At 70.9% G+C, this 114,021-nt stretch carries 110 protein-coding genes and 2 pseudogenes (2 of these 112 running past the window's edge); 72 read left to right on the top strand and 40 right to left on the bottom strand.

Translation table 11 applies throughout. The features are described 5' to 3' along the window. Both M8542_RS21620 and M8542_RS21615 read right to left on the bottom strand, forming a co-directional pair. A protein-coding gene (locus tag M8542_RS21620; protein ID WP_257922013.1) for a DUF5667 domain-containing protein crosses the window boundary here: on the bottom strand, window positions 1-268 show its beginning. Its footprint begins 791 nt before the window's first position; only the first 268 of its 1,059 coding nucleotides appear in the window; it begins with the start codon at window positions 266-268; its stop codon lies off the left edge, out of view. A 111-nt stretch (window positions 269-379) separates the two neighbouring features. Beyond that, a complete protein-coding gene (locus M8542_RS21615) occupies window positions 380-1,072 on the bottom strand; it encodes a sigma-70 family RNA polymerase sigma factor (protein WP_257922012.1) in 693 nt (230 codons plus the stop codon). A gap of 334 nt (window positions 1,073-1,406) precedes the next feature. Here M8542_RS21615 and M8542_RS21610 point away from each other — a divergent pair, with 334 nt between their 5' ends. From M8542_RS21610 to M8542_RS21580, 7 genes are all read left to right on the top strand, one after another. Further along, a complete protein-coding gene (locus M8542_RS21610) occupies window positions 1,407-2,918 on the top strand; it encodes an AMP-binding protein (RefSeq protein ID WP_257922011.1) in 1,512 nt (503 codons plus the stop codon). A gap of 10 nt (window positions 2,919-2,928) precedes the next feature. Beyond that, on the top strand, window positions 2,929-3,168 hold the full coding sequence (locus M8542_RS21605; protein ID WP_257922010.1) for a glutaredoxin family protein: 240 nt from the start codon (window positions 2,929-2,931) through the stop codon (window positions 3,166-3,168). A 57-nt stretch (window positions 3,169-3,225) separates the two neighbouring features. Further along, window positions 3,226-4,782, top strand: coding sequence for a molybdopterin-dependent oxidoreductase (locus tag M8542_RS21600; RefSeq protein ID WP_257922009.1), 1,557 nt, complete (start codon window positions 3,226-3,228; stop codon window positions 4,780-4,782). 339 nt (window positions 4,783-5,121) lie between these two features. Continuing rightward, window positions 5,122-6,045: a redox-sensing transcriptional repressor Rex gene (locus M8542_RS21595; RefSeq protein WP_257922150.1), complete on the top strand. Its 924-nt coding sequence runs from the start codon at window positions 5,122-5,124 to the stop codon at window positions 6,043-6,045. Window positions 6,046-6,118: 73 nt separating this feature from the next. Then, the gene (locus M8542_RS21590; RefSeq protein WP_257922008.1) at window positions 6,119-7,426 is read left to right on the top strand and encodes a glutamyl-tRNA reductase; all 1,308 of its coding nucleotides are present in this window, start codon (window positions 6,119-6,121) and stop codon (window positions 7,424-7,426) included. 20 nt (window positions 7,427-7,446) lie between these two features. Continuing rightward, entirely contained in the window at window positions 7,447-8,376 is a 930-nt protein-coding gene (gene hemC / locus M8542_RS21585) for a hydroxymethylbilane synthase (protein ID WP_257922007.1), read from the top strand. Window positions 8,377-8,461: 85 nt separating this feature from the next. Beyond that, entirely contained in the window at window positions 8,462-9,994 is a 1,533-nt protein-coding gene (locus M8542_RS21580) for a bifunctional uroporphyrinogen-III C-methyltransferase/uroporphyrinogen-III synthase (RefSeq protein ID WP_257922006.1), read from the top strand. 51 nt (window positions 9,995-10,045) lie between these two features. Here the strand turns inward: M8542_RS21580 and M8542_RS21575 are convergent, their stop codons facing one another. Both M8542_RS21575 and M8542_RS21570 read right to left on the bottom strand, forming a co-directional pair. Next, the gene (locus tag M8542_RS21575) at window positions 10,046-10,918 is read right to left on the bottom strand and encodes an NAD-dependent epimerase/dehydratase family protein (RefSeq protein WP_257922005.1); all 873 of its coding nucleotides are present in this window, start codon (window positions 10,916-10,918) and stop codon (window positions 10,046-10,048) included. Further along, window positions 10,915-11,706 (bottom strand): helix-turn-helix domain-containing protein, encoded by a 792-nt coding sequence (locus tag M8542_RS21570; RefSeq protein ID WP_257922004.1) that lies wholly within the window; start codon window positions 11,704-11,706, stop codon window positions 10,915-10,917. Before M8542_RS21570 ends, M8542_RS21575 begins: the two co-directional genes overlap by 4 nt. An 82-nt stretch (window positions 11,707-11,788) precedes the next feature. Here M8542_RS21570 and hemB point away from each other — a divergent pair, with 82 nt between their 5' ends. From hemB to M8542_RS21530, 8 genes are all read left to right on the top strand, one after another. Beyond that, window positions 11,789-12,760, top strand: a complete 972-nt coding sequence (hemB, locus tag M8542_RS21565; RefSeq protein ID WP_257922003.1) for a porphobilinogen synthase — start codon at window positions 11,789-11,791, stop codon at window positions 12,758-12,760. Window positions 12,761-12,778: 18 nt separating this feature from the next. Then, window positions 12,779-13,306 (top strand): hypothetical protein, encoded by a 528-nt coding sequence (locus M8542_RS21560; protein WP_257922002.1) that lies wholly within the window; start codon window positions 12,779-12,781, stop codon window positions 13,304-13,306. Beyond that, a complete protein-coding gene (mce1N, locus tag M8542_RS21555) occupies window positions 13,303-13,749 on the top strand; it encodes a transport-regulating membrane protein Mce1N (protein ID WP_257922001.1) in 447 nt (148 codons plus the stop codon). Before M8542_RS21560 ends, mce1N begins: the two co-directional genes overlap by 4 nt. Before the next feature lie 13 nt (window positions 13,750-13,762). Beyond that, entirely contained in the window at window positions 13,763-14,101 is a 339-nt protein-coding gene (locus tag M8542_RS21550) for a hypothetical protein (protein WP_257922000.1), read from the top strand. 62 nt (window positions 14,102-14,163) lie between these two features. Continuing rightward, window positions 14,164-15,453 (top strand): efflux RND transporter periplasmic adaptor subunit, encoded by a 1,290-nt coding sequence (locus tag M8542_RS21545; protein WP_257921999.1) that lies wholly within the window; start codon window positions 14,164-14,166, stop codon window positions 15,451-15,453. Further along, window positions 15,450-16,154, top strand: a complete 705-nt coding sequence (locus M8542_RS21540; protein WP_257921998.1) for an ABC transporter ATP-binding protein — start codon at window positions 15,450-15,452, stop codon at window positions 16,152-16,154. The genes M8542_RS21545 and M8542_RS21540 overlap by 4 nt, the downstream gene beginning before the upstream one ends. After that, window positions 16,151-17,353, top strand: coding sequence for an ABC transporter permease (locus tag M8542_RS21535; RefSeq protein WP_257921997.1), 1,203 nt, complete (start codon window positions 16,151-16,153; stop codon window positions 17,351-17,353). Before M8542_RS21540 ends, M8542_RS21535 begins: the two co-directional genes overlap by 4 nt. A 12-nt stretch (window positions 17,354-17,365) precedes the next feature. After that, entirely contained in the window at window positions 17,366-17,926 is a 561-nt protein-coding gene (locus M8542_RS21530) for a hypothetical protein (protein WP_257921996.1), read from the top strand. Here the strand turns inward: M8542_RS21530 and M8542_RS21525 are convergent. Next, window positions 17,923-18,399: a TspO/MBR family protein gene (locus M8542_RS21525; protein ID WP_257921995.1), complete on the bottom strand. Its 477-nt coding sequence runs from the start codon at window positions 18,397-18,399 to the stop codon at window positions 17,923-17,925. The genes M8542_RS21530 and M8542_RS21525 overlap by 4 nt on opposite strands. Window positions 18,400-18,460: 61 nt before the next feature. Between M8542_RS21525 and hemL the strand changes: the two genes are divergently transcribed. The 8 genes and pseudogenes from hemL to M8542_RS21485 all read left to right on the top strand — a co-directional run bounded on the left by hemL (window position 18,461) and on the right by M8542_RS21485 (window position 26,250). Further along, a complete protein-coding gene (hemL, locus tag M8542_RS21520; protein WP_257921994.1) occupies window positions 18,461-19,762 on the top strand; it encodes a glutamate-1-semialdehyde 2,1-aminomutase in 1,302 nt (433 codons plus the stop codon). Further along, window positions 19,759-20,385: a histidine phosphatase family protein gene (locus M8542_RS21515; RefSeq protein WP_257921993.1), complete on the top strand. Its 627-nt coding sequence runs from the start codon at window positions 19,759-19,761 to the stop codon at window positions 20,383-20,385. Before hemL ends, M8542_RS21515 begins: the two co-directional genes overlap by 4 nt. Continuing rightward, the gene (locus M8542_RS21510) at window positions 20,382-20,948 is read left to right on the top strand and encodes a TlpA family protein disulfide reductase (protein WP_257921992.1); all 567 of its coding nucleotides are present in this window, start codon (window positions 20,382-20,384) and stop codon (window positions 20,946-20,948) included. Before M8542_RS21515 ends, M8542_RS21510 begins: the two co-directional genes overlap by 4 nt. A gap of 36 nt (window positions 20,949-20,984) precedes the next feature. Further along, a pseudogene (locus M8542_RS21505) lies at window positions 20,985-21,359 on the top strand (FAD-dependent monooxygenase); the annotation flags it as partial. Between the two features lie 172 nt (window positions 21,360-21,531). Next, the gene (locus M8542_RS21500) at window positions 21,532-22,305 is read left to right on the top strand and encodes a cytochrome c biogenesis CcdA family protein (RefSeq protein WP_257922149.1); all 774 of its coding nucleotides are present in this window, start codon (window positions 21,532-21,534) and stop codon (window positions 22,303-22,305) included. Beyond that, the gene (gene resB, locus M8542_RS21495) at window positions 22,302-23,897 is read left to right on the top strand and encodes a cytochrome c biogenesis protein ResB (RefSeq protein WP_257922148.1); all 1,596 of its coding nucleotides are present in this window, start codon (window positions 22,302-22,304) and stop codon (window positions 23,895-23,897) included. Before M8542_RS21500 ends, resB begins: the two co-directional genes overlap by 4 nt. A gap of 3 nt (window positions 23,898-23,900) precedes the next feature. Further along, window positions 23,901-24,869, top strand: a complete 969-nt coding sequence (gene ccsB, locus M8542_RS21490; RefSeq protein ID WP_257921991.1) for a c-type cytochrome biogenesis protein CcsB — start codon at window positions 23,901-23,903, stop codon at window positions 24,867-24,869. 76 nt (window positions 24,870-24,945) lie between these two features. Beyond that, the gene (locus M8542_RS21485; protein WP_257921990.1) at window positions 24,946-26,250 is read left to right on the top strand and encodes a MinD/ParA family ATP-binding protein; all 1,305 of its coding nucleotides are present in this window, start codon (window positions 24,946-24,948) and stop codon (window positions 26,248-26,250) included. Window positions 26,251-26,379: 129 nt separating this feature from the next. Here the strand turns inward: M8542_RS21485 and M8542_RS21480 are convergent, their stop codons facing one another. Both M8542_RS21480 and M8542_RS21475 read right to left on the bottom strand, forming a co-directional pair. Beyond that, window positions 26,380-26,562 carry a hypothetical protein gene (locus tag M8542_RS21480; protein ID WP_257921989.1) on the bottom strand — a complete coding sequence of 61 codons (183 nt, stop codon included), beginning with the start codon at window positions 26,560-26,562 and terminating at the stop codon, window positions 26,380-26,382. A 150-nt stretch (window positions 26,563-26,712) separates the two neighbouring features. Further along, complete coding sequence (locus tag M8542_RS21475) at window positions 26,713-26,925, bottom strand: BldC family transcriptional regulator (RefSeq protein WP_072474890.1); 213 nt, start codon at window positions 26,923-26,925, stop codon at window positions 26,713-26,715. Window positions 26,926-27,206: 281 nt separating this feature from the next. Here M8542_RS21475 and M8542_RS21470 point away from each other — a divergent pair, with 281 nt between their 5' ends. The 5 genes from M8542_RS21470 (at window position 27,207) to M8542_RS21450 (ending at window position 31,616) form a co-directional block, all read left to right on the top strand. Then, window positions 27,207-27,680 carry an Lrp/AsnC family transcriptional regulator gene (locus M8542_RS21470; RefSeq protein ID WP_257921988.1) on the top strand — a complete coding sequence of 158 codons (474 nt, stop codon included), beginning with the start codon at window positions 27,207-27,209 and terminating at the stop codon, window positions 27,678-27,680. 11 nt (window positions 27,681-27,691) lie between these two features. Continuing rightward, a complete protein-coding gene (locus M8542_RS21465; RefSeq protein ID WP_257921987.1) occupies window positions 27,692-27,979 on the top strand; it encodes a DUF4229 domain-containing protein in 288 nt (95 codons plus the stop codon). After that, window positions 27,976-29,055: an L-cysteine desulfhydrase Cds1 gene (cds1, locus tag M8542_RS21460; protein ID WP_257921986.1), complete on the top strand. Its 1,080-nt coding sequence runs from the start codon at window positions 27,976-27,978 to the stop codon at window positions 29,053-29,055. Before M8542_RS21465 ends, cds1 begins: the two co-directional genes overlap by 4 nt. Before the next feature lie 131 nt (window positions 29,056-29,186). Continuing rightward, window positions 29,187-30,758, top strand: a complete 1,572-nt coding sequence (locus tag M8542_RS21455) for a DUF7405 family protein (protein WP_257921985.1) — start codon at window positions 29,187-29,189, stop codon at window positions 30,756-30,758. A 102-nt stretch (window positions 30,759-30,860) separates the two neighbouring features. After that, a complete protein-coding gene (locus M8542_RS21450) occupies window positions 30,861-31,616 on the top strand; it encodes a response regulator transcription factor (protein ID WP_257921984.1) in 756 nt (251 codons plus the stop codon). Between the two features lie 86 nt (window positions 31,617-31,702). Here M8542_RS21450 and M8542_RS50645 read toward each other — a convergent pair. From M8542_RS50645 to M8542_RS21425, 7 genes and pseudogenes are all read right to left on the bottom strand, one after another. After that, a pseudogene (locus M8542_RS50645) lies at window positions 31,703-31,807 on the bottom strand (IS481 family transposase); the annotation flags it as partial. Window positions 31,808-31,905: 98 nt separating this feature from the next. Next, window positions 31,906-32,781 carry a 1,4-dihydroxy-2-naphthoate polyprenyltransferase gene (locus tag M8542_RS21445; RefSeq protein WP_257921983.1) on the bottom strand — a complete coding sequence of 292 codons (876 nt, stop codon included), beginning with the start codon at window positions 32,779-32,781 and terminating at the stop codon, window positions 31,906-31,908. A 145-nt stretch (window positions 32,782-32,926) separates the two neighbouring features. After that, entirely contained in the window at window positions 32,927-33,310 is a 384-nt protein-coding gene (locus M8542_RS50385; RefSeq protein WP_308210274.1) for a tetratricopeptide repeat protein, read from the bottom strand. A 91-nt stretch (window positions 33,311-33,401) separates the two neighbouring features. Continuing rightward, the gene (locus M8542_RS21440; RefSeq protein ID WP_308210272.1) at window positions 33,402-35,702 is read right to left on the bottom strand and encodes an AfsR/SARP family transcriptional regulator; all 2,301 of its coding nucleotides are present in this window, start codon (window positions 35,700-35,702) and stop codon (window positions 33,402-33,404) included. A 135-nt stretch (window positions 35,703-35,837) separates the two neighbouring features. Next, window positions 35,838-35,981, bottom strand: coding sequence for a hypothetical protein (locus M8542_RS21435; RefSeq protein ID WP_257921982.1), 144 nt, complete (start codon window positions 35,979-35,981; stop codon window positions 35,838-35,840). 52 nt (window positions 35,982-36,033) lie between these two features. Further along, window positions 36,034-37,167, bottom strand: coding sequence for an o-succinylbenzoate--CoA ligase (gene menE / locus M8542_RS21430; RefSeq protein ID WP_257922147.1), 1,134 nt, complete (start codon window positions 37,165-37,167; stop codon window positions 36,034-36,036). Between the two features lies 1 nt (window position 37,168). Beyond that, window positions 37,169-38,092, bottom strand: coding sequence for a 1,4-dihydroxy-2-naphthoyl-CoA synthase (locus tag M8542_RS21425; protein ID WP_257921981.1), 924 nt, complete (start codon window positions 38,090-38,092; stop codon window positions 37,169-37,171). A 51-nt stretch (window positions 38,093-38,143) separates the two neighbouring features. On the opposite strand from M8542_RS21425, the gene menD reads away from it, so the two are divergent. The 3 genes from menD (at window position 38,144) to M8542_RS21410 (ending at window position 41,920) form a co-directional block, all read left to right on the top strand. Continuing rightward, window positions 38,144-39,820, top strand: coding sequence for a 2-succinyl-5-enolpyruvyl-6-hydroxy-3-cyclohexene-1-carboxylic-acid synthase (gene menD, locus M8542_RS21420; protein ID WP_257921980.1), 1,677 nt, complete (start codon window positions 38,144-38,146; stop codon window positions 39,818-39,820). A gap of 125 nt (window positions 39,821-39,945) precedes the next feature. Then, entirely contained in the window at window positions 39,946-41,460 is a 1,515-nt protein-coding gene (locus tag M8542_RS21415) for a M1 family metallopeptidase (RefSeq protein WP_257921979.1), read from the top strand. Between the two features lie 16 nt (window positions 41,461-41,476). Then, the gene (locus M8542_RS21410; protein WP_257921978.1) at window positions 41,477-41,920 is read left to right on the top strand and encodes a DUF3592 domain-containing protein; all 444 of its coding nucleotides are present in this window, start codon (window positions 41,477-41,479) and stop codon (window positions 41,918-41,920) included. 28 nt (window positions 41,921-41,948) lie between these two features. Here the strand turns inward: M8542_RS21410 and M8542_RS21405 are convergent, their stop codons facing one another. Next, a complete protein-coding gene (locus M8542_RS21405) occupies window positions 41,949-42,785 on the bottom strand; it encodes an inositol monophosphatase family protein (protein WP_257921977.1) in 837 nt (278 codons plus the stop codon). A gap of 177 nt (window positions 42,786-42,962) precedes the next feature. On the opposite strand from M8542_RS21405, the gene M8542_RS21400 reads away from it, so the two are divergent. The 3 genes from M8542_RS21400 (at window position 42,963) to M8542_RS21390 (ending at window position 46,075) form a co-directional block, all read left to right on the top strand. Then, complete coding sequence (locus M8542_RS21400; protein ID WP_308210271.1) at window positions 42,963-44,033, top strand: glycosyltransferase family 4 protein; 1,071 nt, start codon at window positions 42,963-42,965, stop codon at window positions 44,031-44,033. 1 nt (window position 44,034) lies between these two features. After that, window positions 44,035-45,138: a glycosyltransferase family 4 protein gene (locus M8542_RS21395; protein WP_257921975.1), complete on the top strand. Its 1,104-nt coding sequence runs from the start codon at window positions 44,035-44,037 to the stop codon at window positions 45,136-45,138. A gap of 778 nt (window positions 45,139-45,916) precedes the next feature. Continuing rightward, the gene (locus M8542_RS21390) at window positions 45,917-46,075 is read left to right on the top strand and encodes a hypothetical protein (protein ID WP_257921974.1); all 159 of its coding nucleotides are present in this window, start codon (window positions 45,917-45,919) and stop codon (window positions 46,073-46,075) included. Here M8542_RS21390 and M8542_RS21385 read toward each other — a convergent pair. Next, window positions 46,060-46,512, bottom strand: coding sequence for a MarR family winged helix-turn-helix transcriptional regulator (locus tag M8542_RS21385; protein WP_257921973.1), 453 nt, complete (start codon window positions 46,510-46,512; stop codon window positions 46,060-46,062). The two genes, M8542_RS21390 and M8542_RS21385, sit on opposite strands and share 16 nt — an antisense overlap. 53 nt (window positions 46,513-46,565) lie before the next feature. Here M8542_RS21385 and M8542_RS21380 point away from each other — a divergent pair, with 53 nt between their 5' ends. The 17 genes from M8542_RS21380 to nuoN all read left to right on the top strand — a co-directional run bounded on the left by M8542_RS21380 (window position 46,566) and on the right by nuoN (window position 65,322). Beyond that, entirely contained in the window at window positions 46,566-47,165 is a 600-nt protein-coding gene (locus M8542_RS21380; protein WP_257921972.1) for a DUF4386 domain-containing protein, read from the top strand. A gap of 9 nt (window positions 47,166-47,174) precedes the next feature. Continuing rightward, window positions 47,175-47,864 (top strand): demethylmenaquinone methyltransferase, encoded by a 690-nt coding sequence (locus tag M8542_RS21375; RefSeq protein WP_257921971.1) that lies wholly within the window; start codon window positions 47,175-47,177, stop codon window positions 47,862-47,864. Window positions 47,865-47,874: 10 nt separating this feature from the next. Then, entirely contained in the window at window positions 47,875-49,161 is a 1,287-nt protein-coding gene (locus M8542_RS21370) for a geranylgeranyl reductase family protein (RefSeq protein WP_257921970.1), read from the top strand. Between the two features lie 467 nt (window positions 49,162-49,628). Then, on the top strand, window positions 49,629-50,048 hold the full coding sequence (locus tag M8542_RS21365) for an NADH-quinone oxidoreductase subunit A (protein ID WP_086838657.1): 420 nt from the start codon (window positions 49,629-49,631) through the stop codon (window positions 50,046-50,048). Between the two features lie 4 nt (window positions 50,049-50,052). Continuing rightward, window positions 50,053-50,601: a NuoB/complex I 20 kDa subunit family protein gene (locus tag M8542_RS21360; RefSeq protein WP_257921969.1), complete on the top strand. Its 549-nt coding sequence runs from the start codon at window positions 50,053-50,055 to the stop codon at window positions 50,599-50,601. 4 nt (window positions 50,602-50,605) lie between these two features. Next, window positions 50,606-51,355, top strand: coding sequence for an NADH-quinone oxidoreductase subunit C (locus tag M8542_RS21355; protein ID WP_257921968.1), 750 nt, complete (start codon window positions 50,606-50,608; stop codon window positions 51,353-51,355). Beyond that, on the top strand, window positions 51,352-52,683 hold the full coding sequence (locus M8542_RS21350; protein WP_257921967.1) for an NADH-quinone oxidoreductase subunit D: 1,332 nt from the start codon (window positions 51,352-51,354) through the stop codon (window positions 52,681-52,683). Before M8542_RS21355 ends, M8542_RS21350 begins: the two co-directional genes overlap by 4 nt. Beyond that, window positions 52,680-53,537: an NADH-quinone oxidoreductase subunit NuoE gene (gene nuoE / locus M8542_RS21345; RefSeq protein WP_257921966.1), complete on the top strand. Its 858-nt coding sequence runs from the start codon at window positions 52,680-52,682 to the stop codon at window positions 53,535-53,537. The genes M8542_RS21350 and nuoE overlap by 4 nt, the downstream gene beginning before the upstream one ends. Continuing rightward, a complete protein-coding gene (gene nuoF / locus M8542_RS21340) occupies window positions 53,537-54,820 on the top strand; it encodes an NADH-quinone oxidoreductase subunit NuoF (protein WP_257921965.1) in 1,284 nt (427 codons plus the stop codon). Before nuoE ends, nuoF begins: the two co-directional genes overlap by 1 nt. Beyond that, complete coding sequence (locus M8542_RS21335; protein ID WP_257921964.1) at window positions 54,817-57,291, top strand: NADH-quinone oxidoreductase subunit G; 2,475 nt, start codon at window positions 54,817-54,819, stop codon at window positions 57,289-57,291. Before nuoF ends, M8542_RS21335 begins: the two co-directional genes overlap by 4 nt. Beyond that, entirely contained in the window at window positions 57,288-58,637 is a 1,350-nt protein-coding gene (nuoH, locus tag M8542_RS21330; RefSeq protein WP_257921963.1) for an NADH-quinone oxidoreductase subunit NuoH, read from the top strand. Before M8542_RS21335 ends, nuoH begins: the two co-directional genes overlap by 4 nt. Next, the gene (nuoI, locus tag M8542_RS21325; protein ID WP_003081846.1) at window positions 58,624-59,148 is read left to right on the top strand and encodes an NADH-quinone oxidoreductase subunit NuoI; all 525 of its coding nucleotides are present in this window, start codon (window positions 58,624-58,626) and stop codon (window positions 59,146-59,148) included. The genes nuoH and nuoI overlap by 14 nt, the downstream gene beginning before the upstream one ends. Continuing rightward, window positions 59,145-59,993 (top strand): NADH-quinone oxidoreductase subunit J, encoded by an 849-nt coding sequence (locus tag M8542_RS21320; protein WP_257921962.1) that lies wholly within the window; start codon window positions 59,145-59,147, stop codon window positions 59,991-59,993. The genes nuoI and M8542_RS21320 overlap by 4 nt, the downstream gene beginning before the upstream one ends. Continuing rightward, window positions 59,990-60,289 (top strand): NADH-quinone oxidoreductase subunit NuoK, encoded by a 300-nt coding sequence (gene nuoK / locus M8542_RS21315; protein WP_003081840.1) that lies wholly within the window; start codon window positions 59,990-59,992, stop codon window positions 60,287-60,289. Before M8542_RS21320 ends, nuoK begins: the two co-directional genes overlap by 4 nt. Before the next feature lie 10 nt (window positions 60,290-60,299). Beyond that, window positions 60,300-62,198: an NADH-quinone oxidoreductase subunit L gene (gene nuoL, locus M8542_RS21310; protein WP_257921961.1), complete on the top strand. Its 1,899-nt coding sequence runs from the start codon at window positions 60,300-60,302 to the stop codon at window positions 62,196-62,198. Beyond that, window positions 62,198-63,748: an NADH-quinone oxidoreductase subunit M gene (locus M8542_RS21305; protein WP_257921960.1), complete on the top strand. Its 1,551-nt coding sequence runs from the start codon at window positions 62,198-62,200 to the stop codon at window positions 63,746-63,748. Before nuoL ends, M8542_RS21305 begins: the two co-directional genes overlap by 1 nt. Window positions 63,749-63,750: 2 nt before the next feature. Beyond that, window positions 63,751-65,322, top strand: coding sequence for an NADH-quinone oxidoreductase subunit NuoN (gene nuoN / locus M8542_RS21300; RefSeq protein WP_257921959.1), 1,572 nt, complete (start codon window positions 63,751-63,753; stop codon window positions 65,320-65,322). 48 nt (window positions 65,323-65,370) lie between these two features. Here the strand turns inward: nuoN and M8542_RS21295 are convergent, their stop codons facing one another. The 5 genes from M8542_RS21295 to M8542_RS21275 form a co-directional block, all read right to left on the bottom strand. After that, on the bottom strand, window positions 65,371-66,045 hold the full coding sequence (locus tag M8542_RS21295) for an ESX secretion-associated protein EspG (RefSeq protein WP_257921958.1): 675 nt from the start codon (window positions 66,043-66,045) through the stop codon (window positions 65,371-65,373). 27 nt (window positions 66,046-66,072) lie between these two features. Next, window positions 66,073-67,371, bottom strand: a complete 1,299-nt coding sequence (locus M8542_RS21290) for a hypothetical protein (protein ID WP_257921957.1) — start codon at window positions 67,369-67,371, stop codon at window positions 66,073-66,075. Then, window positions 67,371-67,988, bottom strand: a complete 618-nt coding sequence (locus M8542_RS21285; RefSeq protein WP_257921956.1) for a DUF3558 domain-containing protein — start codon at window positions 67,986-67,988, stop codon at window positions 67,371-67,373. Before M8542_RS21285 ends, M8542_RS21290 begins: the two co-directional genes overlap by 1 nt. Next, entirely contained in the window at window positions 67,988-68,404 is a 417-nt protein-coding gene (locus tag M8542_RS21280) for a hypothetical protein (RefSeq protein WP_257921955.1), read from the bottom strand. The genes M8542_RS21285 and M8542_RS21280 overlap by 1 nt, the downstream gene beginning before the upstream one ends. Before the next feature lie 142 nt (window positions 68,405-68,546). Beyond that, window positions 68,547-69,188: a hypothetical protein gene (locus M8542_RS21275; protein WP_257921954.1), complete on the bottom strand. Its 642-nt coding sequence runs from the start codon at window positions 69,186-69,188 to the stop codon at window positions 68,547-68,549. A gap of 171 nt (window positions 69,189-69,359) precedes the next feature. Here M8542_RS21275 and M8542_RS21270 point away from each other — a divergent pair, with 171 nt between their 5' ends. The 3 genes from M8542_RS21270 (at window position 69,360) to M8542_RS21260 (ending at window position 72,111) form a co-directional block, all read left to right on the top strand. After that, entirely contained in the window at window positions 69,360-69,683 is a 324-nt protein-coding gene (locus M8542_RS21270) for a DUF6204 family protein (RefSeq protein ID WP_257921953.1), read from the top strand. Between the two features lie 116 nt (window positions 69,684-69,799). Next, entirely contained in the window at window positions 69,800-70,852 is a 1,053-nt protein-coding gene (locus tag M8542_RS21265) for a polyprenyl synthetase family protein (protein ID WP_308210273.1), read from the top strand. 17 nt (window positions 70,853-70,869) lie between these two features. Then, window positions 70,870-72,111, top strand: coding sequence for a sunset domain-containing protein (locus tag M8542_RS21260; protein WP_257921952.1), 1,242 nt, complete (start codon window positions 70,870-70,872; stop codon window positions 72,109-72,111). Window positions 72,112-72,157: 46 nt separating this feature from the next. Here M8542_RS21260 and M8542_RS21255 read toward each other — a convergent pair whose 3' ends face one another. From M8542_RS21255 to M8542_RS21240, 4 genes are all read right to left on the bottom strand, one after another. Further along, window positions 72,158-72,487: a VOC family protein gene (locus M8542_RS21255; RefSeq protein ID WP_257921951.1), complete on the bottom strand. Its 330-nt coding sequence runs from the start codon at window positions 72,485-72,487 to the stop codon at window positions 72,158-72,160. Window positions 72,488-72,584: 97 nt separating this feature from the next. Continuing rightward, window positions 72,585-73,649, bottom strand: a complete 1,065-nt coding sequence (locus tag M8542_RS21250; RefSeq protein WP_257921950.1) for a 2-oxoacid:ferredoxin oxidoreductase subunit beta — start codon at window positions 73,647-73,649, stop codon at window positions 72,585-72,587. Continuing rightward, window positions 73,649-75,574, bottom strand: a complete 1,926-nt coding sequence (locus tag M8542_RS21245; RefSeq protein WP_257921949.1) for a 2-oxoacid:acceptor oxidoreductase subunit alpha — start codon at window positions 75,572-75,574, stop codon at window positions 73,649-73,651. Before M8542_RS21245 ends, M8542_RS21250 begins: the two co-directional genes overlap by 1 nt. A 262-nt stretch (window positions 75,575-75,836) precedes the next feature. Then, window positions 75,837-76,589, bottom strand: a complete 753-nt coding sequence (locus M8542_RS21240) for an enoyl-CoA hydratase (RefSeq protein WP_257921948.1) — start codon at window positions 76,587-76,589, stop codon at window positions 75,837-75,839. A gap of 22 nt (window positions 76,590-76,611) precedes the next feature. Between M8542_RS21240 and M8542_RS21235 the strand changes: the two genes are divergently transcribed. Beyond that, a complete protein-coding gene (locus M8542_RS21235; RefSeq protein ID WP_257921947.1) occupies window positions 76,612-76,977 on the top strand; it encodes a hypothetical protein in 366 nt (121 codons plus the stop codon). 701 nt (window positions 76,978-77,678) lie between these two features. On the opposite strand, the gene M8542_RS21230 is transcribed toward M8542_RS21235, so the two are convergent. Next, entirely contained in the window at window positions 77,679-78,125 is a 447-nt protein-coding gene (locus M8542_RS21230; RefSeq protein ID WP_155548792.1) for an Lrp/AsnC family transcriptional regulator, read from the bottom strand. Between the two features lie 83 nt (window positions 78,126-78,208). Between M8542_RS21230 and ddaH the strand changes: the two genes are divergently transcribed. The 16 genes from ddaH to M8542_RS21150 all read left to right on the top strand — a co-directional run bounded on the left by ddaH (window position 78,209) and on the right by M8542_RS21150 (window position 98,971). Beyond that, entirely contained in the window at window positions 78,209-79,036 is an 828-nt protein-coding gene (ddaH, locus tag M8542_RS21225; RefSeq protein ID WP_372508567.1) for a dimethylargininase, read from the top strand. A gap of 82 nt (window positions 79,037-79,118) precedes the next feature. Then, the gene (locus M8542_RS21220; protein WP_257921945.1) at window positions 79,119-79,775 is read left to right on the top strand and encodes a polysaccharide deacetylase family protein; all 657 of its coding nucleotides are present in this window, start codon (window positions 79,119-79,121) and stop codon (window positions 79,773-79,775) included. Window positions 79,776-79,996: 221 nt separating this feature from the next. Next, window positions 79,997-80,692 (top strand): glycoside hydrolase family 75 protein, encoded by a 696-nt coding sequence (locus M8542_RS21215; RefSeq protein ID WP_257921944.1) that lies wholly within the window; start codon window positions 79,997-79,999, stop codon window positions 80,690-80,692. A gap of 62 nt (window positions 80,693-80,754) precedes the next feature. After that, complete coding sequence (locus M8542_RS21210; protein WP_257921943.1) at window positions 80,755-81,018, top strand: helix-hairpin-helix domain-containing protein; 264 nt, start codon at window positions 80,755-80,757, stop codon at window positions 81,016-81,018. Window positions 81,019-81,202: 184 nt separating this feature from the next. Continuing rightward, a complete protein-coding gene (locus M8542_RS21205; RefSeq protein ID WP_257921942.1) occupies window positions 81,203-82,513 on the top strand; it encodes a nucleotide sugar dehydrogenase in 1,311 nt (436 codons plus the stop codon). Beyond that, on the top strand, window positions 82,503-83,684 hold the full coding sequence (locus M8542_RS21200; protein ID WP_257921941.1) for a glycosyltransferase family 4 protein: 1,182 nt from the start codon (window positions 82,503-82,505) through the stop codon (window positions 83,682-83,684). The genes M8542_RS21205 and M8542_RS21200 overlap by 11 nt, the downstream gene beginning before the upstream one ends. A 110-nt stretch (window positions 83,685-83,794) precedes the next feature. Next, complete coding sequence (locus M8542_RS21195; protein ID WP_257921940.1) at window positions 83,795-85,156, top strand: YveK family protein; 1,362 nt, start codon at window positions 83,795-83,797, stop codon at window positions 85,154-85,156. Then, a complete protein-coding gene (locus M8542_RS21190; protein ID WP_257921939.1) occupies window positions 85,153-86,916 on the top strand; it encodes a Wzz/FepE/Etk N-terminal domain-containing protein in 1,764 nt (587 codons plus the stop codon). Before M8542_RS21195 ends, M8542_RS21190 begins: the two co-directional genes overlap by 4 nt. A gap of 34 nt (window positions 86,917-86,950) precedes the next feature. Continuing rightward, on the top strand, window positions 86,951-88,861 hold the full coding sequence (gene asnB, locus M8542_RS21185) for an asparagine synthase (glutamine-hydrolyzing) (protein WP_257921938.1): 1,911 nt from the start codon (window positions 86,951-86,953) through the stop codon (window positions 88,859-88,861). Beyond that, entirely contained in the window at window positions 88,858-91,035 is a 2,178-nt protein-coding gene (locus M8542_RS21180) for a bi-domain-containing oxidoreductase (RefSeq protein WP_257921937.1), read from the top strand. The genes asnB and M8542_RS21180 overlap by 4 nt, the downstream gene beginning before the upstream one ends. 136 nt (window positions 91,036-91,171) lie before the next feature. Beyond that, window positions 91,172-93,115, top strand: a complete 1,944-nt coding sequence (locus tag M8542_RS21175) for a heparinase II/III family protein (RefSeq protein ID WP_257921936.1) — start codon at window positions 91,172-91,174, stop codon at window positions 93,113-93,115. 9 nt (window positions 93,116-93,124) lie between these two features. Continuing rightward, window positions 93,125-94,648: a right-handed parallel beta-helix repeat-containing protein gene (locus M8542_RS21170; protein ID WP_257921935.1), complete on the top strand. Its 1,524-nt coding sequence runs from the start codon at window positions 93,125-93,127 to the stop codon at window positions 94,646-94,648. 1 nt (window position 94,649) lies between these two features. Then, on the top strand, window positions 94,650-95,915 hold the full coding sequence (locus tag M8542_RS21165) for an O-antigen ligase domain-containing protein (protein ID WP_257921934.1): 1,266 nt from the start codon (window positions 94,650-94,652) through the stop codon (window positions 95,913-95,915). Then, window positions 95,912-97,081: a glycosyltransferase gene (locus M8542_RS21160; RefSeq protein ID WP_257921933.1), complete on the top strand. Its 1,170-nt coding sequence runs from the start codon at window positions 95,912-95,914 to the stop codon at window positions 97,079-97,081. The genes M8542_RS21165 and M8542_RS21160 overlap by 4 nt, the downstream gene beginning before the upstream one ends. After that, on the top strand, window positions 97,078-97,725 hold the full coding sequence (locus M8542_RS21155) for a phosphatase PAP2 family protein (RefSeq protein WP_257921932.1): 648 nt from the start codon (window positions 97,078-97,080) through the stop codon (window positions 97,723-97,725). Before M8542_RS21160 ends, M8542_RS21155 begins: the two co-directional genes overlap by 4 nt. A gap of 631 nt (window positions 97,726-98,356) precedes the next feature. Then, window positions 98,357-98,971, top strand: coding sequence for a maleylpyruvate isomerase family mycothiol-dependent enzyme (locus M8542_RS21150; protein ID WP_257921931.1), 615 nt, complete (start codon window positions 98,357-98,359; stop codon window positions 98,969-98,971). Here M8542_RS21150 and M8542_RS21145 read toward each other — a convergent pair. The 12 genes from M8542_RS21145 to M8542_RS21090 form a co-directional block, all read right to left on the bottom strand. Continuing rightward, the gene (locus M8542_RS21145) at window positions 98,958-99,572 is read right to left on the bottom strand and encodes an HAD family hydrolase (protein ID WP_257921930.1); all 615 of its coding nucleotides are present in this window, start codon (window positions 99,570-99,572) and stop codon (window positions 98,958-98,960) included. The genes M8542_RS21150 and M8542_RS21145 overlap by 14 nt on opposite strands. A gap of 167 nt (window positions 99,573-99,739) precedes the next feature. Next, on the bottom strand, window positions 99,740-101,221 hold the full coding sequence (locus M8542_RS21140) for a right-handed parallel beta-helix repeat-containing protein (protein ID WP_257921929.1): 1,482 nt from the start codon (window positions 101,219-101,221) through the stop codon (window positions 99,740-99,742). Window positions 101,222-101,860: 639 nt separating this feature from the next. Then, entirely contained in the window at window positions 101,861-103,177 is a 1,317-nt protein-coding gene (locus M8542_RS21135) for a glutamate-1-semialdehyde 2,1-aminomutase (protein ID WP_257921928.1), read from the bottom strand. A gap of 5 nt (window positions 103,178-103,182) precedes the next feature. After that, complete coding sequence (locus M8542_RS21130) at window positions 103,183-103,731, bottom strand: dTDP-4-dehydrorhamnose 3,5-epimerase family protein (RefSeq protein WP_257921927.1); 549 nt, start codon at window positions 103,729-103,731, stop codon at window positions 103,183-103,185. Beyond that, entirely contained in the window at window positions 103,728-104,912 is a 1,185-nt protein-coding gene (locus M8542_RS21125; protein WP_257921926.1) for a polysaccharide pyruvyl transferase family protein, read from the bottom strand. Before M8542_RS21125 ends, M8542_RS21130 begins: the two co-directional genes overlap by 4 nt. After that, window positions 104,909-105,853 (bottom strand): glycosyltransferase family 2 protein, encoded by a 945-nt coding sequence (locus M8542_RS21120; RefSeq protein WP_257921925.1) that lies wholly within the window; start codon window positions 105,851-105,853, stop codon window positions 104,909-104,911. The genes M8542_RS21125 and M8542_RS21120 overlap by 4 nt, the downstream gene beginning before the upstream one ends. Before the next feature lie 7 nt (window positions 105,854-105,860). Further along, window positions 105,861-107,186 carry an MATE family efflux transporter gene (locus M8542_RS21115; RefSeq protein ID WP_257921924.1) on the bottom strand — a complete coding sequence of 442 codons (1,326 nt, stop codon included), beginning with the start codon at window positions 107,184-107,186 and terminating at the stop codon, window positions 105,861-105,863. 5 nt (window positions 107,187-107,191) lie between these two features. Continuing rightward, window positions 107,192-108,472: a DUF4910 domain-containing protein gene (locus M8542_RS21110; protein ID WP_257921923.1), complete on the bottom strand. Its 1,281-nt coding sequence runs from the start codon at window positions 108,470-108,472 to the stop codon at window positions 107,192-107,194. Continuing rightward, on the bottom strand, window positions 108,472-109,491 hold the full coding sequence (locus tag M8542_RS21105) for an NAD-dependent epimerase/dehydratase family protein (RefSeq protein WP_257921922.1): 1,020 nt from the start codon (window positions 109,489-109,491) through the stop codon (window positions 108,472-108,474). Before M8542_RS21105 ends, M8542_RS21110 begins: the two co-directional genes overlap by 1 nt. Window positions 109,492-109,495: 4 nt before the next feature. After that, window positions 109,496-110,143, bottom strand: coding sequence for a PIG-L deacetylase family protein (locus M8542_RS21100; protein WP_257921921.1), 648 nt, complete (start codon window positions 110,141-110,143; stop codon window positions 109,496-109,498). Then, window positions 110,140-110,931, bottom strand: a complete 792-nt coding sequence (locus M8542_RS21095; RefSeq protein WP_257921920.1) for a sugar phosphate nucleotidyltransferase — start codon at window positions 110,929-110,931, stop codon at window positions 110,140-110,142. Before M8542_RS21095 ends, M8542_RS21100 begins: the two co-directional genes overlap by 4 nt. Window position 110,932: 1 nt before the next feature. Continuing rightward, window positions 110,933-112,165 carry a class I SAM-dependent methyltransferase gene (locus M8542_RS21090; RefSeq protein ID WP_257921919.1) on the bottom strand — a complete coding sequence of 411 codons (1,233 nt, stop codon included), beginning with the start codon at window positions 112,163-112,165 and terminating at the stop codon, window positions 110,933-110,935. 198 nt (window positions 112,166-112,363) lie between these two features. Here M8542_RS21090 and M8542_RS21085 point away from each other — a divergent pair, with 198 nt between their 5' ends. Continuing rightward, window positions 112,364-112,732, top strand: coding sequence for a YrdB family protein (locus M8542_RS21085; RefSeq protein ID WP_257921918.1), 369 nt, complete (start codon window positions 112,364-112,366; stop codon window positions 112,730-112,732). A 43-nt stretch (window positions 112,733-112,775) separates the two neighbouring features. Here the strand turns inward: M8542_RS21085 and M8542_RS21080 are convergent, their stop codons facing one another. Then, window positions 112,776-113,648 (bottom strand): LLM class F420-dependent oxidoreductase, encoded by an 873-nt coding sequence (locus tag M8542_RS21080; protein WP_257921917.1) that lies wholly within the window; start codon window positions 113,646-113,648, stop codon window positions 112,776-112,778. Next, a protein-coding gene (locus M8542_RS21075) for an LLM class F420-dependent oxidoreductase (RefSeq protein ID WP_257921916.1) crosses the window boundary here: on the bottom strand, window positions 113,645-114,021 show its 3' end. The gene runs 499 nt beyond the window's last position; the window shows 377 of its 876 coding nt (coding positions 500-876); its start codon lies off the right edge, out of view — the gene reads right to left on this strand; it ends in the stop codon at window positions 113,645-113,647. The genes M8542_RS21080 and M8542_RS21075 overlap by 4 nt, the downstream gene beginning before the upstream one ends.

The raw sequence follows: 114,021 nt of genomic DNA, 5'->3' as shown, positions 1-114,021 counted from the left end.
GGAACAGGAAGAGCGCGGCGGCCACCAGGTCGGCGGTCCGCGGCCGCCACCTCCGACGAGGGGTGGCCGCCGCCGTCTCCAGGCGGCCCGCGATCTCCGCGCGGATCCGCTGCCGCGTCTCCAGGTCCGGGGCCCCGGCCGCACCGAGCTCGCGCAACGCGCCGACGAGCGCCAGCTCGTCGGCGAACTCGCCGTCCCGGCGTACCGGGGACGGCTCCAGGGCACGCGCGAACCGATCGATCTCGGCTCGCTCACGCGCAAACCTCACTGCGCAGCTCCATCTGGCCATGGCCGGTCCTGACACCGGTCTGGCAGGAGTAACGATTAAGAAGGCGCGAGGGTTACCGGATCCGGTCGACGGACCGAAAAGTTCGCGGGATCAGCGCAATCCGGTGGGCAGAAGTTGTGCCAAACGGCGTACGGCGCGGTGCTGGAGCGCCTTGATCGCCCCTTCGTTGCGGTTCATGATCTGCGCCGTCTCCGCCACCGACAGGCCCTGCAGGAACCGCAGGATGATGCATTCGCGCTGGTCGTCGCCCAGTTCGGCAACGCAGCGCAGCAGCTCGGTGCGGGTCGCGCGGCTGATCGCCTCCTGCTCGGGACCGGCCTGGACGCTCGCGCCGACGGAAAACGGCGCCGAGCCGGGCTCGGTCACCTCGTCGGTGACGACCTCGAGGCGGAACCGGCTCGACTTCACGTGGTCGAGCACGAGGTTGCGGGCGATGGTGACGAACCAGGCGCCGACGTCACGGCCCTGGTAGCTCACCGACGTGATCCGGCGCAGCGCGCGCAGGAACGTCTCACTGGTGACGTCCTCGGCCAGGTCGCGGTCGCCCAGGCGGAAGAGCACGTACCGGTAGACGACGTCGACGTAGCGGTCGTAGAGCCGGCCGAACGCGGACGAGTCGCCGTCCTGCGCGGCGCGCACCAGGTCCCAGGCCTCGGCCTTGGCCGCTTCGGCGCGCTCTTCGTCCGACGCCTGCCTGCTCAGCGGCACGGTGTTCGATCGCCCGAACACGCGCTCGGCGAACATGAAGACGGGCCCGCGGCTCACGGCGGTGGGGACGGTCATCGGGCGGCACCTCCGGCGGCGGCTCTGACCCAGCGGGCCACGGTACCCCCGGACCTCGGACGAGCAGGGGCCTGCCGGCTCGCATGCCCCACGGCCTCGTGGGCAGGCAAGTTCGTCACGGCGACTCCCTCTCTCCGGTCGCGGCGGTGATCAACACCACCCCGCGACGCAGTGCAGCATACGTGTAGTTACCGCGAAGTAGGTAGTGGCTGGGTAGTGGCTGGGTACTGGCTCGGGGGTTGCAGGAACGCGACGCTCGCGGTCAGCACCCATGACGTCGCTCCGAATGACAGACTTGCAACGGTTTGGCCGGTCGAGGAGAGGTGGACCACGGGTGAGTGCTCCAGAGGGGACGCAGTCGGGGGTCGGCGGGCTGCTCACGCGGGCCGCGGCCACGTGGCCGGACCACCCGGCCGTGCGCGAGACCGGCGGTGAGCGCGGCCTGACCTTCGGCGAGCTGGCCGACGTCGTCCAGGCGCAGGCCAGGCGGCTCGCGGACGCGGGAGTCGCGCCCGGTGACCGGGTGGCGCTGCGGCTGCCGACGTCGGTGGACTTCGTGGTCGCGTTCTTCGGCGCCCTGCGCGCCGGGGCGATCGTCGTGCCGCTGTCGCCGCAGGCGCCGGGCCCCGAACTCGAGAAGCTGCTCGAGCACAGCGGTGCCAAGGTTGTCATCACGCGCGACGCCGAAGAGGAGCTGCCGGCCGGCGTGACCGGTCTCACTCCGGAATCCGACCCGGATGGAGCAGTCGAATCCGTCGACGCGGGCCGCGCGGGCGAGGACATCGCCGTCGTCTCCTACACCTCCGGCACCACCGGGCCGCCGCGCGGCGTCATGCTGTCGCACCGCGCGCTGCTGGCGAACCTGGCGCAGATCAGCGGCGTCGAGGGCGCGCTGGACCACGACGACCGCGTGCTGATCACCATCCCGCTCTTCCACGTCTACGGCCTCGGCCCCGGCCTGCTGCACGCGGTCGAGGTCGGCGCGACCGCCGTCCTTTCGGAGCGCTTCGAGGCGCAGCGCACGCTGGACGACTGCGCCGAGCACGGCGTCACGACGATCACCGGCGTCCCGACGATGTACACGGAGTTCGCCGCGCTCGGCACCGAGGAGCTGCGCGCGAAGCTGACCACCGTCCGGCGGATGACCTCGGGCGCCGCGCCGCTGCACCCGAAGGTGCTCGGCGCGATCCGCGAGGCCACCGGCCTCGACGTCTTCGAGGGCTACGGCCTGACCGAATGCGCGCCGGTGGTGACCTCGACGCTGGTCACGGGCTACCCGAAGCCCGGCTCGGTCGGCCGGCCGCTGCCCGGCGTCGAGCTGCGGCTGGTCGACAGCGACGGCACCGACCAGGCCGTGCCGCTCGACCCGGACGACGTCGACGACGTCTTCGAGGCCGAGGGGGAGACCGGGCTGGTGTCGATCCGCGGCGCGAACCTGTTCTCCGGTTACTGGCCCGACGGCGGTCACGGGCCCGACTCCGACGGCTGGTTCCGCACCGGCGACGTCGGCTACCTCGACGTCGACGGCGACCTGCACCTGGTCGACCGGGCCAACGACCTGATCATCGTCAACGGCTTCAACGTCTTCCCGCACGAGGTCGAGGAGGTCATCGGGCAGCTGCCCGAGGTCGCCGAAGCCGCCGTCGTCGGGGTGGTGGACGAGCGAAGCGGCGAAGCGGTGAAGGCGTTCGTCGTGCCGACCGCCGGGGCGTCGCTGTCGGAGCAGCAGGTCGTCGACCACTGCGCGGCCCACCTGGCGGGTTACAAGGTGCCGCACGCCGTCGAGTTCGCCGAGTCGCTGCCGCACTCGGCCACCGGCAAGCTGCGCCGCGTGCGGTTGCGGTAGTACTGACGCCATGGCGCACGAAGTGACGGTCATGGGCCGCGACGGCTGCCACCTCTGCGAGGTCGCGGAGGCGGAGGTCGCCCGGATCTGCGGTGAGCTGGGGGTTCCCTGGCGCGCGGAGGACGTCGACACCGACCCGGAGTGGCGGGCCGAGTACGGCGACCGCGTCCCGGTGATCCTGGTCGACGGGGCCGAGCACGGGTACTGGCGCGTCGAAGAGGACCGGCTGCGGAAGGCCCTCAAGCCGTAACAGGTCCGTAAGCGGGATCGAGCAGCCGCTTCACGGCACGGCTCCGAAGATGGAGGCGTGAGCACTCTGCAGGAAGCACCGCCCGAGGCGCCGAGACGGCTTTCACTCCCGGTCGCGACGCTGATCGGGCTCCTCGCGCTGGCCGCCGCCCTCGGCGTCGGGCACCTGGTCGCGGGCTTCGTCGGGTACACGGCGTCGCCGTTCATCGCGGTGGCGAACTACGTCATCGACCACAGCCCGACCGCGATCGTGAAGTGGGCCGAGCGGACGCTGGGCACCTGGGACAAGCCGATCCTCAAGGTCGGGCTCGGGGTGGTGCTGGTGCTGTTCGCGGTGCTCGCCGGGCAGCTCTCCCGCCGGACGCCGCGCGCCGGGCAGATCCTGGTCTTCCTGCTGGGCGCGGCCGGCGTCGCCGCGGTCTACGCGCGCAGCGACCTCGGGCAGGTCTCGCTGCTGGCGCCGGTCGCCGCACTCGTCGCCGGGCTGATCGCCTTCACGATGCTGCACCGGGTCGCGCTGCCGGTGGACGTGATCCACGACCGGGGCTTAGACCGCCGGAAGTTTCTGCGGGCCGGGGTCGGCGTCGCGGCCGGGTCGGGGATCGCCGCCGTCGTCGGGCAGGTGGCCGGGACCAGCAAGAACGCCGAGGACTCACGGGCCGCCGTCGGGCCGCTGACCCCCGCGCGGACCGCGCCGCCGCTGCCCGCCGACGCGGACTTCGTCAAGCTCGGCTCACCGCCGTTCATCACGCCGAACGGCGACTTCTACCGGATCGACACCGCGCTGGTCGTGCCGCAGATCCGCACCGAGGACTGGAGCCTGAAGATCCACGGGATGGTCGATCGCGAGGTGACGTTCTCCTACGCCGACATCCGGAACCGGCCGCTGGTCGAGCGCCGCGTCACGCTCACCTGCGTCTCCAACGAGGTCGGCGGGCCGCTGATCTCGAACGCGACCTGGCTCGGCGTCGACCTCGTCGACCTGCTCGACCAGGCCGGGGTGCAGGCCGGGGCCGAGCAGATGTACGCCACCAGCGTCGACGGCTGGACGTGCGGCACCCCGGCGAACGTGGCGCTGGATCCGACGCGGGGCGCGATGCTGGCGATCGGCATGAACGGCGAGCCGCTGCCGATCGAGCACGGCTTCCCGGCGCGGATCGTCATCCCGGGGCTGTACGGGTACGTGTCCGCGACGAAGTGGGTCGAGTCGCTGGAGTTCACGAAGTGGGACGCGCGGCAGTCGTACTGGCTCGACCGCGGCTGGGCCGAGCAGGCGCCGATCAAGACGGAGTCCCGCATCGACACCCCGAGCGGCTTCGCGGGCGTGACGGCGGGCAAGGTCCGGCTGGCCGGCACGGCGTGGGCGCAGCACACGGGCATCGCGAAGGTCGAGGTCCGGCTGGACCAGGGCCCCTGGCAGCCGGCGACGCTGTCGGCCGAGGTGAGCAAGGACACCTGGCGCCTGTGGTGGATCGAGCTGGACGTGCCGAAGGGCACGCACCAGGCGTTCGTCCGCGCGACCGACCAGGACGGCTACACGCAGACGGAGAACCGCGCGGACCCGGTCCCGGACGGCGCGACGGGCTGGCACTCGGTCACCCTCGACGCCCACTGACTCAAGCGCCCCAATGTGGCCTTGGTTGCGTCAGACGCACCGAAGGCCACATTGGGTGCGTCTGACGCACCGAAGGCCACATTGGGGCGCTTGGGGCGGGAGCGGGCGGAAGTGCCTGGCGGGCAAGGATTCTGACGCGGTGTCATGATCGGGGCCGCTCCGGAACCGCCTCCGACCAGTGACTTTGTGCGCGCGTTCACAAGTGGTCTACCGTAGGACCATCGCCCCCGGGCGGTCCGCATCGAACCGGACCCCGCGCCCTGGGTCAAGACACAGTTCGGCACGGTCGTGGCGGTGGCCGCCGGGCTACATCTCGAACAGCGGGCAGGAGACAACGGCGTGGTGACACAGCGGGGGAGGCGCGACGCCGCGGACTCCCCGGGTCGGGCGCCACGACGGCCCCGCCGTCAAGCCACGCCGGACGCCGACAACGCCCCCACCGCCGAAATACCGGCGGTCCCGGCCGGGCGCAACGGGGATGCCCCCGAGGCCGTCCGGGCGAAGTCCATCCCGGAAGCGGCCGTGGCGAGGCTCGCCGTCTACCTCCGCGTGCTGTCCGGAATGTCCGAGCAGGGCGCGACGACCGTTTCGAGCGAAGAGCTTTCCCAAGCGGCCGGCGTCAATTCCGCGAAACTGCGGAAAGACCTCTCCTACCTGGGCTCCTACGGCACCCGCGGCGTCGGCTACGAGGTCAGCGTCCTGGTCAGCCAGATCGAGCGCATCCTCGGCCTGACCCGCCAGCACAAAGTGGCCGTGGTCGGCATCGGCAACCTCGGTCACGCGCTGGCCAACTACGGCGGCTTCCCGGGGCGCGGCTTCCCGGTCGAGGCCCTGTTCGACCTGGACGCGGACCTGATCGGCGTGCCCGTCGGCGGGCTCCCGGTGTCGCACATGGACGACATCCCGCGGATCTGCGCCGAGCGCGGCATCTCCATCGGCGTCATCGCCACCCCGCCCACCGCCGCGCAGTCGGTCTGTGACCGCCTGGTCGCGGGCGGTGTCCAGTGCATCCTCAACTTCGCCCCGGTCGTTTTGCAGGTTCCTGCTCACATCGAGGTCCGCAAAGTGGATTTGGCCGTGGAGCTGCAGATACTCTCGTTCCATGTGGCCCGCCGCGCGGACAGTGAGGGTCCGGCCGCCGGAAATCAGGGCAATCCAGGATTACCCGCCCGCGGTGCCCCGGCCGAGAATGGCAACGGCAACGGCAGCGGGCGGAACGGCTCGGGTCCGGACGGCGGACGGGAAATGGTGGTGCGCTCATGAGCGAGCTTGCGAGTGAATCAAACAACACAGCGCTCGCCGCTCAGGCCACGCCGAGCGTCAGCGAGGTGTGCGCATGAGCGTGTTGGCGGTCGGTCTCTCGCATCGCAGTGCGGAGCTGAGCACGCTCGAGCGCGTCGCGGTCCCCGCGCCCGAGATCGGCAAGGTCCTCGACGAGCTGCAGCAGGCCGAGTCCGTCAGTGAGGTCATGCTCGTCTCGACGTGCAACCGGATCGAGGTCTACGCGGTCGTCGAGACCTTCCACGGCGGCCTCAACGACGTCTCCGCGGTGCTCGCCCGCCAGGCCGGCATGGAGCCGGCCGACCTCTACGACAGCCTGTACGTCCACTACGCCGGCGCGGCCGTCGAGCACCTGTTCTCGGTCACCTCGGGCCTCGACTCGATGGTCGTCGGCGAGACGCAGATCCTCGGCCAGATCCGGTCCGCCTACGCCACCGCGCGCGAGGCCGGCACCGTCGGCCGCACGCTGCACGAGCTGATCCAGACCACGCTGCGCGTCGGCAAGCGCGTCCACACCGAAACCGGGCTCGACCAGCTCGGCGCGTCGGTCGTGTCCGAGGCGCTCGCCGCGGCCGGGGACGTCGCCGGCAAGCACGCCGTCATCGTCGGCGCCGGCTCGATGGGCGCGCTGAGCGCGTCGCAGCTGCGCAAGGCCGGCATCGGCGAGATCACCGTGGCCAACCGCACCGACGCCCGCGCCCGCCGGCTCGCCGCGAACGTCACCGAGCAGGGCGTGCCCGCCCGCGCGATCCCGCTGTCCGGGGTCGCCGACGCGGTGCGCGAAGCCGACGTCGTGATCTGCTGCACCGGCGCACAGGACGCCGTCTTCGTCCCGGAACACGTGCTGCCGCGCGGCGGCCGCGCCCTGGTCGTCTGCGACCTCGGCCTCCCGCGTGACGTCGACCCCGCGGTCGGCGAGCTGGCCGACGTCCGGGTCGTCGACCTGGCCACCATCCAGCGCCGGATGCGCGAAGCCGGCACCCCGACCACCGAGCGCCAGACCGCCAAGGCGACCGGGATCGTCCTCGACGAGGTGCGCGACTACCTCGCCGGGCAGCGCAGCGCCGAGGTCACCCCGACCGTGACGGCGCTGCGCCGGCGCGCGGCCGAGGTCGTCGACGCCGAGCTGCTGCGCCTGGACCACCGGCTGCCCGAGCTGGACGGTGCCGTCCGCGAAGAAGTCGGCCGCACCGTCCGCCGGGTGGTCGACAAGCTGCTGCACGCGCCGACGGTGCGGGTCAAGCAGCTGGCCGCCGAGACGGCCGACACCGACTACGCGAACGCGTTGCGTGAGCTGTTCTGCCTTGACCCGCAGGCGCCCACCGCGGTCGCGAGCCCGAAGCCCCCACCGGAGAAGAAGTAGTGGTGACCAGAGTCATTCGCATGGGCACGCGAGGTTCGAAGCTCGCGCTCACCCAGACCGGGACGGTCGCCGACGCGTTGCGCGCGGCCGGCGTCGAGGTCGAGATCGTCAAGGTGACCACGCCCGGCGACAAGTCGCTGGCGCCGATCGCGACGATCGGGGTCGGCGTGTTCACCTCCGCGCTGCGGGAAGCCCTGCTGCGGGGCGAAGTGGACGTCATCGTCCACTCGTACAAGGACCTGCCGACCGCGCCCGAGCCGGGCATCACGCTGGCCGCCGTGCCGCCGCGTGAAGACCCGCGGGACGCGCTGATCGCGCGCGACGGGCTGACGCTGGGCGAGCTTCCGCCGGGTTCGACGGTGGGCACGGGCGCGGCTCGGCGCACCGCGCAGCTGCGTGCGCTGGGCCTCGGTTTGGAAATCGTGCCGATTCGCGGCAATATCGACACCCGCATGCGCAAGGTGACCGACGGCGAGCTGGATGCCGTGGTGCTGGCGCGTGCCGGACTGGCCAGGGTCGGACTGGCCGAGGTGATCACCGAGACCCTCGACCCGATCCAGATGCTGCCCGCGCCCGCCCAGGGCGCGCTGGCGGTGGAGTGCCGGTCCGCCGACGTGGAACTCGAGCAGCTGCTCGCATCCACATTGGACGACGAAGGCACGCGGGCCGCGGTGACGGCCGAGCGGGCCATGCTGGCCGCGCTCGAGGCGGGGTGCAGCGCGCCGGTGGGCGCGCTCGCCGAGATCGTCGAAGATCTCGACGCCGAGGGCAAGGTCGTGGAACGGATCTCGCTGCGCGGCACCGCCGCGGTCGACGGCGAGAACGGCGCGGTGGACATGGTCCGGGCCTCCGCGCTCGCCGACAAGGACCAGGCCGCCCAGCTGGGCAAGGACCTGGCCGCCGAGCTGCTGGACCTGGGTGCCGGAGACTTCTCCGGCACCGCTCAGTAGCGCTCCCGAGAGCGCTCAGGGAACAACGTAGGAGACCTGCGTCCGTGCGATCCCGCACGGCCGCCGCAAGAGGAGAAACGCACAGATGACCCCCGCGCGAAAGACGACCGGGCGCGTAGCGTTCGTGGGCTCCGGGCCCGGCGACGCCGGCCTGCTCACGGTCCGTGCCCAGGAGCTGCTGACCAAGGCCGAGGTCGTGGTGACCGACCCCGACGTGCCGCAGGCCGTGCTGGCCATGGCCGCCGAAGGCGCCGAGGTCCGGCCCGCCGTCGGCGAGGCCACCGAGGTCGCCAAGGACCTGACCGCCGAAGCCAAGGCCGGCCGCCTGGTGCTGCGGCTGGTGGCGGGCGACCCGCTGACCACCCCGGCCGTGGTGGCCGAGGTGCAGGCGGTCGCGCGCACGAGCGCCGTGTTCGACGTCATCCCGGGCGTCTCGCCGGGCGCGGCCGTCCCGGCGTACGCGGGCGTCGCGCTGGGCGGCACGCACACCGAGGTCGACGTCCGCGGCGACGTCGACTGGGCGGCCCTGGCCGCCTCGCCGGGCCCGCTGGTGCTGCACGCGACGTCGGCCCACCTGGCCGAGGCCGCTTCGGCGCTGACCGGCCACGGCCTGCCGTCGTCGACCCCGGTCGCGGTCACCGCGAACGGCACCATCAACACCCAGCGCACCCTCGACACCACGCTCGAGAAGGTCGCCAACGACGCGGGTGAGCTCGTCGGGCCGCTGATCGTCACGATCGGCCAGGCCGCCGGGCACCGCTCGAAGCTGTCGTGGTGGGAGTCGCGCGCGCTGTACGGCTGGAAGGTCCTGGTGCCGCGCACCAAGGAGCAGGCCGGCGAGATGGCCGAGCGCCTGCGCGGCCACGGCGCGACGTCGCACGAGGTGCCGACCATCTCGGTCGAGCCGCCTCGCAGCCCGGCGCAGATGGAGCGTTCGGTCAAGGGCCTGGTCGACGGCCGCTACCAGTGGATCGTCTTCACCTCCACCAACGCGGTCCGCGCGGTGTGGGAGAAGTTCGAGGAGTTCGGGCTCGACGCCCGCGCGTTCTCCGGCGTGAAGATCGCCTGCGTCGGTGAGTCGACCGCGGCGAAGGTGCGCTCGTTCGGCATCATCCCGGAGCTGGTCCCGTCGGGCGAGCAGTCGTCCGAGGGCCTGCTGGCCGAGTTCCCGCCGTACGACGACGTGCTCGACCCGGTCGACCGGGTGCTGCTGCCGCGGGCGGACATCGCCACCGAGACGCTGTCGGCCGGTCTGCGCGAACGCGGCTGGGAGATCGACGACGTGACGGCGTACCGGACGGTCCGGGCGGCCCCGCCGCCCGCCGAGACCCGCGAGATGATCAAGACCGGCGGCTTCGACGCGGTCTGCTTCACCTCGTCCTCGACCGTGCGGAACCTGGTCGGCATCGCCGGCAAGCCGCACACCCGCACGCTGGTCGCGTGCATCGGCCCGAAGACCGCCGAGACCGCGGTGGAGTTCGGGCTGCGGGTGGACGTCCAGCCGGAGAAGGCCGACGTGCCGCACCTGGTGGACGCTTTGGCCGAGCACGCCGCCCGGCTTCGCGCGGAAGGCGCCCTGCCGCCGCCGCGCAAGGCGAAGCGGGCCCGCCGCTCCTGAGGTTCTTCACGACGAAGGCCGCCCCGGTTCGCCGGGGCGGCCTTCGCTCGTTCAGCGGGGGTTCTCTTCGCGCCACTTCAGGTAGTCGGCCACCGAGGCCGGGACGTCGAACCGCGGCTTGAAGCCCGTGTCCTCGGTAAGGCGCGAGATGTCCAGGTAGGGGCCGTTCGCGCCGCCCGGCTGAAGGGTGGTGCCCACGGCGGCCGCGAACTCGCCGTAGGTGAACGGGCGGCCGCTCGACACGTTGTAGGTGTCGTGCCGCAGGGAAGGCGCCGTCGTCAGCAGGGCGATCGCGCGGCCCGCGTCCGGCGCGTAGCAGACGTCGCCGCCGTCGTCGGCGTGCATGGGTGAGGTCGCCGTGTTCACCAGCGACGGGATCGGGCAGAACGGTGACGCCGGATCCACCAGCGGGCCCCAGATCGTGCCGATCCGCAGCACCACCGGCTGGACGCCGGTGCCCGCGAGCGCGTGCGTCGTGAGCGGCTCGACCGCCTTCTTGAACGCCACGATCAAGTGCGGCAGGGACGTCGTCGGCAGGTCCAAGCCTTCGTGCCACGGGATCTCGGGACGCCCGATGTACACGCCGAGGCTGCTCGCGACCGCGAACCGGCGGACACCCCACGTGCGCGCCGCGGCCAGGGCGTTGAGCAAACCGGTCAGGTCCGCGCGGAAGAAGTCCACCGGATCGTCGCCGGGGATGCTGCCGGCCAGGTGGACGATGTCGGTGATGTCGTGGCGCGAGCCGAGCGCGAGGAACGCGTCGCGGTCGGTGACGTCGAGCTGTTCGACCGTGACCCGGCCCGCGAGGAACGACGGGACCTCGGCACGCCGGTGGGCGGTGACGACCACGTCGTGGCCGAGGTCGAGGAGTGCGTGGGCGGTGTGGGCGCCGATCATGCCGAGCCCGCCGGTGACGAGGATCATCGCGCCAGGCTAGGGACGGGCCGCCGCGGGTTCTTGAACGAATCGCGCAGGAACGGCAGGTAGGACGCCGTGTGGTCGTGGCCGCACGCGCACGCGTCGAGGCTGCCGCCGAGCAACGCGCGCGGGGTGAGCCCGGTCAGGCGGAGGCACTCCCGGGTGAGGTGCGCCTGGTCGGCGTACCCGGCGTCGGCGGCGAGGCCGGCCGCGCTCCGCAACCCCGCCTGCGCCAGCGCGAGGAAACCCTGGAACCGCAACGTCCGCTGCAGCACCTTCGGCGCGACGCCCACCGCGTGCAGGCAGCGGCGGCGCAGCTGGCTGGGCGACAGCGCCAGGTGGCCGGCCAGGGTGTCGATGTCGACCGGGCGCCACGGCATCAGCAGCCGGACGGCCTCGCTCACCAGGGGATCCGCTCGCACCGGCAGCCGGGCCTGGACGATTTCGATGGCGCGCTCCGCGGAACCGGCCGTGGCGACGGCTTCGGCCCACCGGTCGCCGGTCAGCTCGACGTGCTGGTCGACCAGGTCGTCGAGGGGCACCGGCAGCGGCGGCGCGGCACCCGGCCGGAACCGCACGCCGACGAGGGCCGTGCGCGCCGGGAGGACCTCGAGCCGCGGCGCGGTCAGCGGGCCGAGCAGCCGGGGCCGGCCGCCGATCGGGAAGTGCAGTTCGACGCCGCCGGTGGGCAGGTGCCGCTGGACGTACGGCTCGTCGCCGGTGCGCTGGAGCCAGACCGTCCGCACGAAGGGCGCCAGCCGCGGCACGGGCAGGCGTTCGACGTACTCGGTCACCCCCGTACTGAACCGGCCGCGCCGGCCGGTGTCCAGCACCCTTGAGGATCCGCGCCGATCAGGGCGGGAGTAGCTTGGAGGGGTGTTCCCCGAGCATCGTCCCCGCAGGCTCCGCACCACCCCGGCCATGCGCCGGCTGGTGGGCGAGACGACGCTGCGGCCGCGCCAGCTGATCCTCCCGATGTTCGTCGCCGAGGGCCTCGACGCGCCGCGGCCGATCTCGAGCATGCCGGGCGTCGTCCAGCACACCCGCGACACGCTGCGGAAAGCCGCGGTCGACGCGGTCAACGCCGGCGTCGGCGGGCTGATGCTCTTCGGCGTCCCGGCCACGCGTGACGCCGAGGGCTCCGGAGCGGTCGACGAGCACGGCATCCTCAACGTCGCCCTGCGCGACCTGCGCCACGAGCTCGGCGACGCCACCGTCCTGATGGCCGACACCTGCCTCGACGAGTTCACCGACCACGGCCACTGCGGCGTCCTCGACGCCGACGGCGGGGTCGACAACGACGCCACCCTGCGCATCTACGCCGAGATGGCCGTGGCGCAGGCCGAAGCCGGGGCGCACGTGCTCGGGCCGTCCGGGATGATGGACGGCCAGATCGGCGTCATCCGCCGGGCGCTCGACGAGGCCGGGCACCGCGACAAGGCGATCCTCGCCTACTCCGCGAAGTACGCCAGCGCGTTCTACGGCCCCTTCCGGGAGGCCGTCGACTCGCAGCTCAAGGGCGACCGCAAGACCTACCAGCAGGACCCGGGCAACGGCCGCGAAGCGCTGCGCGAGATCGAGCTCGACCTCGCCGAGGGTGCGGACATGGTGATGGTCAAGCCGGCGCTGTCCTATTTGGACGTCATCAAGGCGGCCGCGGACATCTCCCCGGTCCCGGTGGCGGCGTACAACATCTCGGGCGAGTACGCGATGGTCGAGGCCGCCGCGGCGAACGGCTGGCTGGACCGTGAGCGGACGGTCCTCGAGGTGCTGACGTCGATTCGCCGCGCGGGCGCCGACCTGATCCTCACCTACTGGGCCGCCGAGGCCGCTGCCTGGCTGGACTGACCGGTTAGAGTCACCCGCGTGGCGGACAAGGACACCGAAAACCTCACCGACGACGAACGGCGCAAGCGCGGCGGCGCACCGGATCCGGTGCTGCCGGGCGAGCAGGCGCCGAAGGTGGACCCGCCGGGGCTCGTGCGGTGGTCGTTCTGGCTGTGGCTCGCCGGCGGCGTCCTGCTGATCCTCAGCTACGTCCTGATGCTCAGCGGCAAGGCGTCGATCATCGCGCGGATCGTCGAGCAGACGAAGGACCCGCAGTACACGCCGCAGATCATCGCGGACAGCATCACGTCGCGGCTGTGGTTCATGCTCTTCGGGGCCATCGTGTTCGCGCTGCTGTTCATGCTGTTCGCGTACAAGGCCCGCGAAGGGACGCGCTCGGCCCGGACGGTGCTCACCGTCCTGCCGGTGGTGATGGTGCTGCTGATCTTCGTGATCGCGCCGATCCTGCACTTCCTGACCGCGGTGTCGCTGCTGGTGTTCATCATCGCGATCGGGCTGCTGTACACGGCGCCCCAGTACTTCCCGAAGGTCGGCAAGAAGCCGTGAGCGACCGGCTCTACGCCGAATCGGGCGTGAGCTGGGCCGCCATCGTGTGGGGCCCGGTCTTCGCGCTGGTCGGCGCGCTGGCGGAGCTGGCCACGGGCGGCCCGGTGCACGTGGTGGGCTGGCTGCTGGTGGGTGCCGGGCTGTGCGCGATCACGGTGCCGTGGGTGTACGCGCGCCGCCGGTTCCTGTCCCTGGAGGTGACGACGCGGCAGCTGCGCCAGGGCCGGGAGAAGGTCCCGGCGGAGGAGCTGGCGTCGGTGACCGACGTCGGCGCGCCGGTGGGCGCGCGGGTGCTCGGCGGTGGCTGGGCGGTGCCGCGCAAGTACGACTCGCTGCCGGTGGAGCTGACGGACGGCACGGTGGTGCTGGCGTGGGCGAAGGACGTCGAGGCACTGCAGGACGCGCTGGACCGGCTCGTTCGGGCGACGCCGCGGGAAGCATGAGAAAATCGGCGTCGTGATCGACCTTCCGCAGCCCACCGGTGCCGAGCTCTGGCCGCCGGAAGAAGCCGGCCCGCGAGCTCGGCTGCACAAGCCGTGGCGGACGCTGGTCGCCGTCGTCGAAGTCCTCCTCGCCGTTGCCGGTGCGTGGGCCGTCTACGCCCTCTGGCACGGTGGCCGCGCCACCGTCGTCACGCACACCGACGACGGTGCCGCGCTCGAGTCGCACCGGTACTTCGGGGGGATGCTCGCCGGGGCCATCGGGCTCGGCGTCGTCGTCGCGTTGCTGCTGGTCGACGCGGTCCGTCAGCTGTCGCTCGCGCTGCGTGCGCGGCACCGTGCACCCAAGGCCTGATACACAGCTCCCGCACAGGCAACCAACAGTCAATTGCTAAGCGGCAGTCACAGAGTTGCCGCATGACGCGGGTGCGTGCCTCGAAGGCATGGGTGATCAACGGTGCTCTGATCGTGCTGCTGGCCGGCGCGGGATTCGGGATATACCAGGCATTCAGCCCCACACCGAACACAGCGCAGGCGCAGACGCGCAGCACCCAGGTGCGCCGCGCGACGGTCACCGAGACCATCTCCGCCGCAGGCACCCTCGCCAGCAGCTACACCGGCGCGGCGAACTTCGCGACGGCCGGGAAGGTCACCTCGATCGACGTCAAGGTCGGCGACGTCGTGAGCGCCGGCCAGAAGCTCGCCACCGTCGACAGCACTCAGGCGGCGAAGCAGCTGCAGGTCGCCAAGGCCAACCTCGCCGTCGCGCAGGACAGCCTCGACAGCGCCGAAACCGCCGAGGACACCCCCGCCACGGGGCAGAACAGCCAGAACAGCACACAGGCGGCCAACAGCGTCACCTCGGCGCAGGCCAAGCTCGACCAGGCGCAGCTCGACGTCCAGACCGCGCAGGAATCCCTCGACAACACGACGCTGTACGCGCCCGGCGCGGGCACGGTCACCGCGGTCAACGGCGCCGTCGGGCAGCAGTCCTCCAGCGGCTCGGCGAGCAGCAGCTCCTCGACGAGCAGCGGCAGCGGCCAGAGCCAGGGCGGTCAGGGCTCCTCCTCGAACAGCGCCTCGACGGCCACCAGCAGCAGTTCCGGCGGCTTCATCACCATCACGAACATGACCGGCCTGGTCGTGAACACCTCGGTCGCCGAGATCGACGTCAGCAAGGTCAAGACCGGCCAGAAAGCCACCGTGACGCTCAACGCGCTGCCGGACAAGCCGGTCCAGGCCACCGTCTCGAGCATCAACCTGACCCCGACCACCAGCGGCAGCGTCGTCTCCTACGGCGCGCAGCTGGCGCTCACCGACCCGCCGGACGGGCTGCGGCCCGGCCAGTCGGCCAGCGTCGTCATCACCGTGGCGGAGGCGCAGAACGCGCTGAGCGTGCCGGCCGCCGCCGTGACCACCGCCGGCAACACCAACGTCGTCACCGTGCAGGAGAACGGCCAGAACGTCACGCGCCAGGTGCAGGTCGGCATCCGCGGCGAGTCGACCGTGCAGATCACTTCCGGGCTGACCGAGGGCGAGAACGTCGTGCTCACCGCGACGGCCGCCACCGGGACCACCGGCGGGAACGGGCGCACCGGCACCGGCGGCACCGGCGGGTTCCCCGGCGGCGGGACCGGCGGGTTCCCCGGCGGCGGCCAGCGCGGCACCGGCACGGGCGCCGGCGGCGGCTTCGGCGGGCGCGGATGAACCCCGTGATCGCGGTCTCCGGACTGCGCAAGACCTACGGCGCGGGGGAGACGGCGGTGCACGCGCTGCGCGGCGTCGACCTCGCGGTGTGGCCCGGCGAGTACGTCGCCATCATGGGCGCGTCCGGCTCGGGCAAGTCGACCCTGCTGAACATGCTGGGCTGCCTCGACGTCCCGACGTCCGGCCAGTACCTGCTCGACGGCTTCGGCGTCGGCAAGCTCAATGAGCGGCAGCTGGCGTTGCTGCGCAACCGGAAGATCGGGTTCATCTTCCAGTCGTTCAACCTCGTGCCGCGGACCTCGGCGTTGTCCAATGTGGAGCTACCGCTCGTCTACAGTGGACTCCGCCGGGCGGAACGCCGGCGCCGCGCGCTCGCCGCGCTCGAGATGGTCGGCCTGTCCGACCGGGCCAAGCACCTGCCCAGCGAGCTGTCCGGCGGGCAGGTCCAGCGCGTCGCGGTGGCGCGGGCGCTGGTCACCGGCCCGGCGATGCTGCTGGCCGACGAGCCGACCGGCAACCTCGACCGCCGCAGCACCGCCGACGTCCTCGGCGTCTTCGACCGGCTCAACTCCCTCGGCCGGACGATCGTCGTCATCACGCACGAGGACGAGGTCGCCGCGCACGCGCACCGCGTCGTGCGCGTCGACGACGGGCTGATCGTCTCCGACGAGACCCGGCGCGCGGTCGGAGCGATCTCGTGAACTTCCTCGAAATCCTGCGCTTCGCCGTGCGCGGGCTCACCGCGAACAAGCTGCGCTCGGCGCTCACCACGCTCGGCATCACCATCGGCGTGGCCGCGGTGATCCTGCTCGTCGCGGTCGGCAACGGCGCGTCCGCGGCCATCGCGGCCAGCATCCAGGGCCTCGGCACCAACGTCGTCAACGTCTCCCCGGCCCGCGGCGGCGGGCAGGGCGCGTCGGCGCGGCCGCTGACCGTGCAGGACGCGCACGCGCTCGTCGACCCGGTCGGCGCGCCCGACGTCAAAGCCGCCTCCCCGGTGGTGAACACGACGGCGACCGCGACCTACGGGCAGACGTCGTACGACATCTCCAGCGTCGCCGGCACTGAACCGGCGTACTTCACGACGACCAACCGCGACCTCGCCCAGGGGCAGCTGTTCACCAGTGAGGACGTCACGGCCGCGCGCAAGGTCGTCGTCCTCGGCCCGACGACGGCGGAGTCGATCTTCGGCACCGCCGACCCGGTCGGGAAGAACGTGCTGCTCAACAGCATCCAGTTCACCGTGATCGGGGTGCTGCAGGCCAAGGGCAGCACCGGGCTGCAGAACGCCGACGACGTCGCCATCGCGCCGATCTCGGCCGTCCAGAACTCCCTGGCCGGGTACGGCAGCCTCAGTCAGATCGCGGTCCAGGCCACCAGCGCGGACTCCGTGTCGCTGGCCCAGTCCGAGATCACCGCGATCCTCAACGCCCGCCACGGCATCCGGCTCGGCGGCACCGCCGACTACCAGATCCAGAACTCCGAGCAGCTGCTGGCGACGCGGACGTCGGCGACCGAGACGTTCACCGTGCTGCTGGCCGCGGTCGCGGCGATCTCGCTGCTGGTCGGCGGCATCGGGGTCACGAACATCATGCTGGTCACGGTCACCGAGCGGATCCGCGAGATCGGCATCCGCAAGGCCATCGGCGCACCACGCTCGGCCATCCTCGGCCAGTTCCTGGCCGAAGCGACCATGCTCAGCCTGTTCGGCGGGCTGCTCGGCGTCGCGATCGGGATCATCGGCAGCCGGTTCACCATCTCCGGCATCAAGCCCGTCGTGGTGCCCTCGTCGATCCTGCTCGCCTTCGCGGTGTCCGCCCTGATCGGCCTGTTCTTCGGCAGCTTCCCGGCGAACCGGGCCGCCAAGCTGCGGCCCATCGACGCCCTGCGTCACGAATAAGGAGCCTTCGAGATGACCACCAACCCGCCGCTTTCACGTGAAAGCGACCACCAGGGGGCGGAGCTTTCACGTGAAAGCTCCGCCGAGGAGATCGTCGCCAGGCCGGCGGTCGAGGGTGACCTCAACGCCGAGATGCGGCGGGCGGCCAAGCCGTTTTCCCGCACGACGCTGGTGCTCGCCGGGCTAGTCGTGCTCGCCATCGCCTTCGGCGGCGGCGCCTGGACGCACGCCGCGTTCGGCTCGTCGTCCTCTTCCTCGACCCCGAACCGCCCCACCGGTGGCACCCAAGGCGGTCAGCAGAGCGGGACCGGCCAGCAGGGTGGCGGCTTCCGCGGTGCCGGCGGCCGCGGCACCACCGGCACGGTCGACCACGTCGACGGCACCACCGTGTACGTCAAGACCGCGCAGGGGCAGGACGTCAAGGTGTCCACATCGGACTCGACGACGGTCGGCGTGACGCAGCAGGGCAAGCTCTCGGACCTCAAGCCGGGCTCGACCGTCGTCGTCCAGGGGCAGGCGGGTGACGACGGGACGGTGGCCGCGCAGGCCATCACCCAGCAGGCGGCGCGCTAGTTGAGCGCGACGATCGCGGTGTTGAGCGCCGTTGCGTAGAGGATCCAGGCGAGGTAGGGGACCAGCAGCGCGGCGGCGGCCCTCGACCGGCGGCCGAACAGCACGATCGTCACGAGCACGACGACGTCGAGCACGAGGATGTCGACCAGCGCCGCGCCCGCCGCGCCGCCCTCGAAGAACAGCGGCGTCCACAGCAGGTTGGCCAGCAGGCCGACGCCGTACGCGGCGAAGCCCCGCGTCTCGCCGTCGGTGCGCCAGTACAGCCAGCCGGCCAGCGCGATCAGCACGTACAGGACCGTCCACACCGGACCGAACCAGGACGCGGGCGCCGCCCACGACGGCTGCTCCAGGCGCGCGTAGACGTCCTTCGCCGAGGTCGCGGCCAGCGCGGCGACCACGGCCACCACGGCGACGACGCCGAGGAACCCGGCCAGCACCAGCCACGGGTTGCGCTGTGACGCACGTTCGGTCACCGGCTGTTCCCCTCCCCGGGCGGCGTCCGGCCATCTTAGGCGGGTTTGCGAGACTGGACGGGTGAGCACTGGAACCGAGCAGTCCAAGGCATGGTTCGAACGCGCGAAGGCGGCCGTCCCGGGCGGGGTGAACTCGCCGGTCCGGGCCTTCAACTCGGTCGGCGGCACGCCGCGGTTCATGGTCCGCGGCGAGGGCCCGCACCTGTGGGACGCCGACGGCAACCGCTACGTCGACCTCGTGTCCTCGTGGGGGCCGATGATCCTCGGGCACGCCCACCCGGCGGTCGTCGAGGCGGCGCGCGCGGCGGCGACGTCCGGGCTGTCGTTCGGCACGCCGACGATCGGTGAGGTCGAGCTGGCCGAGGAGATCATCAACCGGGTCGAGCCGGTCGAGCAGGTGCGCCTGGTCAACTCGGGCACCGAGGCCACGATGAGCGCGATCCGGCTGGCCCGCGGGTTCACCGGCCGGCCCAAGATCGTGAAGTTCGCCGGGTGTTACCACGGTCACGTCGACGCACTGCTCGCCCAGGCCGGCTCCGGCGTCGCGACGCTCGGGCTGCCGACGTCGCCGGGCGTCACCGGCGCCCAGGCCGCCGACACGCTGGTGCTGCCCTACAACGACCTCGACGCGGTCCGGAAGTCCTTTGCGGACAACCCGGGCGAGATCGCCGCGGTGATCACCGAGGCGGCGGCCGGCAACATGGGCGCGATCGCCCCGGACGACGGCTTCAACGCCGGCCTGCGCGACCTCGCCCACGAGCACGGCGCGCTGCTGATCATGGACGAGGTGATGACCGGCTTCCGCGTCTCGCGCGCGGGCTGGTTCGGCCTCGAAGGCGTAGCCGGCGACCTGTACACCTTCGGCAAGGTGATGTCCGGCGGGCTGCCGGCGGCGGCCTTCGGCGGCCGCGCCGACGTGATGGCCAAGCTCGCCCCGGGCGGGCCGGTCTACCAGGCCGGGACGCTGTCCGGGAACCCCGTCGCGGTGGCCGCGGGCCTCGCGACGCTGCGCGCGGCCGACCACGCCGTGTACGCGGCGCTGGACGCCAACGCGAAGCGCCTCGGCGACCTCTTCCGGCGCGAGCTGAGCGAAGCCGGCGTCGCGCACAACGTCCAGTACGCGGGCAACCTGGTGAGCGTGTTCTTCAGCGAGCAGCCGGTGCGCGACTACCCGGGCGCGCAGGCGTCCGAGACGTGGCGCTACCCGGCCTTCTTCCACGCGTTGCTCGACGCAGGCGTGTACGGCCCGCCGAGTGCGTACGAAGCCTGGTTCGTCAACGCGGCGATGGACGACGAAGCGTTCTCGGTGATCGAAGCGGCGTTGCCCGCGGCGGCGCGCGCGGCGGCGGAGGCGACGAAGTGACCACCGTCGTCCACATGCTGCGGCACGGCGAAGTGCACAACCCCGAGAAGATCCTGTACGGCCGCCTGCCCGGCTACAAGCTCTCCGAGCGTGGGCAGCGCCAGGCGCTGACGGTCGCCGAAGCCGTCGCCGGGCACGACCTCGTGCACGTCGTCGCTTCGCCCCTGCAGCGGGCGCAGGAGACGGCCGGACCGATCGCCGCGGCGCACCGGCTCGACATCGCCACCGACGAGGGCCTGATCGAGGCCGGCAACCAGTTCGAGGGCCTGCACGTCGCGGTCGGCGACGGCGCGCTGCGCGAGCCGAAGCACTGGCCGAAGCTGGTCAACCCGTTCAAGCCGTCCTGGGGTGAGCCGTACCTCGAGATCGCCCACCGGATGCTCGGCGCGGTCCACCGGGCGCGTGAAGCGGCGGAGGGGCACGAGGCGCTGTGCGTGTCGCACCAGCTGCCGATCTGGACGCTCCGGCGGTTCCTCGAGGGCCGGAAGCTGTGGCACGACCCGCGCCGCCGCCAGTGCTCGCTGGCGTCGCTGACTTCGCTGGTCTTCGACGGCGACGAGCTGCGCGAGATCGTCTACAGCGAGCCCGCCGGCACCACCGACCCGAAGGTGACCGGCGCATGAAACGGCTGCTCGTCGTGCTCGCGCTGCTGGCATTGGCCGGCTGCAGCAGCGGCAAGGACGCGGTGGTGCAGGGGAGCAGCTTCAGCTTCGTCTCCCCGGGCGGCAAGGTCGACATCACCTACGACGGCGCCCAGCGCCAGACCGCGCCGGTGCTGGCCGGCGAAGACCTGATGACCGAGGGCAAGCAGCTGTCGCTCGCGGACTTCCCGGGCAAGGTCATCGTGCTGAACCTGTGGGGCCAGTGGTGCGGACCGTGCCGCACCGAGGTCCCGGAGCTGGAGTCGCTGGCCAAGCAGGCGCCGGAGGTCCAGGTCGTCGGCATCGACGTCCGCGACCCGGCCCGCCAGGTGGCGCAGGACTTCGTGCGCGACCGGCAGCTCACCTACCCGTCGATCTACGACCCGGACGGCCGCGTGCTGCTCAAGCTCAGCGGCTACCCGCGCAACATCATCCCGTCGACGATCGTGCTCGACAAGCAGCACCGCGTGGCCGCGGTCTTCCTGCGCCAGGTGCTGGCCCAGGACCTGCTCCCGGTGACCAAGCGGCTGGTGGCGGAACCGTAGCTGGTCACGACGTCGGCGCAGGCCTCCGGGTGCGCCATGCCGGGACTCGGCGGGCTGTGCCTGGCGCAAGGACTGCGCAAAGCCGACGTCGAAGTGTTCGAGCGGACCGCCGGGGTGTACGCGCGCTTCATGGGCTACCGCATCGGCCTGTCCGAACTCGGCCGTGGCGCACTCCGCGCGTGCCTGCCCGACCGGCTGGACCAGCTGGTCGACGACGTCAGCGGTACCCTGCCGGCGCCGGAAGACCCGCGGCGGGCGTCGAGGGCCGGCACCCGCGCGTCCAGGCGCTGGTCGCGGCGGTGGGCGCCGCAGGGCGTCACGCTCCTCGGCGACGCGATCCACGCGACGTCGCCCAGCGGCGGCAACGGCGCCAACACGGCCCTGCACGACGCCCGCCTGCTCGCCGAGCTGCTCCAGAAGCACGACGTCCGCGAAGCCGTCGAGGAGTACGAGACGCAGATGCCACAGCGTCGCCATGCTGGGCCGGTTCCTCCCGGGACCAAGGTCCTGATCTGCTGTGGCGTAGGTCCTGTGAAGCGGCCCCGGAGTTCTCACCAGGACCTCACTGCCTACCCTCAACGGGGTGAACTCCGTTACCGAGCTGGCGATCTCCGGACCGCTGCTGCTCGCCGCGGGCGTCGCGCTGCTGGCCGGAACGATCTCCTTCGCCTCGCCGTGCGTGGTGCCGCTGGTGCCGGGGTACCTCGCGTACCTCGCCGCGCTGGTCGGCGCGGACGCCCCGGCCGTCAGCGCGGACGAAGAGCGCAAGCAGGGCCGCTGGGCCGTGCTCGGCGCGGCGCTGCTGTTCGTGCTCGGGTTCACCGTCGTGTTCGTCGCCACCCTGGGCACGCTGGTCTGGCTGGCCGCCACGCTCGTCATCAACCAGGACCTCCTGCAGCGCATCGGCGGGGTCCTGACCATCGCCATGGCGCTGGTGTTCCTCGGCTGGATCCCGGGCCTGCAGCGCGAGGTCCGCTCGCACCGCGTCCCGGGTGGCGGCCTCTGGGGCGCCCCGCTGCTCGGCGCGATCTTCGGCCTCGGCTGGACGCCGTGCATCGGCCCGACGCTGTCCGCCGTCACCACGCTGGCCAGCGCGACCGGCGGCGCCGCGGTCCGCGGGTACCTGCTGATCGCCGTCTACTGCCTCGGCCTCGGGGTGCCGTTCCTGCTCATCGCGCTCGGCGCCCGCTGGGCCGTGCGCGCCACCGACTGGGTGCGCCGGCACGGCCGCCAGGTGCAGGTCTTCGGCGGCGTGCTGCTGATGATCGTCGGCATCCTGCTGGTCACCGGCGTGTGGGGAGATCTGATGGGCTGGCTCCGCAACGAGCTCGCCGGTGGCCTGGAGCTGCCGCTGTGACGACCACCGAAGCACCGCCCAAGACCCCGCAGGGCCCGACGCCCGCGAAGCGCACCTTCGCCTTCCTGCGCAACACCTGGCGCGGCCTGACGTCGATGCGCACCGCGCTCGTCCTGCTGTTCCTGCTCGCGCTGGCCGCGCTGCCTGGCGCGCTGCTGCCGCAGCGGAAGCTCAACGCACCCAAGGTCGACGAGTACATCAGCGCGCACGGCTGGTGGGGCACCTTGCTCGACAAGCTCGAGTTCTACGACGTCTACTCCAGTATCTGGTTCTCGGCGATCTACCTGCTGCTGATGATCTCGCTGGTGGGCTGCCTGACCCCGCGCACCTTCGACTACGCCAAGGCGATGCGCGCCAAGCCGGTGCTGACCCCGCGCAACCTGGCGCGGATGCCGCACTACCGGCTCGGCCGCGGCAAGTCCGACGTCTCCGCCGAGGTCGCCGCCGTCCACAAGCAGCTCTCGGGCTGGCGGCGGATCGAACGCGAAGAGGACGGCGGCGTCCGCACGATCTCCGCCGAACGCGGGTTCCTGCGCGAGACCGGCAACCTGCTCTTCCACTTCAGCATGCTCGGCCTGATCGTGTTCTTCGCGCTGGGCAAGCTCTTCGGCTACGAAGGCCAGGTCATCGTCCAGGCCGACGGCAGCACGTTCTGCAACTCCGGCATCTACAACTACGACTCCTTCAACGCGGGCCTGCGCGTCGACGGCACCGACCTCGACCCGTTCTGCGTGAAGATCAACGACTTCACCGTGCGGTACACCCCCGCGGGCGAGCCGGAGTACTACCACTCGAACATCCAGTACCAGTCCGGCCAGGACCTGGAGACGAACACCTGGCGGCCCTACGGTCTCGAGGTCAACTCGCCGCTGCGCACCGCCGGCGACCGCGTCTACCTGCTCGGCCAGGGCAACTCGCCGCAGTTCACGGTGACCTTCCCGAACGGGGAGAAGCGCACCCAGAACACCCAGTGGCGCACGGTCGACCCGACCACGATGCTCGCCGAGGGCGCGACGAAGTTCGACCAGCCCGGCATCACCGACGAGGCGCAGCGGCGCACCCGCCAGCTGGCCATCACCGGCCTGTTCGCGCCGACCGCGTTCATGCACGGCAACGTGCTGACGTCCTCGGCGCCGGAGGTCAAGGACCCCGCGGTCGCCGTCGACATCATGCGCGGCGACCTCGGCCTCGACGCCGGACGCGGGCAGTCGGTGTTCGAGATCGACCAGTCCCTCGTGGACGACGGCCGGCTGAAGAAGATCGCGCGCGAGAACCTGAAGGTCGGCCAGGAGATCAAGCTCGACGACGGCACGAAGATCCGCTTCGACGGCGTCAACCACTGGGTCTCGCTGCAGGTGTCGCACGACCCGACGCAGGGGTTCGTGCTCGGCTTCGCCATCGCCATGTTCCTCGGTCTCGGCGCGTCCCTGCTGGTCAAGCGGCGCCGGCTGTGGGTGCGGGTGAAGCCGGGGACCGAGGACCACCCGGGTACCGTGATCGAGGTCGCCGGACTGGCCCGCACCGACCAGGCCGGGTACGGCGAAGAGTTCCACAAGATCAGTGAACGCCTGATCAGTGGTCAGAAGGGCTGAGGCATGCCGATCAACGAGACGCTGTCGACCTACAGCGACTGGCTCTACACCACCGCCGCGGCGATCTACGTCGTCGCGCTGATGATGACGCTGGTCGAGCAGGGTTTCGGCGCCAAGGGCCGGCTCGCCACCGAGCGGGCGAAGCTCCGCGCGCGCGAGCTCGTCGGGGCCGGCGGCCCGCCGATCGAGGAGACCCAGGCGGCGCAGCGCCAGGCCGGGCGGCCCGAGCGGATCGGCAAGATGGGCGCGTCGCTGCTCGTGCTCGGCGCGCTGCTGCAGCTGTCGGCGATCGTGCTGCGCGGGCTCGCCGTGCACCGCGCGCCGTGGGGCAACATGTACGAGTACGGCATGGCGGTCACCTTCATCACGGTGGTCACCTGGATCGTCGTGATGTGGAAGTTCCCGGTCCGCCACCTCACCGGCTTCCTGCTGCTGCCCGTCGTGATCCTGATGTTCATCAACGGCACGCTGCTGTACACGACCGCGGCGCCGGTGCAGCCCGCGCTGCAGTCGTACTGGCTGGTCATCCACGTCTCGGCGGCCATCATCGGCTCGGGTGTGTTCCTCGTGCCGGGCGTCGCGAGCGTCCTGTACCTGTTCCGGGCGGCGTACGAAAAGGACGAGACGAAGTTCGCGCGCTTCGCGTCGAAGCTGCCCACGGCCGACGTCCTCGACCGGATCGCCTACCGGACGACCATCTTCGCCTTCCCGGTGTTCACCTTCGGCGTGCTCTGCGGCGCCGTCTGGGCCGAGTCGGCGTGGGGCCGGTTCTGGGGCTGGGACCCGAAGGAGACCGTCGCGTTCATCGCCTGGGTCATCTACGCGGCCTACCTGCACTCGCGGGCGACCGCGGGCTGGCGCGGCGCGCGGGCCGCGGCGATCAACATCGTCGGGTTCGCGGCGATGATCTTCAACCTGTTCTTCGTGAACCTCGTCACGGCGGGCTTGCACTCCTACGCCGGGGTGGGCTGAGCAGACCGGCGCAGCGCCGACTACCGTCGTCACCAGGGGGCGTGATGTCGGGCGGAGTGCGCGGAGGTTTACACCGGTGACCGGACCCAGCGAAGAATCGGCTCCTGGCCACCCCGAACAGGCGCAACAGCAGCCCGAAGGGGCCGAGCCGAACCTGTTCGCCGACGACCGGACGGACTCACACCCGCATCCGGAGACGTCGGGGGCCTTCGACGTGCAGCCGACGCAGGCGGTCGCGCCGCCGCCGAACCCGGCGGTGTCCGGGCCGCACCAGGTGCCCAACCCGAACGCCTCGGGCCCGCACCAGGTGCCACCGGGCTACGGCTACGACCAGAACCTGCCGCCGCTGCAGCCGCAGTACGCGCAGGCCCAGTACCCGCAGCAGCCTTCGGGGCTCCCGCAGCCCCAGGGCGGGCGGCACGCGGCCCCGCCGCAGCAGCCGGGCCACGGCCACGACCTGTCGACCGCGCACCTGGTCAAGCAGGTCAAGCGGCCACCGCAGTCCGGCTGGCGCAAGGCGGTGTACGTCGGCTCCGGCAAGCTGATCAACCCCGGTGAGAGCCCGGCCGACACCCAGCGCCGCGACCTCATCGCGCGGGTCAACCAGCCGCTGCGCGGGTGCTACAAGATCGCGATGCTGTCGCTCAAGGGCGGCGTCGGCAAGACGACGGTGACGACGACGCTCGGGGCGACGTTCGCCTCCCTGCGCGGCGACCGCGTGGTGGCGGTGGACGCCAACCCGGACCGCGGCACGCTGTCCCAGAAGCTGCCCCTGGAGACGACGGCGACGGTCCGCCACCTCCTGCGCGACGCGGCCCGCATCACGCGCTACAGCGACGTCCGGTCGTACACGTCCCAGGGCGCCAGCCGGCTGGAGATCCTGGCGAGCGAGCAGGACCCGGCGGTGTCGGAGGCCTTCTCGGAGGACGACTACCGGCGCACGGTCAACCTGCTGGAGCACTTCTACAACATCGTCCTGACCGACTGCGGCACCGGCTTGATGCACTCGGCGATGAAGGGCGTCTTGGACGTGGCTGACGCGCTGGTGGTGGTGTCGTCGGGCTCGGTGGACGGTGCCCGCAGCGCGTCGGCGACGCTGGACTGGCTGGAGGCCCACGGCTACGGCGAGCTGGTGAAGCGCTCGGTGGCGGTGATCAACTCGGTCCGCCCCAAGGGCGGCTCGGTGGACCTGGACAAGCTGTCGGCCCACTTCGGCGCGAAGGTCCGCGCGGTCTGCAAGGTCCCGTTCGACCCGCACCTGGAGGAAGGCGCGGAGATCGAGCTGGACCGCCTCACGGGCGACACCCGCTTGGCCCTGCTGGAGCTGGCGGCCACAGTCGCCGACGGCTTCGCCACCCCGCTTTCCCAGGGCTACCGCTAGCCGTAACCCGCGTGATCAGGGCCGAGATTCGCGTGATTGAGGCCGTAACTCGCGTGATTGGGGCCGTGACTCGCGAGTTCCGGCTCTGATCACGTGAGTCTCGGCCTGGCTCGCGAAAGTAAAGCCCGGCTAGTGGTCTTCGTCCCGGCGTTTGCGCTGTTGCTCCGCCAGCTGGCGGAGGAAGTCGGGGTCGTCGTCCGGGGCGATCGGGGCTCGGCGCGGGGGTGCGGTGACCATCCGCTGGCCGGCGAACGAACGCCACAGGAGCAGGGCGACGACCAGCGCGCCGACCGCCGCGAGCAGAGCGAGCATGCCGGATCCTTCCGTGTGGGTCCCACGAGGTTAACCGCTCCAGCGGGGTTTCGGCCCGAACCCGGGTCGCGGAGTGCGACCCGGCACACGAAAGGGCCGCGCGGGCGGGGGAGTTCCCCGTACCCGACACGGCCCTGGTGTCCGGTTGGTTCAGGCCTTGCGCGCCGGTTCGCTGGCGTCGGTGGTCAGCTCGGCGAGGAGCTCGTTCACCTCGGACTCGCGGAACCGCCGGTGCCCGCCCGGGGTCCGGATCGAGCCGATGCGGCCCGCCGTGGCCCATCGGGTGACCGTCTTCGGGTCCACCCGGAACAGTGCCGCCACCTCGCCTGGGGTGAGCAGCCGTCCGCCCATCGTCGCGGTCATTTTCCGCCTCCTTAACGACCTCACTGCTATACCGGGAGGCGTCCGGGCCCTTCTGGCCCGTCGCGCCGGGGTAGCCAACACGACAATCGTTGCACTTCACCCGTCAGGTACTCGAACGGTTGTCCCTGAGTAAAGAGCCCTTAAAGGTCAAAACGGACAGTTTGCTTACGTTCTGCAACTATTCTGCCGATGACCTGACGTGCCCGGATGTCGTTCAACCCGGTCATCGGCCGCGAGGCGTGGTGCCAATGGGGGATTGTCCAACCGCATAGAGTGATCCCGTGGATCAGTTGGACCGGAAGATCATCGCGGCGTTGCGCATCAACGGCCGGGCCACTTACGCCGATCTCGGACGAGCCGTCGGGCTGTCCGCGTCGTCGGTGCACGAGCGCGTGGGCAAGCTGGAGGCCGCCGGCGTGATCACCGGCTACCACGCGGTCGTCGACCCGAGCTCGGTCGGCCTCGGCGTCACCGCCCTCGTCGGCATCCATCCCACCGACACCGCGACCGAAGACGACGTCGCCGACGCGCTCGGCCAGCTCGACGAGGTCGAGAGCTGCTACGCGGTGGCCGGCGACGAGGCCTTCGTCGTCAAGGTGCGGGTGGCGACCGTCGACGACCTCGAACGCTCGCTCGGCCGCCTCCGCCGCATCCCCGGCGTCGGGCGCACGAACACGACCGTCGTGCTTTCGACGCGGTTCGAGGGCCGCCCGAACAACGCGGGCCTGCAGAAGGACCGCTCGGGCGGGGCGTAGCCTGCGTTGATGTGAGCGACGAGAAGGCCGGCACCCTGCCCCGTGACCTGACGCTGTACCTCCTGGCGCGGTTCGTGCTGGTCGGGGTGATCGCCTGGGCCATGACGCTGGCCGGGGTGCCGCTGCTGGTCGCCCTGCTCATCGGGCTGGTCGTCGGGCTGCCGCTGGGCCTGCTGCTGTTCCGCTCGCTCAACGCCCGCGTCACGGCCGGGCTCGCGAAGCGCAACGAGAAGCGCGCCCGCGCCCGCGCGGACCTGCGGGCGCAGCTGCGCGGCGACGCCGCGGGCCGGTCCGAATGAGCCCGCACGCCCGCAGCTGGGTGCGCGAAGCCGTCCGGATCATCGAGGCCGACGCCAACCGCAGCGCCGACACGCACCTGCACGTCTTCCCGCTGCCCCCGGAGTGGGGCATCGACCTGTACCTCAAGGACGAGTCCGTCCACCCGACCGGCTCGCTGAAGCACCGCCTCGCCCGCTCGCTGTTCCTCTACGGCCTCGTCAACGGCCAGATCGGGCCGGACACCGTGCTCGTCGAGGCCTCCAGCGGGTCGACGGCGGTGTCCGAGGCCTACTTCGCCCGCATGCTCGGCCTGCGCTTCATCACCGTCGTGCCGCGGAAGACGTCGAAGGAGAAGATCGCGCTCATCGAGTTCTACGGCGGTGAGTGCCACTACGTCGACGAGGCCCCGGCGATGTACCCGGAGGCCGAGCGGCTCGCGGCCGAGTCCGGCGGGCACTACCTCGACCAGTTCACCTACGCCGAGCGCGCGACGGACTGGCGCGGCAACAACAACATCGCCGAGTCGGTGTTCGCGCAGATGCGCTCCGAGCGCCACCCGGTGCCGACCTGGATCGTGGTCGGCGCGGGCACCGGCGGCACGAGCGCCACCTTCGGCCGGTACGTCCGCTACAAGCGGCACACGACGAAGATCTGCGTCGTCGACCCCGAGAACTCGTCGTTCTACGGCGCCTGGGAAACCGGCGCGCTCGACTACGCCACCGGGATGCCGTCGCGGATCGAGGGCATCGGCCGGCCGCGGTGCGAGCCGTCGTTCGTCCCCGGCGTCATCGACGACATGTTCCGGATCCCCGACGCCGGCTCCCTGGCGGCGATCCGCCTGCTGCGCGAGCGCACCGGGCACTGGGCGGGCGGCTCGACCGGCACGAACCTCTACGGCGCGTTCCGGCTCATCTCCCGGATGGTCGAGGACGGCCAGGCGGGCAGCGTCGTGACGCTGCTGTGCGACGGCGGCGAGCGGTACGCGCACACCTACTACAACGACGAGTGGGTGGCCAACCAGGGCCTGGACCTCGCGCCGCACACGGCGTTGTTCGAGGAGTTCCTGACGACCGGGAAGTTCGTCCCCGAAACCTGATCCCTTGTGGACGGTCGGGTACCTAGGGTTTTCCCCGCATACCTAGGTTCTTCTCGTCATGGTGGCGGGCGCGCGCGAAGATCTACCGTGGCCGGGCGCCGACGAGGGGCGGCGGGTCCCTGGAGGTCACCGTGTCCGCTGTCCCGGAACGCCCCGCGTCGAAGTGCCCGCTCGCGCACCACCCCGCCGGCGACGCGGGCGTCAGCATCGTGCCGATCCGCTCCCGTCCGGTCGACCGCCGGACCGCGCTGCGCCGCACCGGCGTCGTCGCCGGGGCGATGGCCGCGCTCGGCACGCTCGACCTGGTCGCCGGCTTCGCCCGGGTGCCGGTGCGGATGGCCTGGGCCGACACCGAGGTGGCCTTCCCGGACGTCCAGTTCGACCTCGGCCCGTTCATGCCGCCCGCGCAGACGCTGGACGGCGTGCCGGTCGGGATGCCGCCCGTGCACACCACGTTCGTCACCGCGCGGCTGAGCCGGGCACCGTCCAAAGCGGACGCGGGCCGGCTGGAGTCCGCGTTGCGCACCATCGAGGGCAACTACCCGTACGCGCCCGGCGGCGTCTTCACGCACGTCGCCTACAGCGACACCTACTTCGCGCGGTTCCCGGCGGCTCTGGTGAGCGCGAACATGCCACGTACGCTCGCCGGTCAGCCCGTGCTCAAGCGGGCCGTCGCCGGCCCGACCGACGTGGCGCCCGGCGCGCACGCCCTCGAACTGCGGCGGCCCGAGTTCACCGTGCCGCTCGTGCTGGAGAGCAACGACGTCCTGTTCACCGTCCGCGGCGACGACTGGAGCTACGTGGCCGACGTCGTGGCGTGGCTCGGCGGCAGCGGCCGGCTCGTCGGCCGCCCGATCGCGTCCCCGCGGTTCGACGCGGGGCTGACGATCACGTCGTCGCGCGCGATGTTCGTGCAGATGGGGTTGCCGCGCTACCTCGCCGACGCGAACCGGCTCCCGTTCGCCTCGTTCGTCAACCCGTTCTCCCCGATGTGGATGGGGTTCGCCGACCAGCAGGTCGACGCGAGCGCGCCACCGCAGGACGTCACGTTCGTCGGCGGGCACGGCATCCGGCTGACGAACGCGCAGCCGGGCGGCTACTTCGACAACGGTGCGGTGCAACACCTTTCGCACGTCCTGCTCGACCTCCAGCAGTTCTACGTGGACGGCCGCGAGCCCGAAGAGGACGTCGACCACCGCGAGAACTTCGCCGAGCGGCTGCAGTACATGTTCCAGTCACCGGCACAAGTACCCGAGGATCCCACCGACCCGTTCCTCGACGGCGGCGGCCCGCGAAGCCTCGGCACGCGCGGCGCGGTGCTGCGGAACCTGTTCAACGGCCGCGACTACGCGCGCACGAGTGCCGAGCGGTTCGCGCGGATCGGGCACGTCTCGCAGCTGCACCGCACCGGCCGGACCGCGGAAGGCCGGCCGATCCACCTCCGCATCGACGGTCCCGGCTTCGACGCGATGGACGTCCGCAGCGGCCGGAACACCCCGAAGCTGCAGTTCTCCGGGTTCTTCCCGAGCGCGGACTTCTTCGCGGACCTCCGGCGCGGCCAGGCATCCGTCGATCTGCTGGACGAATTCGACCTGGAAGAGGAAGACCACGGCCTGGAACGTTTCATCACGGCGACCCGGCGGCAGAACTACCTGATCCCGCCGCGGCGGCACCGCGCGTTCCCGCTCGTCGAACTGACCTGACCCCGCAGAGCCGCCATTTGGTCCAGACCCTTCCGCGGGCGGGTGTGCGAAACTGTCGAACGGGCGATTCGCGAGGGGAGACCGACCGGATCGAGGTGGGGCATGGCACCGGAGCCTGCCGTACGCGTCGTGGTGCAGCACGGCAACCGCCTGCTCCGTGAGCTGCTCGCGGAGAACCTGGCGCACGTCCCCGGCGTGTGCGTGGTCGGGACGGTGCCGTCCCGCACCCGGCTGGCCGAAGTGTGCGAAGGACGCGTCCCGGACGTCGCCGTCTTCGAAGCGGACGCGTGGGACGCGGGCCCGCTGCCCGCCCCGGTCCGCCTGGTCGGGCTGTGCGCCGACGGACCCGGCACCCGGCTCGCGGGCACGACGGCCGTCGTGCCGTACGGCAGCGGCCTGCGGGTCCTGCTCGACGTCATCAAGCAGACTCCCCGGCGGCCGCCGCTGACCACCCGCGAACGGCAGGTGCTGTGCCTGATCAGCGCCGGCCACTCGCCGCGGCAGGTCGCGGCGGTGCTGGGGATCAGCCCGCGCACGGTGGAAAACCACAAGCAGCAGATCTTCGCCAAGCTCGACGTCCACAGCCAGGCGCACGCGGTCGCGCACGCCGTGCGGCTCGGCCTGGTCGGCGTGCCGGCCGAGCTCCCCGGGCCGCTCCCGGTGTCACTGACGCCGCGCGAGCGCGAGATCCTCGCGGCCATCGGCTCCGGGCACACGACCCGCCAGACGGCGTCGGAGCTGGGGATTTCCGCGCGGACGGTGGAGAACCTGCAGGGCACGCTGTTCCGCAAGCTCCGCGTGCACAGCCGCACCGCGGCGCTGGTCGCCGCGCACGACCTCCGGCTGATCGAGGTCTAGCAGTGATGTCCGGGGAGGTTGGTCAGCCGGGTGACTGGTGGCTTGCCGCCGGTTGCGCGGATCGGCGTTGTTGCACGGTCGAAGCCGGGACGTCGAGCCGGCCGGCGGCAGCTGCGATCGGCCATCCCGGCTGGGCCTTCAGCGCGGTAGCAGTCGGCCCGCTTCCGGGCGGTCTTGGCGGCGACCATGAACAGCCGCGTTCATGGGGTCAAGGTGGCGTCAGGGTGGGACACGAAGGCCTGTCTGCACGACAGGCCGTCACCTCGGCTCGGGACAACGTCCCCGGCCATCACATCGAGAAGCTCAGCGCGACCGCGGCCAGGACCGCCCAGGCCAGCATGGCCAGCCCGGTGTCGCGCAACGCCGGGATCAGCTCGCGCCCGTGCGCGCCGCCGCCGACCGCGCGGACCGACTTCAGCAGCATCGGCGCCGTGACCAGGATGATCAGCAGCAGGGGCCGGAAGATCCCGAGGACGACGCTCAGCACGTACGGCACCGCCAGCAGCACCAGGTACAGCCGGCGGGTGCCCGCCTCGCCCAGGCGCGTGGCCAGCGTGCGCTTGCCCGACTCGACGTCGGTCGGGATGTCACGCAGGTTGTTGGCCGTGAGGACCGCCGTCGAGAAGGAGCCGACCGCGACCGCGCAGGCCAGCGCGACCCAGCTGACCCGGCCCGCCTGGACGTACACCGTGCCCAGCACGCCGGCCAGGCCGAAGAAGACGAAGACGGCGATCTCGCCGAAGCCGTAGTAGCCGTAGGGCTTCTTGCCGCCGGTGTAGAACCACGCGCCGAGGATGCACAGCGCGCCCATGACCAGCAGCCACCAGTGCCCGCTGGAGACCACCAAGACCAGCCCCAGCACCCCGGCCAGGCCCAGCGCGGCCATGGCGGCGGTCAGCACGGCCTTCGGCGCGGCGACCCCCGAGCCGACGAGCCGCAGCGGGCCGACGCGGTTTTCGTCCGTGCCGCGGATGCCGTCGGAGTAGTCGTTGGCGTAGTTGACACCGACGATGAGCGAGAGGGAGACCAGCAGCGCCAGCACCGAACGCCACCAGGAGAACGCGTCCAGCGCGATCGCCGCGCCGACGCCGGCCACCACCGGCGCCACCGCGTTCGGCAGCGTCCGGGGCCGGGCCCCTTCGATCCACTCGCTCAAGCTCGCCATGGCGCCATTCAACGCCATGTCGATCAGTGGCCGGCGGGAACCCGGGAAGTCGGTGCGTGGCTGTGGTCACGCCTCGATCGGCGTCGATCGCCGCCCGGGCGGGAAGCCGGGCTACGCAACGCCTCGCCTACCGTCCAGCCTGACGTCAGCCGGCGTCCAGCGCGTCGAGCTGGCGCTGGACGCGGTCGGTCTCTTCGGCCCGGTCCTGCTGCCGGTAAAGCTCCAGCGCCTCCCGCCACACCGTCCGCGCCCGATCGTGCTCACCGAGAGCCGCATGGGGCTCGCCCAGCCGATCGAGGGTGTCGGCCACCTGGAACGTGTTGCCGCGGTCCCGGTACAGCGACAGGGCCCGCCGGTAGTACTCGATCGCCGGGGTGTGGTTGCCGGTGTGGAACTCGATGTAGCCCAGGCTGTCCAAGGTGTCCGCCTCGGCGTGGGCGTCGCCGTGGCGCCGGTGCAGGGCCAGCGCGGCCTCGCAGTGGGCGCGGGCGACGGTGTGGTCGCCGACCTGGGCGGCGAACCAGCCCACCTGGTTGAGCTCGCGTGCTTCCCACACCGGCTCACCCACCGCGCGGAACAACGCCAGCGCGCGGGTGGCGTGCTCGAGTGCCCGCCCGTCGTCACCCCGCAGGTGCCAGACCCACGAAAGCCCGTGCTGGGCGAGGCCCTGCTCGGTGGCGTCGTCGTTGAGCTCGGCCAGGACGCCGGCCTCCCGCAGGTGCGTGCTCGCGGCGTCGTGCCGGCGGAGGTTCGCGAGCACGTCGCCGAGCAGCCGGTGCGCGCGGCTCAGGGCGGCCGGATCGGACAGGTGCGTGGCGGAGCCGAGCGCCGCCTTCCACACCGCCAGGCGGTCGTGGAGCATCCCGCGGCGGTTCTGGAACGTTGTGCAGGCCCCAGGCCAGCTGCCACACCGCCTCGTGCCACCCGAGGGCCGCGGCGGTGCGCTGCGCCGCCAGCAGGGTCGCGTGCTCGGCGTCGAACCACGCCATCGCGGCCGGGGCGTCCGGCAGCGGCAGCGGCTCGGTGCCGGGCGCGAGCGGAGCCGGCCGCACGACCTGGCGGTGCGGGTCCAGGTGGTGGTCGGCGGCACGCGTCGTGTGGACGGCGAAGCCGATCACCCGCCGCAACGCCGCCTCCCGCTCTTCTTGGGCGAGGTCGCGCTCGGCCGTCGCCGCGGCGTAGTCGCGGATCAGGTCGTGCATCGCGTACCGGCCACCCGCCCGGCGCGTCAGCAGCGAAGCCTCCTCCAGCATGGTCAGCAGCCGGCCGGTCCGGCGCGCGGGCAGCCCGGCGAGCGCGGCCGCGGCGGGCAGCGCGATGTCGGGGCCGGGCGCGATGCCGAGCAGGGCGAACACCGTGCGCTGGTCCGGGCTGAGGGCCCGCAGGGACCACGAAAGGACCGTCGGCAGGCTGACCGCGGGATCCTCGTGGTCGAGCGCGTCGAGGCCCAGGTCCCGCAGCTCGCCGGCGAACTCGGCGAGCGGGATCCGCGGCCGCGTCTGCGCGTGGCGGCTCATGATGGCCAGCGCAAGGGGATAACGCCCGCACAACCCGATCAGCTCTTCCGCCGCGGCCGGCTCGGCGGCCAGGCGTGCCGCGCCCAGCCGCGCGGCCAGCAGAGCGCGGGCCTCGTCCTGGGTGAGGATGTCGAGCTGGAGGTGCCGGGCCCCGTACCGCGTGATCAGCGGCGCGAGGTGGCGGCGGCTGGTCACGATCGTCGTGGCGGCCGGGCTGCCCGGGAGCAGCGGGATCACCTGGTTCGCGTCCGCGGCGTTGTCCAGCACGACGAGCAGCCGCCGGCCGGCCACCAGCTTCCGGTACAGCGCCGCCTGCGCGTCCGGGTCCGGGGGCACGCGGCTGGGCTGGACGCCCAGCTCGCCGAGGAAGCGCCGCAGCACGACCGACGGTGCCAGCGGGGCGTTCGCCGACGAGAAGCCGTGCAGGTCGGCGAACAGCTGCCCGCCGGGGAACCGGTCGCGGTGGGCGTACGCCCAGTGCAGCACCAGCCAGGTCTTGCCGACCCCGCCGGCGCCGGCCAGCGCGGAGATCTGGACCACCCGGCGGTCCGCCGCGGCGGTGAGCGCGGCGAGCTCGTCGCCGCGGCCGATGAACGACGAGGGTGCGGCGGGGAACTGGTTCGGCACGGCGTCGGCTTCCGGCGCGGCGAGGCCCGGGTCACCCCGCAGGATGCGCTGGTGCAGCTCCCGCAGCGGCGGGCTGGGGTCGGCGCCCAGCTCCTCGGCGAGCAGCTGCCGAAGCCGTTCGTAGTGCGCGAGGGCGTCGGCCTGCCGGCCGCAGCGGTACAGCGCCAGCACGACCTGACCGGCGAGCCGCTCGTCCAGCGGGTGGTCCCGGGTGCGCTCGGTCAGGTCCGCGAGCAGCTCGGCGTGCCCGCCCTGGCGCAGGCGCAGGTCCGCGTGGGCCAGCTCCGCCGCCCAGCGTTCGGCGGCCAGGGCGCGGCGCAGGTCGTCGGCCCACGGCGTGTCGACGTCGGTGAGAGCGCCACCGCGCCAGAGCGCGAGCGCCTGCTCGAACAGCTCCGCGGCCGCTTCGTCGTCGGCATCGTGCGCCTCGGCCACGAGCCGCCGGAACCGGTGGAGGTCGACCGCGTCGGGATCGACGTGCGGGACGTAGCCGCCGCCGACCCGTTCGATCTCGAGGCCCCGGCCCGCGGCGGACCCACGCAGGCGGGACAGGTAGCTGTAGAGCGACTCACGCGCGCGCAGCGGCGGCCGGTCCGCCCACACGCGGTCGACGAGCTGCTCCAGCGACACCGGCCGGTTCGCGTCGACCAGCAGCGCCGCGAGCACCGTGCGCTGCCGGGCGGGCCCCAGATCCACCGGCTCGCCGGCGACGTGCGCCTCGATCGTGCCCAGCAACCCGAACCGCACCACCGCGCCTTCCCCCTCCGTCTTCCGCATTCGACCAGGCCGTTCAAGCGGGCTGCAAGGTATCGACACGGTCGCCGGGGCAAGGTCGGGGATGCACGGGATGGGTGTCCGGGGGCGCTGTTCGTCGCCGTGCCATCGAGGGGGTGGCACGGCGACGGGGGCGGCTCAGTCGGTGGTCGGCAGCTGCCAGGTGAGCTGGCCGCTGTTGGGGTCCACGGCGGGACCGTCGGCGAGGGCGGTGCCCGTGGGCAGCAGAACCCCCAGCGTGACGGCGGTGCCGATGAGAGCGGTTCTGATCCAGCGCGTCATGGTGAGTAGCCAAGCGGGTGCACCCCGTGAATGTCAACGGAGTGCGGCCATCTCAGTGGCCGAAACCCGACTCGAGTAGCTCCTTCACCGCGGCGCGGTCGATCTTCCCCGGACCGCGAAGCGGCAGCTCAGCGCCGTACTGGACGCGTTTCGGCGTCGACGCGGGTCCGAGCTCGGCCCGGACCGCGGCACGCAGCTCGTCCGGCTGGGGTGCCTCACCCACCGGGACGACCAGCGCCACGACGGCCTCGCCCCATTCCGGGTCCGGCAGGCCGACGACGCACGCGTCCCGCACGCCCGGCTGCGCGCCGAGGCACCGCTCGATCGCGTTCGCGGACACCTTCACCCCGCCGGTGTTGATCATGTCGTCGGCCCGGCCGAGGACCTCGAGACGGCCGTCTTCGTGCCGGACACCCCGGTCGGACGTCGTGAACCAGCCGTCCGCGAAGGCCGCCGCGGTGAGGTCCGGCTGCCGCCGGTAGCCGTGCGCGAGGACGTCGCCCGCGATGCGGATCCGGCCGCCGTCGAGGTCGACGCGGACGCCGTCGAGGGCGAAGCCGTCGTAGACGCAGCCGCTGGCCGTCTCGCTCATCCCGTACGCGGGCACGATCCGGACCCCGGCGTCGGCGGCGCGTTCCCGCAGCGACGGCGAAGTCGCCGCGGCGCCGAGGATGATCGCGTCGAACGTCTTCGCCGCGGCCAGTCCCGCGCCGCCGTCGTCCAGCAGCCGGACGAGCTGGGTCGGGACCAGGGCCGTGTAGCGCGGGCCCCCGGTCAGGGCGGCCGCCGCGGCGGCGAAGCCGTCCGGCCGGAAGCCGGCGCCGGTCAGCAGCGCCGGCGTGGTGCCCGCCAGCAGCGCGCGGACCAGCACCTGCAGGCCGCCGATGTAGTGCGCCGGGGTGGCCAGCAGCCAGTGGCCCGGGCCGCCGAGCCGGGCGTGGGTGGCCTCGGCCGACGCCGTCAGCGCGCGGGCCGAGAGCAGCACGCCCTTGGGCGCGCCGGTCGAGCCCGACGTGGCGATGACCACGGCCGTGTCCGGCTCGGCGGGCTCGTCCGGCGCCATCGCGTCGCGCAGCGCGGGGTCGGTGAACGGCAGCACCGCCGGGCCGCCACCCAGCGCGTCGGCGACGGCGTTCTTCAGGGCCTCGAGGGCTTCGGGTGAGCCGTCGAGGTGGACCGGGAGCAGCTCAGTAGTAATAGGGGACGTCCTTGAAGTCGGGGTCGCGCTTCTGGAGGAAGGCGTCGCGGCCTTCGACGGCCTCGTCCTGCATGTAGGCCAGGCGCGTGGTCTCGCCGGCGAACAGCTGCTGGCCGACCATGCCGTCGTCGGTGAGGTTGAACGCGTACTTGAGCATCCGCTGGGCCGTCGGCGACTTGCCGACGATCTCCCACGCCCAGGTCAGGGCCTCTTTTTCCAGGTCGGCGTGCGGCACAACGGCGTTGACCGCGCCCATGGCGTGCATCTGCTCGGCGGAGTACTCGCGGCCGAGGAAGAAGATCTCGCGGGCGAACTTCTGGCCGACCATCTTCGCCAGGTAGGCCGAGCCGTAGCCGCCGTCGAACGAGCCGACGTCGGCGTCGGTCTGCTTGAACTTCGCGTGCTCGGCCGAGGCGAGCGTGAGATCGCACACGACGTGCAGGGAGTGCCCGCCGCCCGCGGCCCAGCCCGGCACGACCGCGATCACCGGTTTCGGCAGGAACCGGATCAGCCGCTGGACCTCGAGGATGTGCAGCCGGCCGGCCCGCGCGGGGTCCACCGTGTCGGAGGTCTCGCCGCTCGCGTACTGATACCCGGAGCGTCCGCGAATACGCTGGTCACCACCGGAGCAGAACGCCCACCCGCCGTCCTTGGGCGAGGGGCCGTTGCCGGTGAGCAGGACGCAGCCGACGTCCGAGCTCATCCGGGCGTGGTCCAGCGCCCGGTAGAGCTCGTCGACGGTGTGCGGCCGGAAGGCGTTGCGGACCTCCGGACGGTCGAACGCGATGCGCACGACCCGTTTGCCACCGCGGTCATCGGCGGAACGGTGGTAGGTGATGTCGGTGAAGGCGAAACCTTCGACCTCGGTCCACGCGGCGGGGTCGAACAGCTCGGAAACTCGGGCGTCATCCACGTTTGGGAGAATAGGACCTGTGGACCTACACGATCAGTCTGGAGCCTGCCGGTGAACCCTTCCACCGCGCAGGCCAGGGTCATCGTCGACGAACTCGTCCGCAACACCGTTTCGCACGTCGTCCTCTGCCCGGGCTCCCGCAACGCGCCGCTGTCCATCGCGCTGTATGACGCGGCGGCGGCCGGGAAGCTCCAGCTCCACGTCCGCATCGACGAGCGCGGCGCCGCCTTCCTGGCGCTGGGCATCGCCGCCCGGACCGGCCGCCCGGTGGCCGTGCTCTGCACGTCCGGCACCGCGGCCGCGAACTTCCACCCGGCGGTCCTGGAGGCCGACCGGGCCGGCGTCCCGCTGATCGTCATGACCGCCGACCGGCCGCCGGAGCTGCGCGCGGCCGGCGCGTCGCAGGTCATCGACCAGCACCAGCTCTACGGCGACGCCGTCCGCTACTTCGACGAGCTGGCCGTCGCCGAGCGGCGGGCCGGCCAGAACTCGTACTGGCGCAGCCAGATCTGCCGGGCCTGGAACGCGGCCTACGGCGAGTGGCGCTGCGGGCCGGTGCACCTGAACATCCCGTTCCGCGAGCCGCTCGTGCCCGATCTGGACGATGACGGCGAGTGGTACGAGTCGCTGGACGGCCGTCCCGACGGCTCCCGCTGGACCGAGCTGCCCGACTTCGGCGCGCTGCCGTCGTTCGTGGTGCCCTCGGCGCGCCACGGCCTGGTGATCGCGTGCGACACCGGCGTCCAGGCGGCGAGCGAGTGGGCCGAGCAGCACGGCTGGCCGGTGGTGTCGGAGACCGGCGGCCTCGGCCTGTCCGGCGGCACGGCGATCTCGTCCGGCGCGTGGCTGCTGGGCGTCGAGGAGTTCATCTCCCGGCACAAGCCGGAGCAGGTGCTGTGCCTCGGCCGGCCCACGGTGTTCCGGCAGATCCAAAAGGTGCTCTCGGACGCTTCCGTCGAGGTCCTGCTGGTCCGGCCGGACTCGGACTGGCCGGCGCCCGCGCACAACGTCCGCCAGGTCGGGCAGTGGTTCGACGAGCCGACCAAGCCGGCCGACCCGGAGTGGCTGGCGAGCTGGCGCCGGGCGGACGCGGCGGCGGGGTCCGCGGTCTCGTCGGTGCTGGCGGCGGAGCCGTGGCCGTCGGGCCTGCGGGTGGCGTCCGAGCTGGTCGACGCGTTGCCGGCGGACTCGCTGCTGGTGGTGGGCTCGTCCAACCCGACCCGCGACGTGGCCCTGGCCGGCCGCCTGCGCCCGGACGTCCTGGTGCACCGCAACCGCGGCGTGGCCGGCATCGACGGCACGGTCTCGACGGCGATCGGCGCGGCGTACGTCCACCGCGGCCCGTCGTACGCGCTGCTCGGCGACCTGACGTTCCTGCACGACGCGTCGGGGCTGCTGACGGGCCCGGCGGAGCAGCGCCCGGACCTGACGATCGTGGTCTGCAACGACGACGGCGGCGGCATCTTCTCGCTGCTGGAGCAGGGGGCGCCGGAGCACTCGGCGAGCTTCGAGCGCGTCTTCGGCACCCCGCACGGCGCCGACCTGGGTGCGCTGTGTGCCGGCTACCGGGTACCGCACGTGGTGGCGGAGACGCTGACGGAGTTCCGCGCGGCCTTGCAGCCGGCGCCGGGCCTGCGCGTGGTGGAGGTGCGGGTGGACCGGTCGCGGCACCGCGACCTGCACGCGCGGTTGCGCTCCGCGGTCAGCACGGCCGTTTCGGCGGCCTGACGGGTCCGGTCAACCGCTTTCCGGGTGTGATCCCAGCAGGCAAGATCCTCCCTTCGGCTGTTCCTGGGTGCTTCCTGGCTGGCTACGTTCGAGCGCGCTGATCCTCACCCGTTGGAGGGATTCGAATGCGTGCAAGAACTCGCACCGGCCTCGGTGTGCTCGCGGCCGGGGTCGCCTCGGTCCTGCTCGCCGGCACCGCCAGTGCGGCCCCGACGCCCGGCGCGCCCGGTGTCGGTGACTCGTACTACCCGAACGCCGGCAACGGCGGCACCGACGTGCTGCACTACGACATCCGGCTGACCTACCAGCCCGCGACCGACGTGCTGGCGGGGACCACGACGCTGCTGCTCACCGCCACCCAGGACCTGTCGCGGTTCGACCTGGACTTCGCGCTCAAGGCGTCGAGCGTGCTGGTGAACAACCGGCCCGCGCAGTTCGCGAACCAGACCGGCAACGGCGAGCTCGTCGTCACCCCGGCGCAGCCGCTGCTCAAGGGCCAGACCGCGACGGTCGTCGTCGCGTACTCGGACACGCCGTCCACCGAGACCGTCGACGGCATCAACGGGTGGAAGAAGGGCACGTTCGGCGCGCTGGGCGTCGACGAGCCGCAGAGCTCGGCGTGGTGGTTCCCGGCCAACGACCACCCGACCGACAAGGCGACCTACGACGTCTCCATCGAGGCGCCGGATGACAACGTTGCCGTCACCAACGGGACGCTCGTCCGGAAGACGAAGAGCCGCGCCGGCTGGACGCGCTGGAACTGGCGCAGCACCAAGCCGCAGGCCACGTACCTGACGTCGTTCGTCGTCGGTAAGTACGAGCTCAACCAGTCGACGACGCCGGACGGCAAGCCGTTCATCACGGCGTACGGCAGCGACCTGGGCGACTCGCTGTACGCGGCGAAGGCCAGCGTCGAGCGGACGCCGGAGATCGACGCGTTCCTGGCGACGCAGTTCGGGCCGTACCCGTTCGAGGCCGAGGGCGGCGTCGTGACCAGCGGCATCGGCTTCTCGCTGGAGAACCAGACCCGCCCGACGTACGGCGCGCGCAACTTCGCGGCGGGCTCCAACACGACGCTGATCGCGCACGAGAACGCCCACCAGTGGTTCGGCGACAACGTCTCGCTCGGCCGCTGGAGCGACATCTGGCTGAACGAGGGCTTCGCGTCCTACGCGGAGTGGCTGTGGTCGGAGCACGAGGGCGAGGGCACGGTCGCCGAGCTGGCGCAGTACACATACGACTCCAACCCGGCCGACGGCGACCTGTGGAAGCTGGTCCCGGCCGACCCGGGCGCGGACAACCAGTTCGACAACGCGGTGTACGACCGCGGCGCCCTGACGCTGCAGGCGCTGCGGACGGCCGTCGGTGACGAGGCGTTCTTCAAGATCCTTCAGACCTGGCAGGCCCAGAAGGGCGGGTCGCACGGGCGGATCCAGGAGTTCATCGCGCTGGCCGAGAAGGTGTCGGGCAAGCCGCTGTACGACCTGTTCCAGACGTGGCTGTACACGGCGGGCAAGCCGGCGGCCGGCCCGAACGGCAGCGCTGCCGCTTTCACAGCGCGTTCGGCCTCGGTGAAGCCGAAGTCGTACGACCAGATCCAGGCGAACCACCGGAACCTCGCCGCCGAGCACGCGGGGTAGCCGCTACGCTCGCGACGTGAGCACGAAACGTGAGCGGGCGAGGCGCGCCGGCTGGTGGGCAACCATCGGCGTCGCCTCGCTCCTCACGGTGATGTGCGTGTGCTTGCTCTTCGCGGCCATCCGCAACGACGGCGCGATCTCGGAGCAGCTCGGGACGGCGACGGCCACGGTCGATTCGGTGGCGTTCGACCGGACGATCATCCACTTCGAGACGCCGGACGGGATTGTCCACAGTCCGGCCAACGGGGTCTTGTACCCGGACGGGCTGGCGGCCGGGCAGCTCGTCCGGATCGAGTACGACGCTTCGGATCCCGAGCTGGCTCGGGTGGCCGGGCGGTCGGCGACGTTGACTTTGCTGCCGCTGGGGAGCTTCGTGTTCTTCACCTGGCTGGTCGCCGGGCCGGTTTTGTGGTGGATCCGGCGGGTGAACAAGCGGGCTGCGGTTCCGGCCCCCGCCTGAGGCGTAGCTTTCACGTGAAAGCGACGCGTCAGCCGGCGTGGGCCGTCTCCTGCCACCAGCCCAGGACCTCGTCCGCCACTCCTGGCGCCGCGACGAGCAACCCGTCGGTCGGCAGTGCCGTGTCCTCCCCGTGCCGGTCCAGCACCACCGCCCCGGCCTCGATCGCCATCGCGACCGACCCGGCGACGTCCCACTCGTGGTAGCTGTGCAACACCGCCGCCGCCGCATGACCCAGCGCCACCTGCGCGATCGACAACGCCGCCGACCCCAGCACCCGCACCCCGGCGTGCGCCGCGGCCGCCCGCTCGATGAACCCGCCCATCCCTGGCCAAGGTCCGCGCCGCGCGAACTCCGTGCACACCAGCGCGCCGGCCGTCACGCAGCGGTCCGTCAGCTGGACCGGCTTGCCGTTCGCGCGGGCCCCTCGTCCGCGCGCGGCCGCGTAGATCTGGGCTCGGTACGGGTCCGCCACCACCCCCACCACCGGGCCCGCCGCGTCCACCAGCGCCAGGCTGTACGCGCACCACGGCACCCCCGCCACGTAGTTCGCCGTGCCGTCGACCGAGTCCACCACCCAGCGGTACTCCGCGACGTCCGCGCCGTGGTCCGCGCCGAACTCGTGGCCCACCACCGGGATGCCCGGGAACTCCGCCGTCAGCACCCGCCTGGTGTGCCGCTCCAGGATGCGGTCGGTGTCGGTGACCCAGTCGAAGGGGGAATCGAGCGTCGACGGGTGGGCGCCGCGGCCGGCGGTCGCGGTGATCACGTCGGTGGCGTCGTTGGCCAGCCGCCCGGCCACTTCGAGCGCCCTCGACAGCAGGCCGGGCTCGACAGGCCGCGGCGGCCGGGAGGACAAGAGGGTCATGCCTGCTTAGTCTGGGCCACCCTGGTTTCCGGGACACGACCTTGAGATGACATGTCGTAGCCGATCTGTTCCGGCAGCGTTGGCCGCTGCGTCACACGAGCGCCAGCATCGGGTGCGATCGTCCAAGACGTGCGAGTCGCCATAGTCACCGAAAGTTTCCTGCCCCAGGTGAACGGCGTGACCAACTCCGTCCTGCGGGTCGTCGAGCACCTGCGCGAACGCGCCCACGACGTGCTGATCATCGCCCCCGGCCCGGGCCCGGACACCTACCGCGGCGCCCCCGTGGTCCGGATCCCCGCGCTGGACTTCCCCGGGGTCAACTCCCTGCCGATCGGCCTGCCGACGCGCACCGTGCTCAACGCGCTCACCGCGTTCGGTCCGGACGTCGTGCACCTGGCCTCGCCGTTCGTCGTCGGCGCGCGCGGGCTGGCCGCCGCGAGACGGCTGCGGGTGCCGTCCATCGCCGTCTACCAGACCGACATCGCCGGGTTCGCCGCCGCGTACGGCTTCGGCATCGCCGCCCGCGCCGCCTGGCGCTGGGTGCGGCGGCTGCACTCGCGCGCCGACCGGACCCTGGCGCCCTCCACCGACTCCGTCGCGCAGCTCGAGCTGCACGGCGTCCCGCGCGTGCACCGCTGGGCGCGTGGCGTCGACATCGACCGCTTCTCACCCGGGCACGCCGACGCGGCGCTGCGGGCCGAGCTCGCGCCGAACGGCGAGCTGCTCGTCGGGTTCGTCGGCCGGCTGGCGCCCGAGAAGGAGGTCGACCGGCTGGCCGCGCTGGCCGGGGTGCCCGGCGTCCGCGTGGTCGTCGTCGGCGACGGGCCCGAGCTCGAAAACCTCAAGGCGCAGCTGCCGGACGCCGCCTTCCTCGGCGCGAAGTACGGCGACGACCTCTCGAAGGCGTACGCGAGCTTCGACGTCTTCGTGCACACCGGCCCGCACGAGACGTTCTGCCAGGCGGTGCAGGAGGCGATGGCGTCCGGCCTGCCGGTGCTCGCGCCGAACGCGGGCGGCCCGAAGGACCTCGTCCTGCCCGGCCGCACCGGCTACCTGCTGCCCGCCGACCGCGAGGAGTTCGGCCCGGCGCTCGTCGCGAAGGTCGGCGACCTGCGTGACGCGGCGTTGCGCGCCCGGCTCGGCGAGAAGGCGCGCAAGGTCGTGCTGGGCCGGACCTGGCCCGCGGTCTGCCGCGAGCTGATGGGGCACTACGAAGCCGTGCAGGGCCGGGCCGCCCGCGCGGCCTGACATGCACATCGTCCAGCTCGCGAACTTCTACGGGCCACGCTCGGGCGGGCTGCGCACGGCGCTGCACCACCTCGGCGCGGGGTACGTCGCGAGCGGGCACGAGGTGACGCTCGTCGTCCCCGGCACGCGCTACGCCGACGAGGTCCTGCCGACCGGCGTCCGCCGGTTCTCGCTGCCGGCCCCGAAGATCCCGGGCACGGGCGGCTACCGCGCCGTCGACCCGCACCGGGTCCGCGCGGTGCTGCGAAGACTCGAACCCGACCGGCTGGAGGTCTCGGACCGGCTGACGCTGCGGGGGATGGGTGGCTGGGCGCGGCGGCACGGCGTCCCCAGCACGGTCATCTCCCACGAGCGCCTCGACCGGCTGCTGGAGCAGTTCCTGCTGCCCGAGCCGGTGGCGCGGCGGGTCGCCGACGTCGCGAACCGGCGGATGGCCGCGAGCTACGACACGGTCGTCTGCACCACGGCGTTCGCGCGGGCGGAGTTCGACCGGATCGAGGCGCCGAACGTCCACCGGGTGCCGCTCGGCGTCGACCTGGCGACGTTCCGGCCCGCCATGCGCGACGACGGCTGGCGTGCCGACCTGGCCGGCGGCGCGGACGCCCTGATCGTCCACTGTGGACGCCTGTCGCCGGAGAAGCACGTCGAGCGCAGCGTCGACACCGTCGCTTCGCTGACCGAGGCCGGCGCGAAGGTGCGGCTGGTCGTGGCGGGCGACGGGCCGCGGCGGCGCGCGCTGGAGCGCCGGGCGCGCGGCCTGCCGGTGACGTTCCTGGGGTTCCTGTCCGGCCGCGGCGACGTCGCGCGGCTGCTGGCCAGCGCGGACGTCTCGCTCGCGCCGGGGCCGCACGAGACGTTCGGCCTCGCCGCACTGGAAGCCCTCGCCTCCGGGACGCCCGTGGTGGTTTCGGCGTCGTCCGCGCTGCGCGAGATCGTGCGCCCGGGCTGCGGAGCGGCGGTCGACGACCACGCGCCGGCGTTCGCGTCGGCCGTGACGAACCTCCTCGACAGCCCGGAAGACCTGCGCCGCGCGGCGGCGCGCGCCCGGGCCGAGGAGTTCACCTGGCCGGCTTCGGTCGCCGGGATGCTGGCCACCTTCCGCTGATCACAGGCGTCGTTCGAGCCAGAACACGAGCAGGGTGACCGCGCCCTGGGCCACCGCGCTCGCCGATTCACGCAGAAAACCGCGCCATGGCAGCCACCTCGGGTCCAGCACCGCAGGTCTCTGGTTCCGGACGACGGACGTGCACGACTTCATCGTCCGGCGCGGGGTGCCGTCCCTGGCCCCGGCGGGTCTCCAGACGGCGGACAAAGCCGATGAGCAGCCGCAAGCTCGCCGCGACGCCTGCCACAGCCTGCTGCGGGCGGCGCTGCTGCTGCAAGGAGAACTACGCCGGCAGGAGCGGGGCGTGGCGGCCGAGGCGGTTCAGCACGGAATCCCGGTACGCGATGATCGGACATGCCCTGTCCATCACGAAGAACGCGGCGCACAATGCTTATTCGGAAACCGCCGGCGAGACCGTCGGCGGTTTCCTGTCTCACGGGGGAATGGCTTTCCGGAACCGGCGAAGCAGTGCACTGGGAACGGGAGGCGGCGACGATGCCGGCCACCGAGCCCCCGGAGGCACTCGGTGAGTCCATGGACGGGCTCAGCCCCGCCCGGGCCCTCAGCTACGCGCTCGACCGGTTCCGGAAGGTGGTCGACGGCGTGGCCGAGTACGGGAACCGGCTGCTGGGGCAGCTCGGGGGCGCCGGCCGGACCGGCGGTAACGACGACGGCCTGGCCTGGATGGACGAAGCGTCGCAGCACATCGCGCAAGCGACGTCCGCGGTCCTGGCGCCGGGCATCCTCCCGGCGGCGCTGGAAGCGGGGCACCTGATGGATGACATCTTCGACCGCTTCCACGGCAAACGAGTGCTTCCTGGCCGTGGCGAAGGGCACCCGGGTCGCCAAGATCGTGGTCGAGACCTCGGAGCGGCTCTCCCTGGACAAGCTCTTCAAGCACTTCAACGACGGAAAGGCCGGTCAGGGCCGGGCGTAGCCGGGGTGGACGCCCGGGGTGAGGCCCTGCTCGTCGGCGATCCGCTTCAGCAGCTCGTGCAGCGTCGCCCGTTCGTCGTCGGTGAGGGCCGCGGTGATCGCGCGGTCGTGGGCCTGCGCCGTCCGCGCGACGCCCACCATCAGCTCCCGGCCTTTCGCGGTCAGCTCCAGCGCGTACAGCCGCCGGTCTTCGGCGTTGCGGCGGCGCTCGATCAGGCCGCGCTTCTCCAGGCCGTCGACCAGCGGGACCAGCCGCGTCGCCGGGGTGCCGAGCTGCTTGGCGAGCGCCTGCTGGCTCTGGCCCGGCCGCGTCGCGACCAGCCGCAGCAGGCCGACCTGCGCCGGCGTCAGGTCCAGCTCGCCGATCCGCTCGGTGAACCGCTGCGCGGCGTGCGCGCCCACCTGCGCCACCAGGAAGGCGCTGCCGAAGCCGTTCATGGCCGGAACGATAGCCGTTGACAATCGATTACACCAGTGTAATCGTTTAAGGCATGAAACGAATCGCAGTCATCGCCTACGGCCTGTGCACCGTCGCCGGGGGAGTCCTCGGCGCCACCGGCACCCGCCCGGACTCGTCCGCGGCCGAAGTCGCCGCCTACGACGCCGCCCACCAGGGCCTCGTCCAGCTGCTGGCCCTGGTCGTCTTCGGCGCCGGGCTGTCGCTCGCCGCCTGGACCGCCGCCGAAAGACCACCGAGCCTCGGTTTCGCCGGCGGCCTGCTCGCGTCGGGCTCGCTGGTGCTGAGCGGGCTCGCCACCTGGACGGCCGCCCAGAACCCGGACTTCGCCCGCCCCTTCACCTCGCTGGCGTTCGCGGCCGGCGCGTTCGGGTTCGCGGTGCCGCTCACGCTGCTCGTCGCGGCGGTCGCGGCCAGGACGCGGCGGTGGGTGGCGATCACCGGCTACGTGATCGCCGCGCTTTCGGCGCTGTCGGCGTTCAGCGTGCTGACCGACGTGCTGTACCCGCTGATCCCAGTGGCGCGCTTCGGCGGGCTCATTTGGCTGGTGCTCGCGACCTTCGTCAAGCGCGACGACTACCCGGACCCCGCCCCGCCGCCACCCTCAACGGACGGGCTCCGCCCGACTGTCTAGATTCGAGTCATGTCACGCGCAAGCCTGGACAAGGACCCGCACGAAGTCGCCGCGATGTTCGACGGCGTCGCGGACGGGTACGACCGGGCGAACTCGTTCATGACCTTCGGCTTCGACCGGCGCTGGCGCACCACCACCGCCCGCGTGCTCGACGCCCGCCGCGGCGAGAAGGTCCTGGACCTGGCCGCCGGCACCGGGGTGTCCACCGTCGAGTACGCCCGCGGTGGTGCCTGGTGCCTGGCCGCGGACTTCTCGTTCGGCATGCTCCGCGCCGGCAAGCACCGCAACGTCCCGATGGTCGCGGCCGACGCGCTGAACCTGCCGTTCGCCGACGACAGCTTCGACGCCGTGACGATCTCCCTGGCGCTGCGCAACTTCGTCGACACGAAAGCGGCGCTCACCGAGATCGCCCGGGTGGTCAAGCCCGGCGGCCGGCTGGTGATCTGCGAGGTCTCGACGCCGCCGTTCGCGCCGATCCGGTTCGTCCACCGGCGGTTCATGCTGAAGCTGCTGACCTGGGTCGGCAAGCGGACGTCGTCGAACCCCGAGGCGTACTCCTACCTGGCCGAATCGATGCTGGCCTGGCCGGACCAGCGCACGCTCGGCGAGATCATCGCGAGCGCGGGCTGGACCGACGTCGAGTGGTTGAACCTCACATTCGGCGTCGTGGCGATCCACCGCGCGCGCAAGCCTGCCTAAACTCGCGTACATGAGTCGACGCACCGCAGACCAGGACGCCGAAGTCATCGTCGTCGGCGCCGGGCCCGCCGGATCCACCGCGGCCACCTACCTGGCCCGCGCGGGCGTCGACGTCCTGCTGCTGGAGAAGACCGAGTTCCCCCGCGAGAAGGTCTGCGGCGACGGCCTGACCCCGCGTGGCGTCAAGCAGCTCATCGACCTGGGCATCGACACCAGCGAGGACGCCGGCTGGGTGCACAGCCGAGGCCTGCGGATCCTCACCGGCGACCTCACGCTGGAGCTCGACTGGCCGGACCTGACCAGCTACCCGCCGTACGGCGTTTCCCGCACCCGCCACGACTTCGACGACCTCCTCGCGAAGCTCGCCGTGAAGGCCGGCGCGCGGCTGTACGAGCGCACGACCGTGACCAGCGCGATCACCAACGCGACCGGGCGTGTGGTCGGCGTCGAGGCGAAGGTCGGCCCGGAGCGGACGCCGGTGAAGTACTACGCGCCGCTCGTTCTGGCCTGCGACGGCGTGTCCGCGCGGCTCGCGCTGAGCGTCGGCATCCAGAAGAACGAGAAGCGCCCGATGGGCGTCGCGGTGCGCCAGTACTACAAGAGCCCGCGCCACGACGACCCGTTCATCGAGGGCCACCTCGAGCTGTGGGACCGCTCCGACCCGCGCGACCCGAAGCTGCTGCCGGGCTACGGCTGGGCGTTCCCGCTCGGCGACGGCACGGTGAACGTCGGCCTCGGGATGTTGTCGACGTCGGCGTCGTTCCGGAACACCGACTACCGCGCGCTGCTGCGCCAGTGGCTCGACGGGACGCCGGAGGAGTGGGGCTACCGTGAGGAGAACGCGATCGGCAAGGTCGGCGGCGCCGGCCTCCCGATGGGCTTCAACCGCACCCCGCACTACCGCGACGGCCTGCTGCTCCTCGGCGACGCGGGCGGCATGGTCAGCCCGTTCAACGGCGAGGGCATCTCGGCGGCGATGGAGTCCGCGCAGATCGCGGCGGAGGTCGTCGTGCAGGCGCTTGCGCGGCGCGAAGGCCCTTCGCGGGAACGCGCCCTGGAGGCGTACCCGCGTGCGGTCCGCGAGCTGATGGGCGGTTACTACCAGCTGGGCAACGTCTTCGCGAAGATCATCGGCAAGCCGAAGATCATGCACGCCTGCACGAAGTACGGCCTGCGCATCAACAAGCTGCTCCCGCTGGTCTACAAGGGCCTCTCGGGCTGCTACGACGCCAAGGGCGGCGACGGCGTCGACCGCCTCATCTCGGCCCTAGCCAAGGCCGCCCCCTCCCCGCGCTGATCCCGGCCAGAGGCGGCACTTTCCCTATGAAAGCTCCGCCCTTCGCACGCGCGGACACACGAGTGGCCTAGCAAGTTGGCCGTGCGGTCAGTGGGATAGCTCACAGGCCGGGGTCCGGATTGTCCGGTCGGGAAGCGATCTTGAACCGTCTTCGCGCAGGTCGCACGCGCGCCGTTGCCGGGTCGTGACAACGTTGGCGCTGGAAGTTAGGGCACCCTTATAACATGGGGGCCTAGGGACAAGAATGTGAGTCGCGTCCTACACTCCCCCCATGCTTTGTGAATCCCTTCACATCCGCGACGAGTGGCTTGTGAACTATTTCACAAGCAGGCCCGTAAGCAGCCACGGGCCGTAAGGAGACCCTGACCCTCGGCGGTGTGACCCAGGTCCCTTAGGGTGCCGACGAGGCCAAGCGGTTCCCACCACAAGCACAACCGCATCGGCGCGGAAAGGATGGCGAAGACCCCGTGCTGACGTTGCTGACCCGAACGGACACGGTGCAGCTGGCGCAAGAGGCCCCGAGCCTGAAGCCCTACCTGCCCATCGTGATCTTGTTCGTCCTGGCGCTCGGTTTCGCGGTGCTGTCGGTCCTGCTGGGCCCGCTCGTCGGACCCAGCCGGTACAACAAGGCCAAGCTCTCCGCCTACGAGTGCGGCATCGAACCGTCCCCGCAGCCGCTCGTCGGCGCCGGGCGGATGCCGGTGGCCTACTACATCACCGCGATGCTGTTCATCCTGTTCGACATCGAGATGGTCTTCCTCTACCCGTTCGCCGTGCAGGCGGACGCGCTGGGCACGTTCGGCCTGGTGGAGATCCTGCTGTTCATCGCGACGGTCGGCTTCGCGTACGCCTACGTGTGGCGGCGCGGCGGCCTGGATTGGAACTAGACCCATGGGCCTCGAAGAGAAACTCCCCAACGGCATCCTGCTGGCCAGCCTCGAAGGCCTCGTCAACTGGGCGCGCAAGAACTCGCTCTGGCCCGCCACCTTCGGCCTCGCCTGCTGCGCGATCGAGATGATGACGGTCGGCGGCTCCCGCTACGACATCGCCCGCTTCGGCATGGAGCGCTTCAGCGCGACGCCGCGGCAGGCCGACCTGATGATCGTCGCCGGGCGTGTCACGCAGAAGATGGCCCCGGTCCTGCGTCAGATCTACGACCAGATGGCCGAGCCGCGCTGGGTGCTCGCGATGGGCGTCTGCGCCTCCTCCGGCGGCATGTTCAACAACTACGCGGTCGTCCAGGGCGTCGACCACGTCGTGCCGGTCGACATGTACCTGCCCGGCTGCCCGCCGCGGCCGGAGATGCTGCTGGACGCGATCCTCAAGCTGCACGCCAAGATCCAGGACGAGCCGATCAACGCCCGCCGCGCCGCCATCCGCGCCGCCAGCGGGGCCCGCACCGAGCTCGTCGCGTCGTCGATCAAGTACGCGAAGAAGTAGAGCCATGGCTGAGAACCCGAAACCCGGCGAAGAGCAGTCCAGCGCCGACCGCCCCGAAGGCGGCCTCGAGCCGCAGGGCACCCGGCCCGCCGAACCGGTCGTCACCGGCCGCGAACGCCAGGGCATGTTCGGTGTCCACGGCACCGGCGACACCTCCGGCTACGGCGGCGTCCGGCTCCCGGCCTACAGCCCCGCGCCGGCCGAGCGCCCGTACGGCGGCTGGTTCGACCAGTTCGCCGACGAGTTCTACGCGGCCCTGGCCGACCACAAGATCCCCGCCGAGTCGATCCTCCAGACGACGGTCGACCGCGGCGAAATCACCTTCTACGTCGCCCGCGAGAAGCTCGCCGAGATCGCGAAGGTGCTGCGTGACGACGGCGGTCTCCGCTTCGAGCTGCTGTCCTCGGTGTCCGGTGTGGACTACGGCGTCGACGTCCCGCAGCGGCTGCACGCGGTCTACCACTTCACGTCGCTGACCTACCGCCGCCGGATCCGCCTCGAGGTCACCCTCGACGTCGAGGACGCGCACCTGCCGTCCCTGGTCGGGATCTACCCGACGGCGGACTGGCAGGAGCGCGAGACCTGGGACATGTTCGGCATCGTCTTCGACGGTCACCCGGCCCTGACCCGCATCCTCATGCCGGACGACTGGGACGGCCACCCCCAGCGCAAGGACTACCCGCTCGGCGGGATCCCGGTCGAATACAAGGGCGCGGAGATCCCGCCGCCGGACCAGCGGAGGTCGTACTCGTGACTGTCAACGACGAAACCACCGAAGTTCCCGAAGCCGACTCGCGCGACACGACCGAAGGCCGCGTCTACTCGGTTTCGGGCGGCGACTGGGACGACGTCATCGCCGACGCGGCGCACGACGAGCGCATGGTCATCAACATGGGCCCGCAGCACCCGTCGACGCACGGCGTGCTCCGGCTCGTGCTGGAGATGGAGGGCGAGACCGTCACGCAGCTGCGGTCGGTCATCGGCTACCTCCACACCGGCATCGAGAAGAACTGCGAGTACCGGACCTGGACCCAGGGCGTCACCTTCGTGACGCGCATGGACTACCTGGCCCCGCTGTCGACGGAGATGGCGTACTGCCTCGGCGTCGAGAAGCTGCTCGGCATCCAGGCGCCGCGGCGCGCGGAGCTGCTGCGCGTGATGCTGCTGGAGATCAACCGCATCGGCTCGCATCTCGTCTACATCGCCACCGGCGGCATGGAGCTCGGCGCCACCACCGCGATGACGCTCGGCTTCCGCGAGCGCGAGGTCGTCCTCCACCTGCTGGAGCACCTGACCGGCCTGCGCATGAACCACGCGTTCATCCGCCCCGGCGGCCTCGCGCAGGACATGCCCGAGGACTACCGCGAGAAGGTCACCGAATTCGTCAAGACGATGAAGGAACGCCTTCCGCTGTACGACAAGCTCTTCACCGGGCAGCCGATCTGGCGCAACCGGCTCAAGGGCGTCGGCTACCTGCCGGTTGACGCGTGCCTCGCGCTCGGCGTCACCGGCCCGGTGCTGCGCAGCGCCGGCCTGCCGTGGGACCTGCGCAAGACCGAGCCGTACTCCTGCTACGACGAGTTCGACTTCGACGTCCCGGTCGACAACGGCGCCGACTGCTGGTCGCGCTACCTGATCCGGGTGCACGAGATGCACGAGAGCCTCAAGATCATCGAGCAGTGCCTGGAGAAGCTCGAGCCGGGCCCGGTCATGGTCGAGGACAAGAAGGTCGCCTGGCCCGCGCAGCTGTCCATCGGCAGCGACGGCATGGGCAACTCGCTCGAGCACGTCAAGAAGATCATGGGCCAGTCGATGGAGTCCCTGATCCACCACTTCAAGCTGGTCACCGAGGGCTTCAAGGTGCCGGCCGGGCAGGTCTACACGGCGGTCGAGTCGCCGCGCGGCGAGCTGGGCGCGCACCTGGTCTCCGACGGCGGCACCCGGCCGCTGCGGGTCCACGTGCGCGAACCGAGCTTCGTGAACCTGCAGTCGATGCCCGCAATGGCCGAAGGCGGCCTGGTCGCGGACGTGATCGCCGCGATCGCCTCGATCGACCCCGTCATGGGGGGAGTGGACCGATGACCACAGCAGTTCCCGAGCCGGGCGCCAAGGACGCCGCGACGACGCACGCCGCGGCCGGGCCCGACACCGACGTGATCGCCATCGCGCCCGACCCCGAAGTGGCTGCCGGGATCCTCACCGAGGCGCCGCTGGAAGACATCTTCGACGAAGGTGTCGTCGGCCGGGCGCAGGACCTGATCGCGCGGTACCCGCAGTCGCGCTCGGCGCTGCTGCCGATGCTGCACCTCGTGCAGTCGGTGCAGGGCTACGTCAGCCAGGAGGGCATCGCGTTCTGCGCGAAGCAGCTCGAGCTGTCCGACGCCGAGGTCAGCGCGGTCGCGACGTTCTACACGATGTACAAGCGCAAGCCGTGCGGCGAGCACCTCGTGAGCGTCTGCACCAACACGCTCTGCGCGGCCATGGGTGGCGACGCGATCTACAAGAAGCTCCAGACGCACCTCGGCTCGGACGGGGAACCGCTGGGGCACAACGAGACCGCGGGCACGCCGAACGAGCCGGGCTCGATCACCCTCGAGCACGCCGAATGCCTCGCGGCCTGCGACCTCGCGCCGGTCATCCAGGTCAACTACGAGTTCTTCGACAACCAGACCGAGGAGAAGGCCGTCGCGCTCGTCGACGCGCTGCAGGCGGGCAAGAAGCCGGCCCCGACGCGCGGCGCCCCGCTGACGAACTTCAAGGGCGCCGAGCTGCAGCTCGCCGGGTTCTTCCCGGAGGACGAGCGCCAGTACCGCACGGACATCGACGGCCCGTCGCAGGCCGTCGAGACGCTGCGCGGCGCGAAGCTCGCCCAGGACCGCGGCTGGGTCGCCCCGGTCGCGCAGGATGTCCCGCTGCCAGAAGTGGAGAAAAAGTAATGGCTGACCCCATTACCCCGGTCCTCACGAAGCGCTGGCTGTCGCCGAACTCCTGGCAGATCGGGACGTACGAGGCACTCGAGGGCTACACCGCCGTCCGGAAGGCCCTGGCCGGGACGCCGGAGCAGCTCGTCCAGCTGGTCAAGGACTCCGGCCTGCGTGGCCGCGGCGGCGCGGGCTTCCCGGCCGGCATCAAGTGGTCGTTCATGCCGCCGAACTTCGACAAGCCGCACTACCTGGTGATCAACGCCGACGAAGGCGAGCCGGGCACCTGCAAGGACATCCCGCTGATGATGGCGGACCCGCACTCGCTCATCGAGGGCTGCATCATCGCCTCGTACGCGATGCGGTCCAACCACTGCTTCATCTACGTCCGCGGCGAGGCGCTGCACTGCATCCGCCGCCTCAACGCGGCCGTGCGCGAAGCCGAGGCCGCCGGCTACCTGGGCGAGAACATCCTGGGGTCGGGCTTCGACCTCAAGATCACCGTCCACGCGGGCGCGGGCGCGTACATCTGCGGTGAAGAGACGGCGCTGCTCGACTCGCTGGAAGGCCGTCGTGGCCAGCCGCGGCTCAAGCCGCCGTTCCCCGCCGCCGCCGGCCTGTACGCGGCGCCGACCACGGTCAACAACGTCGAGACCATCGCGAGCGCGCCGTTCATCGTCAACGGCGGCTCCAGCTGGTTCCGCGAGATGGGCCGCGAGAAGTCGCCCGGCCCGAAGATCTACTCGATCTCCGGCCACGTCGAGAAGCCCGGCCAGTACGAGTGCCCGCTCGGCACCACGCTGCGCGAGCTGCTCGACATGGCGGGCGGCATGAAGGACGGCGTCCCGCTCAAGTTCTGGACCCCGGGCGGCTCGTCCACCCCGATGTTCACCGCCGAGCACCTCGACGTTCCCCTGGACTTCGAAGGCGCGGCGGAAGCCGGTTCCATGCTGGGCACCACCGCCGTCCAGGTCTTCAACGAGACCGTGTCGGTGCCGTGGGCCGTGATGAAGTGGACCCAGTTCTACGAGCACGAGTCCTGCGGCAAGTGCACGCCGTGCCGCGAAGGCACGTACTGGCTGGCGCAGATCCTGGAGCGCATGGTCGAGGGCCACGGCACCGAGGAGGACATCGACACCCTCCTCGACGTCTGCGACAACATCCTCGGCCGGTCGTTCTGCGCCCTCGGCGACGGCGCGGTGTCGCCGATCCAGAGCGGCATCAAGTACTTCCGGGACGAGTTCCTCGCCCTGTGTGAGTCCAACAAGCGTGAACTGGTGGGAGCGCAGGCATCATGACGATCGCCCCCGACAAGCCCGAGACCACCGAGACGCCGGTCCCCGAAGGCCACGTCAAGCTGGTCATCGACGGCGAAGAGGTCATCGCCCCCAAGGGCGAGCTGATCATCCGCACCGCCGAGCGCCTCGGCACGGTCATCCCGCGGTTCTGCGACCACCCGCTCCTCGACCCGGCCGGCGCCTGCCGCCAGTGCCTGGTCGAGGTCGAGATGGGCGGCCGGCCGATGCCGAAGCCGCAAGCGTCCTGCACGATGACGGTCGCCGACGGCATGGTCGTCAAGACCCAGCTGACGTCCGGCGTCGCGGACAAGGCCCAGCAGGGTGTGATGGAGCTGCTGCTCATCAACCACCCGCTGGACTGCCCGATCTGCGACAAGGGCGGCGAGTGCCCGCTGCAGAACCAGGCCTTGGCGCACGGCCGCACGGACTCCCGGTTCGTCGACACCAAGCGGACGTTCCCGAAGCCGCTGCCGATCTCCTCGCAGGTGCTGCTGGACCGCGAACGCTGCGTGCTCTGCCAGCGCTGCACCCGGTTCTCCCGCGAGATCGCCGGCGACCCGTTCATCGAGCTCCTCGAACGCGGCGCCCACCAGCAGATCGGCACCGCGGAGACGGCGGACGTCCTGGACCTGGCCTCCCGCACCACCAGCGGCCAGCCGTTCCAGTCCTACTTCTCCGGCAACGTCATCCAGATCTGCCCGGTCGGGGCCCTGACGAGCGCGGCGTACCGCTTCCGGTCGCGCCCGTTCGACCTGGTGTCCGCGCCGAGCGTCTGCGAGCACTGCTCGTCCGGCTGCGCCGAGCGCACCGACTTCCGCCGCGGCAAGGTCCAGCGCAAGCTGGCCGGCGACGACCCGGAAGTCAACGAAGAGTGGCTCTGCGACAAGGGCCGCTTCGCCTTCCGCTACACCGGCGCCGAGGACCGCATCCGGCGCCCGCTGGTCCGCAACACCGAGACCGGCGAGCTGGAAGAGGCGTCCTGGACCGACGCGCTGCGCATCGCCGCGGCCGGGCTCACCGAAGCCCGCGCCAACGGCGGCGTCGGCGTCCTGCCCGGCGGCCGGCTGACCGTCGAGGACGCCTACGCGTACTCGAAGTTCGCCCGCGTCGCCCTCGGCACCAACGACGTCGACTTCCGCGCCCGCCCGCACTCGGCCGAGGAGCTCGCGTTCCTCACCTCGCACGTCGTGGGCGTGACGCCGGAGTCCGGCGTCACCTTCGCCGAGATCGAGCGGGCCCGCACGGTCCTGTGCGTCGCCTTCGAGCCCGAGGACGAGGCGCCGATCGTGTTCCTGCGGCTGCGCAAGGCGGCCCGCAAGAACCGCACCCGAGTCGTCCACTTGGGACAGTGGACGACGTCGTCGGTGCGCAAGACGTTCGGCGAGCTGCTCGCCTGCGTCCCCGGCGCCGAAGCCGCGGCCATCGAAGGCATCGCCAAGCACGCGCCGGACCTCGACGAGGCCCTGCGCGGCGAGCACGCGGTCGTCCTGGTCGGCGAGCGTGCCGCGCAGGTGCCCGGTCTGTTCTCCGCACTGCACGAGCTGGTTGAGCGCACCGGCGTCCGGCTCGCGTGGATCCCGCGCCGCGCCGGCGACCGCGGCGCGCTGGCCACCGGCTGCGTGCCGACGCTGCTGCCGGGCGGCCGCCGCGTCGGTGACGACGCCGCTCGCGTCGCCGTGGAAAACGCCTGGGGCGTCCCGGTTCCGGCCACGCCGGGCCGCGACACCACCGGCATCCTGAAGGCCGCTTCGGGCCGCGAGCTCGGCGGCCTGGTCGTCGGCGGCGTCGACCCGTTCGACCTGCCGGACCCGGACCTCGCGCTGCGCGCGCTGGACAACGCCGGTTTCGTCGTCAGCCTCGAGCTGCGGCACAGCGCGGTGACCGAGCGCGCGGACGTCGTGCTCCCGGTGGCGGCGTCGGACGAGAAGGCCGGCAGCTACCTGAACTGGGAGGGCCGCACCCGCCCGTTCGACGTCACCCTCGAAGGCACCGGCGCCCTGCCGGACTGCCGGGTGCTCGACACCCTCGCCGTCGAGATGGACGCGGACCTGTTCACGCAGACGCCGGCGGCCTCGCGCGGCGACTTCGAGAAGCTCGGCAAGGCTTCGGCACTGACCTGGGGTTATGTCGCCGCCGAGACCGGCGGGGCCACGGCGGCCCCGGCTGCCGGCCAGGCGGTCCTGTCGACCTGGCGCCAGCTGATCGACAACGGGTCCCTGCAGGACGGCGAGCCGCACCTCAAGGGCACCCAGCGCAGGCCGGTCGCGCGGCTGTCCGCGACGACCGCCGCGGGCCTCGGCGCCACCGTCAAGGTGAGCACCGAGCGCGGTGCGATCACGCTGCCGATCGAGGTCGCGGACCTGCCCGACGGCGTCGTGTGGCTGCCGGGCAACTCCGACGGCTCCGCCGTGTTCAAGACGCTCGGCGCCGGGCACGGCGCCGTGGTGAACCTCGCTGGGGGTGAACAGTGACACCGTTGGTTACCGAGGCCGCTGTGGGCAGTGTCCCGGACGCGGCCACGCGGGCGGCACTGCTGGCGGACGACCCGTTCTGGCTGATCCTGATCAAGTGCGTGGTCATCCTGCTGATCGGGCCGATCTTCACGATCTTCCTGATCGTCTGGGAGCGCAAGGCCGTCGGCCGGATGCAGAACCGGCCCGGCCCCAACCGCGTCGGCCCCGGCGGCTACCTGCAGTCCCTCGCGGACGCGATCAAGCTGCCGTTCAAGGAACAGATCATCCCGGACACGGCCGACCGCAAGGTGTACTTCCTCGCGCCGGTCATGTGCGTGGTGCCCTCGCTGATCGCGCTGTCGGCCATCCCGTTCGGCCCGGTGGTGTCGATCTTCGGCGAACGGACCGTGCTGCAGCTGCTCGACCTGCCGGTCAGCGCGCTGGTGATCCTGGCCTGCTCCTCGATCGGCGTCTACGGCATCGTGCTCGCCGGCTGGTCGTCCGGCTCGCCGTACCCGCTGCTCGGCGGCATGCGCAGCGCGGCGCAGGTGATCTCCTACGAGATCGCGATGGGGCTCTCGATCGTCGCGGTGATCCTGCAGGCCGGCTCGCTGAACCTGGCCGACATCGTCGGCGCGCAGCAGCGCTGGTGGTTCCTCCTGCTGATCCCGAGCTTCGTGATCTACCTGATCTCGATGGTCGGCGAGACCAACCGCGCCCCGTTCGACCTCCCGGAGGCCGAGTCGGAGCTGGTCGGCGGTTTCCACACCGAGTACAGCTCGATGAAGTTCGCGATGTTCTTCCTCGCCGAGTACGTCAACATGGTGATCGTCTCGGCGTTCGCGACGACGCTGTTCCTGGGCGGCTGGATGGCCCCGTGGCCGCTGTCGCTGATCGGGAACAACGTCCTCAACACCGGCTGGTGGCCGGTGCTGTGGTTCTTCGCGAAGATGTTCGTCCTGCTCTTCGGGTTCATCTGGCTGCGCGGCACGCTGCCCCGCCTGCGCTACGACCAGTTCATGCGCCTGGGCTGGAAGGTCCTGGTCCCGCTGAACCTGGTCTGGATCGTCCTGGTGACCTTCGCGAAGACGATCTCCTGGAACGTCCCGGCCATCATCATCGCGGCGGTCGCGCTCTTCATCGTCGTCGCGCTCTTCCTCTACGTCCGCGCTTCGGGCCGCGAGGAGGAGACCGAAGTCGTCCCGGTGACCGGCGGCGGCTTCCCGGTTCCGCCGCTGGACCTCAAGGTCCCGCAGACCACCCCGCGTCAGAAGGCTTTGGCCAAGGCCGAGGCGAAGGCGGCCCGCCGCAAGCCGGCGGCCGTCGGTACCGCACAGGAAGGAGCGCAAGATGGGGTTTCTTGATCCCGTCAAGGGCTTCGGCGTCACCTTCGGGATGATGTTCAAGAAGGTCGCCACCGAGGAGTACCCGGAGGCCGGCGCGCCGGCCGCCCCGCGCTACCACGGCCGGCACCAGCTGAACCGCCACCCGGACGGCCTCGAGAAGTGCGTCGGCTGCGAGCTGTGCGCGTGGGCGTGCCCGGCGGACGCGATCTTCGTCGAGGGCGGTGACAACACCGAGGAGGCCCGGTACTCGCCGGGCGAGCGGTACGGCGCGGACTACCAGATCAACTACCTGCGCTGCATCGGCTGCGGCCTCTGCATCGAGGCGTGCCCGACGCGGTCGCTGACGATGATCAACTTCTACGAGCTGGCCGACGACGACCGCCAGCGGCTGATCTACACGAAGGAAGACCTGCTCGCCCCGCTGCTGCCCGGCATGGAGCAGCCGCCGCACCCCATGCGGCTCGGCGAGAACGAGCAGGACTACTACGTGAACGGCCCCGAACTCGCGCGCGGGGAGGGCGTCAAGTGATCTCCGCGCTTCTCGCCCAGGCCCCGACGGGTGCCGCCGCCGGTGTCACGACCGGCGAGGCCATCGCGTTCTGGATCCTCGGGCCGCTGTCCCTGCTCGGCGCGCTCGGCATGATCTTCTCCCGCAACGCCGTGCACTCGGCGCTGTGGCTGGTGCTGACCATGCTGAGCCTGGGCGCGCTGTACATGATCCAGTCGGCGCCGTTCCTGGGCTTCACGCAGATCATCGTCTACACCGGCGCGATCATGATGCTGTTCCTGTTCGTGCTGATGCTGGTCGGCCGGGAAAGCTCCGACTCGGTCGTCGAAGTCCTCCGTGGACAGCGGCTCGCGGCGACGGTGCTCGGCATCGGGATCGCCGCGCTGCTGGCGACCGGCATCTACCGGGCCATGGAGAACGTCACCCCGGCGACCCCGCTCGACTCGACGACGTCGGCCGGCGGCGGTCCCAAGGGCCTCGGCAAGCTGATCTTCACCGACTACCTGTTCCCGTTCGAGCTGACGTCGGCGCTGCTCATCACCGCCGCGATCGGCGCGATGGTGCTGGCCTTCACCGACCGGCACGGCAAGGGCGGCAAGAAGACGCAGAAGGAACTGGTCGTCGAGCGCTTCCGCGGCGAGCACGACCGGCCGTCGCCGCTGCCCGGCCCGGGTGTCTTCGCCACCGCCAACTCGGTGGCGACGCCGGCGCTGCTGCCGGACGGCTCGGTCGCCCCGGAGTCGCTGTCGGACATCATCGAGTCGACTTCGGCGATCGAGCTGGCCAAGGAGCGCAAGCTCGTCAAGGACGAGGGACCGCACCCGGACGCGCACGCGCTGGTCGCTTCGGAAGGGGAGAAGGAATGACCCCGACGTACTACCTGCTGCTGTCGGCGCTGCTGTTCGCGCTCGGCGCGGTCGGCGTGCTGGTGCGGCGCAACGCGATCGTCGTGTTCATGTGCATCGAGCTGATGCTCAACGCCGTGAACCTGTCGCTGGTCACCTTCGCGCGGATCAACGGCGGGCTCGACGGCCAGATCATGGCGTTCTTCGTCATGGTCGTCGCGGCCGCCGAGGTCGTGGTCGGCCTGGCGATCATCATGGCCATCTTCCGCACCCGGCGCTCGGCCTCGGTCGACGACACCAACCTGCTGAAGTACTAGGAGACACCGAGTGACCGCATCATCGTGGCTGCTGGTGGCCCTCCCTGCCCTCGGCGCGCTCGTCCTGCTGCTCATGGGCAAGCGCGCGAAGGCCTGGGGGCATCTGCTCGGAACGGCCACCGTCACGCTCGCCTTCGTCTACGGGCTGATCCTGTTCTTCACCGCGAACACGGGCACCACGACGGACACCAAGCTCTACTCGTGGATCCCGGCCGGCGCGCTGCAGATCGACTTCGGCCTGCGGGTCGACGCGCTGTCGCTGACGTTCGTGCTGCTCATCACCGGCGTCGGCATGCTGATCCACTTCTACTCGATCGGCTACATGTCCGACGACGAAGGCCGGTACCGCTTCTTCGCGTACCTGAACCTCTTCGTCGCCTCGATGCTGATCCTGGTGCTGGGCAACAGCTTCGTGACGCTGTACCTCGGCTGGGAGGGCGTCGGTCTCGCGTCCTACCTGCTCATCGGCTGGTACCAGGGCCGCCCGTCCGCCGCGACCGCGGCGAAGAAGGCGTTCCTGATGAACCGCGTCGGTGACGTCGGGCTCGCGCTGGCCATCTTCATCATGTTCAAGTACGCGGGCTCGACCGGCTACGCGCAGGTCTTCCAGGCGATCGGCGACGGCAAGTTCTCGCCGGCGGCGATCACCGCGATGGCGATCCTGCTCCTGCTGGGCGCCTGCGGTAAGTCCGGCCAGTTCCCGCTGCAGGCCTGGCTCCCGGACGCGATGGAGGGCCCGACCCCGGTGTCGGCCCTGATCCACGCGGCAACGATGGTCACGGCAGGCGTCTACCTCGTGGCCCGCTGCAACCCGATCTTCAACGCCACCGACGACGCCCGCTTGATCGTCACGCTGGTCGGCACAGTGACCCTGCTCCTCGGGTGCATCGTCGGCTGCGCCTACGACGACATCAAGAAGGTCCTGGCGTACTCGACGGTCAGCCAGATCGGCTACATGATGCTGGCCGTCGGCATCGGCCCCGCCGCCTACGCGCTCGGCATCATGCACCTGGTGGCGCACGGCTTCTTCAAGGCCGGGCTGTTCCTCGGTGCCGGTTCGGTCATGCACGCCATGAACGACGAAGTCGACATGCGCAAGTTCGGCGGTCTGCGCAAGAAGATGCCGATCACCTACGTCACCTTCGGCCTCGGCTACCTCGCGCTCATCGGGTTCCCGCTGCTGTCCGGCTTCTGGACGAAGGACGCGATCATCGAAGCGGCCTTCGCGCAGGAGGGCTGGCGTGGCTGGGTCATGGGTGGCGCCGCGCTGCTGGGCGCCGGGCTGACCGCGTTCTACATGACCCGCCTGATGGTGATGACCTTCTTCGGCAAGGAACGCTGGAAGGAGCTCAAGTCGGCCGACGGACGTGAGTTCCACCCGCACGAGTCCAAGCCGATCATGTGGGTGCCGATGGTGATCCTGTCGCTCGGCTCGATCTTCGCCGGTGGGCTCTTCACGCTCAACAAGTCCTTCGTGACCTGGCTGGCCCCGGTGGTCGGCGAGGCGCCGGAAGAGCACCTGGCGATCAACAAGTGGCTCATGTCCGGCATCGTGGTCGCGGTCTCGCTGGTCGGCGCCGTGGTCGCGTGGCTGATCTTCCGCCGTGACGTCCCGGTCGAGCAGCCGCAGCGGGTCTCGTTCGTCACCCGCGCGGCCCGCAAGGACCTCTACGGCAACGCCCTCAACGAGACGCTGGTCGCCCGCCCGGGCACCTGGCTCTCGCGGGCGCTGGTGTTCGTCGACAACCGCGGCGTCGACGGCGCGGTCAACGGCCTCGCCGCCTCCCTCGGCGGCGGCTCCGGCCGGCTGAGGCGGCTGCAGACCGGGTTCGTCCGGTCCTACGCGCTGTCGATGCTGGGCGGCACGTTCCTGCTTCTGGCGGCTCTCCTGCTGGTGAGGTTCTCCTGATGACCTGGTTGCTCATCCTCATCCTGGTGCCGCTCGCCGGCTCCCTGGTGCTGGCGTTCCTCAAGGGGAACGACCGCGCCGCGGTGCTGGCCGCGCTCGGGTTCTCGATCCTCGAGTTCCTGCTGATCATCCCGTTCTGGCTCAGCTACTCGCCCTCGGGCGCGCGGCTGCAGATGACGTCGAGCTTCGACTGGATCCCGAGCTTCGGGGTGCACATCGCGTTCGGCACCGACGGCATCTCGCTGATCATGATCGCGGTGATCGCGCTGCTGGTGCCGATCGTCGTCGGCGGCCTCGGCACCATGGACAAGCTCCCGGCGGGGCGCAGCGCGGGCGGGTTCCTGTCGCTGATCCTGCTGCAGGAGGCGCTCACGATCGGCGTGTTCGCCGCGACCGACGTCTTCCTGTTCTACGTGCTGTTCGAGATCATGCTGATCCCGATGTACTTCCTGATCGGCGGCTACGGCGGCGCGAACCGGCAGTACGCGGCGGTGAAGTTCTTCCTCTACTCGTTCCTCGGCGGCCTGATCATGCTGGCGTCGGCGATCGGGGCGTACTCGCTGGCGTCGGACAAGCTCGGCAAGGGCACGTTCGACTGGGCCACGCTGGTGACAGTGGTGCGCGACGCGCCGCTGCACACGCAGATCTGGCTGTTCCTCGGGTTCTTCCTGGCCTTCGCGATCAAGGCGCCGCTGGTGCCGTTCCACACCTGGCTGCCGGACGCGGCGGGGGAGGCGCCGATCGGCGTCGCCGTCCTGCTGGTCGGCGTGCTGGACAAGGTCGGCACGTTCGGCTTCCTGCGCTACTGCCTGCCGATGTTCCCGGACGCGAGCAAGACCCTCGCCCCGCTGGTGCTGGTGCTCTCGGTGGTCGGTGTCCTCTATGGATCGATCCTCGCCGCGGGGCAGCGGGACATGAAGCGGTTCATCGCCTACGTGTCCATCGCGCACTTCGGGTTCATCTCGCTGGGCATCTTCGCGTTCAACGAGCAGGCGATGGTCGGCTCGGCGACGTACATGCTCAACCACAGCCTGGCCACCGGCATGCTGATCGTGGTGATCGGCCTGGTGATCGCGCGCGGCGGCTCGTCCCGCATTTCGGACTACGGCGGCATGGCCAAGGTGACCCCGTTGCTGGCCGGGCTGTTCCTGCTCGCGGGTCTGTCCACGTTGTCCCTGCCGGGCACCAACTCCTTCGTCTCGGAGTTCCTGGTGCTCATCGGGTCCTATGTGGACCAGCCGGTGTACACGATCCTCGCCACGGTCGGCATGGTCCTCGCCGCGGCGTACGTCCTCTGGCTCTACCAGCGCGTCATGCAGGGCCCGGTCCGCGGGGACGCCCTGGTGGGCGTCGGTGGCGGTCCCGGCACGGCGATCGCGCCGGAGCTGGGCGCGAAGAAGGCGATCCGCGACCTCGGCGGTAAGGAAATCGCCCTGCTCGCGCCGCTGGTCGTGCTGATCATCTTCCTCGGCTTCTACCCGAAGCCGGTGCTCGACACAGTCACCCCGACGGTGCAGCAGACGCTGTCCGCGGTCCAGGGAGGCAAGTAACCGTGCTCGACATCCTCCTGACCCAGGCACCGGAGCCGCCCGTGCAGGTGCCGTCGGTGGCCTACGCCGCGGTGCTGCCGGTGCTGATCATCTTCGGCGCGGCGTGCGTGAGCGTGCTGGTGGAGGCGTTCTTCCCGAAGGCCTCGCGGTTCGGCGCCCAGGTGGGCCTGAGCCTGCTGGCGATCGTCGCGGCGGGCGTCAGCCTGTTCGTGTACGCGACCGGGGACGCGCCGGCGGGCGGCATCACGACGTTCAGCCGGGCGATCTCGGTCGACGGGCCGGCGCTGTTCCTCTGGGGCACGCTGCTGGCGCTGGCGCTCGGCGCGGTGCTGCTGATCTCGGACCGCGTGGTGGAGCCGGGCGGCGCGCTGGTCGCGCAGGCCGGCATCCGCCCGGGCACGCTGCAGGACCGCGCGCAGACGGCGACGGTCATGCAGACCGAGGTGTTCCCGCTGACGCTGTTCGCGCTCGGCGGCATGATGGCGTTCTGCGCGGCGAACGACCTGCTGACGATGTTCATCGCGTTGGAAGTGCTGTCGCTGCCGCTCTACCTGATGTGCGGTCTCGCCCGGCGTCGCCGGCTGCTGTCGCAGGAGTCGGCGGTCAAGTACTTCCTGCTCGGCGCGTTCTCCTCGGCGTTCTTCCTCTACGGTCTGGCGCTGCTGTACGGCTACGCGAACTCGATCAAGCTGGCGGACATCGCGGCCGCGGCGGCGGGTTCGGACCGCTCGGACACGCTGCTGTTCGCCGGGCTCGGCCTGCTGGTCGTCGGCCTCCTCTTCAAGGGGTCGGTGGGCCCGTTCCACACGTGGACCCCGGACGTGTACCAGGGCGCCCCGACGCCGGTGACGGCGTTCATGGCGGCGTGCACGAAGGTCGCGGCGTTCGGCGGGATCCTGCGGGTGCTGTCGGTGGCGTTCTCGTCGACTTCGTGGGAATGGCGCGGAGTGCTGTGGGGCGTGGCGATCATCTCGATGGTGATCGGCGCGGTGCTGGGCCTGACGCAGACGGACGTCAAGCGGATGATCGCGTACTCGTCGATCGCGCACGCGGGCTTCCTGCTGATCGGCGCGATCGCGATGACGCGCGACGGGTTGTCGAGCACGCTGTTCTACCTGCTGGCGTACGGCTTCACGACGATGGCGGCGTTCGGCGTGATCAGCTTGGTCCGCGACTCCTCGGGCGAGGCAACGCACCTCTCGGCGTGGGCGGGTCTCGCGAAGCGGTCGCCGCTGGTGGCCGGCGTGTTCACGTTCTTGCTGCTGGCGTTGGCCGGTATCCCGCTCACATCGGGTTTCGTCGGGAAGTTCGTGGTGTTCTCGGCGGCCCTGTCGGACGGAATGGCCCCGCTGGTGGTGATCGCCCTGGTGTTCAGCGCGGTGGCGGCGTTCTTCTACCTCCGGGTGATCGTCCTGATGTACTTCTCGGAGCCGGCGGCGGACGGCCCCTCGGTGACGGTCCCGGGCTTCGGCACCGGGACGGCGATCTTCCTGGGCACGGCGGTGACGCTGATCCTGGGCCTGGTCCCGGCCTTCGCTCTTTCGTGGGCGGGCGCGGGCGGTTTCGCTTCTTGAGTTTGTTTTCCGGGCCGCCACTCCCTGTTTTTCCGGGGGGTGGCGGCCCTATTTCATGGTCCGGGCGATCTGATCGCCGGGCAGAACGCTGATGTAGCCGTCGGCGAGGGTGATGCCGACGCGTCCGGCGTCGAGGTCGAGGTAGCTGAGGGTCTGGTCCCGGTCGTCGGAGTAGAGCTGTCCGATGCCGTAGTAGGGCTGCTGGAGGATCGCGTCGAGCTCCTGCGCTTCGCGGCTGCGGGCGGGGGCGTCGTCGAAGATGTCGCTTTCCGGTGGTTTCCGGAAGTCCTCCTGTGGAAGCGAGAAGGCTTTCAGGTCGGCGGACGGATACACCGGCAGGGCGGCGACAAGCGCGTCGACGGGATCGATGGTCAGGCCGGTGAGTTCGATTTTTTGACCCCGGCAGAGAACGCTCACGGCACTCCGCCCGTTGACGGCGACGAGGATGCCGAATTGTTCGGTCATGTCCCGGGCGTAGCCGTGGAGCTGCCGCGCGGGCCGGTCGATGAGGTGCAGGACGTCCTCGAATTCGGGCGTGAAGCCGTCGCCTTGGGTGAAGCCGTATTCGCTGAGTTCCTCGAAGGCTTCACGGTCGGCTTTGCCTTTGCCGGCGGGCGGGACGTAGCGGAGTCCGCCGGCGAAGACGGGATGCGGGTCGCCACAGCCGACGTTGCGCATGGCGGTCAGCAGGGTGTTCAGCGAGAACTCTGCCTTGAGCACCACGGTTTTCCTCCCCTTTGTCGTGGTGCGCTAGCGCCGGTTTTCGCCGATGACCGGCGGCATGGGCTTTTCGGTGAAGCCGCCGAAGGTTTCGTCCGGGTCGGGGTTTTGCAGGTAGGGGGCTTTTTTCTTTTCGCGGTCTTCTTCTTTGTTGCCGCGCCCGCCCGGGGCACCGCCCATGGGCATGCCGTTGGCGCCTCGCTGCCCGGCGGCGCCCCGGCCTGCCAGGCGTTCCTCGGGGAGGCGGGCGCCGGAGCCTGGTCCTGCGCCTGTTCCTCGCCCCGCTCCCATTCCTGTCCCTGTTCCTGTCCCTGTTCCCGGTCCTGCGCCTGGTCCGCGCATGCCGGGTTGGCCTGGGCGGTACCCGGTCGTTGCCCCTGTTCCGGGCCCTGTTCCGGGTCCGAACCCGCCGCCGGTGCCGGGCCCGAAGTTGCTGTAGGGGGTGTAGGAGGTGTTCCCACCCCCGAGGTTGCTGACGGGCTGCCCGGTGGGCCCGAACTGATACCCGCCCTGGGCGGCAGGCGGATTGACGGGCTGGGGAACGTAGTTGTTGGCGTGCGTGCTGTCCTGGCCCTGCCCGGGCCCGGTCGGCTGCTGGGTCTGGCCGGCAACCTGCTGCTGAAGTTGCTCTCGCGACGGCTGGACGTCCTGCCGGTTTTGCTGCGAGGGAACCTGGGGCTGGTTCGGATTCCGGGCCCATTGACCGGTATCGGTGGCGGTGCTGCTTTTGCCGGTGGCCTTCCCGGTGGTCTTCCCGGTGGTTTTGCTCTGGGTGCCGTCCCCTGGAGTGGTCATGGAGACAGGAGCCCCGGAGTCACCGAGCTGCGCGTACTGGGCGGGCATCTGGTAACCATTGGTGGAGCTGGCGGAGTGATAGGCGGCAAAGGCGTCGATGTTGGCCTGGCTGTCGGCTTGCCAGCTGCTGACCTTGGCCTTGAAGGGCTCCCACCCATCACCGCTGAGCCCACCGACAATATCGGCCGAAGTAAGCTCCGGCGGCTGAGCGGAAACGGGCTTGACGGAGTTCTTGGCAGTACCAAAGGCATCCATCTGAGCCCCAACGGCAGTCTGGGCATTCTTGAGATGAACGGCATCATCAGCGGCGGCTTGAACGAGCGGGAGAGTCGCGTCGGCGGCGGAGTCGCCGGCACCGCCTTGCCAGCCGGACATGGTCTTGGCGCGGAGGGCACTGATGCGCTGAGCCCGCTCGATCATCCTGGTGGTCAGGTTGCTCGCCCCGTCTTGAGCATCGGCTAGAGAACCGATACCTTCCCCGCCCGTAATCTGCTCGTAGATCTGTGCTGCGGTCAGAGGTCCTTGTGTAGTCATCACTTCGCTCCGCGAATGTTGCCGAGGACGTACGAAGCAACACCGCGTGCTGCCTCGCAGGGATCCTTCTTTCCGATGTTTTCCTCGGACTGGCCAATCCCGATGTCCACAGTCTGTGTATCACTCGTACCGATAGCGATCTGGCATCTGCCGCGACTGGCGCGATCGTCGGCGAGCCCGTACGCGGCGACCGGGTAGCCGTCCACCGAAGCCAACGGCAAGAAGAACCGGTACTGAGCTTCGTAGACGCCGGTCAGGCCGCGATCGCTCACATGGGGAAAAATCACTATTACAGAAGCCTGTGTCACCCGCGGTGGATTAGCGCTGCAACTTGGGCCGGCAGGCGCCTTCAGATCCGTTTTGGGAGTCACGCCCGGTCCCAACAGTTCCGTGACCTGATCGGCGGTCAATGCGTCACACGGTGCTTGCGCGAAGCGTCCGATATCGATCGGATTCTCGACCTTCGGCACCCCAGGGCCTGGCAAGCCAGCGGCGGACGGGGGTATTGACGATGGACCCGATGTCGGGTTCGAAGGGGAAGCGGACCCGCCGGTGGTGGTTGTGCAGGCGGTGAGGATCAGCGCCGCTGTGCTCAGTGCGATGACGATGCGTCGCATCAGAGACTGCCCCCAGCCTGGTTCACGGTTGTTGTATGCGTGTCTTCCGTGGTGCTGTACTTGCCCAAGGCTGTTTCGAACTTCTTGGCCATCGAGCGGCAGTACTCCTCACGCGCAACCAACGTTGCGTGCAGTGCATCGCCGGAAGCCCGCACGTGCTCGGCATTGCCGCCGCTCGCGTATTCGGTGCCTGGGCCCTTCGCCTGTTGGAGCAAAGCGGCCTGGTTCTGGTCCTCGGCGAACTCGTTGGCCAGGTCGTTCCACTCGTGCATCAACTCACGAAGCGTGGCCTCGTCGTACTGGAACCCGGCCCCACCAGAGCCAGCATGAGGCTCACCCCCATAAGAACCCGTCCCCGGCACGATCGGGTGCAATGGCGCCCGTCGCGTCCCCGGGTCGTAAACCTCACCCGTCATCAGCTCTCCCCTAGCTAGCAGTGTGCTCCACCCCGAGCACCCTGCGTATCTGACGGCCAGCACATTACCAGGGTTCCCACCCCCGAAAAGCCGGAAAGAACGAGGGCCGCGACCCCCTCGGCCGCGGCCCTCGCACACCCACCTACGGCGTCGGTGAACAGGATGTGTGGCCGAGGATCACCTGGCCGCTGATCCCCGAAGCCGGCAGGAAGTTGATCCTCACCATCGTCAACCCGATGCTTCCGTCACCCGGCAGGTTCTGGATGTTGAACACCGCGTTCGCCAGCACCGTTCCGTTCGACTTCTTGATCGGCGACACGTACCCGACCGGGACCGGGCTCGGGGGGTTCGGGATACCCGACATCCCGCCGTAGCTCCAGTTCGCGTTCGTCTGGGTCTGGGTTGCCGTGCACGTCACCGTGAACGTCGACAGCTTGATGCGCGGCCCGCCCGCGCTCACCAGCGCCGACAGCTCGAAGTTCTTGCCCGTGGCCTTCGACGTGGTCGTCGTCGCGTCCGTTGCCGGGTCCGTCACCGTTGTCGTGCACGATGACGTTCCGCCGCCGAACGTGATGCCCGTCTTCGTCACCACCTGGGCCGTTGCCGTCGTCGGGCCGTCCACCGAGCACTTGCCCTGGACCGGCACCGTGATCGTCGAGCCCGACTTCGTGAACTCCGCCGAGCCGATCTGGGCCACTCCCGGCTGAGGGGCCGCCTGGGCCGGGGCTGCCACGGCGAGAGCGGCCAGCACCACCGTTCCGGCGAGCGTGATGGTCTTGCGCATGTCGCGTCCTCCTGGTCGAACGGGGAGAGCGACGCTCTTCCTCGAAGCTGAATATCCGCCCGCCGGAGTCGTCCGTTGCGCCCGAAAGCGCTGATCACCCCTTCGTGGATCATGAACCACCCGGTGGATAATCCCTTCGGTATCCGGATACAGGTCTGTACATTGACGCGCATGCCGACCTACCGCGTGCTCGTCCGGGGCAAGTTCGACCGGCCTACCCAGGCCACCCGCCAAAAGCTGCTCGACGCCCTGACCGAGGACGGCCTCCCCGGTCAGCTCTTCAGCGAGACCGGCACGCTCACCTACAGTCACCACCTCGGCGGCTTCAGCTTCCGGGTCGCGATCGACGTCGCCGCGGGTGACGACGCCACGCGGACCGCCCACGACCAGGCCGAGCTCATGGCCATGGAACTGCTCGAACGCGAGGGCTACCCCTACCGCGACCTGACCGTCAGCTCGACCTGCCTGGACGACATCCGGATCCGGCGCCGCTGAGGTGTCATGTTCGTCACCGTTTCCGCTGGACAGCGGGTAAACGACGGCGCGGGGTAGCCACTACGCTCAAGTGCATAACCCGACCGGTGCACGAGTAGAGCGGAGCCGACGTGTCTGTGCCTTCCCCAGCCCCCGGGGCGGGATCCCTCCCCGCTGCGCCGGGTGGCGCCCTCGAGGACCTGCGCGCGTCCGTCGGCCTGCAGATCGACGACGAAGCCCTGCTGCGCGCCATCGCCGGCGGGCTGGCCGACGTCGAGAAGCTGCTTCGCGACGTCGTCCGCAGTGACGTCCAGGCCGTCAACGACGCCGCGTTGCACCTGGTCGAGGCCGGGGGCAAACGCTTCCGTCCGCTGTTCACCCTGCTCGCCGCGCAGTTCGGCCCGAAGCAGGACGACCACGTGGTGATCGCCGCCGCCGCGGTCGAGCTGGTGCACCTCGCCACGCTCTACCACGACGACGTCATGGACGAGGCCGACATGCGGCGCGGCGCCGAGAGCGTCAACTCGCGCTGGGACAACACCATCGCCATCCTCACCGGCGACTTCCTCTTCGCGCACGCCTCCCGCCTGGTCGCCGACCTCGGCACGGACGCCGCGCGGATCATCGCCGAGACCTTCGGCGAGCTGGTCACCGGCCAGATGCGCGAGACCGTCGGCCCCGGCCCGGGTGACGACGCCGTCGCGCACTACCTCACCGTGATCGGGCAGAAGACCGGCTCGCTGATCGCCACCTCCGGCCGGTTCGGCGGGATGATGTCCGGCGCCGCCGAGGAGCACATCGGGGCCTTGCGGCGCTTCGGCGAGATCATCGGCGCCGCGTTCCAGATCTCCGACGACATCATCGACATCGCCTCGCCGTCCGACGAGCTCGGCAAGGCGCAGGGCACCGACCTGCGCGAAGGCGTCCGGACGCTGCCCATGCTGTACGCACTGGCCGACCCGGAGACCGACCCGCGGCTGACCGAGCTGCTCTCCGGCCCGATCGCCGACGACGCCCTCGTCCGGGAGGCGCTGGAGCTGCTGCGGGCGAGTAGCGGACTCGAACGCGCGCGCGTCACCCTTTCCGACTACGCTCAGCGCGCGCGAGCCGAGCTCACCGCGCTGCCCGCGTCACCCGCCCGGGACGCGTGCGAGTCGGTCGCCGACTACCTGGTCGCGCGCACGCACTAAACAGGGGCAGGAAAGAGATGTCCATTTTCGGACAGGTTTGGCTGTGGAGTCTCGCGGCGTTCTTCGTCGGCGTGCTGCTCACCTGGCTGGTGCTGGTGCTGCCGCTCCGCAAGAACGTGCGCAAGCTGGAGAGTTCGCTGGCGCAGGCCCACGCCGACGCCGCGCGGACCCCGGCGAACGCCGCCGGGCTGGCCGCGCCGGGCACCGAGGTGTTCGCCCGGCCGGAACCGCGGCCCGAGCCGGAGCCGACCCGGCAGGAGATGTCCTACCCGGGCACGCTCGTCGCGGCGCCGCTCAACCGCGACGACGTCCACGACGACATCGACGCGGACTTCGCCGAGCTCGACTCGCAGGTGCCGCCGGGGACACTGCCGGCGCCCGAGCCCGAGGAGGCCTTCCGGCCGGAGCCGGAGCCGGAGGCCGACGACCCGTACCGGTCCGCGGCCACCCAGTTCCTGACGCCGGTGCCCGAGCCGGAGCCCGAGGACCCGTACCGCGCCGCGGCGACGGAGTATCTGGTGCCCGACGAGGAGCCCGAGCCCGCCACGCCGGCGCTCTCGCGGCTCGAGCAGCAGCTCGACCCCGAGCCCGCCGCCGGTTCGCTGTTCCAGCCCCCGGGCCCGGACGAACCGGCGTCCACGCCGGACTGGTTCGACGAGCCGCCGGCCGAGCGGTCGGCGTTCGAGGAGCCGGTCGAGCGCACGCGCTACCTCAGTGAGCACGCGGGTTCGGGACGCCACGAAGAGTCCGAAGAGGACGAGACGCCGCAGTACGCCTTCGGCGGGGATGACGAAAGTGAGCCGGACGTGCCGCCGGAGACGCCGGCCGAGGCGACGCAGGTGCTGCCGAAGCGCCAGCCGCGCGAGTCCATGCGGGGCGGGTTCGACGCGCCGCAGCCGATCCAGCCGTCGATGCGCACGGTCGAGCGGCGCGACCCCGAGCTGTCCGGCGCCCACAGCGGCTCGCTGTTCGAGCCTTCGGTGCAGGCGAACGTGGCCGCCGCGGCGGTGTCGGCCCCCGAGCCGCCGCCCGCCCGCCAGACGAACGAGGACTCGGTGCCGCCCGGCCCGTTCGGCCCAGGTTCGGCGATGCCGCGGCCCGGTGGCGGCCGGCCGAGCGACGGCTTCGAGGTCAAGGCGAGCGTGACGGCGTTGCGGTACTGCACCGAGGAGTCCACGCAGTTCCCGAAGATGGTGGCCGAGGTGTGGTTCCGCACCGCCGAGGACGCCGAGCGGGTCGGGTTCCGGCCGCTCACCTGAGTTCCTGAACGCGAAAGGCCGCCTCCGGGCGGCCTTTCGCCGTTTTTCAGGCCGCTTGGAACAGGACCATGGCCGCGCCGCCGGGATCGGTGACGACCACCAGCGAGCCGACCGGCAGGTCGGTCCGCTCGCGCACGACCTTTCCGCCGAGCGCCACGGCTTTCGCCGCCGCGGAGTCCACATCGGACACCGGCGCGTAGGGCAGCCACTGCGGGGCGCGGTCGTCGTCCGGGGCGAGTTCGGTCAGGCCGCCCCAGGGCGTGCCGTTGTCGGTCAGCAGGGGCCCGGACGACTCCCAGCCGAGCAGTTCGCGGAAGAACTCCCGGCTGCCGTCCGCGTCGGTGGTCCGGACGTCGAAGAACACGAAAGGTCGCATGACCCAAAACTTAGGACACGTGTCCCAATTCTGGCAAGCCCGAAAACGCCGAAGGCCGCCACGCGCGGGGCGTGGCGGCCTTCGGGGACGAGTAAAGCTACGCGACCGTCCAGGTGTCCTTGCCGCGCAACAGGCCCTGCAGGTCGGGCGTGCGGGCCGCGCGGGCCTGCTCGACCTGCGCGCGGGCGCCGTCGTCGTAGGTCGGGCGCTCGACCTGGCGCAGGATGCCCGTCGGGACGTGGTTGAGGCTCTGGTCGCCCAGGCGCGAGAGCGCGAACGCGTACGACGTGTCGGCGATCGACGGGTCGTGCACCACCAGGCTGTCTTCGCCGATGTCCGCGACCTTCGCGACCTCCAGGCCGCCCCAGTCGCTGCGCTTGACGCCGAACTCCTGGTCCGGGCCGAAGCGGATCGGCTCGCCGGCCCGCAGCGGGATCAGCCGGGTGGCGGCCTCGTCGGCGTCCTTGAGGACGTCGAACGCGCCGTCGTTGAAGATCGGGCAGTTCTGGTAGATCTCGACCAGCGCCGACCCGCGGTGCTGCGCGGCGGCCTCGAGGACCTCGGTGAGGCCCTTGCGGTCGGAGTCCATCGCCCGGCCCACGAACGACGCCTCCGCGCCGATCGCCAGCGAGAGCGGGTTGAACGGCGTGTCGACCGAGCCCATCGGCGTCGACTTCGTGACCATGCCCTGCCCCGAGGTGGGGGAGTACTGGCCCTTGGTCAGGCCGTAGATCCGGTTGTTGAACAGCAGGATCTTGATGTTCACGTTGCGGCGCAGCGCGTGGATCAGGTGGTTGCCGCCGATGGACAGCGCGTCGCCGTCGCCGGTGACGACCCACACCGACAGGTCCGGGCGCGTGGTCGCCAGGCCGGTCGCGATCGACGGCGCGCGGCCGTGGATCGAGTGCATGCCGTAGGTGTTCAGGTAGTACGGGAACCGCGACGAGCAGCCGATGCCGGAGATGAAGACGATGTTCTCGCGCTTGAGGCCGAGCGTCGGCAGGAACGACTGGACCGCGTTGAGCACGACGTAGTCGCCGCAGCCGGGGCACCAGCGGACTTCCTGGTCGGACTTGTAGTCCTTGGCCTTCTGCGGCTCGTCGGTGGTGGGCACAAGGTCCAAGCCGCCGACAGTGGGGAGTCCGATGTCGATTGCGGTCATTACTTCGCCGCCTCCGTAGTGACGCTGGTGATGATCTCCGCGAACAGGTTCTGCAGCTCTTCGGCCTTGAACGGCAGCCCGGCGACCTTGGTGTGCGAGTGGACGTCCACCAGGTACTTCGCGCGCAGCAGCAGGGCGAGCTGGCCCAGGTTCATCTCCGGCACCACGACCTTGTCGTAGCTGCGCAGGATGTCGCCGAGGTTGGCCGGGAGCGGGTTGAGGTGACGCAGGTGGGCCTGCGCGATCGGCATCCCGAGCTTCCGGACGCGCCGGCACGCGGCGCCGATCGGGCCGAAGGACGAGCCCCAGCCCAGCGCCAGCACGCGGGCCTTGCCGCCGCTCGGGTCGTCGACCACGACGTCCGGGACGTCGATGCCGTCGATCTTCGCCTGGCGCAGGCGGACCATCTTGTCGTGATTGTCCGGGTCGTAGGAGATGTGCCCGGTCTTGTCGGCCTTCTCCAGCCCGCCGATGCGGTGCTGCAGCCCGGGCGTGCCCGGGATCGCCCACGCGCGGGCCAGCGTCTCGGGATCGCGCACGTACGGCCAGAACTCGCCGGAGTCGTTGTCCGCGTTGGGCTCCTGGGCGAACTCGACCCGCAGGTCCGGCAGCGTTTCGACGTCCGGGATCAGCCACGGCTCGGAGCCGTTGGCGATCGCGCCGTCGGACAGCAGCAGCACCGGCGTGCGGTACTTCAGCGCGATGCGCGTCGCCTCGATCGCGGCGTCGAAGCAGTCCGCGGGGGACAGCGGCGCGACGATCGGCACCGGCGACTCGCCGTTGCGGCCGAACATCGCCTGCAGCAGGTCGGCCTGCTCGGTCTTGGTCGGCAGCCCGGTCGACGGACCACCGCGCTGGACGTCGACGACGACCAGCGGCAGCTCCACCATCACGCCGAGGCCGACGGCTTCGGACTTCAGCGCCACGCCCGGCCCGGAGGTCGAGGTGACGCCGAGCGCGCCGCCGTAGGACGCGCCGAGCGCGGCGCCGATGCCGGCGATCTCGTCCTCGGCCTGGAAGGTGATGATGCCGAAGTTCTTGTGCTTGGACAGCTCGTGCAGGATGTCCGACGCCGGGGTGATCGGATAGGTGCCCAGCAGGATCTGCAGCCCCGAGCGCTGCCCGGCGGCGACGAGCCCGTACGCCAGCGCGGTGTTGCCGGTGATCTGCCGGTAGGTGCCCTGCTCCAGCTTCGCCGGCGCGACCTCGAACGTCGTCGCGAACGACTCGGTCGTCTCGCCGTAGTTCCAGCCGGCCCGGAAGGCCAGGATGTTCGCCTCGGCGATGTCCGGCTTCTTCGCGAACTTCTCGCGCAGGAACCGCTCGGTGCCCTCGGTCGGCCGGTGGTACATCCAGGACAGCAGGCCGAGCGCGAACATGTTCTTGCAGCGCTCGGCGTCCTTCTTGCCGAGGCCGGTTTCGGCGAGCGCGCCCTGGGTCAGCGTCGACATGGCGACCCGGTGCACCTGGTAGGCGGCGAGGGTGTCGTCGTCGAGCGGGTCGGTGGCGTAGCCGACCTTGGTCAGGTTGCGCTTGATGAAGTCGTCGGTGTTGAGGATGATCGTCCCGCCCTGCGGGACGTCGGCCAGGTTCGCCTTGAGCGCGGCCGGGTTCATCGCCACCAGCACGTCCGGCCGGTCGCCGGGGGTGAGGATGTCGTAGTCGGCGAAGTGCACCTGGAAGCTCGAGACGCCGGGGATCGTGCCCTGCGGTGCGCGGATCTCGGCGGGGAAGTTCGGCATGGTCGACAGGTCGTTGCCGAACGCGGCGGCCTCGGAGGTGAACCGGTCACCGGTCAGCTGCATGCCGTCACCGGAGTCACCCGCGAACCGGATGACCACCCGGTCCAGCTTGCTGACCTCGGTCGGCCTGGTTGCGGCGAGCGAGCCGTGACCAGCGCCGTTGCCGTTCGCACTCGTGCTCATGGGTCAGGGATTCCCTCTCTCCCGACGTTTGCGGCCTTCGGTCGCCTGGCCGGTCTCGTGGCAGGCGGATCACCGGGCGCTACCACGAGGTTAGCTCGCGCTCGACCGCGATGGTCCCGCACGTCCTGACAGTCGGACGACCTCATTGCTGCGCTGCCGGCCTCTGTGCTGGTCCGACAAATACCTGTAACCGATGGTAACGGTTATCTACCCGCCCACGCTGTGATACGCGTCTCTGGCCGGGGGTGTCCACCTGCTGGGATCAGCCGCGGGAACGGATCCGCGCCCGCATCGCTTCGAGCCGTTCGGCGAACTCCGGGGAGGCCAGCGACGCCAGCTGCGGCTCGATTTCGACGTCCACCGCGTCGGCGTGCGAAGCCAGCGAGGCGGTCGTCCGGAGGCTGCGCTTGGTGGCGATCAAGGCCTCCCGCGGGGCGGCGACGGCGGGGGCCGCGAGCTCACGGGACGCGGCCACGACGTCATCGGCCACGCGCAGCGCGAGCCCGGCGCGCACCGCGGCCTCGGCGTCGAGCGGCTGTCCGAACAACGTCATCGCGGCGGCCTGCTGCGGGCCGGCCAGCCGCTGCGTCATCCACGTCATCCCGCCGCCCGGGTGCAGGCCGAGCTCGAGGAAGCGGGCGACGAACTTGGCGCGCGGCCCGGCGAGCCGCACGTCGGCGGCGAGGGCGAGGTTCAGCCCGGCCCCGACGGCAGCCCCGTTCACGGCGGCGATCGTCGGCAGGGTGCAGCGGGCGACGGCTAGGAAGCCGTCGTAGATGGCGCGCAGGCCGGTCTCGTCGGCCTGGCCGAGTGCGGTGAGGTCGGCGCCGGCGCAGAAGGCGGGCGGCGTCCCGGTGATGACGACGGCGTGGACGTCCTGGTCTTGTTCCGCGGCTTCGACGGCCGCGGCGAGCTGCGCGGAGAGGTCGAGGGTGAGCGCGTTGCGGCTGCCGGGCGCGTCGACGGTCAGCAGGGCGATGCCGCCGGAGTGCTCGCTGACGATGCTGTCGGTCATCGGGTCAGGGTATTAGTGGGGTGTGGGGGAACTGCTGGTGGTGCTGGTCGGCAACCTGCTGACGATGATCGACATGTCGGAGCTGTTCGGCGGCCGCCGTCGCCGCGCCCGGGCCGCGGCTTTCGCACGCGGTGAGCGGGTGGAGGTGCCGTGCGTGCTGCGGTCTTTCGAGGTGACTTCGGGGCGGGAACAACGCGGCTGGATCGCGGTGGGCGCGGGGCCGGCGACCTGGCGGGTGCCGGGCGGGGGGCCGGTGGCGTTCGAGCCGGGGCAGCTGACGATGCAGGCGGTCGACCGGCAGGCGGTGACGTTCCACGGCGCCGGCGGAACGGAGCTGCGGCTGCACCCGGACGAGGCGCCGCTGGTGCTGCGGGCGCTTGCGAGCTGAAGGAGGCAGTGCGTTTCGCGCGGTGGGTGGACCGAGTTGCGGGTGCTTGCGAGTCGACGATGCAGGCGGGCGTGCTGTTCCACGCGCGGGCGGCCGGAGCGAGCTGGGGTTGCATCCGGATGAGGCGCTGCGGGCGTTCGCGGGCTGGAGGTGCGGGGCGTGCACGAGGAGGCGGTGACGTTTCATGCGGGGGTTAGGCGGATCGAGTTGCGGGCCCTCGCGAGCTGACGATGCAGGTGGTCGATCGGCGGGTGCTGACGTTCCACGCGCGGCCGGCCGGAGCGAGCTGGGGTAGCACCTGGATGAGGCACCGCGGGCGCTCGCGGGCTGGACGTGCGGGGCGTGCACGAGGAGGCGGTGACGTTTCACGCGGGGGGCAGGCGGATCGAGTTGCGGGCCCTCGCGAGCTGACGATGCACGAGGTCGAGAGGCGGGTGCTGACGTTCCACGCGCGGCCGGCCGCGCGGAGCTGCGGCTGCATCCGGATGAGGCGCCGCTGGTGCTGCGGGCCTTCGCGAACTGAGCTGGGCCGCGCCTCCGGCCCCCGTCTTCCAGCGTAGTGGCGGAGGCCGACAGTTCGACGGTCGCGCAGGCTCCGGCTGTGGACCTGTCCACAAGCGCCGCGGCCTGTGCACAAGCCCGCGCACGAGCCGGGAACTATCGGTCCCCGCCGATAAGCTGGAAACCGGGGGCCGGAGGCCTCAGCTCTCCGGCGTAGGCGGCCGCTCCAGCAGGCGCGAAAGCACCACCGTCGACACCGTCCGGTCCACGATCTCCAGCCCCCGCAGCCGCTCCAGCGCCGTCTCCAGGTGGTGGATGTCCGCCGCTCGCAGGTGGACGATCGCGTCCGCCGCGCCCGACACCGTGTACGCCGCCACCACCTCCGGCAGTGGCTCCAGCCGGGCCCTGATGCGGGCCGGCGTGATGTTGCCCTGGCAGGTGACCTCGACGAACGCCTCCGTGCCCCAGCCCAGCGCCTCCGGGTCGACCACCGCCGTGAAACCCCGCAGGATGCCCGTCTCCAGCAGCCGGTCGACGCGCCGCTTGACCGCCGGCGCCGACAGGCCGACCACCTTGCCGATCTCCGCGTAGCTGCTACGTGCGTTCGCCACGAGACACGAAACGATTCGCTGGTCGATGGTGTTCACACGCAACACTTAGCACAGATACACGCAGCGAACAGCGATTGATTGCGATATTAGGTGCCCCTTACCCTGCAATCATGCAGGCGATGCGCGTACCGACCACCCGTCGATACCTCATGTGCTCCCCGCGCCACTTCGCGGTGGACTACGTGATCAACCCCTGGATGGACCCGACCCAGCCGGTCAGCGCCGACGTCGCCGTCGCGCAGTGGACCGAGCTGCGTGACACCTACCGCCGCCTCGGCCACACCGTCGAGGAGATCGAGCCCCAGCCCGGCCTGCCCGACATGGTCTTCGCCGCCAACTCCGGCACGGTCGTCGACGGCCGCGTCCTCGGCTCGCGGTTCCGCGCGCCGCAGCGCGCCGCCGAGGCCGAGCACTTCCGGCGCTGGTTCGTCGAGCACGGCTACCGCGACATCACCATGCCCGAGCGGATCAACGAGGCCGAGGGCGACTTCGCCTGGACCGGCACGCTGCTGCTGGCCGGCACCGGCTTCCGCACCGACCCGGCCGCGCACGCCGAAGCCCAGGAGGTCCTCGGCGTCCCGGTCGTCTCGCTGCACCTGGTCGACCCGCGCTACTACCACCTCGACACGGCGCTGTTCGTGCTCGCCGAGGCGACCGACACCACGCGGGCGCAGATCGTCTACTACCCGGAGGCGTTCTCGGCCGGCTCGCGCCGCGTCCTGGAGCGGCTCTTCCCGGACGCCGTGCGCGCGACGAAGGAAGACGCGGAGTGCTTCGGCCTCAACGGCGTGTCCGACGGCCGCAATGTCGTGCTGCCCGTCGAGGCCACTCGATTGGGTGAACTGCTCGCCGCGCGGGGTTACGAGCCGGTCTACGTCGACATCTCTGAGCTGCGGAAAGCCGGCGGCGGCCCGAAGTGCTGCACGCTGGAGATCCGGAAAGGCTAATTCTCGGCAAAATCCTGTAACTCCCCCGTTTGCCACCGCGATTAATCGAAGTAACAAATCGACTACTCGCGGTGGGCAGGCGGTGGGAGTGGTGACGGTGAACCTCGCCGTGCACGGCGTCGGACGACCGGGCCGCCAGCTCGACCCGGGCGAGGACGAGCGCTGGGTGACGGTCGACCAGTTCGAGCGCGTGCTCGACGCCGTCGAACACCGCCCGGACGTCCACCTCACGTTCGACGACGGCAACGAGTCCGACGTCGAGATCGCGTTGCCGCGGCTGGTCGAACGCGGCCTGACGGCGGAGTTCTTCCCGCTCGCCGGCCGCCTCGGCCAGCGCGGCTACCTCGACCGCGACGCCCTGCGCGAGCTCGTGCGCGCGGGCATGGAGATCGGCTCGCACGGCTGGGAGCCCCGCGACTGGCGGCGGCTCGACGACCGCCACGCGCGCCGCGAGCTGACCGAAGCCCCGAAGCTGCTGGGCGACCTGTGCGGCCGGCCGGTGCGGCGGTACTCGCTGCCCTTCGGCGCGTACGACCGCAAGGTGCTCGCGAGGCTCCGTCAGGCGGGCGCGACCCGCGTCTACACGAGCGACGGCGGCGCGGCCCAGCGCGACGGCTGGCTGCAGGCGCGCACCGAGCTCCGCCACGACCTCGACGACGCCTGGCTCGACGGCGTGCTCGTCACCGGCCGCCGGCGGTCGGGGTGGGCGGGCCGGCTGTTCCGCCGCGCTGTCCGTTAGATGACGTTCGCCGGATCCGGCGCGACCAGCCGCGTCCCGGCGACCGGAACACGGCGCGAACCCGTTGTGCGGCAGCGCATGCGGTGAGCAGCCTTTTCGTCAACCCGACCCGGATGATGGGAAATTCCCGCACCGCCGGGTCTTGTCCAGACCACCGTGCGGGTGCATCCTGGTTCCTCGCCGCCGTAAGGAAAGTTTCCTAACTAAAGGGAGCACCAGGAATGCGGAAACTGATCCTGCTCGCGACCATGGCGCTCGCCGCGGCCGTGATGCCCTCGGCTCTCGCGTCAGCGGCGCCGGCCCCGAGCGCGCAGCCCGCCACCACCGCGGCCGCCCCGACCGCGGCCCAGCTGCTCGCCAAGACGAACAGCTGCAAGCAGATCTCCAACGGCAAGTACAAGACCGACGAAGACGTCTCGGCCAAGACCGTCGCCGTCTGCGACGCCAACGGCGCCGTGTTCTGGAAAGCCGACATGGACATCGACTGCGACGGCCAGCGCTCCTCGCAGTGCAACGAAGACACCGACTGCTGCTACCAGGACGACACGGCGTTCCACCAGTCCGACGGCAAGCCGCTCAACGCCGCGAAGCTGCCCTACATCGTCGTGCCGAGCTCCAGCAGCATCTGGAAGTACAGCTCGTCGCAGCTGAAGGGCGGCGGCTCCTGCGCGGTGATCTACAACGGCAAGGTCGAATACGCGGTCATCGGCGACACCGGGCCGACGCAGATCATCGGGGAAGCCTCCTACGCCACGGCGAAGGACCTCGGCATCAACCCCGACCCGTCCAACGGCGGCACCGACTCCGGTGTGACGTACATCTGCTTCAAGAACTCGACCGTCTCGCCGATCGAGAACCACTCGGCCGCGACGAGCAAGGGCCAGAGCCTCGCCACGACCTTCGTGAACAACAACTGAACCACGCATTCCGGGGCCGATCCGTTCAAGACGGGGTCGGCCCCGGCTGCTGTGCTGGGGACATGAGCAAGGAACTGCTGAAACTCGCGAACATCGGCCCGGCGATGGTCCGCGACCTCGCCCGGCTCGGCATCACGGAGCCCGGGCAGCTCGCCGGCCAGGACGCCGTCGAGCTGTACGAACGCCTCTGCGAGACCGACGGCGTCCGGCACGACCCCTGCGTGCTCGACACCTTCATGTCGGCCGTCGACCAAGCCGACGGCGCGCCGCCGCGGCCGTGGTGGCACTACACCCCGGAACGGAAACGCCTGCTCGGCACCCGCTGACCGAAACCGCGTCCACCGCGTTGATCACCCACTGCAAGATGCAATTCGAGACCCGATTTTTACGGGAAATCCGTTACGCCTGACGGCCGTCTCACGCATTACCCCGTTCGCCGCCCTCGCGGTAACGATCCAGGGGGTCCCGCCGACCAACCTGAGGGTCGCGCGGAAAAGCGGAGGTTTGGGCGTGAAGATCAGTGTCTTCGGACTCGGTTACGTCGGTTGTGTCTCCGCCGCGTGCCTGGCGGGGCAGGGACACCGGGTGGTCGGCGTGGACGTCAACCCGGTCAAGATCGACCTCATCACCCAGGGCAAGGCCCCGGTGGTCGAGGAGCGGATCGGCGAGCTGACCGCCGAAGTCGTCGCGAGCGGCGCGCTGAGAGCCACGACCGACGTCGCGGAAGCGGTCGCCGACAGCGAGATCTCGCTGGTCTGCGTCGGCACGCCGTCGGCGCCGAACGGCAGCCTCTCGACGGTCTACCTCGAGCGCGTCGCCGAGGAGATCGGCGAGGCGATCGCGAACAAGAGCGAACGGCACACGGTCGTCTTCCGCAGCACGATGCTGCCGGGCACCTGCCTGGACCTGCTGATCCCGATCCTGGAGAAGTCCTCGGGCCGCACGGCCGGCGTCGACTTCGGCGTCGCGGTGAACCCCGAGTTCCTGCGCGAGGGCACCAGCGTCCGCGACTTCTTCGACCCGCCGAAGACCGTCATCGGCGAGATCGACACCGCGAGCGGGGACGCCGTCGCCGGGCTGTACGAGGGGCTGCCCGGCCCGGTGTTCCGCGTGCCGATCCCGGTCGCGGAAATGACCAAGTACGCCGACAACTCCTTCCACGGCCTGAAAATCGGCTTCGCGAACGAGCTCGGCTCGATCTGCCGCGCGCTCGGGCTCGACTCGCACCAGGTGATCGACGTCTTCCTCGCCGACACCAAGCTCAACATCAGCCCGGCCTACCTCAAGCCCGGCTTCGCGTTCGGCGGCTCGTGCCTGCCGAAGGACCTGCGCGGGCTGGTCTACGCCGCGCACCGCAACGACGTCAGCGTGCCGATCCTGTCGCACGTGCTCACGTCCAACGCCGATCACCTGCAGCGCGCGTTCGACCTGGTCGCGCGCACCGGCAAGCGCAAGGTCGGCCTGTTCGGCCTCTCGTTCAAGCCGGGCACCGACGACCTGCGCGAGTCGCCGCTGGTCGAGCTGGCCGAGAAGCTGCTCGGCAAGGGGTACGACCTCAAGATCTACGACGCCAACGTCAGCCTCTCGCGGCTGATGGGCGCCAACCGCGAGTACATCGAGGGGCGCCTGCCGCACCTCGGCCAGCTGCTCGCCGGGTCCGTCGAAGAAGTCATGGACCACGCCGACGTCCTGCTCGTCGGCACCAAGGACCCGGACGTGCTGGCGGCCCTGCCGCACGACCGGGAGATCGTCGACCTCGTCCGCCTGCCCGACGCGGCGACGCGTCGCCTTGAAGAGGGATACGCCGGCCTTGCCTGGTAAAGCGCTCATCCTCGTCGAAAACCTCTCCGTCCCCTTCGACCGCCGCGTGTGGCAGGAGTCCACGACCCTGCGCGACGCCGGGTGGGAAGTCCACGTCATCTGTCCGCAGGGCACGAAACGCGACACCGAGGCCGAAGCCGTCGTCGACGGCGTCCACATCCACCGGTACCCGCTGAAGGCGGCGACCGGCGGCCCCGCGGGTTACCTGCAGGAGTACGGCAGCGCGCTGTGGCACACGCTCCGGCTGGCCCGCCGGGTCGGGCCGGTCGACGTCGTGCACGCCTGCAACCCGCCGGACCTGCTGTACCTGGTCGCCAAGTACCTCAAGCGGCAGGGCGCGCGGTTCATCTTCGACCAGCACGACCTCTGCCCGGAGCTGTACCTCTCGCGGTTCGACCGCGGGCAGGACCTGCTCTACCGCGGGGTCTGCGCCCTCGAGCGCGCCACCTACCGCGCCGCCGACGTCGTGATCTCGACGAACGAGAGCTACAAGCAGGTCGCCCGGATCCGCGGCGGCAAGCGGCCCGAGGACGTCTTCGTGGTGCGCAGCGCCCCGGTCGTCGAGCGGTTCAAGGAGGTGCCCGCCGAGCCCGAGCTCAAGCAGGGCAAGCCCTTCATGCTCGCCTACCTGGGCGTGATGGGCCCGCAGGACGGCGTCGACTACGCCCTGCGCGCGCTGGCGAAGCTGCGGGACGAGATCGGGCGCACCGACTGGCACGCGGTGTTCGTCGGATCCGGCGACGCCTTCGACGACATGGTCGCGCTGTCGGCCAAGCTCGGGCTGGCCAACCAGGTCGAGTTCACCGGCCGGATCCCCGACGAGGACCTCGTCCGCTACCTCTCCACCGCCGACGTCTGCCTGTCGCCGGACCCGCTGAACCCGCTCAACGACGTCTCCACGATGAACAAGGTCATGGAGTACATGGCGATGAGCAAGCCGATCGTCTCGTTCGAGCTGCGCGAGGCGCGCGTCTCGGCGGGCGAGGCGGCGGTCTACGCGCCGGCCAACGACGAGGCGGCGTTCGCGAAGCTCGTCGCGCAGCTGCTCGACGACCCCGAAGAGCGGGTTCGCATGGGCAAGCTGGGCCAGGCCCGGGTCGCCGGCGCTCTCTCTTGGGAAAACTCGGCCAAGAACCTGCTCGCCGCGTATGAGCACGCTGTGAAGTCCTGATCGCCGTTCGGTCAAGAACTCACCGGACGTGTAACCAATGATCCCGGTCCGACGACGGTTCGGGTAACCGGCCGATCAACGCACATCCGTTCGGCGTACCCGGCTCAGGAATGGAGAGACCGCCGTTGACTGACGACACGGTGCGCCTGGCCCTGGTCGGGCAGGTCCTCAGACGACGATGGCGGGTGCTGGTCGCCCTCGCCGTCCTGGGCGCGGCGGTGGGCGCCGGCGCGTCCGTGCTCCTCTCACCCGGCTACCAGACGTCGTCGAGCGTGCTGCTCCAGGGCCCGCGGCAGGCCGACGAGCTGCTGACGCAGGCCGAGGTCGCGACCAGCTCGGTCGTCCTCGACCGGGCGGCCGCGGTGCTGCCGTGGCACCCGAGCGGCGCGGACCTGCAGAAGCAGATCACGACGTCGGTGGCCAACGGCAACGTCGTCAAGATCACCGTCTCGGCCGACACCGCCGAGCACGCGCAGCAGCTCGCCGACCAGGTCGCGCAGCAGTTCGTCAAGTACTCCGGCCAGCTCGCGAGCAACTCCGCGGACGCGTCGGTCCAGCTGGCCCAGGAGCAGCGCGAGTCGCTGCGCAACCAGGTCAAGCTGACCACCGAGAAGATCAGCGACATCGCCAAGACCGTCGGCGGCGACCTGACCGTGGAGAGCGTCCAGGTCCGCACGCAGCTCGAAGGCCTGCGGTCGTCGCTGGAGCAGGCCATCAACGACCTCAACCAGGCCGACCTGGCCACCGGCATCGGCAACACCGTGGTGCTCGGCCCGTCCGAGCGCCCGGACAAGCCGGCGGCGCCGACGATGACGCAGCTCATCGCCGGCGGCGCGGTGCTGTTCTTCCTCGTCGGCGTCTTCGGGCACCTGTTCACCGCGCGCGCCGACCGGCGGCTGCGCGGCGAGCCGGAGATCGCCTCGGCGCTCGGCTCGCCGATCCTGGCCGGCGTCGACGTCACGACGCCGCAGGGCGACCGCCTCCCGGCGGCCGGCTTCTACGGCAAGGTGCGGCGGCTGCTCGGCGGCGACCGGCCCTGGCTGCTGCCGCCGGTCGCGACCTCGGCCGACGAGGTCAACCGCGACATCCGATACCGCCGCGTGCTCGCCCGGCTGGCCACCGGCCCGGCCGACACCCTGCTGCTCGTGGCCGACGACGACAAGACCGGCCGGCTTGCCGCCGAGCAGCTCGCCGAGCTGGCCGACCGGCTGTCCGTGCCGCTGCGGGTCTTCGAGTTCACCGCCGCGCGCCCGACCGTGCCGGACGCCGGTCGCGACTCCGGCGTCCTGGTGGTGCTCAGCGCCGGCTCCCGCACCGCGTGGGAGCTCGTCCGGCTCGCCGAGGCCTGCAACGACGCCGGCCAGGAGGTCGTCGGCGCGGTCCTCACCCACCCGGTCCGCTCGCCGGCGCCCGAGAAGCCCGAACCCGCGGCGGAAGACGCCCCCGAGAAAGCCCTGGCAGGTTCGGCGTGACCACCACATCCACGGAAACTGCCCCGCTCCTGGACCTCCAGCGCCTGTTCGTCGCGATCCGCCGCCGCAAGCGGCTCTGGCTGGCCACCGGGCTGCTCGGGCTGATCGCCGGCGCGGCGGTCGGGATCGTGCTCCCGGCGCCGCCGACCGCGGTCACCAAGGTGATCGTCGTCCACCAGGACGACTCGCCGACCGACAGCGGCACCCTGATGCGCACCGACGTCGCCGTGCTCTCGACGACCAAGATCGCCGAAGGCGCGCTGAAGAAGCTGGGCAGCACCGAGTCCGCCGAAGACTTCATGAAGAACTACGCCGGGCTGGGCCTGACGAACAACGTCATGCAGATCACCGTCAAGGCCAAGAGCAACGAAGAGGCCGTGGCGCAGGCGCAGGCGCTGGCCGACACGTTCATCACCGACCACGTGCAGCGCAGCCAGGCCGCCGCGGCCGCGCAGTCCAAGGCCATCCTCGACCAGCGCAAGAACGCCCAGGACGAGCTGACCAAGGTCGACCAGCAGATCGCCGACGAGACCGGCAAGGGCCGCAACGCCAACGCGAGCACCTTGGAGGGCCTCTACGGCCGCCGCGCCGCGCTGGCGTCGCAGATCTCCGACTTCGACTCCCGCGCCCAGCAGGCCGGCATCGGCAGCCCGCAGGTCGCCGCGGGCACCCAGATCGTCGACGCGCCGCGCGCGCTGCCCAAGGCGTTCCTCAAGACCGAGGCGACCAACGGCGGCATCGGCTTCGCCCTCGGCCTCGCGCTAGGGCTCGCGCTCGCCGCCATCGGCGCGGTGTCCCGCGACCGGCCGGTGCTGCGCCGCGAAATCTCCACGCACCTCGGCGCGTCCGTGATCGCGCAGCTGCCGTCGAAGCCGCGAGGTCCGGCCCGGCTGTGGCGGCGCTCGCGGGCGGTGTCCGAGCGCAAGCGCGTCGCGACGACGCTGGTGCGCGCGATCCAGAAGGACAAGCCGTCGGTGTCGCTGTTGGAGCTCGGCGCGCCGAAGGTCGCGGCCGCGCTGGCGCTGGACATCGCCGAAGAGCTCGAGGGGCCGGCGAGCGTCGTCGACGACCTGCCGGGCGAGGACGTCCGCAAGCTGGTGGCCGAGACGAAGAGCGAGGTCACCGTGCTCGGCGCGGGCGACCCGGAAGGCGAGCCGGACGAACGCCGCGTCGGCGTCGGCACGGTGTCGCCGGGCACCGCGTGGACGGACCTGGAACACCTCGGCCAGGAGACCGTGCTGGTCGTCAAGGCCGGGCACGCGAACACGCTGTGGCTGCACACGGTCGCGCGGCAGCTCGCGGACCAGCAGATCCCGATCGTCGGCGTCGTGCTGGTCGACCCGGACCCGCGGGACAAGTCCGACGGCACGCTGTGGGACGGCCTGCACACGGCGTTGCGCGGACGGGCGAAGGCGGCGCCCGCGGTGCACCGCGTTTCGGTTGTCGAGCACGAGGACCGCATCGACGAGCTGGCCGCCCGGATCGCGGAACGCGTCGCGGTCGCGGAGCCCCCGACGCGGCGGATCGCGCCGGTGCGACCGGTGGTCCCGCCCCCGCCGGCCGGCCCGAAGCCGCCGCCCGCGCCACTTCCGGAGCCGGGCAAGGTCAGCGTGCCGGACCACCTGGACGCCCCGACGAAGAAGTTCGCTCCGGTCAAGCCGAAGCGGCCGACGCCGTTCAAGCGCGACCACGGCGAACCCGCGCACAAAGGCGAACTGAACGCCGAGCTCGAGTCAGAAAAGAGCGCGGAGGTCTCCTGACTCCCGCGCCGCGAATGAAGGGGACCCGCTCGAGATGTGCGGCATCGCAGGCACCTACCTCTGGCCGGACGGCGGACCGCTCACCGACCGGCTCACCAAGACGCTGGCCCACCGCGGCCCGGACGGCTCCGGCCGCTACGACCACGCCGCCGGCGGCGGTTCCGTCCACTTGGGACACCGGCGGCTCTCGATCATCGACCTGTCCGAGACCGGTGCCCAGCCGATGGCCCTCGACGGCCTCGCGCTGAGCTACAACGGAGAGCTGTACAACGCGCCGGAGTTGCGGGCCGAGCTGTCCGCGGCGGGAGTCCGGTTCCGGGGGACGTCCGACACCGAGGTGCTGCTGCAGGCGTGGCGGCGCTGGGGCACCGACTGCCTGCCGAAGCTGCGCGGGATGTTCGCCTTCGCGCTGTTCGAGGAGGGGACCGGCGAACTGTTCCTGGTCCGCGACCAGCTGGGCATCAAGCCGCTGTTCTTCGTCCAGCGCAACGGCGGGGTCGCCTTCGCCTCCGAGCTGAAGGCGCTGGCCGGTGAGCTGGGCGGGTCGCTGCAGGTGGACAACGCCGCGCTGATCGCCTCGCTGCTGTACTACTGGGTGCCCGACAGCCGGTGTGCCTACCAGGGCGCGGAAAAGCTGCAGCCGGGCACGTGGCTGCGCTGCCGCCCGGACGGCCAGGTCGACCGCGGCCGGTTCTGGTCCCTGCGGGAGGTCGCCGAAGAAGGCGCGGCCTTCGAGGGCGACGTCGACCTGCACGCCGTCATCGCGGAGTCGACCGCCAAGCACCTGCTCTCCGACGTCCCGGTCGCGACCTTCCTCTCGGGGGGCCTGGACTCCAGCTACCTGACGGCGCTCGCCGCGCGCTCGCAGCCGGGCATTTCGGCCTACACCATCGGGTTCCGCGCCGAGGACGCCAAGTTCGAGGCCATGCCGGACGACCTCAAGTACGCCCGGATCGTGGCGCGGCAGTTCGGCGTCGACCTGCACGAGATCGAGATCGCGCCGCAGGTGCTCGACCTGCTGCCGAAGATGACCTACCACCTCGACGAGCCGATCGGCGACCCGGCGGCGATCAACTCGTTCCTGATCTGTTCGGCCGCGCGCGAGGCCGGCGTCAAGGTGATGCTGTCCGGGATGGGCGCCGACGAGCTCTTCGCCGGCTACCGCAAGCACCTCGCCAACCTGCTGGCGCTGCGCTACCACCAGGTGCCCGGCCTGGTCCGCAAGCCGGTGGAGTCCCTGGTGGACCGGCTGCCGGTGGCGTCGGCCAAGCGCGGGTACCGGTCGGTGCGGTTCGCGAAGCGGTTCCTGTCGTTCGCGGGCCTGCCCGAGGAGACGGCGTTCCGGCGCAGCTACACCATGTACGACCAGGCCGAGCTGCTGTCGCTGGTGAACCCGGACTTCGCGGCCGACGTCGACTCGGTGTTGACCGAGCACGCGGACACCTACCACGACCAGGCGCTCGACGACTTCGTCAACCGGATGTGCCTGGCCGACTCGCGGCTGTTCCTGCCCGGGCTGAACCTGACCTACACCGACCGCTCGACGATGGCGGCGTCCACCGAGGTGCGCACGCCGTTCGTCGACGTCGAGGTCGTGCGGGCGGCGTTCAAGATCCCGGGCAACCAGAAGATCGTCGGCCGCGCCGGGAAGATGGCGCTGAAGAAGGCGGCCGAGAACATCCTGCCCGGCGAGATCGTGCACCGGCCGAAGGGCCTGTTCAGCGCGCCGCTGCGGGCCTGGATGAGCCGCGACCTCGCGCCGCTGGTGCGCGAAGTCGTCAACGAAGGTGTGCTCGTTTCGTCCGGCTTCCTGCAGCGGGAAGCGTTGCAGCGCATGGTCGCCGAGGACGCCGCCGGCCAGGAAGACCGCGGCAAGCACCTCTGGCACGTCTTGACCCTCGAGTATTGGTACCGGAACGCGATGTCTGGAGCGGGAGCGAAGTGAAGCAGGTAGTCCAGAACTACAAGAGCGGGGAACTGGCGCTCCTCGAGGTCCCCGAGCCCGCCTGCAAGCCCGGTGGCGTGCTCGTGCGGACGGTGTACTCGCTGATCTCGACCGGCACCGAGATGATGAAGGTGTCCGAGGCCAGCATGTCACTGGTGGGCAAGGCGAAGGCCCGGCCCGACCAGGTCGCGAAGGTGATGCAGAGCGTCGCCACGAACGGCCTTTCGGCGACCTACCGCAAGGTCACGTCCAAACTGGACTCCTACACCCCGCTCGGCTACTCGCTGTGCGGCATCGTCGAGCAGGTCGGCGACGGCATCACCGACGTCGCGGTCGGCGACCTCGTGGCCTGCGCGGGCAACGAGCACGCCCTGCACGCCGAGCTGAACTGGGTGCCCAAGAACCTCTACTCGCGCGTCCCGGCCGGCGTCGACCCGGGGCACGCCGCGTTCGGCACCGTCGGGTCCATCGCCATGCAGGGCGTCCGCCGCGGCGAGCCGCAGATCGGCGACGTCGCCCTGGTCATCGGCCTCGGCCTGATCGGGCAGCTCGTCGTGCAGCTGCTGACGTCGTCCGGCGTGCGCGTCGTCGGCGTCGACCCCGACCCGGAGCGCTGCAAGCTCGCCGAGAGCCTCGGCGCGCTGACCTGCGCGCACCCGGCGTCCGGCATCGTCGACACGGCCGTGGACGAGCTGACCCACGGCGCGGGCGTCGACCAGACGTACCTGGCCGCGGGCGGCAACACGAACGACCCGGTGGAGCTGGCCGCGAAGCTGTCCCGCGACCGCGGCCGCGTGATCGACATCGGCAAGTGCAAGCTCGACCTGCCGTGGAACGCCTACTACGAGAAGGAACTGGACGTCCGGTTCTCGCGGTCGTACGGGCCGGGCCGCTACGACCCGTCGTACGAGCTCGAGGGGCGCGACTACCCGATCGGGCAGGTCCGCTGGACCGAGCGCCGCAACCTCGAGTGCGTCCTCGACCTGATCGCGCGTGACCGGCTGGACGTCGAGCCGCTGATCACGCACGTCTCGGACTTCTCCGACGCGGTTTCGACGTACCAGTCGCTGAACGAGGGGTCGCTCAAGGCGGTGGCGGTGCTGTTCCGCTACCCGGACGCGGTGGCGCGGACCGAGCCGGTCGTGACGTCGGCGCGGGTCGGGGTCGCGTCGTCGACGGCGGCCGCGTTGCCGGCCGGGCAGCCGGTGCGGCTGGGCTTCGTCGGGGCGGGCAACTACGCGTCGTCGATGCTGCTGCCGCACCTCACCGAGCGCGCGGACGTCCAGCTCAAGCACGTCGCGACGACGTCGGCCCTGTCGGGCGCCAACGCGAAGCGCAAGTTCGGGTTCGCTTCGGCGTCCACGGACATCGACGACGTCCTCGGCGACTCGTCGATCGACGCGGTGTTCGTCGTGACCCGGCACAGCTCGCACGCCGAGCTGACGCGGCAGGCGTTGCTGGCGGGCAAGACGGTGTTCGTCGAGAAGCCGCTCGCGCTGTCGCCCGAGGAGCTGCAGAAGGTGCTCGACGCGATCGAGGAGTCGGGCAACGACCGCCTGCAGGTCGGCTTCAACCGCCGCTTCGCACCGCTGCTGCACGAGGCCCGCGACCAGTTCGGCCCCCGCGTCGGCCCGGCGACGGTCCGCTACCTGGTCAACGCGGGCCGGCTGGACCACGGCAGCTGGTACAACCAGACGGACTCGGAAGGGTCCCGCTTCGCGGGCGAGGGCGGCCACTTCATCGACACGGTCAGCTGGCTCCTCGACGCGGACCCGGTGTCGGTGTTCGCGATGGGAGACCTCCAGGTGACGCTGGGCTACCCGGACGGCTCGACCGCGGTGATCACGTACGCGGAGACGGGCTCGTCGGGCTTCCCGAAGGAGACCCTGGACCTCACGGCCGACGGCAAGGTCCTGAAGTTCGACGACTTCGTGCGCGCGTCGGTGTACTCGCGCAAGAAGTGGGCGAGCTCGCGCATCCCGAAGGGCCGCGACAAGGGCCAGGCCGCGGAGGTCGACGCGTTCCTGGACGCGGTCCGGACGGGTGGGCCGATGCCGATCTCGGTGGCCTCACTGGCGGCGACGACGCTGGCGACGCTGGCCGCGCAGACGAGCGCGGCGAACACCGCGCCGGTGCGCATCGAGCTGCCGCGGAAGGCGGGTGTCCAGGCGTGACGAGCGTGGCGCCGGTCGTGCGCACCCGTGCTGCCGGGCCGGGCGGCGAAGTACGCGCAGCCCGCGTCGAAGACCGGCCGCGGCTTCGGCTGTGCCGGGCGAAGGTGGCTCTCGTCCGGCGGGGAGTCTCGCCGTGATGGGGCCCGGCTGGTACCTGCGGCGGCTCTCCCGGATGGGACCGGCGGAGGTCGTCGGGCGGGGGCGGCATGCCCTCGTCCAGCGGCAGTGGCGGTCCTCCTTGCCCGTGCCGCCCGACTGGCCGTCGCACCCGCGGTTCACCGCGGTGCTGCCTTCCGGCGTGCTCGGGAAGGTGTCCGGGGAGGCCACCTCGCGGCTGCTCGCCACCGCCGACGCGCTCATGGCCGGCCGCGCCGAGTACTTCGGGGTCGAGCGGTCGGACCTGGTGTCGCCGGACTGGTTCCTCGACCCCAAGACCGGCCGCCGCGCGCCCTCGGACGAGTACGCCTTCGACGTCCCGTACCGGTCGGAGGACACGGTCGGCGACATCAAGCAGATCTGGGAGCCGTCACGGCACCAGCACCTCACCGTGCTCGCCGCGGCGTACGCGCTGACCGGCAATGCGGACTACGCCGCCCGCGTGGCCGCCCACCTGCGGTCGTGGTGGGCGGCCAACCCGCCGCTGCGGGGGCCGCACTGGGTGAGCGGCATCGAGCTGGGCATCCGGCTGCTGTCGTGGGTGTGGACCCGCCGCCTGCTCGACGGCTGGCCGGGCGCGTCGGAGCTGTTCGAGGACAACCCCGGCTTCCAGCTCCAGCTGTGGCACCACCAGAACTGGCTGGCGACCCTGCGCAGCCACGGCTCGTCGGCGAACAACCACGTCATCGCCGAAGACGCCGGGCTGCTGGCCGCGGCGTGCGCGTTCGGCTGGTTCCCGGAGTCGGCCGGCTGGCGGACCTCGGCCATGCGCTCGCTCGACGTCCAGCTCGCCCGGAACACCTTCGGCTCGGGGCTCAACGCCGAGCTGGCCTCGGAGTACCACGGCCTGGTGCTGGAGCTCGGGCTGGCGGCCGCGGTCGAAGCCGACGCGGCGGGCACGCCGGTGCCGGAGTCGACCTGGGCCGTCCTGCTCCGGATGACCGATGCCCTGGCGTCCATTGTGGACAACCGGCTCCGGCCCCCGCGCCAGGGCGACGCCGACGACGGCTTCGGCCTCGTCGTCGACGGCCACGAGACCGACCGCTGGGCCTCGCTGCTCGCCACCGGCGAGGTGCTGTTCGGCCGCCCGGACTGGTGGCCCGCCGTCCCCGGCGACGACGTCCGCACGCCACTGCTGGCTTCCCTCGCATCGCGCACTCCGCGGGCTTCGGGCGTTCGCCCCGGCCGCCGGCCGGACCACCTGCGCGACGCGGGCATGACGATCCTGCGCTCCGGCCGGATCTGGGCCCGCTGCGACGGCGGCCCGCACGGCTTCCTGTCGATCGCGGCGCACGCCCACGCCGACGCGCTGTCGGTCGAGGTCCGCCACGACGGCGTGGACATCCTCGCCGACCCGGGCACGTTCTGCTACCACGGCGAGCCGCGGTGGCGGGCGTACTTCCGGTCGACGCTGGGCCACAACACCCTGGAACTCGGCGGCACGGACCAGTCGACGTCGGGCGGCCCGTTCCTGTGGACGCGCCACGCGGTGACGAAGGTCCTCGACGTCCGCACGCCGCCCGACGGCCCGGCCCGCTGGTCGGCGGCCCACGACGGGTACGCCCCGGCCGTCCACCGCCGCACGGTCGAGCTCGACGGCGACGAGCTGAAGATCTTCGACGAAGTCCTCGGCGACACGGCCCCGGCCGCGCGCCTCGCCTTCCACTTCGGCCCGGCGGTGACCGTCCGCCTCGACGGCACCGTCGCCCAGCTGAGCTGGCAAGGCACATCGACCGGTTCCATGGCCCCGGTGCACACCGCGGTCGTGGAACTGCCGCCCGAGTTGTCGTGGACGGCACACCGCGGTGAGATCGAGCCGCCGCTGGGGTGGTACTCCGCCGGCTTCGGCCGGAAGGAACCCGCCACCACCCTCGTCGGCTCCGGCGCCGCCGGACACCTCACCACCCTGCTCCGCTTCAGTTAGGACCTGCCCGTGACCGCCCGCCGCTTCCGACTTCGCCGTGCCGCTCCGCTGCTCGGTGTCCTGCTCACGGTCGCGGCGTGCTCGAGCGGCCCCGACACCGAGGGGCCCGCCCAGGCGACCCCCGCGCCCAGCGGGTCGGTCGCCGCGGTGTGCGACAAGGAACCCGCCGGCCCGGCGACCGCGCCCGCGGGTGCGGTCATCGTCGATCCCGCGGTGCCCGGCGACCTCGCCACCAAGACCCGCGCCGCCGGCCCCGGCACGACGTTCTGGCTCAAGCCCGGCAAGCACATCCTCGGCGACGACAAGTACGACCAGATCTCCCCGAAGGACGGCGACGCCTACATCGGCGCCCCCGGCGCGGTCGTCGACGGCCGGAAGATCAACCAGTACGCCTTCACCGGCCACGCGGCGAACGTCAAGCTCACCTACCTCACCGTGCAGGGCTTCGCCGCACCCCGCGACGAAGGCGTGGTCAACCACGACTCCGGCGACGGCTGGGTGATCGAGCACTCGACCATCCAGGACAACGACGGCGCCGGCCTGATGGCGGGCGCGCGCCAGCAGGTGCGCGGCAACTGCCTGCGCCGCAACGGCCAGTACGGCATCAACGCCTTCTCCGGCAGCACGCCGATCACCGCGCTCGTCGTCGAGGGCAACGAGATCGCCGGCAACAACACCGGCGACTGGGAAGCCAAGATCGACGGCTGCGGCTGCACCGGAGGCGTCAAGTTCTGGGACGTCAACGGCGCCGACGTGCGTGGCAACTGGGTGCACGACAACCACGGCACCGGGCTCTGGGCCGACACGAACAACAACGACTTCCTCATCGAGGGCAACCTCATCGAGAACAACGACAGCGCCGCGATCATCTACGAGATCAGCTACAACGCCGTCATCCGCGACAACACGATCCGCAAGAACAACTGGGTCGACGGGCACAAGTACGCCGACAAGGGCGACAACTTCCCGACGCCGGCGATCTACATCTCCGAGTCCGGCGGCGAGCCTCGCATCAAGGCGCGCACCGCGAAGATCGAGATCTCCCGCAACTACCTGGAGAACAACTGGTCCGGGATCACGCTGTGGGAGAACGCCGACCGCTACTGCAACAGCCCGGCCAACACCTCCTCCGGCGACTGCACCCGGCTGGTGAAGGACGTCAAGCAGTGCGCGGACCCGGCGATCGCGAGCGCGCCGCTGCTGAGCGACTGCCGCTGGAAGACCCAGCACGTCGACATCCACGACAACAAGTTCGTCCTGGACCCGGCGGTCGTCGGCTGCCAGGCCGCGTGCGGCCGGATGGGCCTGCTCTCGAACTTCGGGTCCTACCCGGAGTGGTCGCCGTACAAGGGCGACGTCGTCCAGGAGGCGATCACCTACAAGCAGGACAACCGCTGGCACGACAACAGCTACGCCGGCCCGTGGACGTTCATCGCCTACACGACCGACCGCATCCTCGAGATCGGCGAGTGGGAAGGCTCGCCGTACTCGCAGGACACCGGCAGCACCTACACCGCGCAGGGCGGGGGCTGACATGGCGGCAGGCACCGGGATCGCGGGCATCCGAGACGCCGCGGCCAAGCCCACGTCGGCGACGCCGAAGTGGGCCGGCCTGGCGTGGGCGCTGCTGATCCTCAACACCCTCGGCTCGACCGGCGCGAAGACGGTCATCCCGCTGCCGCGGTCGGTCAGCCAGCTCGTCACCATGGGCTCGCTGATGACGGCGTTCGTGATCGCGCTGGTGCTGAACAAGCACCTGCGGATCCGGCCGAGCGCCTACCTGCTGCTGCTGACGCTCCTGCTGGGCTCGAGCATCCTCGCCAGCGCCGACCTCAAGGAGGGCGCGGGAGCGCTATTCCGCTGCTTCCGGCTGACGGTGTTCGTCTCCACGCTCTGGCTGCTGACCCGCTGGTGGGACGGCGGGTTCAGCTTCGTCCGCTACCACATCCGCACCTACGGCATCGTGCTCGCGTCGGTGGCGATCGGCCTGGTGATCTCCCCGGGCAACGCGATGCCGGACATCTACGGCGGCCGGCTCTCCGGTGCGGTCTGGCCGCTCACGCCGCCGCAGATCGGCCAGTACGCCGCGGTCATCGCCGGGCTCACGCTCCTCCTCTGGTTCGGCCGCCGCACGACCTGGCGCCAAGCGGTGTTCATCGTGGTGCCGGTGCTGGGCCTGCTGCTGCTCACGCACACCCGCACGGCCACGCTCGGCCTGATCGCCGGGCTCGCGGTCGCCTTCCTGTCGATGGTGCTGACCAACGCCCGCGCGCGGAAGGTGTTCGCGTGGACGGCCGGCGTCGGCGGGGTCGCCGGCGTCGTGCTGGCCGGCGCGTTGCAGACGTGGTTCCTGCGCGGGCAGAGCGCGGACAACTTCTCCAGCCTGACCGGCCGCGCGAAGGTGTGGGACGCGCTGCTGGATGCCCCGCGCACGACGTCGGAGTACATCTTCGGCGTCGGGCTGACGGACAAGTCCTACGACGGCCTCCCGATCGACAACAGCTGGCTCGCGATCTACCACGAGCAGGGCTTCGTCGGGATCGCCCTGGTGGCGGGGTTCCTCCTCACGTTGGTCGTGGTGGCCGTGCTCCGGCCGCCGTCGTTGGCGCGCGCCTGCGCGATCTTCCTGATCACCTACTGCATTTCGGCCTCCTACACCGAAGCGGGCCTGGGTGACGCGTCGCCGTACCTGCTGCACCTGGCCGTGGCCGCGTCCCTGCTCGTGCGCGGGACGCCGCAGTCCGACGAAGAAGCATTCATCCCGGCGAAGGGGGCAGTCGTGCGAGGTGCAGGCGCGTGAAGGTGCTCGTGGTCCACAACCGGTACCGCTCCGAGCAGCCGAGCGGCGAGAACAACGTCGTCGACGCGGAGGTCTCGCTGCTCGCCGAGGGCGGGCACCAGGTGTCGCTGTTCGAGCGCCGCAGCGACGACATCGCCGCGATGCCGCTGCCCCGCAAGGCCGCGGTGCCGCTGATGGTGCCGTGGAACCCGGCGGTCCGGAAGGAGCTCGCCGCCCGGCTGCGGGCCTCCCGCCCGGACGTCGTGCACATCCACAACACGTTCCCGCTGCTCTCGCCGTCGGTGGTCGCGGCCTGCGCGGACGCGGGGGTGCCCGCGGTCGCGACGCTGCACAACTACGCGATGGTCTGCCCACCGGGCACGCTGCACCGCGACGGCCACATCTGCACCGAGTGCGTCGGCGGCTCGCCGCTGCCGGCGGTCAAGCACGGCTGCTACCGCGGTTCGAGCGCGGCCACGGTCCCGATGGCGGCGAGCATGGTCGCCAACCGCCGCCGGTGGTGGACGGGCGTCTCCCGGTTCTTCTGCATTTCGGCAGCTCAACGTGACCTCCTGGTGTCGGCCGGGATGCCCGGCGAGCGGATGGCGGTGAAGCACAACTTCGTCACCGACCCCGGCGTCCGCCGCACCGGCGACGGCAAGCACGTCCTCTTCCTCGGCCGGGTCACCGAGGAGAAGGGGGTCGGCCTGCTGATGCGGGCCTGGGAGCGCCTCGGCGGCGCCCTCGGTGTCCCGCTGGTCATCGCCGGCACCGGCCCGATGCAGGACGAGGTGACGGCCTGGGCCGCCGGACGCTCGGACGTCACGTATGTCGGCCTGCAGAACAAAGCGGAGTGCCGGGCCCTGACCGCCGACGCCGTGGCGGTGGTCGCGCCCTCGACCTGGCTGGAAGCCTTCGGCCTGGTGGTGGTGGAGGCGATGGCGGCCGGCGTGCCGACGGTCGCGGCGGCGCACGGCGCCTTCCCCGAGCTCGTCGACGACGGGGTCACCGGTCTGCTCCACCAGCCGAACGACGCGGCCTCGCTGGCCGACCAGCTGCGCGCGGTCGTCGGCGACCGCAACCGGGAGATGGGCGACGCCGCCCGCGTCCGGTACGAAAAGGACTTCACCCCGGCGGTCGGGCTGGACCGGCTGATCGCCGGGTACAAGGCGGCGATCGGGGCGTGAGGCAGCTGGTCCGGTCCGCGCCCGCGGCCCTGCCGGCCGAGCTGCGCGCTCCACTGGCGTTGACGGCCGCGTTGGCGACGGCGGTGCTCGTCGCCCTCGGGATCCTCCACTTCCACGACTCCGGGCTGACGGGGATCGACGCCGCGGTGCTCCCGCCGATCGACGGCGTCCGGCCGCCCTGGCGCTACGTCGCGCTGGTCTTCGACTTCGGTGGCGAGCCACTGGGCTCGACGATCCTGGTCGCGCTGATCGCGGCCGTGTGCTTCCTCGTGCACCGCATCCGGTCGGCCGTGCTGACGGTGCTGGGTGTGGTGGCGACGGTCGTGGTGACGACGGTCCTGAAGCCGATCACCGGCCGCACCATCCACGGCGAGTTCCTCTCCTACCCGAGCGGGCACACGGCCTTGGCCACGGCGCTCGCGCTGGTCATCGCGCTGCTGCTGGCCGACCGGCTGGGGCTCGGCCGCGCGGTCGCGATGGGGCTTGTGCTCGGCCTCGCGCTGATCGCCGGCCTCGCGATGGGCTGGGCGGAGGTCGCCCTGGGGGCGCACTACCCGACGGACGCGCTCGGCGGGTTCTGCGCCGCGCTGGCCGTGGTCCCGGGGACGGCGTGGCTGGTGGACCGCTTCGCTGACCGGGGCTGAGGTGGCGTTGGGTCGAGTTGGTCGGTGGGGTGGCTTGCTGGTGCGGTGGGTGTCGTTGCGGTGATGGTGTGGCTGGTGGACTGCTTCGCTGACCGGGGCTGAGGTGGCGTTGGGTCGAGTTGGTCGGTGGGGTGGCCTGCGGGTGCGGTGGGTGTCGTTGCGGTGATGGTGTGGCTGGTGGACTGCTTCGCTGACCGGGGCTGAGGTGGCGTTGGGTCGAGTTGGTCGGTGGGGTGGCCTGCTGGTGCGGTGGGTGTCGTTGCGGTGATGGTGTGGCTGGTGGACTGCTTCGCTGACCGGGGCTGAGGTGGCGTTGGGTCGAGTTGGTCGGCGGGGCGGCCTGCTGGTGCGCTGGGTCTCTGAGGTGACGTTGGCCCGAGTTGGTCGGTGGGGTGGCTTGCTGATGCGCTGGGTGTCGTCGCGGTGATGGTGTGGCTGGTGGACTGCTTCGCTGACCGGGGCTGAGGTGGCGCTCGCCCGAGTTCGTTGGCGAGGTGGCCTGCTGATGCGCCGGGTGTCGTCGCGGTGATGGCGTGGTCGGTCGGTCGCTTCGCCGGCCGGGGCTGAGGGGGTGTCGGTCCGAGGCGGGGCTGTTCGTCGGTGCGGTGACCGACGTGTGAAGGAGACCCCGATGATCCAGGACCTGATCGCCGCCGAACGGCGGGAGCTGGCCGCGCTGCTCGAGGAGCTGTCGCCGGCCGCGTGGGCGACGCCGACCTTGTGCGCCGGGTGGGGCGTGGCCGAGGTGCTCGCCCACCTGACGATGCCGTACCGGATCTCGACCGGGCGGTTCGTGCTCGAGCTGCTGAAGTCCGGTGGCCGCTTCAACGTGATGGCCGACCGGGTGGCTCGCCGCGAAGCTGCTTCGCTTTCGCGGGAAGAGCTGGTCGCCTCGCTGCGCGACAACGCGAACCATCCGTGGCGGCCGCCGGGCGGCGGCGCGGAGGGCGCCCTCAGCCACGACGTGATCCACGGCCTGGACATCACCACGGCCCTGAACCTCGAGCGCCGCGTGCCGGCGGACCGGCTAGAGGTGGTTCTGGCCGGGATCACCCCGAAGCACGAGAAGTACTTCGGCAGCGATCTTCGCGGCGTCTGCCTGCGAGCCGACGACCTCGACTGGTCGTACGGCTCCGGCACGCCACTCACCGGCCTGGCCCAGGATCTGCTGCTGGTCGTCTGCAATCGGCGGTTGCCCGCCGGGCGTCTTCGGGGCGAGGCGAGCACGCGCTTCACCATGGTCTGAGCTCCGTTCTCAAGTGGTCCATTGTGGACAGATTGGCGACGCCGAACCGCAACGCCTGAAGACCGGCTTCGCGTGCCGCGGTGACGTTTTCCGCGCTGTCGTCGATCAGCAGGACGCGGTCGGGGACCACGTCGAGGCGACGGCAGAGGATCGCGAACACTTCGGGATCCGGCTCACGCACCCGGATGTCCCCGCTGACGACCCACTCCGTGAGGTACTCGCCGAGCCCGAACCGCTCACGCCGGAGCTTGCTCCGCTCGCTGACATCGTTGCCCAGGCAGGCGAGCCGCACCCCGGTGGCGTCGAGCTCGGCCAGGAGAGCGACGACCCCCGGGATGAGGCGGTGGTGCCGGGTGTACTCCTCGTCCGAGGCCCCGGAAGCGCCTGACGTCGCCCAGAAGTCCGCCGAGGACATCTTGCCGAGACTGCATTCACGGTGCAGCTGGGCGATTTCCGGCCGCGTGAGCACGCAGCCGTGGGTGCGGAGGTAGGGGACGAGCAGCTCTTCGACCTCGTCCGCGGACGAGTAGAGAACGCCCATGGCGTCGAACGCGACGACGTCGATCGCGTCGCGGTTGAGGGTCGTGGGAAGCGGGGCCATGTCTTCGACGGTACCGAACGTCTGTGCGAACGCCATCGCTGAAAAGGGTGAACGTATTGCTGTCCGAAATCCTCCGTTCGCGATTTTTCCCTTTGGCAGCAAGGAAAACGGTCACGCAGGAATCGTGCGGCGGCGAAAAGTGTCGGACCCCCTCGGCAAGCTCGTGATCAGCAGCCGGCGGTCCCGCCGTCGAACGAAGAGCACTCGTCCTGCGAGTAGGGCTCCGCCCGCCAGCCCGCAGCGTCGACCGTCCTGGAGGTGTCATGCACGACGAAGGTCCACGGCCCGGCATAGACGTTGTCGTGCCAGCGGTTGCCCTGCCGGAAGGTGATCGCCTCCTGGACGACGGCGCCCTTGTAGGGCGACCAGTCCGGGAAGGTCCCGTAGTTCGACAGCAGCGCCATCCGTCCGCAGAGGCTCGTGCAGCCGACCCGCCCGGGATCGAACCGGAAGGTGTTCCCGTGCACCTCCACGCGCTGGGTCTTCCAGCGGCAGTCGTCGTACGCCGGTGGCTTCTCGATCGTGCCCGCGACGCACGAAGACTTCGAAGCCACTTTGGTGCAGTAGCCCGAAGACGTGTTGGCCGGGCTGGTGCAGAAGCGGTCTGCGTTCTCCCACAGGGTGATCCCGGCCCAGTTGTCCTCGAAGGTGTTCCCGCTGACGTCGATCGACGACGTCCGCGCCGGCACGCGCGGTTCACCGCCGGACTCGGACAGGTACACCGTCGCGGCCGGGAAGTTGTCGCCGCGCGAGGCGAACGCGCGGCCCTGCACCAGCGTGTTGCCGCGGAACGTGTTGCCGCGGAGCACGAGGTTGTAGCTGGTCTCGTAGAACAGCGCCTCGGCGTCGTTGGCCTCGAACAGGTTGTCCTCGACGAGGAAGTCGTTGTTGTTCGTGTCGGCCCAGAGGCCGGCGCCGTGGTTGCCGTGCACCCAGTTGCCGGTGATGTCGGCACCGTTCACGGCCCAGAATTTGGCGCCGCCGCTGCAGCCGCAGCCCGGCACCTTGGTCTCCCAGTCGCCGGTGTTGTTGCCGGTGATCTCGTTGTCCGCCAGCACGAGCCCGGTGATGCCGTCGCCCGCCTGGTAGGCGTTGAGGCCGTACTGGCCGTTGTTCCGCAGGCAGCTGTGCCGGATCACCTGGCCGGCGCCGGCCATCAGGCCCGCGCCCGCGTTGTCTTCGATGGTCGTGTTCTCGATGAGCCAGCCGTCGCCGGAGTCGTGGTTCACGACGCCCTGGTCCTGCAGCGCGGCGAACCCGCGGACGGTGAGCCCGCGCAGCTCCACGTTCTTGGCCCGCTGGGTGAAGGCCGCGCGGTTGACGCCCCGGCCGTCGACGACCGCGCCCGGCGCGCCGAGGTAGACGTCGCCGTCCTTCGGGACGACCTGGCCGAACTCGTCGGTGCCGAGCGTGTGGGTGCCGGGCCGGAGCCAGAACGTCGTGCCGGGCGGGTTCGCCGCCGTCTTGGCCGAGAGGTCTCCGTCGACGCCCGGATCGACGGAGACGGCCCCGGGTGGCGCTTCCTCGTACGCGGCGGGCTGGTGATCGCACACCGGCCCGGGCCCGTCGGCGGCCCGCGCGAGCGCCGGGCACACCACGGCGATCAAGAGCGAGCAAGCACCGACGAGAACCGCGCGAGATCTGCCCATGGCAGGAAGTTACGCACGGACGGGCCGGAAAACAGTCACCCTCAAGTGTCCTCATCGGACCCAAGGGGTGAATCCGGCCCGTCCGGGGGAGAGGGAGCGGCCGGCTCGCGGGGAGGGGCGGTGGCGGGCTTGCCGTGGCTGGGGAGTGCGGCCGGTGGGCTGGGCTCGCGGGGTGTGGTGGGGTCGCGCTCGCTGGGTTCGCCGGGTGTGGTGGCGCGCTCGCTGGTGTTGCCGGGTGTGGGAGGTGGGCTGGGCTTGCCGGCCGGGGTGGTGGTGGCGCGCTTGCTGGTGTTGCCGGGTGTGGGAGGTGGGTTGGGCTTGCCGGCCGGGGTGGTGGTGGCGCGCTTGCTGGTGTTGCCGGGTGTGGGAGGTGGGTTGGGCTTGCCGGCTGCGGTGGTGGTGGCGCGCTCGCTGGTGTTGCCGGGTGTGGGAGGTGGGCTGGGCTCGCCGGCCGCGGTGGTCGCCCGCTTGCTGGTGTTGTCGAACGTGCGCGGTGAGGTCGGCTCGCCGGTCGGTGCGGTGGCGGTGCGCTCGCCGGTGTTGCCGAGCGCGGCCGGTGAGGTGAGCCCGCTGATGAGCGTCCTGGAGCCGGTCGGCCGGCCGGGCAGTCTTCCCCGGCCGGCCGGCCGTGCCCTTCGCTCAGGCGTGCTTGCGGAACACCGGCTGCACAGGGCGCCCGCCCATCCACGGCGCCGGGTCGTTGGCGTCGAGGGCCTTGCGGTACACCGTGCAGGCCTGGGCGACGACGTCGATCGTCTTGTCGATGTCGGCGTCGGTGAGCGCGGCGCTCACGACGAACGACGGGCCGAGCACGCCACCGCTGATCAGCTCCCGCAGGAACAGCGTCCGGTACGGCTGCGACGGCTTGCCCTGCTCGTCGAGCGTGCCGAAGACCAGGTTGCTGGCCCGGCCGCGGACGACGACGTGGTCCCCGACCCCGATCCCGGCCGCCACTTCGCGGACGCCGGCGGCCAGCCGGTCGCCGAGGGCGTGCAGCCTGCCGATGACGTCCTCGTCGCGGTAGACGTCCATCACCGCCATCGCGGCGGCCAGCGAGTGGGTCTCGGCGCCGTGCGTCGTGGAAAGGAGGAACACCCGTTCGCGGTCGCTGCGCAGGCCGCCGATCTCCATCAGCTCCCGCTTGCCGGCCAGCGCGGAGACGGCGAAGCCGTTGCCGAGGGCCTTGCCGAACGTCGAGAGGTCCGGCGTGACGCCGTAGAGGCCCTGCGCGCCGTGGGCCGACCAGCGGAAGCCGGTGATCATCTCGTCGAAGATCAGCACGACGCCGTGCCGCGTCGCGAGCTCACGCAGGCCCTGCAGGTACCCCGGCGGCGGTTCCACCGCGGCGGCCGGCTCCAGGATCAGGCACGCGATCTCGCCCTCGTGGCGCTGCAGCAGCTCCTCCGCGGCTTGCAGGTCGCCGTACGGGAAGGACACCGTCATGTCGGTCGTCTCGTCCGGGATGCCCGCGTTCATCGGTGTGGTGCCGATGAACCAGTCGTCGGTCGAGAAGAAGGCGTGGTCGGCGCACTTGGCCACGAGCCGGCGCCCGGTGGCGGCGCGGGCCAGCCGGACCGCGGCCGTCGTGGCGTCCGAGCCGTTCTTGGTGAACTTCACCATGTCGGCCGTCGGCACGTTCTCGAGGAACCGCTCGGCGGCCTCGGCTTCGATGATCGACGGGCGGATGAAGTTGCTGCCCTTGTCCAGCTCGTTCCGGACCGCTTCGAGGACCCGCGGGTGGGCGTGGCCGAGGCTGACGGCTCTCAGCCCGGAGCCGTACTCGACGTACTCGTTGCCGTCCACGTCCCAGACGTGGCCACCGCGGCCGTGGGAGATGACCGGAGCCAGCTCGAAGGGATACTGGTCCGAGCCCTTGGCGTAGGTGTGGGCGCCGCCCGGGATGACCCGGTGCAGCCGCTCGTTCGCCGCCGTGGAGTGGGGCAAGTTCGTTCCCATGGAGGTCACCTCGTCGGTTTCAACGCCTCTCCGAGAGACGGCGCGCGTTCGTCCCGGTCACTGACCATTGTGACCGACAGTGGCCACGAAATGTCCAATTCTGGGTCTTTGTACGAAATTGTGATGTCCTCGGACGGATCGTGCGCCCGGTCAATACGGTACGTGACATCCGAAGGTTCCGTGAGCGATTGGAATCCGTGCGCGCACCCCGCGGGGATGTACACGGAAACCTGCGTGTCGCCGGAAAGCTCGAAGGTTTTGACATTGCGGAATGTCGGCGAACCCGGTCGGAGATCCACGACGACGTCGAAGACCGCGCCGTGCGAACACCGGACCAGCTTCGCCTCGCCGGCCCCGCCGCGCAGGTGCATCCCGCGCACGACTCCCTTGCGGGAGCGGGAAAGACTGTCCTGGACGAAGCCGTCCGGGTCGATGCCCACCGAAGCGACGACGTCGCGGTCGAACGTCCGGCTGAAGAAGCCGCGCTCGTCGCGGTGCGGCGTCGGCTCGAACAGGTACGCGCCCTCGATCTCGGGCACCGGAATGGCCTTCATCGCCCACCCCCGAAGAGGGCCGCCGAAAGGGCGGCGAACTGGTCCTTGAGCCGTTGCGCGTTCATCTCGTTCCGTTCCAGGAGCGTCTGGCGCAGTTCCGCCGAACGGTTCTCCAGCTCGGTGAACTGCTCGACGAGCCGGTCGAAGCCGACGGTCTTCGCCCGCTGGGTGAACCCGGCCAGGCCCAGCTCGGCCATCAGCACGTCGTTCTTCGGCGCGTACCCGATCGCGACGGTCGGTTTCGCGACCTTCAGGGCGCAGAGCACGTTGTGATAGCGCGTGGCCACCACGCTGTCCACCGAAGCCATTTCGTGCATCAGCTCGTCCAGGGTCTCCGCCGAAGCCGCCGTCACCAGCGGGGAAGCGGTCTTCTCGAGGATCTCGTCGACGACCTGCCGGTCGATCTGGTCACCGATGAACAACCGGACGGGTCTGCCCTGGTCAACGAGCCAGCCGACGAACCGGTTCATCGTGTCCACGTAGTGGCGGTAGATGCGGTCGCCGTCGGCGCGGTCGTCGTTGCCGCCGTAGTAGGCCATCACGCCGACGCCGACGGTGCCCGGCGTGCCGTCGGCGGCCGGGGTGGGGAGGGAGAACGCGAGGTCGGGGTAGACCTCGTCACGGCTGGTGTCGACACCCATGGCGCGCATGGCGTCGCGGGAGATGTCGTCCCGGTAGGAGCGGTAGGCGGCGAGACGGCCGGACCAGCGGACCAGCGTCCGGGTCGCCCGGGCGCTGATGTGGTTCGCGCCGACGCACACGAGCGCCACCTTGGTGCCGAAGAGGCGCCCGGTGGCGGAAAGGAGGAAGAGCGAATACGGGAAACCCCAGGGACGCAGCGGAAGCGTCGCTTCGAGGACACCCATGCCGGGCACGATGACGACGTCCTGCTTGCGGACCCAGGCGGCCGTGCGGCCGATGTCGACCAGCTTGCCGAGTCCCTTGAGGACGATCGACCGGAGGCCGGACGCCGTCTCGTACTCGGCCTGGTTCCAGTGCAGGGGCGTGGTGTCGACGCCGTACCGCTCGCGGACGATGTCCGGGCCGCCCACCAGGCCGGTCAGGACGGCGTCCGGGTACTCGGCGCGCAGGTAGCCGAGCACGGCTTCGAGGGAGCCGTCGTTGCCGAGGTTCCCCGAGCCGAGGAGGCCGAACACGCCGACGCGCGGGGCACGCTTCACGCGAGCCTGCCTTCCCGGCCGGCCACGATCGTGTTGACCGTGGCGACGTCGGAGGCGGTCGGGGCCCGGTCCTCGACGCGCTCGCCGTGGCCGGAGCGCGCCCGGTTGGTCAGCCAGGCGCCGAGGTGCCCGAAGCACTCGCGCTTGTCCGCGGCCGAGATCGGCGCGCGGCGGATCAGGTCCGCGAACCCGTAGACGTACTCGCCGAGCAGGCGGACGGTGGGGTTCCGGAGCCGGTTCGCGCGCCGCGGGTCCAGATTCGCGCACCGGCTCCGGATGGTCGGGTTGGCCCGCTCCGCGCGGCCGGGGTGGTCGCGGCGGAAGTAGAGCAGCTCGGGCACCTGGTGGAACGGGCCGTGGAGGGCCATTTCGGCCGAGTACGTGCGGTCGGCGTGGTGGTAGCTGTCGAGCGGCTTGACGCGGCGGAGGACGTCGGCGCGGATGACGCCGTAGAAGTCGTCGCCGCCGGGCTCGAACAGGACGCTGCGGAAGCGGTCCGGCGCGTGCGGCGACGCCGTGTCCAGCGTGTACTCGAGCGGCTGGACGATGCGGCCGTCGCCGTCGATGATCGCCTGGTCGCAGTGGGCCAGGATGATCCCGGGGCGCTCGTCGAGGGCCTCGACGCACCGCTTGAGCAGGTCGCGGGCGTAGAGGTCGTCGTGGGAGACCCACTTGAACAGCTCGGTGCGGGACACGTCGAACACGTAGTTGTGGTTCGGGGTCGCGCCGATGTTCTTCGGCTGGCGCACGTAGCGGATGCGGGAGTCCTTCTCCGCGTACTGGCGGCAGATCTCGTCGGTGCGGTCGGTCGACGCATTGTCCGAAATGACCAGCTCGAAGTCTTCGAAGGTCTGGCCGAGCAGGGCGTCCAGTGACTCGGCGAGGTACTCCTCGCCGTTGTACACCGGGAGGCCGAGGCTCAGCCGCGGGACGGTGGTCATGGAGTCCTCATTCCTTGATCGGCTCTTTGATCGGCTCGAACACCACGGTGGGCTCGTCGGCGCCCGGCGGCACGTACTCGCGCAGCCCGATCCGCAGCTGCAGCCACCAGACGACCGAGCCGCCGAGGGTGGCCGTGGCGACCCCCCACGCGGACCCGGCGGCGCCGCCGAGGAACGCGCCGGTGATGCCGAAGGAGACGTAGAACAGGGACGCGACCAGCTGCGAGCGCAGGCTCCGCTTGGCGGCGCCCAACGCGCGCAGACCCGCGGCCGCGCCGGTGGCGAAGCTCGCGCCGACCACGGCGAGGGTGACCGGGAGGATCAGCGGGGACGAGGAGTCCCACACGTCACCCATCACCCAGTGGCCGGCGCTGTCGGGCAGCAGGAGCAGCAGACCGAGGCCCCAGCACAGCGCGGCGGCGGCCTGGCCGCCGCCGAGGATCACGCAGAAGTGCTTCAGCCGGTGCGGCGCCCGCTGGAGCACCCGGGCGCCCTCGGCGACGGTGACCAGGGACAGCCCCATGAGCAGCGCCAGGAACGGGCCGAGGAGCTGTTCGGCGCCGCGGACCGCGCCGACGGCGGTGATGCCGGCGATGGCGCCGAGGCCGTACGCGCGCAGCTGGGACGCGCCACTGTTGCTGACGTTCTCGACGAGGTAGCGGACACTCAGGTCCCGCTGGGAGCGGAGCCAGCCGACGAGCTCCCGCGGGTGCGGGAGGATCCCGGTCTGGAACCAGCCGTAGCCCGCGGCGAGCGCGGCCGCGATGCCCCAGGCCAGCACGAAGGCGACGACCGTGCCGATCCGCCCGGCGATGAACAGGGCCGGGACCAGGGCGACGCCGCACACGAGGTCGTTGAAGAACGCCTTCTTCCCCTGTCCGCGGGCGAAGAACGCGAAGCGCCAGGCGTCCTGCAGCAGCAGGCCCGGCATGACGACGGCGAGCGCGACGAACGCGTTGCCGAGCGGGCCGCCCGCGGCCAGCCCGGCGATCAGGCTGATCAGCCCGGTCGCGCAGCCGACGCCGATCGCGGTGCCCGACGCGCTGGCCACGCCCACGCGCCAGCGTTCCTCCGGCACCGCGCTGAACCGCACCATCATCGGGTCGGTGGCCAGGCCGCGGGAAACGTTCAGCACGACGCCGTAGGTGACCCACACGAGGCTGAAGATGCCGAACGCGAACGTCCCGAGCTCGCGGGCGACGTACAGGCCGACGGCGAAGTTGGTCAGGCTGGACACCGCCTGGTCGCCGAGGCCCCAGCTGAGCCGTCCGGCCATCGCGCGGACCGCGCCCGACCGGAAGATCGAGCGCGGGGCACGGCGATGGTTGGCCACGTCGCTCACTCCTTGACCAGACCGGCGTCGTGCAGGGCGCGGGCGGCGACGTCGACGATGTCGAACGGCAGGCCGGCCCGCTCGGCGATGTCGAGCAAGCTGTGCGAACCGTCGGAGAGGTTGAGCACCCACAGCATCGCCATCTGGGCCTGCTTGGCGTCGCTGCGGCCGCCGAGGGAGTCGTAGAGGCCGCGCTTGCCGAGCTGCGGCTCGCCGTACGGGCTGAGGTTGACGTAGCGGCGGTTGCGGTCCAGGACCCCGAAAGCGTCGCGAAGCGCGCCGAGCGTGTCCTCCATGGCCGCGGGTGACACGAAACCCGGGTTGTCCGCCGAAGTGTGGTACTCCGGGTAGCCCGCGTACGGCGTCCGGGTCAGGGAGCCGACGCCGAGGTTGAAGCCCGGCGAGCAGAACTGGCGCTCGTCGTAGCCATACGGCGAGAAGTCGACAACTCGATGCTCGCGCGACTTCAACACGTGCTGCATGACCCGGTCGATCTCGGCGTCGTCGCGGCGGGACTTCTTGTACGTCAACGATCCCGGGTCGCCCGCGCACGCCAGCACGAGGCCATGACGAACCTTCTCGATCCGCGAGGCGTTGCGCGCGAGCCAGGTGATCGAGCCGATCGTGCCCGGCATGAACAGGAACCGGTAGGTGTAGTGCGGGTCCGATGAGGCGAGCTGCTGCGCCAGCGAGATCGCCACCGCGATGCCGGCGAGGTTGTCGTTCGCCAGCGAAGGGTGGCAGATGTGGCACGACACGATGACCTCGTCGGTGACCCGCCCCGGCACGACGTGCTCGCCGTAGGTCAGCGAGCCGTCCGCCAGGGTCGAGTCGATGACGACGTCGTAGTCGCCGTCCGGCAGCGCGTCGAGCTTCTCCTGCGCGAGGCAGAACCCCCAGGCCGGCGCGTAGTAGCTGGTCCGGTAGGGCACCCACGACGGCTGGTCCGGCAGCGTGTGCAGGTGCTCCCGCAGCTCGCTCAGCGGCATCCGCTGCCGCACCGGGACGCTGTACCCGACGACGTGCAGGTTCGACTCCTGGAAGTCGATGACGCGCTCACCGGACGGAGCGGCGACGTACGCGTCCCGGATGTTCCACTCCTGCGGAATGGTCCAGTCCAGCACCGCCGTCCCGGTCGGCACCTCGTGCCGCTCCAGCTCGATGTGCTCACCGATGATGTCCAGGGTCTGCCGCACGCCGTCGCCGGTGATGCTGCGGCAGATCGGGTACAGCCGCTCGACCAGGGCGTGCAGCTCCGCCCCCGTCCGCAGCTGCCGGCCCGCCACTAGCGCCGCCGCATGGTGTCGTCGATGCGGCCGGCTTCGCCTTGGCTCTTCAGCCAGGCGAGCCGCGTGAACAGCTGCTGGAACGACTCGCGGGTCAGCCCGAACTTGCGGTAGGCCTCGATGAGCTCGACGGCGCCGTCCTTGACCGACCACTCGCAGGCGAAGCCCGGGATGGCCGCGCGGAAGCGCGAGAAGTCGACGCGGTAGGAGCGCGGGTCGGCGCCGGCCTCGCCGGTGATGTTCAGCGTCGAGCCCGGCACGGCCTCGACGACCTCCTGGGCGATCTCGGCCACGGTGACGTTGTTGTCCTCGGTGCCGATGTTGAACGCCTTGTTGTGCACGGCCTCCTTGGGCGCGGACAACGCCGCCGTGAACGCGCGCGCGATGTCCTGGGCGTGCACCAGCGGCCGCCACGGCGTGCCGTCGGAGAGCACCAGCACCTCGCCCGACAGGTGCGCGTGCGCGGTCAGGTTGTTCAGCACGATGTCGCCGCGCAGGCGGGGCGAGTAGCCGAACGCCGTCGCGTTGCGCATGTAGACCGGGGTGAAGTCGTCGTCGGCGAGCTCGTGGACGTCGGCCTCGACACGCACCTTCGACTCCGCGTACGGCGTCACCGGCCGCAGCGGGGCGTCCTCGTCGACGAGGTTGTCGCCGCCGGCGCCGTACACCGAGCAGGTCGACGCGTAGAGGTACCGCCCGACGCCGGCCTCCTTCGCCAGCTTCGCGAGCTTCACCGACGCGTGGTGGTTGATGTCGTAGGTCAGCTCCGGCGCGAGCGAGCCGAGCGGGTCGTTCGACAGCGCGGCGAGGTGGATCACTGCGTCGAAGCCCCGGACATGCGAAAGCGTGACGTCGCGCAGATCGACGACCTGGCCTTCCGGGTCGGCCGGGGCGGGGCCGAGCAGGCAGTCCTCGAACAGCCCGGAGTCCAGGCCGACGACCTCGTGACCGGCGGCGGCGAGCACCGGGGCCATCACCGTCCCCAGGTAGCCCTTGTGCCCCGTCAGCAACACCCGCATCGGATCAGCCCTTCAGGTCGAGAGTGAGTTTCTTGACGAAAAACGCTTCGGCGTACTTCGCGGCCGCTTCGATCCCGCGGATCCGGGCCAGGCCGAGGAACGCCTCGCGGTCGTACCAGGGCCGGTGCCGTTGCGACGCGTAGTGCGTCTGCAACAGCCGGACCTTTTCCTCGGCGACGTCGTCGTCGAGCGGCTGGTAGACCGACGGGCTGCCGAGGTCGCCGTCCCACTTGACGATCTCGTAGCCCAGCGCCAGGTGGTCGCGGAAGGCCGTCGGGACCAGCTTCGCCAGCCCGCGGTGGTCCTGGTGGGCGTCGTCGGTCCGGGGCGCCAGGATGACGTCCGGGTCGGTCCGCCGCCGCAGCTCTTCGAGGGCGTTCTTGGCCTCTTCCCAGTGCGCCGGGAACCGCCCGTCGGGCAGCTTGAGCACCGTGACGTCGACGTCCGCGCCCGGGCAGAACGCCGCCAGCGCCGCCCGCTCCTCATCCTCGCGCGGCGTGCCGCCGCCGGAGAGGACCAGCGCGTCGACCCGCAGCCCGGGCCGGCCGGCGCAGAGCGTCAGCAGCGTGCCGCCAGCGCCGATCGCGATGTCGTCGCAGTGCGCGCCGAGCGCGACGACGCCGCCGAGCCGGCCCGGCCGCAGGCCGATCACGCGATGCTCGCGGTGGGGCGCTCCCAGAGCGCCCAAGGCTTCTCGCCGTGGGTGTAGGCGTTGTCGAGCGCCGCCCGCTCCTTGACGGTGTCGGTCGGCTTCCAGAAGCCGCGGTACGGGTAGGCCAGCAGGCGGCCGCGCTTGGCCAGCTCGGCGCAGCCGTCGGCGACCAGGTCGCCGTTCTCCGGGATGTGGTCGAACACTTCCTGCCGCAGCACGAAGTACCCGCCGTTCTCCCAGAGCGGCATTTCGCTGACCGCGGTGATCGAGCCGACCATGCCGCCCTCGTCCATCTCCACGCAGTGGAACGACGACTGCGGCGGCACGACCATCATCGACGCGCCCGCGTCGGTGTTCGAGAACCGCTCGATCATGTCGGGCAGCGGGACGTCGGAGAGGACGTCGGCGTAGTTCGCGAGGAACATCTCGTCGCCGTCCAGGTACTCGCGGACCCGGCGCAGCCGCTCGCCGATCGGCGACTCGATCCCGGTCTGCACGAAGGTGATCGTCCAGTCCGCGATGTCGGTCGACAGCAGCTCCGCCTTGCCTCCCCGCAGGACGAAGTCGTTGGAAATGGTTTCCTGGTAGTTCAGGAAGAAGTTCTTGATGTGCGCCGCGCCGTAGCCCAGGCACAGGATGAACTCGGTGTGGCCGAAATGCGCGTAGTAGCGCATCACGTGCCAGATGAGCGGTCTCGGTCCGACCATCGCCATCGGCTTGGGGACGTCGTCGGCCGCGCCGTTGCGCATCCGCATCCCGTAGCCACCGCAGAAGAGGACGACCTTCACTTCACTGCACCTCGACGATTTCCAGGCGGGGGATGGGGAACACGAGCTTTCCGCCCCACTCACCCACGAACGACAGCTGTTCGGTCAGTTCCTCCCGGAGGTTCCACGGGAGGACGAGCACGTAGTCGGGCCGGTCGGCCTCGATCCGCTCCGGGGGCAGCACGGGAATGCGCGTGCCCGGGGTGAACCGCCCGTGCTTGTACGGGTTGCGATCGACCGTGTACTGCAGCAGGTCCGTCCGGATGCCGCAGTGGTTCAGCAGGGTGTTGCCCTTGCCCGGGGCGCCGTAGCCGACGACGGTCTTCCCGTCGTTGCGCGCCTCGATGAGGAACTTCAGCAGGTCCAGCCGCACGCGGGTGACGCGCTCGGCGAACTCGGTGTACCCGGACAGCTCGTGCAGCCCGGCGGCCTTCTCACGCTCCAGGACGTCGGTCATCCGCTCGCTGGGCTCGCCGGCGACCTCGGCCGGACGGGCCCAGAGCCGGATCGAGCCGCCGTGCGTCGGCACGAGTTCGACGTCGACCACGGTCAGGCCGCCGGTCGCGAGCGCGCGGCGCGCGGATTCGACCGTGTAGTACTGGAAGTGCTCGTGGTAGATCGTGTCGTACTGGTTCTTCTCGATCAGCGTGAGCAGGTGCTGGACCTCGATGGAGACCCAGCCGTCGTCGGCGACCAGCGCCCGCAGGCCCTTGGTGAAGCCGAGGACGTCGGGGATGTGCGCGTAGACGTTGTTCGCGGCCACGAGGTCCGCGGGGCCGTGCTCTTCACGCACCTGGCGGCCGGTCTCCTCGGAGAGGAAAGCCGTCAGGGTGGGCACGCCGGCGTCACGCGCCGCCTGCCCGACGTTCACCGAAGGTTCGACGCCCAGACACCGGATGCCGTGCCCGACGACGTGCTTGAGCAGGTAGCCGTCGTTGCTGGCGACCTCGACGACGAACGACTTCTCGCCGAGCCCGAGCCGCTCGACGGCGCCGTCGACGTACCGCTTCGCGTGCTCGACCCACGACGTCGAGAACGACGAGAAGTAGGCGTACTCGGTGAAGGTGTCGTCCGGGTCGATCAGCGGGGGGATCTGGGCGAGCCAGCACTCGGTGCACACCTTGAGGTGGAGCGGGAAGGTGGCCTCCGGCTCGTCGAGCTGTTCGGCGGTCAAGAATCGCTCACACGGGGGAGTGGCCCCGAGGTCCACCACGCTGGCCGTGTTTGTCGAACCGCAGAGTCGACATGTGGTCATCTACCAGGCTCCTTGGCTCGCGGTCGCGATGTGCGCTTAACACGTCGAGCAGGGGCGGATCGTCGTTACAACGCCGCGTCGTGGCTTGGTGGACCGATTCGGAACCGCAACCTGAGCCGGTGAAGTGTGCCGGAGATCACCATCCGTGCCCGTCCGGACCCGTAACGTCCACTGTGGACGCGGTCCTAGGCTGGCCGGATGACTTCGGAGCCGACTCCCCGCCTGAGCGGGGTCGCGGGTGTGGTGCTGACGATCCGCTTCCTGACGGAGCTGGCGCTGCTGGGCGGTTTGGCCCTGGCGGGTACGCAGATCGGCGGTGGAGTCGCGCTGGCGATCGTCGACGCGGTCCTGCTGCCGGTGGTCGCGGCGGCGATCTGGGGCTTGTTCATCGCGCCGCGCGCTCGCCGCCGGCTCGGCGAACCGGCCCGGTTCCTGGTGGAGTTCGCCCTCTTCGCGGCGACCGGCGTGGTGTTGGTGCTCGTCGGCTGGGTGGCCGCGGGGATCGCGCTGGCGGTGGTCGGCATCGGCATCGCCGCGCTGACCCGCGTCGTCGCGAAGGACAGCTGAACCGCAACTGCCCCCGCGAAAGTTCGCGGGGGCAATTTGCGGTTCAGAATTTGCCGGTCACCGGGATCACATCGGTGGCGAACCGCTCGATCACGGCGGGGTCCGGCACCCCGGGCACCCAGCCGAGCACGGCGTCGACGCCCAGCCCGGCCAGCCGCTCCAGCTCCTCGAGCAGCTCGCCGGTCTTCTCGCCGGCCGAGCCGGTGTCCAGCCAGAGCGCGACCGTCTTGGTGATCTCGGCGTAGTCGCGGCCCTCGGCCTCGCAGTGCGCCTTGAGCACGTCGAGCTTGTGCGCCAGCTCGGGACCCGCGATGAGGTTGCACATGTCGCCGTACTTCGCGACGAACCGCAGCGTCTTCTTCTCGCCACCGCCGCCGATCATGATCGGCGGGTGCGGGGCCGACAGCGCCTGCGGCACGTTCAGCAGCCGCTGTGCCGACACGTGCGTGCCCTCGAACCCGTAGTCGTCCGACGACCACATCTGCCGGACGTACCGGAGCGCGTCCTCCAGCTGCTCGAAGCGCTCCTTCGTCGCGGGGTAGCGCATGCCCAGCCCGCGTGCCTCCTCCTCGTTCCAGCCGGCGCCCAGGCCGAGCACCGCCCGGCCGCCCGAGAGCACGTCCAGCGTCGTGATCGCCTTCGCGAGCAGGCCCGGGTGTCGGTAGATCACGCCGCTGACCAGCGTCAACAGCTTGACCCGCGACGTGTGCGCGGCCAGGAAGCCGAGCGTCGTGTACGCCTCCAGCATCTCGTGCTCGGGCGGTCCGTAGCGCGAGATCTGGAAGAAGTGGTCCATCACCGACAGGTAGCCGAAGCCGGCTTCGTCGGCCGCGCGGGCCGCCGCGGCCAGGTCGGCGCCGAGGGCCGCCGGGCCGGCCGGGTACGTCTGCTGGGCGAGGTGGAGACCCAGTTTCATCCGATCTTCTCCGCGGCCGGGATGACGTCGGTGCCGAACTTCTCCAGCACCGCCGGGTTGTGGACGTGCGGCACCATGCCGAGCGCGACGTGGATCCCGAGCCCGTTCAGCCGCTCCAGCTCGGCCAGCAGCTCGCCGGTCTTCTCGCCGTTCTCCCCGATGTCGAGGATGTGGTAGACGGTCTTGGTGATCGAGTCGTAGTCGCGGCCCTCGTTCTCGCAGTGCTGCTTGAGGACGTCGAGCTTGTGCTCCAGCTCCGGGCTGTTGAACAGGTTGCACTGGTCGGCGTACTTGGCGACCAGCCGCAGCGTCTTCTTCTCGCCGCCACCGCCGATCATGATCGGGGGCCGCGGGTCCGAGAGCGCCTGCGGCA

Origin of the sequence: Amycolatopsis iheyensis (assembly GCF_024703995.1) — a bacterium.
Lineage (GTDB): Bacteria > Actinomycetota > Actinomycetes > Mycobacteriales > Pseudonocardiaceae > Amycolatopsis > Amycolatopsis iheyensis.
This window is presented reverse-complemented; position numbering and strand designations above follow the sequence as displayed.

Coding starts and splice junctions, on each gene's coding strand:
- M8542_RS21615 (WP_257922012.1), bottom strand. CDS start 1,072: ATGACCGTCCCCACCGCCGTGAGCCGCGGGCCCGTCTTCATGTTCGCC.
- M8542_RS21605 (WP_257922010.1), top strand. CDS start 2,929: ATGGCGCACGAAGTGACGGTCATGGGCCGCGACGGCTGCCACCTCTGC.
- M8542_RS21590 (WP_257922008.1), top strand. CDS start 6,119: ATGAGCGTGTTGGCGGTCGGTCTCTCGCATCGCAGTGCGGAGCTGAGC.
- hemC (WP_257922007.1), top strand. CDS start 7,447: ATGGGCACGCGAGGTTCGAAGCTCGCGCTCACCCAGACCGGGACGGTC.
- M8542_RS21580 (WP_257922006.1), top strand. CDS start 8,462: ATGACCCCCGCGCGAAAGACGACCGGGCGCGTAGCGTTCGTGGGCTCC.
- M8542_RS21575 (WP_257922005.1), bottom strand. CDS start 10,918: ATGATCCTCGTCACCGGCGGGCTCGGCATGATCGGCGCCCACACCGCC.
- M8542_RS21545 (WP_257921999.1), top strand. CDS start 14,164: ATGACGCGGGTGCGTGCCTCGAAGGCATGGGTGATCAACGGTGCTCTG.
- M8542_RS21540 (WP_257921998.1), top strand. CDS start 15,450: ATGAACCCCGTGATCGCGGTCTCCGGACTGCGCAAGACCTACGGCGCG.
- M8542_RS21530 (WP_257921996.1), top strand. CDS start 17,366: ATGACCACCAACCCGCCGCTTTCACGTGAAAGCGACCACCAGGGGGCG.
- M8542_RS21510 (WP_257921992.1), top strand. CDS start 20,382: ATGAAACGGCTGCTCGTCGTGCTCGCGCTGCTGGCATTGGCCGGCTGC.
- ccsB (WP_257921991.1), top strand. CDS start 23,901: ATGCCGATCAACGAGACGCTGTCGACCTACAGCGACTGGCTCTACACC.
- M8542_RS21480 (WP_257921989.1), bottom strand. CDS start 26,562: ATGCTCGCTCTGCTCGCGGCGGTCGGCGCGCTGGTCGTCGCCCTGCTC.
- M8542_RS21475 (WP_072474890.1), bottom strand. CDS start 26,925: ATGACCGCGACGATGGGCGGACGGCTGCTCACCCCAGGCGAGGTGGCG.
- cds1 (WP_257921986.1), top strand. CDS start 27,976: ATGAGCCCGCACGCCCGCAGCTGGGTGCGCGAAGCCGTCCGGATCATC.
- M8542_RS21450 (WP_257921984.1), top strand. CDS start 30,861: ATGGCACCGGAGCCTGCCGTACGCGTCGTGGTGCAGCACGGCAACCGC.
- M8542_RS21445 (WP_257921983.1), bottom strand. CDS start 32,781: ATGGCGAGCTTGAGCGAGTGGATCGAAGGGGCCCGGCCCCGGACGCTG.
- M8542_RS21440 (WP_308210272.1), bottom strand. CDS start 35,702: ATGCGGAAGACGGAGGGGGAAGGCGCGGTGGTGCGGTTCGGGTTGCTG.
- M8542_RS21435 (WP_257921982.1), bottom strand. CDS start 35,981: ATGACGCGCTGGATCAGAACCGCTCTCATCGGCACCGCCGTCACGCTG.
- M8542_RS21415 (WP_257921979.1), top strand. CDS start 39,946: ATGCGTGCAAGAACTCGCACCGGCCTCGGTGTGCTCGCGGCCGGGGTC.
- M8542_RS21405 (WP_257921977.1), bottom strand. CDS start 42,785: ATGACCCTCTTGTCCTCCCGGCCGCCGCGGCCTGTCGAGCCCGGCCTG.
- M8542_RS21395 (WP_257921975.1), top strand. CDS start 44,035: ATGCACATCGTCCAGCTCGCGAACTTCTACGGGCCACGCTCGGGCGGG.
- M8542_RS21390 (WP_257921974.1), top strand. CDS start 45,917: ATGACATCTTCGACCGCTTCCACGGCAAACGAGTGCTTCCTGGCCGTG.
- M8542_RS21385 (WP_257921973.1), bottom strand. CDS start 46,512: ATGAACGGCTTCGGCAGCGCCTTCCTGGTGGCGCAGGTGGGCGCGCAC.
- M8542_RS21380 (WP_257921972.1), top strand. CDS start 46,566: ATGAAACGAATCGCAGTCATCGCCTACGGCCTGTGCACCGTCGCCGGG.
- M8542_RS21375 (WP_257921971.1), top strand. CDS start 47,175: ATGTCACGCGCAAGCCTGGACAAGGACCCGCACGAAGTCGCCGCGATG.
- M8542_RS21370 (WP_257921970.1), top strand. CDS start 47,875: ATGAGTCGACGCACCGCAGACCAGGACGCCGAAGTCATCGTCGTCGGC.
- M8542_RS21360 (WP_257921969.1), top strand. CDS start 50,053: ATGGGCCTCGAAGAGAAACTCCCCAACGGCATCCTGCTGGCCAGCCTC.
- M8542_RS21355 (WP_257921968.1), top strand. CDS start 50,606: ATGGCTGAGAACCCGAAACCCGGCGAAGAGCAGTCCAGCGCCGACCGC.
- nuoE (WP_257921966.1), top strand. CDS start 52,680: ATGACCACAGCAGTTCCCGAGCCGGGCGCCAAGGACGCCGCGACGACG.
- nuoF (WP_257921965.1), top strand. CDS start 53,537: ATGGCTGACCCCATTACCCCGGTCCTCACGAAGCGCTGGCTGTCGCCG.
- M8542_RS21335 (WP_257921964.1), top strand. CDS start 54,817: ATGACGATCGCCCCCGACAAGCCCGAGACCACCGAGACGCCGGTCCCC.
- nuoI (WP_003081846.1), top strand. CDS start 58,624: ATGGGGTTTCTTGATCCCGTCAAGGGCTTCGGCGTCACCTTCGGGATG.
- nuoK (WP_003081840.1), top strand. CDS start 59,990: ATGACCCCGACGTACTACCTGCTGCTGTCGGCGCTGCTGTTCGCGCTC.
- M8542_RS21305 (WP_257921960.1), top strand. CDS start 62,198: ATGACCTGGTTGCTCATCCTCATCCTGGTGCCGCTCGCCGGCTCCCTG.
- M8542_RS21290 (WP_257921957.1), bottom strand. CDS start 67,371: ATGACTACACAAGGACCTCTGACCGCAGCACAGATCTACGAGCAGATT.
- M8542_RS21285 (WP_257921956.1), bottom strand. CDS start 67,988: ATGCGACGCATCGTCATCGCACTGAGCACAGCGGCGCTGATCCTCACC.
- M8542_RS21280 (WP_257921955.1), bottom strand. CDS start 68,404: ATGACGGGTGAGGTTTACGACCCGGGGACGCGACGGGCGCCATTGCAC.
- M8542_RS21275 (WP_257921954.1), bottom strand. CDS start 69,188: ATGCGCAAGACCATCACGCTCGCCGGAACGGTGGTGCTGGCCGCTCTC.
- M8542_RS21270 (WP_257921953.1), top strand. CDS start 69,360: ATGCCGACCTACCGCGTGCTCGTCCGGGGCAAGTTCGACCGGCCTACC.
- M8542_RS21260 (WP_257921952.1), top strand. CDS start 70,870: ATGTCCATTTTCGGACAGGTTTGGCTGTGGAGTCTCGCGGCGTTCTTC.
- M8542_RS21255 (WP_257921951.1), bottom strand. CDS start 72,487: ATGCGACCTTTCGTGTTCTTCGACGTCCGGACCACCGACGCGGACGGC.
- M8542_RS21250 (WP_257921950.1), bottom strand. CDS start 73,649: ATGACCGCAATCGACATCGGACTCCCCACTGTCGGCGGCTTGGACCTT.
- M8542_RS21245 (WP_257921949.1), bottom strand. CDS start 75,574: ATGAGCACGAGTGCGAACGGCAACGGCGCTGGTCACGGCTCGCTCGCC.
- M8542_RS21240 (WP_257921948.1), bottom strand. CDS start 76,589: ATGACCGACAGCATCGTCAGCGAGCACTCCGGCGGCATCGCCCTGCTG.
- ddaH (WP_372508567.1), top strand. CDS start 78,209: ATGCGCGTACCGACCACCCGTCGATACCTCATGTGCTCCCCGCGCCAC.
- M8542_RS21215 (WP_257921944.1), top strand. CDS start 79,997: ATGCGGAAACTGATCCTGCTCGCGACCATGGCGCTCGCCGCGGCCGTG.
- M8542_RS21210 (WP_257921943.1), top strand. CDS start 80,755: ATGAGCAAGGAACTGCTGAAACTCGCGAACATCGGCCCGGCGATGGTC.
- M8542_RS21195 (WP_257921940.1), top strand. CDS start 83,795: ATGGAGAGACCGCCGTTGACTGACGACACGGTGCGCCTGGCCCTGGTC.
- asnB (WP_257921938.1), top strand. CDS start 86,951: ATGTGCGGCATCGCAGGCACCTACCTCTGGCCGGACGGCGGACCGCTC.
- M8542_RS21175 (WP_257921936.1), top strand. CDS start 91,172: ATGGGGCCCGGCTGGTACCTGCGGCGGCTCTCCCGGATGGGACCGGCG.
- M8542_RS21165 (WP_257921934.1), top strand. CDS start 94,650: ATGGCGGCAGGCACCGGGATCGCGGGCATCCGAGACGCCGCGGCCAAG.
- M8542_RS21150 (WP_257921931.1), top strand. CDS start 98,357: ATGATCCAGGACCTGATCGCCGCCGAACGGCGGGAGCTGGCCGCGCTG.
- M8542_RS21145 (WP_257921930.1), bottom strand. CDS start 99,572: ATGGCCCCGCTTCCCACGACCCTCAACCGCGACGCGATCGACGTCGTC.
- M8542_RS21140 (WP_257921929.1), bottom strand. CDS start 101,221: ATGGGCAGATCTCGCGCGGTTCTCGTCGGTGCTTGCTCGCTCTTGATC.
- M8542_RS21135 (WP_257921928.1), bottom strand. CDS start 103,177: ATGGGAACGAACTTGCCCCACTCCACGGCGGCGAACGAGCGGCTGCAC.
- M8542_RS21130 (WP_257921927.1), bottom strand. CDS start 103,731: ATGAAGGCCATTCCGGTGCCCGAGATCGAGGGCGCGTACCTGTTCGAG.
- M8542_RS21120 (WP_257921925.1), bottom strand. CDS start 105,853: ATGACCACCGTCCCGCGGCTGAGCCTCGGCCTCCCGGTGTACAACGGC.
- M8542_RS21105 (WP_257921922.1), bottom strand. CDS start 109,491: ATGCGGGTGTTGCTGACGGGGCACAAGGGCTACCTGGGGACGGTGATG.
- M8542_RS21090 (WP_257921919.1), bottom strand. CDS start 112,165: ATGACCACATGTCGACTCTGCGGTTCGACAAACACGGCCAGCGTGGTG.
- M8542_RS21085 (WP_257921918.1), top strand. CDS start 112,364: ATGACTTCGGAGCCGACTCCCCGCCTGAGCGGGGTCGCGGGTGTGGTG.
- M8542_RS21080 (WP_257921917.1), bottom strand. CDS start 113,648: ATGAAACTGGGTCTCCACCTCGCCCAGCAGACGTACCCGGCCGGCCCG.